At 59.5% G+C, this 94,533-nt stretch carries 112 protein-coding genes, 1 tRNA gene and 3 pseudogenes (1 of these 116 running past the window's edge); 58 read left to right on the plus strand and 58 right to left on the minus strand.

Going from position 1 to position 94,533, the window contains the following annotated elements:
* Positions 1-513, minus strand: the 5' portion of a protein-coding gene (locus tag AB4Z13_RS16350; protein WP_442206351.1) for a P63C domain-containing protein. It extends 507 nt beyond the left edge of the window; the window shows 513 of its 1,020 coding nt (coding positions 1-513); it begins with the start codon at positions 511-513; its stop codon lies off the left edge, out of view.
* A gap of 163 nt (positions 514-676) precedes the next feature.
* A complete protein-coding gene (locus tag AB4Z13_RS16355; RefSeq protein ID WP_442206352.1) occupies positions 677-1,915 on the minus strand; it encodes a tyrosine-type recombinase/integrase in 1,239 nt (412 codons plus the stop codon).
* A gap of 498 nt (positions 1,916-2,413) precedes the next feature.
* On the opposite strand from AB4Z13_RS16355, the gene AB4Z13_RS16360 reads away from it, so the two are divergent.
* The 4 genes from AB4Z13_RS16360 to AB4Z13_RS16375 all read left to right on the plus strand — a co-directional run bounded on the left by AB4Z13_RS16360 (position 2,414) and on the right by AB4Z13_RS16375 (position 5,333).
* Positions 2,414-3,301, plus strand: coding sequence for a helix-turn-helix domain-containing protein (locus AB4Z13_RS16360; protein ID WP_439014820.1), 888 nt, complete (start codon positions 2,414-2,416; stop codon positions 3,299-3,301).
* 167 nt (positions 3,302-3,468) lie between these two features.
* A complete protein-coding gene (locus AB4Z13_RS16365) occupies positions 3,469-3,870 on the plus strand; it encodes a GlcG/HbpS family heme-binding protein (RefSeq protein WP_439014819.1) in 402 nt (133 codons plus the stop codon).
* 39 nt (positions 3,871-3,909) lie between these two features.
* Positions 3,910-4,713: an SDR family oxidoreductase gene (locus AB4Z13_RS16370; protein ID WP_439014818.1), complete on the plus strand. Its 804-nt coding sequence runs from the start codon at positions 3,910-3,912 to the stop codon at positions 4,711-4,713.
* A gap of 71 nt (positions 4,714-4,784) precedes the next feature.
* Positions 4,785-5,333, plus strand: a complete 549-nt coding sequence (locus AB4Z13_RS16375) for a nuclear transport factor 2 family protein (RefSeq protein ID WP_439014817.1) — start codon at positions 4,785-4,787, stop codon at positions 5,331-5,333.
* A gap of 195 nt (positions 5,334-5,528) precedes the next feature.
* On the opposite strand, the gene AB4Z13_RS16380 is transcribed toward AB4Z13_RS16375, so the two are convergent.
* Complete coding sequence (locus AB4Z13_RS16380; RefSeq protein ID WP_007815641.1) at positions 5,529-6,188, minus strand: peroxiredoxin; 660 nt, start codon at positions 6,186-6,188, stop codon at positions 5,529-5,531.
* Between the two features lie 278 nt (positions 6,189-6,466).
* Between AB4Z13_RS16380 and AB4Z13_RS16385 the strand changes: the two genes are divergently transcribed.
* Positions 6,467-7,264 carry a creatininase family protein gene (locus AB4Z13_RS16385; protein WP_439014816.1) on the plus strand — a complete coding sequence of 266 codons (798 nt, stop codon included), beginning with the start codon at positions 6,467-6,469 and terminating at the stop codon, positions 7,262-7,264.
* Here the strand turns inward: AB4Z13_RS16385 and AB4Z13_RS16390 are convergent, their stop codons facing one another.
* Positions 7,265-8,215, minus strand: a complete 951-nt coding sequence (locus AB4Z13_RS16390) for a LysR family transcriptional regulator (RefSeq protein WP_310383100.1) — start codon at positions 8,213-8,215, stop codon at positions 7,265-7,267.
* A gap of 183 nt (positions 8,216-8,398) precedes the next feature.
* On the opposite strand from AB4Z13_RS16390, the gene AB4Z13_RS16395 reads away from it, so the two are divergent.
* The 6 genes from AB4Z13_RS16395 (at position 8,399) to AB4Z13_RS16420 (ending at position 14,455) form a co-directional block, all read left to right on the plus strand.
* Complete coding sequence (locus AB4Z13_RS16395) at positions 8,399-9,415, plus strand: ABC transporter substrate-binding protein (RefSeq protein WP_439014815.1); 1,017 nt, start codon at positions 8,399-8,401, stop codon at positions 9,413-9,415.
* Between the two features lie 68 nt (positions 9,416-9,483).
* The gene (locus AB4Z13_RS16400) at positions 9,484-10,308 is read left to right on the plus strand and encodes an ABC transporter ATP-binding protein (RefSeq protein WP_113324099.1); all 825 of its coding nucleotides are present in this window, start codon (positions 9,484-9,486) and stop codon (positions 10,306-10,308) included.
* Positions 10,308-11,153 (plus strand): ABC transporter permease, encoded by an 846-nt coding sequence (locus tag AB4Z13_RS16405; RefSeq protein WP_113324100.1) that lies wholly within the window; start codon positions 10,308-10,310, stop codon positions 11,151-11,153. The genes AB4Z13_RS16400 and AB4Z13_RS16405 overlap by 1 nt, the downstream gene beginning before the upstream one ends.
* A complete protein-coding gene (locus tag AB4Z13_RS16410; protein ID WP_439014814.1) occupies positions 11,153-12,466 on the plus strand; it encodes a cytosine deaminase in 1,314 nt (437 codons plus the stop codon). The genes AB4Z13_RS16405 and AB4Z13_RS16410 overlap by 1 nt, the downstream gene beginning before the upstream one ends.
* 1 nt (position 12,467) lies before the next feature.
* Positions 12,468-13,877 carry an FAD-binding oxidoreductase gene (locus AB4Z13_RS16415; protein ID WP_439014813.1) on the plus strand — a complete coding sequence of 470 codons (1,410 nt, stop codon included), beginning with the start codon at positions 12,468-12,470 and terminating at the stop codon, positions 13,875-13,877.
* Positions 13,874-14,455: an NAD(P)H-dependent oxidoreductase gene (locus AB4Z13_RS16420; RefSeq protein WP_439014812.1), complete on the plus strand. Its 582-nt coding sequence runs from the start codon at positions 13,874-13,876 to the stop codon at positions 14,453-14,455. The genes AB4Z13_RS16415 and AB4Z13_RS16420 overlap by 4 nt, the downstream gene beginning before the upstream one ends.
* 170 nt (positions 14,456-14,625) lie before the next feature.
* On the opposite strand, the gene AB4Z13_RS16425 is transcribed toward AB4Z13_RS16420, so the two are convergent.
* The 4 genes from AB4Z13_RS16425 to AB4Z13_RS16440 all read right to left on the minus strand — a co-directional run bounded on the left by AB4Z13_RS16425 (position 14,626) and on the right by AB4Z13_RS16440 (position 16,764).
* Entirely contained in the window at positions 14,626-15,015 is a 390-nt protein-coding gene (locus tag AB4Z13_RS16425; RefSeq protein WP_439014811.1) for a RidA family protein, read from the minus strand.
* Positions 15,016-15,091: 76 nt separating this feature from the next.
* Positions 15,092-15,655 (minus strand): methylated-DNA--[protein]-cysteine S-methyltransferase, encoded by a 564-nt coding sequence (locus tag AB4Z13_RS16430; RefSeq protein WP_439014810.1) that lies wholly within the window; start codon positions 15,653-15,655, stop codon positions 15,092-15,094.
* 88 nt (positions 15,656-15,743) lie between these two features.
* A complete protein-coding gene (locus AB4Z13_RS16435) occupies positions 15,744-16,331 on the minus strand; it encodes an RBBP9/YdeN family alpha/beta hydrolase (protein ID WP_439014809.1) in 588 nt (195 codons plus the stop codon).
* A gap of 127 nt (positions 16,332-16,458) precedes the next feature.
* Positions 16,459-16,764, minus strand: coding sequence for a hypothetical protein (locus AB4Z13_RS16440; protein ID WP_113325214.1), 306 nt, complete (start codon positions 16,762-16,764; stop codon positions 16,459-16,461).
* Between the two features lie 213 nt (positions 16,765-16,977).
* Between AB4Z13_RS16440 and AB4Z13_RS16445 the strand changes: the two genes are divergently transcribed.
* The 5 genes from AB4Z13_RS16445 to AB4Z13_RS16465 all read left to right on the plus strand — a co-directional run bounded on the left by AB4Z13_RS16445 (position 16,978) and on the right by AB4Z13_RS16465 (position 22,414).
* Positions 16,978-17,301 carry a hypothetical protein gene (locus tag AB4Z13_RS16445; protein WP_439014807.1) on the plus strand — a complete coding sequence of 108 codons (324 nt, stop codon included), beginning with the start codon at positions 16,978-16,980 and terminating at the stop codon, positions 17,299-17,301.
* Between the two features lie 129 nt (positions 17,302-17,430).
* Positions 17,431-18,885, plus strand: coding sequence for a cryptochrome/photolyase family protein (locus AB4Z13_RS16450; protein ID WP_439014806.1), 1,455 nt, complete (start codon positions 17,431-17,433; stop codon positions 18,883-18,885).
* Positions 18,882-20,219, plus strand: a complete 1,338-nt coding sequence (locus AB4Z13_RS16455) for an NAD(P)/FAD-dependent oxidoreductase (RefSeq protein ID WP_439014805.1) — start codon at positions 18,882-18,884, stop codon at positions 20,217-20,219. The genes AB4Z13_RS16450 and AB4Z13_RS16455 overlap by 4 nt, the downstream gene beginning before the upstream one ends.
* Positions 20,216-21,076, plus strand: a complete 861-nt coding sequence (locus tag AB4Z13_RS16460; RefSeq protein WP_439014804.1) for a DUF1365 domain-containing protein — start codon at positions 20,216-20,218, stop codon at positions 21,074-21,076. The genes AB4Z13_RS16455 and AB4Z13_RS16460 overlap by 4 nt, the downstream gene beginning before the upstream one ends.
* Positions 21,077-21,154: 78 nt before the next feature.
* Positions 21,155-22,414 (plus strand): class I SAM-dependent methyltransferase, encoded by a 1,260-nt coding sequence (locus AB4Z13_RS16465; protein WP_439014803.1) that lies wholly within the window; start codon positions 21,155-21,157, stop codon positions 22,412-22,414.
* On the opposite strand, the gene AB4Z13_RS16470 is transcribed toward AB4Z13_RS16465, so the two are convergent.
* A complete protein-coding gene (locus AB4Z13_RS16470) occupies positions 22,415-23,248 on the minus strand; it encodes an SDR family NAD(P)-dependent oxidoreductase (RefSeq protein WP_439014802.1) in 834 nt (277 codons plus the stop codon). It lies immediately after the preceding gene.
* 98 nt (positions 23,249-23,346) lie between these two features.
* Positions 23,347-24,006, minus strand: a complete 660-nt coding sequence (locus AB4Z13_RS16475) for a ChrR family anti-sigma-E factor (RefSeq protein WP_442206353.1) — start codon at positions 24,004-24,006, stop codon at positions 23,347-23,349.
* A 210-nt stretch (positions 24,007-24,216) separates the two neighbouring features.
* Between AB4Z13_RS16475 and AB4Z13_RS16480 the strand changes: the two genes are divergently transcribed.
* The 5 genes from AB4Z13_RS16480 to AB4Z13_RS16500 all read left to right on the plus strand — a co-directional run bounded on the left by AB4Z13_RS16480 (position 24,217) and on the right by AB4Z13_RS16500 (position 28,088).
* On the plus strand, positions 24,217-25,257 hold the full coding sequence (locus tag AB4Z13_RS16480) for a cysteine synthase A (protein WP_439014800.1): 1,041 nt from the start codon (positions 24,217-24,219) through the stop codon (positions 25,255-25,257).
* 6 nt (positions 25,258-25,263) lie between these two features.
* On the plus strand, positions 25,264-26,001 hold the full coding sequence (locus AB4Z13_RS16485; protein WP_439014798.1) for an alanyl-tRNA editing protein: 738 nt from the start codon (positions 25,264-25,266) through the stop codon (positions 25,999-26,001).
* A gap of 44 nt (positions 26,002-26,045) precedes the next feature.
* Positions 26,046-26,915, plus strand: coding sequence for a 3-mercaptopyruvate sulfurtransferase (gene sseA, locus AB4Z13_RS16490; RefSeq protein ID WP_439014797.1), 870 nt, complete (start codon positions 26,046-26,048; stop codon positions 26,913-26,915).
* Between the two features lie 5 nt (positions 26,916-26,920).
* A complete protein-coding gene (locus AB4Z13_RS16495; protein WP_007815685.1) occupies positions 26,921-27,481 on the plus strand; it encodes a GNAT family N-acetyltransferase in 561 nt (186 codons plus the stop codon).
* Between the two features lie 97 nt (positions 27,482-27,578).
* Positions 27,579-28,088, plus strand: a complete 510-nt coding sequence (locus tag AB4Z13_RS16500; RefSeq protein WP_439014796.1) for a DUF1203 domain-containing protein — start codon at positions 27,579-27,581, stop codon at positions 28,086-28,088.
* Positions 28,089-28,104: 16 nt separating this feature from the next.
* On the opposite strand, the gene ald is transcribed toward AB4Z13_RS16500, so the two are convergent.
* Complete coding sequence (gene ald / locus AB4Z13_RS16505; protein ID WP_442206354.1) at positions 28,105-29,223, minus strand: alanine dehydrogenase; 1,119 nt, start codon at positions 29,221-29,223, stop codon at positions 28,105-28,107.
* Positions 29,224-29,380: 157 nt separating this feature from the next.
* Here ald and AB4Z13_RS16510 point away from each other — a divergent pair, with 157 nt between their 5' ends.
* The 4 genes and pseudogenes from AB4Z13_RS16510 (at position 29,381) to AB4Z13_RS16525 (ending at position 33,328) form a co-directional block, all read left to right on the plus strand.
* Entirely contained in the window at positions 29,381-29,842 is a 462-nt protein-coding gene (locus AB4Z13_RS16510; RefSeq protein ID WP_439014794.1) for an Lrp/AsnC family transcriptional regulator, read from the plus strand.
* A gap of 69 nt (positions 29,843-29,911) precedes the next feature.
* Entirely contained in the window at positions 29,912-30,793 is an 882-nt protein-coding gene (locus AB4Z13_RS16515) for a DMT family transporter (RefSeq protein ID WP_439014793.1), read from the plus strand.
* A gap of 87 nt (positions 30,794-30,880) precedes the next feature.
* Positions 30,881-31,195, plus strand: a pseudogene (locus AB4Z13_RS16520) (PilZ domain-containing protein); the annotation flags it as partial.
* 144 nt (positions 31,196-31,339) lie between these two features.
* Positions 31,340-33,328: a bifunctional 2',3'-cyclic-nucleotide 2'-phosphodiesterase/3'-nucleotidase gene (locus AB4Z13_RS16525; RefSeq protein WP_439014792.1), complete on the plus strand. Its 1,989-nt coding sequence runs from the start codon at positions 31,340-31,342 to the stop codon at positions 33,326-33,328.
* Between the two features lie 40 nt (positions 33,329-33,368).
* Here the strand turns inward: AB4Z13_RS16525 and AB4Z13_RS16530 are convergent, their stop codons facing one another.
* Together AB4Z13_RS16530 and AB4Z13_RS16535 are read right to left on the minus strand one after the other, a co-directional pair.
* Entirely contained in the window at positions 33,369-33,926 is a 558-nt protein-coding gene (locus tag AB4Z13_RS16530) for a DUF2087 domain-containing protein (protein WP_439014791.1), read from the minus strand.
* Positions 33,927-34,114: 188 nt separating this feature from the next.
* Positions 34,115-35,083: a LysR family transcriptional regulator gene (locus AB4Z13_RS16535; RefSeq protein WP_442206355.1), complete on the minus strand. Its 969-nt coding sequence runs from the start codon at positions 35,081-35,083 to the stop codon at positions 34,115-34,117.
* A gap of 140 nt (positions 35,084-35,223) precedes the next feature.
* Here AB4Z13_RS16535 and AB4Z13_RS16540 point away from each other — a divergent pair, with 140 nt between their 5' ends.
* Entirely contained in the window at positions 35,224-35,838 is a 615-nt protein-coding gene (locus tag AB4Z13_RS16540; protein ID WP_113325199.1) for an FMN-dependent NADH-azoreductase, read from the plus strand.
* 50 nt (positions 35,839-35,888) lie between these two features.
* Here the strand turns inward: AB4Z13_RS16540 and AB4Z13_RS16545 are convergent, their stop codons facing one another.
* A complete protein-coding gene (locus AB4Z13_RS16545) occupies positions 35,889-36,467 on the minus strand; it encodes a TetR/AcrR family transcriptional regulator (protein WP_439014790.1) in 579 nt (192 codons plus the stop codon).
* Between the two features lie 107 nt (positions 36,468-36,574).
* Here AB4Z13_RS16545 and AB4Z13_RS16550 point away from each other — a divergent pair, with 107 nt between their 5' ends.
* Positions 36,575-37,351, plus strand: a complete 777-nt coding sequence (locus tag AB4Z13_RS16550; protein ID WP_113183270.1) for an SDR family oxidoreductase — start codon at positions 36,575-36,577, stop codon at positions 37,349-37,351.
* Between the two features lie 11 nt (positions 37,352-37,362).
* Here the strand turns inward: AB4Z13_RS16550 and AB4Z13_RS16555 are convergent.
* The 3 genes and pseudogenes from AB4Z13_RS16555 to ilvA form a co-directional block, all read right to left on the minus strand.
* Positions 37,363-38,182: pseudogene (locus AB4Z13_RS16555) on the minus strand (diguanylate cyclase domain-containing protein).
* Positions 38,183-38,424: 242 nt separating this feature from the next.
* Positions 38,425-38,754, minus strand: coding sequence for an HlyU family transcriptional regulator (locus AB4Z13_RS16560; protein ID WP_007812996.1), 330 nt, complete (start codon positions 38,752-38,754; stop codon positions 38,425-38,427).
* 36 nt (positions 38,755-38,790) lie between these two features.
* Positions 38,791-40,041, minus strand: coding sequence for a threonine ammonia-lyase (gene ilvA, locus AB4Z13_RS16565; protein ID WP_442206356.1), 1,251 nt, complete (start codon positions 40,039-40,041; stop codon positions 38,791-38,793).
* Positions 40,042-40,237: 196 nt separating this feature from the next.
* Between ilvA and AB4Z13_RS16570 the strand changes: the two genes are divergently transcribed.
* The 7 genes from AB4Z13_RS16570 to AB4Z13_RS16600 all read left to right on the plus strand — a co-directional run bounded on the left by AB4Z13_RS16570 (position 40,238) and on the right by AB4Z13_RS16600 (position 45,195).
* Entirely contained in the window at positions 40,238-40,600 is a 363-nt protein-coding gene (locus tag AB4Z13_RS16570) for a VanZ family protein (protein ID WP_113324660.1), read from the plus strand.
* Positions 40,601-40,866: 266 nt separating this feature from the next.
* Positions 40,867-41,316, plus strand: a complete 450-nt coding sequence (locus AB4Z13_RS16575) for an ester cyclase (protein ID WP_439014787.1) — start codon at positions 40,867-40,869, stop codon at positions 41,314-41,316.
* Positions 41,317-41,583: 267 nt separating this feature from the next.
* Complete coding sequence (ada, locus tag AB4Z13_RS16580) at positions 41,584-42,678, plus strand: bifunctional DNA-binding transcriptional regulator/O6-methylguanine-DNA methyltransferase Ada (protein WP_439014786.1); 1,095 nt, start codon at positions 41,584-41,586, stop codon at positions 42,676-42,678.
* 145 nt (positions 42,679-42,823) lie between these two features.
* The gene (locus tag AB4Z13_RS16585) at positions 42,824-43,075 is read left to right on the plus strand and encodes a hypothetical protein (protein WP_113324657.1); all 252 of its coding nucleotides are present in this window, start codon (positions 42,824-42,826) and stop codon (positions 43,073-43,075) included.
* Positions 43,076-43,233: 158 nt separating this feature from the next.
* On the plus strand, positions 43,234-43,800 hold the full coding sequence (locus AB4Z13_RS16590; RefSeq protein ID WP_439014785.1) for a methylated-DNA--[protein]-cysteine S-methyltransferase: 567 nt from the start codon (positions 43,234-43,236) through the stop codon (positions 43,798-43,800).
* On the plus strand, positions 43,797-44,546 hold the full coding sequence (locus tag AB4Z13_RS16595; RefSeq protein WP_439014784.1) for a 2OG-Fe(II) oxygenase: 750 nt from the start codon (positions 43,797-43,799) through the stop codon (positions 44,544-44,546). The genes AB4Z13_RS16590 and AB4Z13_RS16595 overlap by 4 nt, the downstream gene beginning before the upstream one ends.
* A gap of 130 nt (positions 44,547-44,676) precedes the next feature.
* Positions 44,677-45,195 carry a methylated-DNA--[protein]-cysteine S-methyltransferase gene (locus AB4Z13_RS16600; protein ID WP_439014783.1) on the plus strand — a complete coding sequence of 173 codons (519 nt, stop codon included), beginning with the start codon at positions 44,677-44,679 and terminating at the stop codon, positions 45,193-45,195.
* Between the two features lie 261 nt (positions 45,196-45,456).
* Here AB4Z13_RS16600 and AB4Z13_RS16605 read toward each other — a convergent pair.
* Positions 45,457-45,542: transfer RNA gene (locus AB4Z13_RS16605), tRNA-Leu, on the minus strand.
* 151 nt (positions 45,543-45,693) lie between these two features.
* Positions 45,694-46,290: an NAD(P)H:quinone oxidoreductase type IV gene (wrbA, locus tag AB4Z13_RS16610; protein WP_007812977.1), complete on the minus strand. Its 597-nt coding sequence runs from the start codon at positions 46,288-46,290 to the stop codon at positions 45,694-45,696.
* Between the two features lie 222 nt (positions 46,291-46,512).
* Here wrbA and AB4Z13_RS16615 point away from each other — a divergent pair, with 222 nt between their 5' ends.
* The 7 genes from AB4Z13_RS16615 (at position 46,513) to AB4Z13_RS16645 (ending at position 56,499) form a co-directional block, all read left to right on the plus strand.
* Entirely contained in the window at positions 46,513-47,289 is a 777-nt protein-coding gene (locus AB4Z13_RS16615) for a competence/damage-inducible protein A (RefSeq protein WP_439014782.1), read from the plus strand.
* A 99-nt stretch (positions 47,290-47,388) separates the two neighbouring features.
* The gene (locus AB4Z13_RS16620; protein WP_113324652.1) at positions 47,389-48,231 is read left to right on the plus strand and encodes a universal stress protein; all 843 of its coding nucleotides are present in this window, start codon (positions 47,389-47,391) and stop codon (positions 48,229-48,231) included.
* A gap of 168 nt (positions 48,232-48,399) precedes the next feature.
* Positions 48,400-48,897, plus strand: coding sequence for a xanthine phosphoribosyltransferase (gpt, locus tag AB4Z13_RS16625; RefSeq protein ID WP_439014781.1), 498 nt, complete (start codon positions 48,400-48,402; stop codon positions 48,895-48,897).
* Positions 48,898-49,080: 183 nt separating this feature from the next.
* The gene (locus AB4Z13_RS16630) at positions 49,081-49,671 is read left to right on the plus strand and encodes a hypothetical protein (protein WP_439014780.1); all 591 of its coding nucleotides are present in this window, start codon (positions 49,081-49,083) and stop codon (positions 49,669-49,671) included.
* Positions 49,672-50,256: 585 nt separating this feature from the next.
* Entirely contained in the window at positions 50,257-54,069 is a 3,813-nt protein-coding gene (locus tag AB4Z13_RS16635) for a vitamin B12-dependent ribonucleotide reductase (protein ID WP_439014779.1), read from the plus strand.
* Positions 54,070-54,493: 424 nt separating this feature from the next.
* The gene (locus AB4Z13_RS16640) at positions 54,494-55,165 is read left to right on the plus strand and encodes a response regulator transcription factor (protein WP_439014724.1); all 672 of its coding nucleotides are present in this window, start codon (positions 54,494-54,496) and stop codon (positions 55,163-55,165) included.
* Positions 55,165-56,499 carry a sensor histidine kinase gene (locus AB4Z13_RS16645; protein WP_439014723.1) on the plus strand — a complete coding sequence of 445 codons (1,335 nt, stop codon included), beginning with the start codon at positions 55,165-55,167 and terminating at the stop codon, positions 56,497-56,499. The genes AB4Z13_RS16640 and AB4Z13_RS16645 overlap by 1 nt, the downstream gene beginning before the upstream one ends.
* 292 nt (positions 56,500-56,791) lie before the next feature.
* Here AB4Z13_RS16645 and AB4Z13_RS16650 read toward each other — a convergent pair whose 3' ends face one another.
* Entirely contained in the window at positions 56,792-57,781 is a 990-nt protein-coding gene (locus tag AB4Z13_RS16650) for a potassium channel beta subunit family protein (RefSeq protein WP_113324646.1), read from the minus strand.
* A gap of 199 nt (positions 57,782-57,980) precedes the next feature.
* Positions 57,981-58,172 (minus strand): hypothetical protein, encoded by a 192-nt coding sequence (locus tag AB4Z13_RS16655; protein ID WP_113324664.1) that lies wholly within the window; start codon positions 58,170-58,172, stop codon positions 57,981-57,983.
* A 269-nt stretch (positions 58,173-58,441) separates the two neighbouring features.
* Between AB4Z13_RS16655 and AB4Z13_RS16660 the strand changes: the two genes are divergently transcribed.
* Positions 58,442-58,810 (plus strand): hypothetical protein, encoded by a 369-nt coding sequence (locus AB4Z13_RS16660; RefSeq protein ID WP_439014722.1) that lies wholly within the window; start codon positions 58,442-58,444, stop codon positions 58,808-58,810.
* Positions 58,811-58,818: 8 nt separating this feature from the next.
* On the opposite strand, the gene AB4Z13_RS16665 is transcribed toward AB4Z13_RS16660, so the two are convergent.
* Positions 58,819-60,507 (minus strand): dihydroxyacetone kinase family protein, encoded by a 1,689-nt coding sequence (locus tag AB4Z13_RS16665; protein WP_439014721.1) that lies wholly within the window; start codon positions 60,505-60,507, stop codon positions 58,819-58,821.
* A 133-nt stretch (positions 60,508-60,640) separates the two neighbouring features.
* Positions 60,641-61,129, minus strand: coding sequence for a GAF domain-containing protein (locus tag AB4Z13_RS16670; protein WP_113324643.1), 489 nt, complete (start codon positions 61,127-61,129; stop codon positions 60,641-60,643).
* 117 nt (positions 61,130-61,246) lie between these two features.
* On the opposite strand from AB4Z13_RS16670, the gene AB4Z13_RS16675 reads away from it, so the two are divergent.
* Positions 61,247-61,666: an NUDIX hydrolase gene (locus AB4Z13_RS16675; RefSeq protein ID WP_439014720.1), complete on the plus strand. Its 420-nt coding sequence runs from the start codon at positions 61,247-61,249 to the stop codon at positions 61,664-61,666.
* A gap of 97 nt (positions 61,667-61,763) precedes the next feature.
* On the plus strand, positions 61,764-62,369 hold the full coding sequence (locus tag AB4Z13_RS16680) for a carboxymuconolactone decarboxylase family protein (RefSeq protein WP_439014719.1): 606 nt from the start codon (positions 61,764-61,766) through the stop codon (positions 62,367-62,369).
* Positions 62,370-62,399: 30 nt separating this feature from the next.
* Here the strand turns inward: AB4Z13_RS16680 and AB4Z13_RS16685 are convergent, their stop codons facing one another.
* Positions 62,400-63,329, minus strand: a complete 930-nt coding sequence (locus AB4Z13_RS16685; protein WP_439017193.1) for an alpha/beta hydrolase — start codon at positions 63,327-63,329, stop codon at positions 62,400-62,402.
* 263 nt (positions 63,330-63,592) lie between these two features.
* Here AB4Z13_RS16685 and AB4Z13_RS16690 point away from each other — a divergent pair, with 263 nt between their 5' ends.
* On the plus strand, positions 63,593-64,015 hold the full coding sequence (locus AB4Z13_RS16690; RefSeq protein WP_439014718.1) for a lipocalin-like domain-containing protein: 423 nt from the start codon (positions 63,593-63,595) through the stop codon (positions 64,013-64,015).
* Between the two features lie 3 nt (positions 64,016-64,018).
* Here the strand turns inward: AB4Z13_RS16690 and AB4Z13_RS16695 are convergent, their stop codons facing one another.
* On the minus strand, positions 64,019-64,906 hold the full coding sequence (locus AB4Z13_RS16695) for a LysR family transcriptional regulator (protein WP_439014717.1): 888 nt from the start codon (positions 64,904-64,906) through the stop codon (positions 64,019-64,021).
* A gap of 125 nt (positions 64,907-65,031) precedes the next feature.
* On the opposite strand from AB4Z13_RS16695, the gene AB4Z13_RS16700 reads away from it, so the two are divergent.
* The 7 genes from AB4Z13_RS16700 to AB4Z13_RS16730 all read left to right on the plus strand — a co-directional run bounded on the left by AB4Z13_RS16700 (position 65,032) and on the right by AB4Z13_RS16730 (position 69,236).
* The gene (locus AB4Z13_RS16700) at positions 65,032-65,871 is read left to right on the plus strand and encodes an SDR family NAD(P)-dependent oxidoreductase (protein ID WP_439014716.1); all 840 of its coding nucleotides are present in this window, start codon (positions 65,032-65,034) and stop codon (positions 65,869-65,871) included.
* A gap of 153 nt (positions 65,872-66,024) precedes the next feature.
* Positions 66,025-67,029, plus strand: a complete 1,005-nt coding sequence (locus AB4Z13_RS16705; protein ID WP_439014715.1) for a ketopantoate reductase family protein — start codon at positions 66,025-66,027, stop codon at positions 67,027-67,029.
* A 103-nt stretch (positions 67,030-67,132) separates the two neighbouring features.
* A complete protein-coding gene (locus AB4Z13_RS16710; RefSeq protein ID WP_439014714.1) occupies positions 67,133-67,291 on the plus strand; it encodes a hypothetical protein in 159 nt (52 codons plus the stop codon).
* Positions 67,292-67,300: 9 nt separating this feature from the next.
* Positions 67,301-68,221: a 4-hydroxy-tetrahydrodipicolinate synthase gene (gene dapA, locus AB4Z13_RS16715; RefSeq protein WP_442206357.1), complete on the plus strand. Its 921-nt coding sequence runs from the start codon at positions 67,301-67,303 to the stop codon at positions 68,219-68,221.
* Between the two features lie 122 nt (positions 68,222-68,343).
* Entirely contained in the window at positions 68,344-68,523 is a 180-nt protein-coding gene (locus tag AB4Z13_RS16720; RefSeq protein WP_113324636.1) for a hypothetical protein, read from the plus strand.
* Positions 68,524-68,545: 22 nt separating this feature from the next.
* Positions 68,546-68,809, plus strand: coding sequence for a hypothetical protein (locus AB4Z13_RS16725; RefSeq protein ID WP_037106596.1), 264 nt, complete (start codon positions 68,546-68,548; stop codon positions 68,807-68,809).
* A 124-nt stretch (positions 68,810-68,933) separates the two neighbouring features.
* Positions 68,934-69,236: a DUF1883 domain-containing protein gene (locus tag AB4Z13_RS16730; RefSeq protein WP_113324635.1), complete on the plus strand. Its 303-nt coding sequence runs from the start codon at positions 68,934-68,936 to the stop codon at positions 69,234-69,236.
* An 18-nt stretch (positions 69,237-69,254) separates the two neighbouring features.
* On the opposite strand, the gene AB4Z13_RS16735 is transcribed toward AB4Z13_RS16730, so the two are convergent.
* Together AB4Z13_RS16735 and AB4Z13_RS16740 are read right to left on the minus strand one after the other, a co-directional pair.
* Entirely contained in the window at positions 69,255-70,571 is a 1,317-nt protein-coding gene (locus AB4Z13_RS16735; RefSeq protein WP_439014712.1) for a replication-associated recombination protein A, read from the minus strand.
* Positions 70,568-71,968 (minus strand): DegQ family serine endoprotease, encoded by a 1,401-nt coding sequence (locus tag AB4Z13_RS16740; protein WP_439014711.1) that lies wholly within the window; start codon positions 71,966-71,968, stop codon positions 70,568-70,570. Before AB4Z13_RS16740 ends, AB4Z13_RS16735 begins: the two co-directional genes overlap by 4 nt.
* 279 nt (positions 71,969-72,247) lie before the next feature.
* Here AB4Z13_RS16740 and AB4Z13_RS16745 point away from each other — a divergent pair, with 279 nt between their 5' ends.
* Positions 72,248-72,598, plus strand: a complete 351-nt coding sequence (locus tag AB4Z13_RS16745) for a lysozyme inhibitor LprI family protein (protein ID WP_439014710.1) — start codon at positions 72,248-72,250, stop codon at positions 72,596-72,598.
* Between the two features lie 4 nt (positions 72,599-72,602).
* On the opposite strand, the gene AB4Z13_RS16750 is transcribed toward AB4Z13_RS16745, so the two are convergent.
* A complete protein-coding gene (locus AB4Z13_RS16750; RefSeq protein WP_439014709.1) occupies positions 72,603-73,064 on the minus strand; it encodes a MarR family winged helix-turn-helix transcriptional regulator in 462 nt (153 codons plus the stop codon).
* A gap of 75 nt (positions 73,065-73,139) precedes the next feature.
* On the opposite strand from AB4Z13_RS16750, the gene AB4Z13_RS16755 reads away from it, so the two are divergent.
* Entirely contained in the window at positions 73,140-73,544 is a 405-nt protein-coding gene (locus tag AB4Z13_RS16755; protein WP_113324630.1) for a GFA family protein, read from the plus strand.
* A 58-nt stretch (positions 73,545-73,602) separates the two neighbouring features.
* Here AB4Z13_RS16755 and ilvD read toward each other — a convergent pair whose 3' ends face one another.
* A complete protein-coding gene (gene ilvD, locus AB4Z13_RS16760) occupies positions 73,603-75,441 on the minus strand; it encodes a dihydroxy-acid dehydratase (RefSeq protein WP_439014708.1) in 1,839 nt (612 codons plus the stop codon).
* Between the two features lie 321 nt (positions 75,442-75,762).
* Between ilvD and msrP the strand changes: the two genes are divergently transcribed.
* The gene (gene msrP, locus AB4Z13_RS16765; protein WP_113324628.1) at positions 75,763-76,710 is read left to right on the plus strand and encodes a protein-methionine-sulfoxide reductase catalytic subunit MsrP; all 948 of its coding nucleotides are present in this window, start codon (positions 75,763-75,765) and stop codon (positions 76,708-76,710) included.
* Positions 76,710-77,378, plus strand: a complete 669-nt coding sequence (gene msrQ / locus AB4Z13_RS16770; protein ID WP_439014707.1) for a protein-methionine-sulfoxide reductase heme-binding subunit MsrQ — start codon at positions 76,710-76,712, stop codon at positions 77,376-77,378. Before msrP ends, msrQ begins: the two co-directional genes overlap by 1 nt.
* A 7-nt stretch (positions 77,379-77,385) precedes the next feature.
* On the opposite strand, the gene AB4Z13_RS16775 is transcribed toward msrQ, so the two are convergent.
* On the minus strand, positions 77,386-77,784 hold the full coding sequence (locus AB4Z13_RS16775; RefSeq protein ID WP_439014706.1) for a DUF2809 domain-containing protein: 399 nt from the start codon (positions 77,782-77,784) through the stop codon (positions 77,386-77,388).
* Between the two features lie 169 nt (positions 77,785-77,953).
* Here AB4Z13_RS16775 and AB4Z13_RS16780 point away from each other — a divergent pair, with 169 nt between their 5' ends.
* Together AB4Z13_RS16780 and AB4Z13_RS16785 are read left to right on the plus strand one after the other, a co-directional pair.
* Entirely contained in the window at positions 77,954-78,823 is an 870-nt protein-coding gene (locus AB4Z13_RS16780; protein WP_439014705.1) for a DUF817 domain-containing protein, read from the plus strand.
* Positions 78,824-78,919: 96 nt separating this feature from the next.
* Positions 78,920-79,303 carry a VOC family protein gene (locus AB4Z13_RS16785; RefSeq protein WP_439014704.1) on the plus strand — a complete coding sequence of 128 codons (384 nt, stop codon included), beginning with the start codon at positions 78,920-78,922 and terminating at the stop codon, positions 79,301-79,303.
* 76 nt (positions 79,304-79,379) lie between these two features.
* On the opposite strand, the gene rplQ is transcribed toward AB4Z13_RS16785, so the two are convergent.
* The 28 genes and pseudogenes from rplQ to tuf form a co-directional block, all read right to left on the minus strand.
* The gene (rplQ, locus tag AB4Z13_RS16790; RefSeq protein ID WP_007812897.1) at positions 79,380-79,802 is read right to left on the minus strand and encodes a 50S ribosomal protein L17; all 423 of its coding nucleotides are present in this window, start codon (positions 79,800-79,802) and stop codon (positions 79,380-79,382) included.
* A 124-nt stretch (positions 79,803-79,926) separates the two neighbouring features.
* The gene (locus AB4Z13_RS16795; protein ID WP_007812895.1) at positions 79,927-80,937 is read right to left on the minus strand and encodes a DNA-directed RNA polymerase subunit alpha; all 1,011 of its coding nucleotides are present in this window, start codon (positions 80,935-80,937) and stop codon (positions 79,927-79,929) included.
* A 97-nt stretch (positions 80,938-81,034) separates the two neighbouring features.
* On the minus strand, positions 81,035-81,424 hold the full coding sequence (gene rpsK / locus AB4Z13_RS16800) for a 30S ribosomal protein S11 (RefSeq protein WP_003547577.1): 390 nt from the start codon (positions 81,422-81,424) through the stop codon (positions 81,035-81,037).
* Between the two features lie 133 nt (positions 81,425-81,557).
* The gene (gene rpsM, locus AB4Z13_RS16805) at positions 81,558-81,926 is read right to left on the minus strand and encodes a 30S ribosomal protein S13 (protein ID WP_439014703.1); all 369 of its coding nucleotides are present in this window, start codon (positions 81,924-81,926) and stop codon (positions 81,558-81,560) included.
* Between the two features lie 219 nt (positions 81,927-82,145).
* The gene (locus AB4Z13_RS16810) at positions 82,146-82,796 is read right to left on the minus strand and encodes an adenylate kinase (RefSeq protein WP_113324623.1); all 651 of its coding nucleotides are present in this window, start codon (positions 82,794-82,796) and stop codon (positions 82,146-82,148) included.
* Positions 82,793-84,133 (minus strand): preprotein translocase subunit SecY, encoded by a 1,341-nt coding sequence (gene secY / locus AB4Z13_RS16815; protein WP_439014702.1) that lies wholly within the window; start codon positions 84,131-84,133, stop codon positions 82,793-82,795. Before secY ends, AB4Z13_RS16810 begins: the two co-directional genes overlap by 4 nt.
* Before the next feature lie 235 nt (positions 84,134-84,368).
* Entirely contained in the window at positions 84,369-84,842 is a 474-nt protein-coding gene (gene rplO / locus AB4Z13_RS16820; protein WP_113324621.1) for a 50S ribosomal protein L15, read from the minus strand.
* A gap of 16 nt (positions 84,843-84,858) precedes the next feature.
* Positions 84,859-85,068 (minus strand): 50S ribosomal protein L30, encoded by a 210-nt coding sequence (gene rpmD, locus AB4Z13_RS16825; RefSeq protein ID WP_007812887.1) that lies wholly within the window; start codon positions 85,066-85,068, stop codon positions 84,859-84,861.
* Positions 85,069-85,081: 13 nt separating this feature from the next.
* On the minus strand, positions 85,082-85,651 hold the full coding sequence (rpsE, locus tag AB4Z13_RS16830; RefSeq protein WP_007812885.1) for a 30S ribosomal protein S5: 570 nt from the start codon (positions 85,649-85,651) through the stop codon (positions 85,082-85,084).
* A gap of 130 nt (positions 85,652-85,781) precedes the next feature.
* Complete coding sequence (gene rplR, locus AB4Z13_RS16835; RefSeq protein WP_113297886.1) at positions 85,782-86,144, minus strand: 50S ribosomal protein L18; 363 nt, start codon at positions 86,142-86,144, stop codon at positions 85,782-85,784.
* A 12-nt stretch (positions 86,145-86,156) separates the two neighbouring features.
* Positions 86,157-86,690: a 50S ribosomal protein L6 gene (gene rplF / locus AB4Z13_RS16840; RefSeq protein ID WP_439014701.1), complete on the minus strand. Its 534-nt coding sequence runs from the start codon at positions 86,688-86,690 to the stop codon at positions 86,157-86,159.
* Between the two features lie 41 nt (positions 86,691-86,731).
* Entirely contained in the window at positions 86,732-87,130 is a 399-nt protein-coding gene (gene rpsH / locus AB4Z13_RS16845; RefSeq protein WP_004674934.1) for a 30S ribosomal protein S8, read from the minus strand.
* A 12-nt stretch (positions 87,131-87,142) separates the two neighbouring features.
* Positions 87,143-87,448, minus strand: coding sequence for a 30S ribosomal protein S14 (gene rpsN, locus AB4Z13_RS16850; RefSeq protein ID WP_007812880.1), 306 nt, complete (start codon positions 87,446-87,448; stop codon positions 87,143-87,145).
* 32 nt (positions 87,449-87,480) lie between these two features.
* Positions 87,481-88,038 (minus strand): 50S ribosomal protein L5, encoded by a 558-nt coding sequence (rplE, locus tag AB4Z13_RS16855; protein ID WP_007812878.1) that lies wholly within the window; start codon positions 88,036-88,038, stop codon positions 87,481-87,483.
* On the minus strand, positions 88,031-88,339 hold the full coding sequence (gene rplX, locus AB4Z13_RS16860) for a 50S ribosomal protein L24 (protein WP_037106636.1): 309 nt from the start codon (positions 88,337-88,339) through the stop codon (positions 88,031-88,033). Before rplX ends, rplE begins: the two co-directional genes overlap by 8 nt.
* Positions 88,340-88,351: 12 nt before the next feature.
* Positions 88,352-88,720, minus strand: coding sequence for a 50S ribosomal protein L14 (rplN, locus tag AB4Z13_RS16865; RefSeq protein WP_003573790.1), 369 nt, complete (start codon positions 88,718-88,720; stop codon positions 88,352-88,354).
* Positions 88,721-88,981: 261 nt separating this feature from the next.
* A complete protein-coding gene (gene rpsQ / locus AB4Z13_RS16870) occupies positions 88,982-89,221 on the minus strand; it encodes a 30S ribosomal protein S17 (protein ID WP_007812872.1) in 240 nt (79 codons plus the stop codon).
* Between the two features lie 12 nt (positions 89,222-89,233).
* A complete protein-coding gene (gene rpmC, locus AB4Z13_RS16875; RefSeq protein WP_007812871.1) occupies positions 89,234-89,434 on the minus strand; it encodes a 50S ribosomal protein L29 in 201 nt (66 codons plus the stop codon).
* Between the two features lie 12 nt (positions 89,435-89,446).
* A complete protein-coding gene (rplP, locus tag AB4Z13_RS16880) occupies positions 89,447-89,860 on the minus strand; it encodes a 50S ribosomal protein L16 (protein WP_003573792.1) in 414 nt (137 codons plus the stop codon).
* Positions 89,861-89,898: 38 nt separating this feature from the next.
* Positions 89,899-90,633, minus strand: a complete 735-nt coding sequence (gene rpsC, locus AB4Z13_RS16885; protein WP_007812868.1) for a 30S ribosomal protein S3 — start codon at positions 90,631-90,633, stop codon at positions 89,899-89,901.
* Positions 90,633-91,022: a 50S ribosomal protein L22 gene (gene rplV, locus AB4Z13_RS16890; RefSeq protein WP_007812866.1), complete on the minus strand. Its 390-nt coding sequence runs from the start codon at positions 91,020-91,022 to the stop codon at positions 90,633-90,635. Before rplV ends, rpsC begins: the two co-directional genes overlap by 1 nt.
* Before the next feature lie 2 nt (positions 91,023-91,024).
* Complete coding sequence (gene rpsS / locus AB4Z13_RS16895) at positions 91,025-91,303, minus strand: 30S ribosomal protein S19 (RefSeq protein WP_007531666.1); 279 nt, start codon at positions 91,301-91,303, stop codon at positions 91,025-91,027.
* A 15-nt stretch (positions 91,304-91,318) separates the two neighbouring features.
* Positions 91,319-92,155, minus strand: a complete 837-nt coding sequence (gene rplB / locus AB4Z13_RS16900; protein ID WP_442206358.1) for a 50S ribosomal protein L2 — start codon at positions 92,153-92,155, stop codon at positions 91,319-91,321.
* A gap of 10 nt (positions 92,156-92,165) precedes the next feature.
* Positions 92,166-92,459, minus strand: coding sequence for a 50S ribosomal protein L23 (locus AB4Z13_RS16905; RefSeq protein WP_007812862.1), 294 nt, complete (start codon positions 92,457-92,459; stop codon positions 92,166-92,168).
* Positions 92,456-93,076 (minus strand): 50S ribosomal protein L4, encoded by a 621-nt coding sequence (gene rplD, locus AB4Z13_RS16910; RefSeq protein ID WP_007812861.1) that lies wholly within the window; start codon positions 93,074-93,076, stop codon positions 92,456-92,458. The genes AB4Z13_RS16905 and rplD overlap by 4 nt, the downstream gene beginning before the upstream one ends.
* 13 nt (positions 93,077-93,089) lie before the next feature.
* Complete coding sequence (rplC, locus tag AB4Z13_RS16915) at positions 93,090-93,731, minus strand: 50S ribosomal protein L3 (RefSeq protein WP_007812859.1); 642 nt, start codon at positions 93,729-93,731, stop codon at positions 93,090-93,092.
* Between the two features lie 33 nt (positions 93,732-93,764).
* A complete protein-coding gene (gene rpsJ, locus AB4Z13_RS16920; RefSeq protein WP_003547547.1) occupies positions 93,765-94,073 on the minus strand; it encodes a 30S ribosomal protein S10 in 309 nt (102 codons plus the stop codon).
* 307 nt (positions 94,074-94,380) lie between these two features.
* Positions 94,381-94,533: pseudogene (gene tuf / locus AB4Z13_RS16925) on the minus strand (elongation factor Tu); the annotation flags it as partial.

Here is a 94,533-nt window from a genome sequence, read left to right on the forward strand (position 1 = left end):
CGCTTCGCACTGCTTGGCAATATGAGCCTGCTGCTTTTGCAGTACGCCAGCGTCGCGCGCGTCTAGAACAACCTCGCACAAATCATGAAGGATTGTTGCCTCGTATCCATACGCCATACCGCCCTTCGCCGTTCTGAAACGAATTGGGTTGGCGGTCCGGTCGATCAAGTCATTGGAAATAAAGCCAGAAAGTCGTCCCTGCTGCGCAAATTTTGCCAAACGGTCCCCGCCCTTTGAGTAGGATCCCCCATGTGACATTCCAAGCGCGTTAATTAGGCCCGTCTGCGCCAACACTCGTCGGCCATCTTCCAAAACGAAGCACGGGATCTCGACTTCGCCAATCTTAAGCGGCCTGTCGGTCGAACCGTGCGTTGCCATCGGCAACTCTTTTGCTTGCGCCCACCTGGCCTCCGCGCTCTTCTTGGCGATTGCAGAGCGCTCATCTTTCGAAAGAGCCTTCGCTCTAGCATCGCCACCTTTTGATTGCGGCGACTGGTCATTGTCGTGCGTCATCTAATTCTCCCATGCTTGCTGCACTAAGAGATACCATGCTTGCTGATTTTTGCAAGCATTGATCGATCTGCAAGTCTTTTATGCTTGCTTATGCGTGACAAAGAGGCGGCATGTCTTCCGCTTTTTGCACGCGGCTAAGATCATCCTTCCAGGATCGCGGTTGCTACTCATCAATGGCAAGAACCAGCGACAAGTCCCGCGTCTGCTTCGTCTCGACTGGCACGTTGGGACAAATGTAATTCGCCCACTGCTGCATGAGAGCACGCCGGCGTTCGAGGGCGTCAGACCTAGCATAAGAGCGCTCCACGGTGTCACCGACCGCGTGCGCGAGTGCAGCTTCCGCGATTTCCCGCGGCGCATGCGCAACCTCTGTCGCCCAGTCGCGGAAAGTCGACCGCATACCGTGCACGGTAAAGTCACCTCCGCCGGCGGAGACAAGCGCTTTGCCGAGACTGGCGTCCGATAATTGCTTGCCGTCCCTGACACCTGGAAAAACAAGCTCATTCATAGACTGCTTCTGCATGGCTTTGAGCAGTTCGATCGCTTGGTCGCAAAGCGGCACGCGGTGCTCCTTGCCGGACTTCATGCGGATCGCCGGGATAGTCCAGATCTTGGCCGGGAAATCGAATTCAGGCCAAACCGCACCACGCACCTCGCCAGATCGGCAGGTAGTGAGCACGGCAAGCTCGAGAGCCTTGGAGCTCACGCCAGGCACTTTTTTTAGCGAGACCATAAAGGCGGGCACCTGGCCGTACGGCATTGCGGCATGATGGGTTCGACTGGTTAACTCGTCTGGCTTGTGCATCACGTGTTCCAAATTCCCCCTCCAAGTAGCCGGATTGTCGCCGCTCCTGTGTCCCTCGACCTTCGCGGCGTCCAGAACGCGCTCAACAGCCTCGCGCAGCTTTTCGGACGTTTCCTGCCGCTCACCCCATAGAGGCTTGAGGATCTGAACCATGTCGGCGTTCGTGATGTCCGCTGGGAGCTTATTGCGGATCGGCTTGGCATGGTTCTCAAGCAGGTTGCGCCACCGCGCCTCCGTCTTCGCCCCACGCCACCGGCCAGCCTTCACTGCCGCATCAACGAAGCCGTCAGCATACTCGCCGAAGGTGATCTTCTTCGGAGTCTCTGCTTGGGCGGCCTTGCGCTCCGCAACGGGATCAATGCCACGGCGGACTAACGCACGAGCCGCATCGGCCTTGTCGCGGGCGGCGGCGAGCCCTATGGTGTGAAGCGGACCTAGCCCCATTTCACGCCGGCGGCCAGCATAGCTAAAACTGAAAATCCAGTAGCGCCCCTCGCCTTTCGTTACGAGATACAGACCGCCGCCGTCACGCAGCTTTGCCGCCTTGCTGGCCTCGATTTTCTTCACCGTTAAGACGTTTTTCGTATGGCTCCCCATTCAATCCTTCCCCACAATTTCCCCACACTCGGGGTATGCGCTATAAATAGTGGTTATGGACGCAATGGACAAGTTATCTCTGTAAAAACAATTAGTTGCTTGATACCATGTTTCCAATATGGGACATCTTGGACCGCTAAAATTATCCGGCCCGGGGAGCCAGTTTTAGAGATAAGCGCCTGTTTTCGTCGAATATTCCGAAGCAGGCGCTTTCTCGATACATTCCCCGTAGTTTTCGCCGACAAGCCAACGAGATCGTGACGTTCTACGGCCAAGATGCTGATACCAGCAGTTCGGGCTATGACACTTGCACTCGCCTGAATTTTCGTCAAAATCCTGATCGCAATGCGCGGGCTCGTGATATCAGCGTGGCCCGTGTCCGGAAGTTTCATTCATAAATCAAAATAGAATTGCAGACGGCAGCGTGGCGGCAGCAATCGGCTCGTCGATGCTGAATGGTTCAAATTTCCAGACCTGCCTTCAAGACGAGGATGCGACATGGATTTCGACGCGTCGCAAGGGGACAGAAAATATCCGACCAGCAAGCAGGTGGGCGGGCTTATCGAATGTTCCGGGCTGCAGGTCGAGCTCCGGCATTTCGATCCGGGCTGGCAGGTCGATCTCACCCTCGAATGCACGGAAATAGCAGTCCTGCTGTCTGGTCAGTCGAAGATCAGGTGGACCGGCGACGGTCACCGGCGGGAGGCTATCGCCCGCCCCGGCGTCGCATGGGTATGTCCCGCCGGGGTCAATGAGAGCGCCGTAGAGATCGTCGGCACCATGCCCGAGTCCCTTCACATCTTCCTGCCGCCATCGCTTGTCGGTGAGAGCGCGCTTTCGAACTTCGACATCGACCCGGCCAAGGTGCAGCTCGCCTATGCGGGCGGTGTCCCCGATCCGGTGGTCTTGCAGATCGGTGAGCTCTTTCGTGGCGTGCTGAATCGAAAACTGGAGGCGACAGACCGTCTGTTTCTCGACGGGATTCAGCTCGCTCTGGCGGCGCATTTGCTCGGCACCTATTCGTCCGCCCACTGGCGTCCGCCGACTCGGACACCGACCATCGATCCGAAACGGCTGCGGCGCGTCCTCGATTTCATCGAGGCTCGCATCGCGGCGGAGATCTCGCTGGAAGACCTTGCTGCAGAGGCTTGCCTCAGTCCCTTTCACTTTTCCCGCACGTTTCGTGCGGCCACCGGTTTCGCCCCGCATCGCTACGTCACCCAGCGACGGATCGAGGCGGCCAAGGAGAAGCTGCGACTCGCGCAGTCCTCGCTGGTGGAGATCGCTATCGACGCCGGCTTCGGCTCGCAGGCCAATTTCACCCGCGTCTTCCGCAAGATGACCGGCTTGACGCCTGGCCAGTACCGCACGCTCTTCACCTCCTAGCAATATCCGCCGTCTTGACGCGTTCGCCGGCCCCTTCGTGCGCAGTCCGAGCGCAAGATCTGCAAATACTGCAGCAAGAGATGGAAATACCGCAAAGCGCCTTCCGGCCTACACCTGTCTCATCGAACGGGAAGCATTAATCCCCGAACGAAAAGGGAGACAGGGAGATGATTACCACTGACGAAGCCCGCAGGGTCATCGCCGCCGGCGAGGCGCGGGCAAGAGAAATCGGCGTCCCGGCCAATATCGCTGTCCTCGACGCAGGCGCCCACATGAAGGCGTTTGTCCGCATGGACGAAGCCCTGCTGGGCTCCATCGACATCGCCGTTAACAAGGCCCGGACAGCGGCACTGTTTTCCATGCGCACCGAAGCAATCGGCGAATTCTGCAAACCCGGTGGCACCTCGTTCGGTCTGGAGCAGACCAATGGCGGCCTCGTCGTCTTCGCCGGCGGCATTCCCCTCACCGATGGACGCAATATCGTGATCGGCGCGGTCGGCGTGTCCGGAGGGGCCGTCGCCCAGGACCTCGAAATTGCCCAGGCTGCAGCGGCCGCCCTCACCGCCTGAAATGCTTTCCAACCCCAAGCACATCGAAAGGACGTTATTATGACCAAGACCATTCTCATCACTGGCGCCGGGTCCGGTTTCGGCAAAGCCGCAGGCATCGGCATGGCCAAGAACGGCCATAACATCATCGCCACCACGCAGGTTTCGTCGCAGGTCACGCCGCTGCGTGAAGAAGCGGCCGCTCTCGGCCTGAAGAACTTCCGCGTCGAGCGCCTCGATCTCACCGACCCCTATGACATCAAACAGGCGCAGGGTTGGGATTTCGACGTGCTCTGGAACAATGCAGGCATGGGCGAGGCCGGCCCGGTCTGGGAAATTCCGGTCGAGCTCGTCCGCAAGAACTATGAAGTCAATGTCTTCCTGCCGCTGGTACTGACCCAAGGTGTCGTTCAGAAATGGGTGCGCGAAGGCAAGAAGGGCAAAGTGGTTTTCACCTCCTCGATGGGCGGCCTGTTCACTCCGGCCAACTGGGGTACCTACGTCTCCACCAAGCACGCCCTGGAATCGATCGCCGAAGCGCTGCAGCAGGAGCTTGGTTCTTACGGCATCAAGATCCAGACGATCAACCCGGGCGCCTACTACACCGGCTATAACGAGACGATGGCCGATAATCCGTTCCGCTGGCTCGATGACAGCAAGAACTTCACCAAGCGGGCAGACCTGCGCAACGGCTTCAACGACTTCTTCGCCACCCCTGAAGGCAAGATGGACCCGCAGGAAATGATCGACCGGATGATCGAGGTCGTCCCCGCCGACACAGGCAAGTTTCGCAACGTGGTTCCAAAGGTCATCGAAGACATGCTGAAGGAGCATCAGCTCAAGGCCTGGGAAAACCAGATCTGATCGGCGCAGAGCCTCGCACGCGACACCCGCTCAGCGGGTGTCGCACCACCAATCAATCTCTGGAGGAAGCCATGTCCATCACCGCAAGTGCCATCGTCCACAGCCCGCGATCCCTCGCCCGCGGCATCTTCAACGCTGCGCTCGGCATCGCCGCCACCATCCTGGCCCTTTGCGGGCTCGAAGCCCGGGCGGCCTCGCAGACGCTGACCGAAACCGAACGCCGTAACAAGACGGCCGTCGAGGCTGGGTTTGAGAAGTGGGCGTCTGGCACAGGTAGTCCTTATGACCTGCTCGCCGACGACGCCCGCTGGACCATCGAGGGCTATTCGCTGGCGTCGAAGACCTATCCTAGCCGCGAGGCGTTCCTGCGCGAGGTGATCCGCCCGTTCAATGCCCGCATGAAGGCGCCGCTGAAGCCCGTGATCCGCAACGTCTATGCCGACGGCGACACCGTGATCGTCTTTTTCGATGCCCGCGGCATCGCCCGCGACGGAAAACCTTACGTCAACACCTATGCCTGGTTTCTCGACATGCGCGACGACCGTATCGTCCGAGCTTCGGCCTTCTTCGATTCGGTCGCGTTCGACGACTTCTGGACCCGTGTGACGCCATCCGAATAGGCCAGGACCGACCTGCGTTCCAAAGCGGCGCTGCAGCGAGCAATACTACCTCTACGTCCGCGGCAACCATTCTCGTTCGCGGGAAAGCGAGAATGCGTCTCTGATAGAGGCCTGCGCCAGCCGACCTAAAAATAAAGACGCCCCGGAAGCCGGGACGTCTTTTGATCCAATCACAGTATCAGCGCAGTGGCTAACTCACGCAGACGGCTGCTTGGTCTTTCTAAGATACGGCAGAACCGTATCGAAGGAGCCGAAGCGGGCGATGGCGTCTTCATTGGAGACGGCAGCCGTGATGATGACATCGTCGCCCTGGTTCCAGTTGGCCGGTGTAGCAACCTGGTGCTTGGCGGTCAGCTGGATGGAATCGATGGCGCGCAGGATCTCGTTGAAATTGCGGCCGGTCGTCATCGGGTAGGTAAGGATCAGCTTGATCTTCTTGTCCGGGCCGATGACGAAGACCGAGCGCACGGTGGCGTTATCGGCGGGCGTGCGGCCTTCGGAGCTTTCGCCGGCACCAGCCGGCAGCATGTCATAGAGCTTGGCGACCTTCAGGTCCTTGTCGCCGATCAGCGGATATTCGACATCGAAGCCAGTTGCCGTCTTGATGTCGTTCTTCCACTTGCCGTGGCTTTCGACCGGATCGACGGAAATGCCGATGATCTTGACGCCGCGCTTCTTAAACTCGCCTTCAAGGCCGGCCATGGTGCCGAGCTCAGTCGTGCAGACCGGCGTGAAGTTCTTCGGATGCGAGAAGAGAACGGCCCAGCCATTGCCGATCCAGTCATGGAACTGAACAGGGCCCTGGGTGGTATCGGCGGTGAAATCGGGAGCAATATCGTTGATACGTAGGCTCATGGTCGGCCCTCCAATTGCGGATCATTAAATCTGAACACTCGCAGGCAGTTCTGCGTGCCAATGACTATCTACAGACCTGCGCCAAGCGCGGTCAAACCAAAGCCTTCCCCGAAAGGGGCAACGGCGGAATATTTATTTCCAGCGTGCAAAGATCGCCTGACATCGGACTAACGACATTATGCGCGCAAAAAGGCAGCGGCGCGCGCGCAAATCGATGCTTTTCGCATGTCGCGTTATTCCCTACTCACTATCGAATAATGACAAAGAGGGAAGCGGCGATGGGGACACCATTCTACTGGAATGAACTGAACACTTATGATTTTGCCGCGCTTTCCGCCGACACGACCATCGCTATCCTGCCAATCGCTTCGACTGAGCAACACGGTCCGCATCTGCCCATCGCAACCGATGTGGCGATCGCCAACGGCATGTTGGCGGAATTGCGCCGGCAACGGCCCGAGGACCTCGATATCCTTGTCCTGCCAACCCAGGAAATCGGCAAGGCCAACGAGCATGTCTATGGTCCAGGTACGCTTTCCCTCGGTGCCGAGCTGCTGATCCCCGTCTGGACGGCGATCGGCGCGAAGGTGGCGGAGGCGGGTGTGCGCAAGCTCGTTATCGTCAACTCGCATGGGGGCAATGTCGATATCATGAGCATCGTCGCCCGCGAGCTGCGCGTGCGCTACCAGATGGCTGTGGTTTCTACCCAATGGGGCCGGTTCGGCAATCCTGACGGCATGATCAGCGAGCACGAGACACGTTACGGCATCCATGGCGGCGAAGTCGAGACATCGCTGATGCTGCATTTCCGACCGGAGCTGGTACGGATGGAGAAGGCTGAGAATTTCGTGTCGAAGGCCGAATGGATGCGCGAGCAATCACAGTATATCCAGCCGCTGCCGCCACATTCGCTCGCCTGGATCGCGCATGATCTCAATCCGAACGGCGTCGTCGGCGATGCTTCGAAGGGCACGGCCGAAAAGGGCGAAGCAATCTGCCGCCATCAGGTGAAGGGCTTTATCGAGCTGCTCTATGATCTGAAGCGCTATCCGCTCTCCAACCTTTATTCGCACTAATCACGCAACGACAGGCCGCTCCAGCGGGATGTGCCCCTTGGCCTGCAGTTCCTGAACGAGACCCGCAAGCTCGGCCAGGAGATACTCTACGAAAAGGCTGGTGGCGGAATCGAGCGGCGCGCGGGCGCGGGCAAAGAGCTTCATCGGCTGATGGCGGCTATGCGGCTCGGCAATCGGGCGGAACACTAGTTCGCCCTGGCGGCACTCGGTGATGACATCGAGCGGGTTCAGCATGGAGAGCCCTGCTCCGCATTTGACCAGTTTCTTCAGCATTTCCGAGGCATTGGTTTCCAAAACAGGCTCGACAGGGATATCGAGCCTGGACATTGCGAGGTTGATGACCTCACGCAGGCTGGTACCCTGCTGCGCAAGCACCAGCCGCTCCTGCACGACATCGCCGAGATTGATCGGCCCCGGTCCGATCAGGGGGTGGCCGGGCGGCAGGATGACGCCAATCGGGATATCGAAATTGCCGAGCGTGCGGATACCGGGTGTCGCCGGAATATTGAAGCCGAGGCCGATATCCACCTCACCCGACAGCACCGGGTTGACTGTCATCGTCCCGGCATCGTTGCGCAGCTGGATGAAGACACGCGGATGCTCCGACTGGAAGCGGGCGATGATTTCCGGCAGCGGGCCTGCGGCAAGACCGACCGTCGTCACCAGCCGTACCTTGCCGGCCTGCTGCATCTTCAGGCTTTTGATGCGCCCTTCCAGCCGCTCGTAGTTCTTCAGAACCTCGCGAATATGCTCGATGCAGAGTTCGCCGGCGGCCGTCAGGCGCAAGCCACGCGGCAGGCGCTCGAAGAGCGGAGCGCCCATCTCCTCCTCCAGCGCCAGAATCTGTCGGTTGATCGCTGAAGAGGCGACATTGAGGCGCGCTGCGGCCTTCCTGATCGAGCCCGTTTTTGCGATCTCGTTGATGTAGAGAAGCTTTCTGGAGTGCAGCATCGCGACCTCGTTGCATCGTTTTTAAGCACAGCGCCCAATTTAGGCACAGACATCAGGTGAGATGCCAAAAAGGCATCGTTGCGCACGAATTTTGATGCTTTTCAAAGAGCGAAGCAATCGCTCAAATGCGGAAAATCGGAGGCCGAAAACGAGCTTCCATGGCACCAGAAGGGGAACGCCGCCATGTCCAACAGATTGAAAACATCAGTATTTTCTGCAGTTCTTGGGCTTGGCGGGATGCTTGCCGCCAGTGTTCCCGGTTATGCGCTCGACAAGGTCAGCTATGGTACCAACTGGCTGGCGCAGGCCGAACATGGCGGCTTCTACCAGGCGGTGGCCGACGGAACCTATGCCAAATACGGCCTTGACGTTTCCATCGTGCAGGGCGGACCGAATGCCGCCAACAACGCATTGCTGATCTCAGGCAAGATCGACTTCTATATGGGCGGGCCACAGGGCGAAATCTCCGCCGTCGAGCAGGGTATTCCGCTCGTCGATGTCGCTGCGATCTTTCAGAAAGACCCGCAGATCCTGATCGCCCATCCTGACGTCGGCGTCGACAAGTTCGCAGATCTTGCGAAGCTGAAGACCTTGTTCCTCAGCAAGGATGGCTACCTCACCTATTTCGAATGGATGAAGGCAAACTTTCAGGGCTTCAAGGATGAGCAATACAAGCCCTACAATTTCAATCCCGGCCCCTTCCTTGCCGACAAGCAATCCGCCCAGCAGGGTTACCTGACCTCGGAACCCTACGAAATCCAGAAGCAGACCGGCTGGGAGCCGAAAGTCTTTCTTCTCGCCGATAACGGCTATTCACCCTATTCGACGATGATCACCACGACCCAGCAGATGGTCGATACCAAGCCTGACGTCGTGCAGCGCTTCGTCGATGCCTCGATAAAGGGCTGGTACAACTATCTCTACGGCGACAACAGCAAGGGCAATGAGCTGATCAAAAAGGACAATCCGGAAATGACGGATGGCCAGATCGCTTATTCGATCACCAAGATGAAGGAATACGGCATCATCGAATCCGGTGAGGGCCTGGAAAAGGGCATCGGCTGCATCACCGACGCTCACTACAAGAAGTTCTTCGATGAAATGGTGGCGATCAAGGTCTTCAAGCCTGAGACCGACTACACCAAGGCCTTTACGACGAAGTTCGTGTGCAAGAGCGTTGGCGTATCGCTGAAGAAATAAGCCTCCCAAGGCAGGGTCCGTCGCTCTCAGGCGGCGGGCCGCATCCCCTTCGATAAAAGAGCGAAAGAATGTCCCTAGCCGAAACCAAGGCGGCGCCTTCGAAGGAAATACGCAGGCGGCCGCTGGTCGTCATGCAATCGGTCTCGAAGGTCTTTTCCAGCGGCACGATTGCGCTTTCGGGCATGTCGCTGACGGTCGAAAGCGGCGAGTTCATCAGCCTTCTCGGTCCGTCCGGCTGCGGCAAATCCACGGCCTTGCGCATCATCGCCGGTCTTGGCGACGTCACGTCGGGCAAGATCGACTGGCCAAGTTCGCGCATCAATTCGAAGGGCCTGCCGGAGGGCGATATCGGCTTCGTCTTCCAGGAGCCGACGCTGATGCCCTGGAAGACGGTTTTCGGCAATGTCTACCTGCCGCTGAAACTGCGCGGTGTTTCCAAGTCGGAGGCGAGCGACCGGATCATGCAAGTGCTCGCGACTGTCGGCCTGCAGGATTTCGCCGATGCCTATCCGCGGGAACTCTCCGGCGGCATGAAGATGCGTGTGTCGATCGCCCGCGCCTTGGTGACCAAACCGAAACTGCTGCTGATGGACGAGCCTTTCGCAGCGCTCGACGAGATCACCCGGCAGAAGCTCAATGACGACGTTTTGCGGTTGTGGAAGGCGACCGGCATCACGGTGATTTTCGTCACGCATTCCGTCTTTGAGTCCGCCTACCTTTCCAACCGGATCGTGGTGATGAAGGCGCGGCCCGGCCGCGTTCATGCCGATATTCCGCTTACGACGAGCCTCGATCGTGACGCGCACTACCGGACTTCCGAGGAATACCGGCAGGCCTGCGAGACCGTTTCCTATTCGCTGATTGGCGCGATCAACGCGGCAAAGGAAGACTGATGAGCATCGAGACAGTCGAAAATTCCGTACCGGCAATGCCCAATCCACTCAATGCGAAGCGCCGGGATCTATTGCTCCGCATTACCGTGCCTTTTGTCGCCATCATCGTGCTGATTGCGATCTGGGCGACCTATGTCAAGGTTTCGGGTGTGCCGCCCTATATACTTCCGAGCCCATTTGCGGTTGCCGGAGCGCTCGTTAGTGATTGGGGCACGCTTTCGCCGGCGCTCTGGGTTACGACCAAGATCACCTTCATGTCGCTGGCGCTCGCCCTGATCGGCGGCGTCGGTTTTGCGATCTTCCTGGTGCAGTCGCGCTGGATCGAGATCGCCTTCTATCCGCTCGCCGTCATCCTGCAGGTCACGCCGATCGTGGCGATCTCGCCGCTGATCCTGATCTATGCGCCGTCGACGCAGGTGGCGTTACTGATCTGCGCTTTTCTCGTCGCCTTCTTTCCGATCCTGTCGAACATGGTGCAGGGATTGAAGAGCGTCGATCACAACCTCATCAATCTCTTCGAGCTCTACGGCGCCTCGCGCTGGCAGACGCTACTTTATCTGAAGTTGCCCGCGGCCCAGCCCTATTTCATGACCGGGCTTCGCATCGGCGGCGGTCTGGCGCTGATTGCGGCGGTTGTGGCCGAGTTTGCGGCCGGTTCGGCGGGTGCGGGCTCCGGCCTTGCCTTCCGACTCCTCGAAGCGCAATACCGCATGAATATCCCCCGCCTCTTCGCTGCGCTCTTCATGCTGTCGATGCTCGGTGTCGCGATCTTTGCCATCACCTCCTTCATTTCATGGCTCAGCCTGCATCGCTGGCACGAGAGCAGCCTGAAGCGGGAAAATTGATGACCTATTCCTTCATGTCTCCCCCGAATGCGGGCCGCTTCGTGCTGGCCAATGCGACGCTCCCGACCGTTGCCGTCAGCGACTTCGCTGCTGCCTCCAATGAGGGCCTCGTCAAGGCCGACATCGTGATTGCCGACGGTCTCATCTCGGCAATCCTGCCCTCCGGAACAGCACCGGCGGAATTCGCCAAGTCCGATATGAAAGAGGGCATGGTCTGGCCGTGCTTTGCCGATATCCATACGCATCTGGACAAGGGCCATATCTGGCCGCGCAAGCCCAATCCGGACGGCACCTTCATGGGTGCACTGGAGGCCGTCGGCAGGGACCGCGAGGCGAACTGGTCGGCGGCGGATGTGCGCAAGCGCATGGAATTTTCGCTACGCTCGGCCTATGTGCACGGCACCGGCCTAATCCGCACGCATCTGGATTCACTTGCTCCCCAGCACCGTATTTCTTTCGAGGTCTTTGCCGAGGTGCGCGACGAGTGGAGAGACAAGATTGCCCTGCAGGCAGTCGCTCTCTTCCCGCTCGACAATATGGTCGATGAAGCCTTTTTCGCCGATCTCGTTGCTGTCGTGAAGGACAAGGGCGGCCTGCTTGGCGGTGTCACCAGGATGGGACCGACACTCGACTGGCAGCTCGATACGCTTTTGCGCGCGGCGACGGAGAATGACCTCGATGTCGATCTGCATGTCGATGAGACGGATGATCCGGGCGCGGAGACACTGAAGGCGATCGCCGAAGCGGTTCTACGCAACCGGTTCGAAGGCAAGGTGACAGCGGGCCATTGCTGCTCTCTGGCGCGGCAGGATGACGATGCGGCCAAGTGGACCGTGGATCTCGTTCACAAGGCAGGGGTTTCGGTCATCTCGCTGCCGATGTGCAACATGTACCTGCAGGATCGCTATCCCGGCCGCACGCCGCGCTGGCGTGGCGTCACTCTGTTCAAGGAACTGGCGGCTGCCGGCGTCGAGACGGCTGTCTCCTCCGACAATACGCGCGACCCCTTCTATGCCTATGGCGATCTCGATCCGGTGGAAGTATTTCGCGAGGCGGTTCGCATCCTGCATCTCGACCATCCGCTCGATACTGCGGCGCGTGTCGTCACGGCGTCACCGGCCAAGATTGCCGGCAGGCCGCAGATGGGCCGCATTGCCGTCGGCAACCCCGCCGATCTCGTGCTCTTCAACGCAAGGCGCTGGAGCGAATTCCTTTCCCGTCCGCAGTCTGACCGCGTCGTGCTTCGCCGCGGCAAGGTGATCGACCGCAGCCTGCCGGATTATCGTGAACTCGATAGCGTCGTTGGAGGCTGAGATGGCCGATTATCAGAAGATCAGACAAGAACTCGAAGGTATCGCGGTCGAAGACAATCCGGCGCTCGTTCGCCAGAAGAGCCGGGATTTCTATTGGTATTCGCCGATCCTGAAGGCGCAGCTCGACAATGTGACGGCCGATATCGTCGTCACGCCGAAGAACGAGGCCGAAGTCATCCAGACGCTGAAGGTTGCCTTCGCCCATGGTGTTCCTGTCACCCCGCGTGGCGCCGGTACGGGCAATTACGGTCAGGCCATGCCACTGTCAGGCGGTATCGTGCTCAACCTTGCCGCCATGGACAAGATCAAGGAAATTCATCCCGGCCGCGTCATCTGCGAACCCGGCATCGTGATCGCCCAGCTCGATAAGCAGACCAAGGCACATTCCGGGCAGGAGTTGCGCTTTCACCCTTCGACGGCGCAGACGGCGACGGTCGGCGGTTTCATTGCCGGCGGCTCTGGCGGCGTCGGCTCGATTACATGGGGCGGGTTGCGCGATCTCGGCAATATCCTGCGCTTGCGTGTCGTGACCATGGAGGCGGAGCCGCGGGTGCTCGATCTCACCGGCTGGGACCTGCAGAAGGTCAGCCATGCCTATGGCACCAACGGCATCATCACCGAAATCGAAATGCCGCTGGCACCTGCCTATGACTGGGTGGACGTTCTCGTCGGCTATGACGACTTCATGGATGCAGTGCGCTTCTCCGATGCGCTGGCGAAGTGCAACGGCATTCTCGTCAAGGAAATAGCGCCGATCGCAGCACCCATCCCGCATGAATATTTCACCCGCCACAAGCCCTATATCCGTCAGGGCCAGTCGATCGTCGTGCTGATGATCGCACCGCATTCCATGGATGCCTTCCTGGCCTTTACGGCAGCGCAGAAGGGTGAAATCATGTTCCGTTCCGACAAGGTCGAGAGCATGCGCGGCATCCCGCATGCCTATGAACTTGCCTGGAACCACACGACGCTGCGTGCCCTCAAGGTCGATCCGTCCTTCACCTATCTGCAGGTGCAGTATCCGGGGCCGGATCATGTCGCCAAGGTGAGGAAGATGGTGGAGATTTTCGGCGATGAGGTGCCGGGTCATCTCGAATTCATCAAATTCGATGGACAGATCCAGTGCTCTGGCCTGCCGCTGGTACGCTACACGACCGAGGAACGGCTGGAAGAAATCATCAAGATCCATCAGGACCACGGCTGCCCAATCTTCAACCCGCACCGCTATACGCTGGAAGAAGGCGGCATGAAACGCACAGACAAGGTGCAGCTCGCCTTCAAGCATGAGACCGATCCAAAGGGGCTGCTCAATCCCGGCAAGATGATCGCCTGGGAAAATCCCAATTTCGATTTCAATGCCGGCAAGAACTATCTCTTCCCGGGTCTTGCCGCCGTTATGGAGGCTTCATGAGGGTTCTCGTCCTCCACTCGCACCCGGTCGAGGAAAGCTACGGCAAAGCGCTCTTCAGACAGACCCTGGAGAGCCTCGCCAAGGCCGGGCACGAGGTGGATGCGTGCGATCTCTATGCGGAAAATTTCGACCCCGTCCTGTCGAAACATGACCGGCTCGTCTATCACGACTATCCCGGCAATACCTCGCTGGTGAAACCCTATGTCGAGAGGCTGAAGCAGGCCGAGGCGCTGGTCATTTGCACACCGGTGTGGAACTTCGGTTTTCCGGCCATCCTCAAGGGCTACTTCGACCGGGTCTGGCTCCCCGGTGTTTCCTTCGAACTTGTCGACGGCAAGGTTCAATCCCGACTGCGGCATATCAAGAAGCTCGGTGCAGTGCTGACCTATGGCGCGACACCTTTTCGCGCCTTCGTTGCCGGCAATCCGCCCAAGAAGATCGTGAAGCGTGTTTTGCGGGCGCAGATCAACCCACTCAAGCCGGTCACCTTTCTCGCCCATTACGACATGAACAATTGCACCCCGGAGACGCGAGCAGCGTTTCTCGCCAAGGTGAAGAGCGCGATGGAGCGCTTCTAAAGTCGCGCAAAAATGTGGTGCGGTTTGCGACAACCACATGCGAAAACAAGTGCCTGAGCGCGGCCAGCAAATCAGAAGGATTGCGATACGCTTTAGGAAGCGGCTTGCATGCGTGCTGCCACGCCGTTGAACTGCGCGGTCGTGATCGCCACGGAGCCTGCGGTCAAACCTTAGAAGACCTTGGCGGCCGTTACTTCCACCTCGACCAAAAATTCGGGCCGGGTAAAGCCGCTGACGATGATGAGCGTCGAAACAGGTTTCGGGTCGAGCGTGAAGCGGTCGCGCACCGCCATATAGGCCGGGAAATCCTCCCGCTTCGTTACGAAGCCGGAAACGCGGATGACATCGGCAAAGCTCATCTCGGCCTCGGCGAGGATCGCCTTGATCGCCTCGAAGCAGAACTCGGCCTGCGCCGTCACATCCTCGGGGACCTTTTCATCGAGACCGATTCCAAGTTGACCTGACGTGACCAGCAAGGACGCGCCCGGCGGCACGAGAAGGCCGTGATTGTAATTTCCGAAGGGGCGGCGGACAGACGGCGGGTTGAAAATCTTCTTCATGAAAAACCTCGCTATAGACAGGGTTTTATAGCGAGGATTTTCAGCATATTCCAAGCACTTGCTTGCGGCTTCGTCCTCAAAAATCGAGAGACTGCTGGGCGGGCGGCGGCGGGCCGACATGCACGCCCTCGAGTTCCAGCATATGCAGCTTGGCATTCGAACCACCGGGCGCCGAAAAGCCGCCGATCTTGCCGCCTGCGGCCAGCACGCGATGACAGGGAATGATAAGCGCGACGGGGTTTTTCGCCATGGCCTGGCCGACGTCGCGTGCGGCTTCCGGCCCTGCTCCAAGCTCCTTGGCCAGCGTGCCGTAGGTGGTCGTGCGACCCCAACTGACGCGGCGCGCGGCGGCATAGATATCGCGGAAGAATGCGTCCTGGCCGTCAAGGTCAACGGCGACAGTGGAGAAGTCGACTTCCTCACCTTCGAAGTAGCAGTTTACCGCAGCAACGGCGTCCAGAATCTGCGGCGTCGGCCTGCCCGGTTCGGCAGCCGGCAAACGGCGCAGCAACAAGCGTTCTGTCGACTCGGCGCTCTTCGTCGGCAGCTGGAATCGCGTCACGCCGGCATCGCTCCAGGCAATGCCGCAAAAACCGCCGGCGGTTTCGAAGATCAGATATTGATGCACTTTCTGAGCCATGGTGAAGCCCTCACATTCCGTCGGGCATCAGAATCGTACTGCAAAGGCGTAAGTTCAACCCGTTTCTTGCGCATGTCCCGATAAAATATCAGGCCGATGCGGCGGTCGCGGCAAGCGTGGATATCTGCGGTCTCTTCGCCTTCGCCTTGCCTTTTACTGCATCGAACAGGGCGTAGCCGCCGGTCCAGCGACCGAAACCGCTGGCAATGTTGATATGGCCTGCGAGACCTATGTTGCGGACCTCGGTTTTCCAGAGGCGAGTGTAGAAGCTCAAACGGTCGAGCGACATATATTTGTCGTCGAGGCTGCCGACGGTGAGGCTCGGAAAGGGAAGCGGGTTTGTCGGCATGGGGCCGAAGGCGAGCGAGCCGGGATGCAGCCTTTCCGTGGCCGGCAAATCGCACGGGGCGACCAGAAGCGCTCCCTTTACCCGGCGGGCCAGTGGCCGGTCGGCGAGCCTCGCCGTCAGGATGCAGCCGAGGCTATGGGCAACGATATAGGCTTCCCCCGCCTCCAGCAGTGCCTGTTCCAGCCGCTCCATCCAGTGGTCCAGACGAGAGTGGTTCCAGTCGTCCTGCTCGACCATTCGGCTCTGCGGTACATCATCAAGCCAATAGTGCTGCCAATGCCCCTCGTCGGAACCGAACAGACCCGGCACGATCAGGATTTTTGTCATTGCTATCTCCTGGCGCATGCGCAGCAAACTGCCGCGACGCATCTCAGCCAGAATTATCCATAAATTTTATGGACTAAAGAAATGAAGCTCCAAAACCCGCAAGAAAGCTGGAAAATCCATCGCGGGATCAGAAGCTGTCGCTCACAGCAAAGGTCAACAAGTCGCAGGATATTCTGAGGCCGATCGTGTTGTGGCAAGGCATCCCCTCGCCTGCAGTCATATCGCGCCCGTCGGAAACGAGAATGCGCTCGGCATTCCCGACGCGGACGGGGCCAGCAGACCAGAGCGAAGGACGGTCGACGTCGATGACCGAAACCCGTTGCTCCGTTGCTTTCACAACGGTCGACGCCAGCGCCATGCCGCTCACCGTCAAAGTGAGTGCAAGCATCATCTGAAGGCAGAGATCTCCGGCTTCGCGCGGTGAAATGAACATGAAGGCCTCATGCCGTAACAAGGGTTTCACTGCGCAGGTAAGGCAAAGGAGAGCTCAGGCAAAGCGGCTTTCGCGGTTAAGGTTTATGCGTAACCATGCGCAATTGTCTCAACCGCCCCGTTTAAATTTTGTAACCCTAATTTTGGAACCAGGAGTTTTCTCACGGGTTAGGAAAGGGTCGCCAAAGACGAAAATCTAAGGAGGACAGCTCCCATGCATAAATCTCTTATCGCCGCCTCGCTGCTTGCCATCGGCATGGCTTCATCGGCATTGGCTCAGTCTAATCCCGACACCATCGGCCCGACCAATGGCGGTTCGACGGACCCGAGTTCGGGCAATTATTCGTCCGACTACACCAATGACAGCAATGGCATTCATCCGATGCCCGGGGCCACGGTAGACCCGACCACGACGCAGAGCATCGGTGGTCAGGCCATCGATTGCCCGGGCATGCCGCAGCAGAATACCGGCGTCGATACGCGCGGTGGCGAGAGCGGCGCTTCGGTCAGCGATGCCTGCCGCGAATACGACAACTGATCGGGCAAAGACCCGTTCATTGAGAGAGGCCGGCTCCCACCGGCCTTTTTCATGCGCGCCTGATGAAACTGTTGATCCGATTGCCTCGTACTTCCGTAACAGACAGAGAGGCAAGGCAGGGAGCAGCCATTGGCACGGGAGACTGTTGCAAGACCGGTAATCGTCTGGTTCCGCAAGGACTTGCGTCTTGACGACAACAGGGCTCTGCATGCGGCATGCGCATCGGGGCGGCCGGTCATTCCGCTTTATATCCGCGAACCCCAGGAAGACGGCACGGGGCCTCTTGGCGCTGCCCAGGCGTGGTGGTTGCATCATTCACTGCATGCGCTTGACGCAGCCCTCAAAAGACATGGCGGCAAGCTCATTCTAGCAAGCGGTCATGCCCGCAATGTGCTTGCCGACATCATCAAGCGGAGCGGTGCGGAAGCCGTGTTCTGGAACCGCCGTTATGATCCGCCGGGCATCGCGATCGACACCCGCCTGAAGCATGAATTCGAAAAACAGGCGATCGAGGCACGCAGCTTCGGCGGACAGCTTCTGCATGAGCCGACCAAGCTCAAAACGGCAAGCGGCACGTCATACCGCGTCTATACGCCATTCTGGCGGGCGCTCGAAGAAGGCGGCGAGCCGGAGGCGCCGGTCGATGCGCCTGAGCGCTTCCGCTTCCCAAAACAGTTTCCGGCTTCCGAAGTGCTGACCTCCTGGGAGCTCCTGCCGCTTAAGCCGAACTGGGCAAAGTCCTTCCCCGACATGTGGACGCCGGGTGAAGCGGCAGCCCAGGAAACGCTCAGCGGTTTCGTCGAGGAGGGACTTCCAGGCTATTCGGTCGATCGGGATTTTCCCGGAAAGAGCGCAACCTCCCTTCTCTCTCCGCACCTGGCACTCGGCGAAATCTCGCCCGCCCGCATCTGGGACGCCACGAAGGGACTTTCGCGGCGCATTCCATCCGACGATATCGTACGCTTCCGCAAGGAACTGGCATGGCGAGAATTCTCCTACCATCTGCTCTTCCATTTTCCGATGCTTGCCAGGGATAACTGGAACGACAATTTCGACGGCTTCGGTTGGCGCGAAGATGAAGACGGATTCCATGCCTGGTGCAATGGCCAGACCGGCTATCCCATCGTCGACGCCGGCATGCGTCAACTCTGGCGCCATGGCTGGATGCATAACCGCGTGCGGATGATCGTCGCCTCGTTTCTCATCAAGCACCTGCTGGTCGACTGGCGCCGCGGCGAAGCCTGGTTCCGCGACACGCTTGTCGACGCAGACCCCGCCAATAACGCGGCCAGCTGGCAGTGGGTGGCAGGTTCAGGCGCCGATGCCTCCCCCTTCTTCCGCATCTTCAATCCGATGCTCCAGGGCGAAAAATTCGATGCCGACGGCAGCTACATCAGGCAGTTCGTGCCGGAGCTCGGAAAGCTCGAGGACAAACATATCCACCGGCCGTTCGAGGCACCAGCGAGCGTGCTCGAAAACGCCGGCGTCACGCTTGGGAAAACCTACCCCAGACCCATTGTCGATCACGCCACGGCGCGCAGACGAGCGCTGAAGGTCTATAGCGCCATAAAGGATGCAGCATGAACGTGCATGTTCCTTCGCTGCCACGCCGCCTCAAGGTCGCCATCGTAGGGTCGGGCATATCGGGTGCTTCGGCCGCCTGGGCGCTCAATCCTGTCCATGACGTGACACTCTACGAGAAAGATGCCCGGCCGGGCGGCCATACGGCAACGGTCGATGTCGGCTATGACGGGCTGAGCATTCCGGTCGATACCGGCTTCATCGTCTACAACGAGCACAATTATCCCAATCTGACCGCGCTCTTTGCAGAGCTCGGCGTTGCCACGCATGCCAGCGACATGAGCTTTTCACTGTCGCTGGATCATGGCAGGCTGGAGTGGAGCGGCGGCGGGCTGTCGTCTATATTCGCGCAGAAGCGCAATCTGCTGAGCCCCTCCTTTCTCTGGATGATCCGCGAGATCCTGCGCTTCAACCGGACCTGCCTGGAAGACCGGGCGGCCGGGCACCTGGCCTCACGTTCGATCGGCGATTATCTCGACTGGCGTGGCTTCTCGCCGGGTTTCACCAACAACTATCTGGTGCCGATGGCGGCGGCGATCTGGTCGACGCCATCAGCGCGGATGCTGCAATTTCCCGCCGAACATTTCGTCAATTTCTTCGACAATCACCGACTTATCTATCGCCGTCAGCATCAGTGGCGCACCGTCACCGGCGGCAGCCGCAACTACCTGAAAAGGCTTCTGTCACCGCTCGGCGACAAATTGAAGCGCGGCTGCGGCGTGCGTGGCGTGATCCGCAGCGACAAGGGCGTCACCCTGATCGACGAGACCGGCGGCGAGGCCTTCTTCGACAAGGTGATCTTCGCCTGCCACAGTAATCAGACGGCGCGGCTGCTGATCGATGCGACGGATCAGGAAAAGCGCTTGCTCGCTGCTGTCCCCTATCAGCCCAACCGCGTTATCCTGCACCGTGACACCTGCCTGATGCCGACGCGGCGCAAGGTATGGGCCTCCTGGAACTATCTGCGTTCGAGCCATGCCGACGGCAGGGCGGCCGGTGTGGCCGTGACCTACTGGATGAACAGGCTGCAGGGCATAGACCCGAATTTTCCGCTGTTCGTCACGCTCAACCCGGACCGCGAACCGGAGAGCCGCAAGGTCTTTGCCGAATTCACCTATGAGCATCCGCAGTTTTCCGCGGAAGGGATGGCCGCGCAACGGGCGATTGCCGCCATCCAGGGAAGAAACAATTGCTATTTCGCGGGCGCCTGGACCGGATACGGATTCCACGAGGATGGACTAGTTTCCGGTCTTGCGGCGGCAGAGGCACTGGGCGGGATCACACCCTGGCGGACCGCCCGGCCCTCCTCAGGAACCACACTGGAAGCGGTAGCATGATGGCATCCCGCAAAAGCCCCCGCGCATCGAGGTATGGCGTCAGCGTGACGCGAAACGGTCCTCCGCCGGACGCAGCGGCGGTACTTTATGTGGGCGATGTCATGCATCAGCGCATTAAACCGTTCGGCCATCGCTTCCAATATCGGGTCTTTTCGCTCTCCATCGATCTCGACCGGTTGGAGGAAGCCGAAAGCCAGTCGGCGCTGTTTTCGGTCAACCGAAGCAATCTCGTCTCGTTCCATGAAGAGGACCATGCAGCAAATGGAAAGCTGCGCTCCCATGCCGACCGCCTGCTTGCGGATGCGTGTGTCGAACGACCGGCCAAGATCCTGCTCGTCTGTTATCCGCGGATCCTCGGCTACGTCTTCAATCCCCTTTCGGTCTATTATGCTTATGACGACAGGGATGCCTTGATTGCGCTGATCTACGAAGTGCGCAACACATTCGGCGAGCGGCATAGTTATGTCTGCCCCGTCGAGGATAATGAAATTTTCGAAAGCGGTCTTCGCCAGACCTGCGACAAGCTCTTCTATGTCTCTCCCTTCATTGGCATCGGCATGCGCTATCATTTCCGCATGCTGCCACCCGGCCAGGAAATCCGCTGGCGCATCCTGGAAACCGATGCGGAAGGGCCGCTTCTTGCCGCAACCTTCGCCGGCCGGAAAAAGCCGCTGACTGGCCGGACGCTCGGTTATCTTCTCACAACTATTCCCTTCCTGACCATCAAGATCATGACCGGAATTCACTGGGAGGCTCTGAAACTCTGGCTCAAAGGCGCCATCTACGTTCGCCGGCCACCACCTCCGCCGCCTGTCAGCGTGAAGCCGGCAAGCCGGCTTGCAGAAGCTGCGGAATGAATCTAGCGTTTGCGGCAATCGCCGGAGGAGAGGCGCAAGCATTGTCCTGACCGGCCTAAAAATACGGGAGGATGGACGGTGAGCAATTTACAGGATTTGAATCAATCTGCCCGGGACGCGGTGACGCTGACGGCAGAAAATATTTCACGCATCGTCAAAGGCCTGCCCTTCAAAGCGAAGCTTGCACTGCGCGGCCTGATGCGCATGCAGCACGGCTCCCTTGCGGTCACGCTGCCCGACGGGCGCAAGGTGTTTATCAAGGGCAAGGCTGCCGGACCTGACGCCGCGTTGACGCTTCGAAACTGGAACCTTGCCGATCGCGCGCTGACCAGCGGCACGATCGGTGTCGCCGAGACCTATATGGACGGCGATTGGGACAGCCCCGACATCACTGCCTTCCTCGAGCTTTTTCTCGTCAATGGCGAAGCGGCGCACAGCTACGCGCATGGCAAGCGCGGCGTCGGCCGCTTCGTCGAGCGAATCCGCCACTGGATGAACGCCAACACTAAGACGGGCTCCAAGCGCAATATCTCGGCCCATTACGACCTCGGCAACGACTTCTACAAGCAATGGCTCGACCCGAGCATGACCTATTCCTCGGCGCTCTATTCGACCGGCGCCAACGACCTGCAATCGGCACAGAACGCCAAATATCGGGCGCTGGCGGAGGCGACCGGCATCAAGTCCGGCGAACATGTGCTGGAAATCGGCTGCGGCTGGGGTGGCTTTGCCGAATTTGCGGCAGGCGAGTTGAATTGCCGGGTGACGGGGCTGACCATCAGCCGCGAGCAGCTTGCCTTCGCGCAAGCGCGCATCAGCAACGCGGGACTTAGCGACAGGGTCGATTTTCGCTTCCAGGACTATCGAGACGAGACCGGCGTCTACGACCGCATCGTCTCGATCGAGATGTTCGAGGCTGTCGGCGAGAAATACTGGCCGGCCTATTTCTCCAAGTTGAAACAGTGCCTGAAGCCGGGCGGTAAGGCGGGCCTGCAGATCATCACCATTCGTCCTGAATCTTTCGAGCAATATCGCAGCAATCCGGATTTCATCCAGAAATATGTCTTCCCCGGCGGCATGCTGCCGACGCGCCACCACCTTGCCGAACTCGGCAGGAAGATGGACTTGTCACTGGTCAGAGACTTCGGTTTCGGCCTTGACTACGCCCGTACGCTGGCGGAATGGCGCGAGCGTTTCTGGTCCGTCTGGCATAAGCTCAGGCCGATGGGTTTCGACGACCGGTTCAAGCGGCTCTGGGAATTCTACCTCTTCTACTGCGAGGCAGGCTTTCGCGCCCGCAACATCGATGTGCGGCAGGTGGTCTTTTCGCGGTCTTGATCACTCAGCCGGATGCGGCGTCACCGGCCGGTGACTGGAGTTGGCGGGCCGCTCGCCCCAACCGGTGAAGCGGTTCACCAGTGCGAAATAGAGACCGTAAGGCAAGATCCGCAGGACCTTCAGCACATAGGTGAAGCGCTTCGGGAAGGTGATCTCGAAAGCCTGCGATTTGAGGCCTGCCGCAATGCGCTCTGCCGCTGTCTCGGGCGAAACCAGTGCCGGCATGGGAAAGGCATTCTTACGCGTTGCCGGCGTATCGACGAAGCCCGGATTGATGAGCTGGATGCGGATGCCGATCTTGTCGAGATCGAATTTCAGGCTTTCGGCCATGTTGATCAGGGCAGCCTTGGTCGCGCCGTAGGCGGCGCTGGTCGGCAATCCCGTGTAGCCCGTCACTGAGGAAACGATGGCGATCTGGCCCTGCCCTTTCGCCTTCATGTGGCGGATCGCCGGCAGCAGACAATTGACGACGCCTGACAGGTTGACGGCAAAAGTCTTCTCGAAATCGGCTCGGTTCAGATCCTCGCCGTGGACGGGCTGATAGACGCCGGCACACAGGATCGCCATGGAGAGCGCTCCGTGCTCATATTCGATCGAGGCCATGACATGTTCCATGTCTTCGGCATCGGTCACATCGCCATCGAGCACGATGATTCTGCCGGACAGTCCGGCTGCCTCGAGCTGCAATTCCACCAGTTTTTCGTGACTGCGGGCGGTGACGGCGACCCCGTATCCCTCGCCTGCGAGCTTCAGCGCCAGCGCTCGGCCTATTCCGGAACTCGCACCGGAAATCCAGACGATACCATGTTCTGGACGGGCGATGAAATTACGCATGACACTTCCTCCGGTCTGCCGATTTGAACACGAACACAGGCCCGGAAGCTCCTCAACTCTCCCGGGACCATGGCTCTATCACAGCATTGTGGCTGCTTTCAGCCGATGAGGTCGCCGATGATCTGCCGGAAGGAGCCAGTGAGCTTGATCGGGCCGTCCGAAACGGCAAAAGCGATGCAGGGCCGGTCTTTCTCGGCGACGGGGCGATGGTCGACGGTGGCATCCGCAACCGAGATATCCCCCGGCCCGAAACGGCCGCGCTCGTCGCGGAAAGCGCCGTCGAGGATGAGGATCAGTTCCATGCCCGCATGCGTGTGGGCAGGCAGTGCGCGACCCGGCCGTATCCACATCAGGCTGACCTCGCAGCCGTCAATATCGGTCGCATATTCCTTGAAGCCCGGAAGGCGCTTGCGCCACGGCACATCATCGGCTTCGAAACCGATGAGATTGCGCAAGGCGCGCGGGAAAAGAGCACCCTGCCGACGTGACGGGAGCTTCGGCGGGGACGCAGGAGCCTTCGAGCCGAAGATTGCTGCAAGCTTCGCATCGCGGTCGCTGATCGAGCTTGATGGCGTGCTCTCCAGAGCTTCTCCAGCCAGCCGTTCGAGGTCAACCACCAGGCCGCGATTGTCCGGCTTCATTTCAAGATGAGATTCCACGAGTGCGCGGGCCGGCTCCGGAAGGGAGCCAGCAACATAATGCGCCATCAATGCATCGATCGTGTCGATATGCTCGTGAACCATGTCAGATTCGGTCACGCCTTGTTCCTGCGCCCGTGCTTGCTTTGTCGTCATCCATACGCCGAAAGTCAATCTTCGGATCACTGCTTGCCCGGGCTGAGCGAAAGGCTGGAAATAGAAGACTAATTTTATCGCGGGCTTGGAAGGCATGGAATAGGATTTCTTGCCAATGCCGCCTTGTGAAGGGAAAAGACCGTTCCTAAACTATGCGTAAACGAGGCAGATTCCATGACCTTCCACCCATCCGTAATCGAGGCTATCGGCAATACGCCCCTCATCAAGCTCAAGGGTGTTTCCGAGGCGACCGGCTGCACCATTCTCGGAAAGGCCGAATTTCTCAATCCCGGCCAGTCGGTGAAGGACCGAGCGGCGCTTTACATCATCCGTGACGCCGAGAGAAAGGGCCTGCTCAAGCCCGGCGGCGTCATCGTCGAAGGTACGGCGGGCAATACCGGGATCGGCCTGACGGTCGTCGCCAAGGCGCTCGGCTATCGCACCGTGATCGTCATTCCGGAAACCCAGAGCCAGGAAAAGAAGGATGCACTGCGCCTGCTCGGCGCCGAGCTCGTCGAAGTTCCGGCCGTTCCCTACAAGAACCCCAACAACTACGTGAAGGTTTCGGGCCGCCTTGCCGAACAGCTTGCCAAGAGCGAGCCGAACGGCGCTATCTGGGCGAACCAGTTCGACAACGTCGCCAACCGTCAGGCGCATATCGAAACGACGGCACCGGAGATCTGGAAGGACACGGACGGCAAGGTCGACGGCTTCATCTGCTCGGTCGGTTCGGGCGGCACGCTTGCCGGCGTGGCGGCAGGCCTCAAGACCTTCAACAAGGATATCAAGATCGGCATTGCCGATCCCGAGGGTGCGGCGCTCTACGAATTCTACGCGAACGGCACGTTGAAGTCCGAGGGCTCGTCGATCACGGAAGGTATCGGCCAGGGGCGCATCACCGCCAACCTCGAAGGCTTCACGCCTGATTTCTCCTATCATGTCACCGATGCGGAATCGCTTCCCTTTCTCTTCGACCTGGTCGAGCATGAGGGGCTTTGCCTTGGCGGCTCGACGGCGATCAACATTGCCGGCGCAGTGCGACTCGCCAGGGATCTCGGCCCCGGCCACACGGTCGTGACAATCCTCTGCGACTATGGCAATCGCTATCAGTCCAAGCTCTTCAATCCGGATTTCCTTTCGTCCAAGGGCCTTCCCATTCCTCAATGGATGGTCGGCTCGACGGATATCAAAATACCCTACGAACCCGCAGCGTGAGCCTCCATGCCAGTCAATGCCCTCTACCGTGACGACTTCTATCTTTCCACATGCGAAGCGGTCGTCACGGCCGTTCACGAGGACGGGGGCATCGAGCTGGACCAGACCTGCTTTTACGCGACATCGGGCGGGCAGCCGGGCGACACCGGCTTCTTCGAACGGGTCGATGGTTCCAAGATAGAGCTTGGCCAGGCAAAGCACGGCGCGAGCAAGGACATCGTCATCCATGTGCCGCTGGAAGGCCAGCCGCGCCCTGAGAACGGCGAGAAGCTGGTGCTACATATCGACTGGCCGCGCCGCTACAAGCTGATGCGCATGCACACCGCCTGCCATCTTCTGTCCGTCGTCTGTTCCTACCCGATCACGGGGGCTGCCGTCGGCGAGGACGAAAGCCGCGTCGACTTCGACATGACCGATACGATCGACAAGGACGAAGTGACGGCCAAGCTGCTGGACCTCGTCAACCAGAACCATCCGGTCTATCTTCAGTGGATCACGGATGAGGAGCTTGCCGCCAATCCGGGCATCGTCAAATCGAAGAATGTGCGCCCGCCGATCGGCCTCGGCCGCGTCAGCCTCGTCTGCATCGGTGAGAATTCGGCGATCGACAGCCAGCCCTGCGGCGGCACACATGTTTCGGAAACACAGGAAGTCGGTCAGATTCATATTGCCAAAATCGAGAAGAAGGGCAAAGAGAACCGGCGCTTCCGCATTCGCTTCGGCTCGCCCGGCGACGAAGCCTGATAGACGATGCCTGCTATTTGGGCCTGATATTTGGGGAGATCATCATGAGCGACACCAAGAGCCGTTTCGTCGTCTCGGCCGACTGGCTGCAAGCTGAGCTCGGTAAGCCCGACCTGCGCGTGCTCGACGCATCCTTCTATCTTCCGGCGCAGAAGCGCGATGCGAATGCGGAATATGCCGCCGGGCATATTCCCGGCGCCATCCGTTTCGATCAGGACAAGATCGCCGACCATTCGACGAACCTGCCGCATACGATCCCCTCGCCCGATTATTTCGCCGAGGAGGCCGGCAAGCTCGGTATCAGTGAGAACGACCGCATCGTCGTCTATGACGGCATCGGCATGTTCGCCTCGCCGCGCGTCTGGTGGCTGTTCCGGGTGATGGGCGCAAAGAATGTCTTCGTGCTCGATGGTGGACTGGATGGCTGGAAGGCCGAGGGCCGGCCGCTCGAAACCGAAGTGCCGAACTACGCCTCGGCAAGTTTCAAGACGAATTACGACGCAGGCCGCGTCGTCCATCTCGACCAGATGCGCGATATTGTTGCGAGCGCTGCCCTGCAGATCGCCGATGCCCGCAGCGCCGGCCGCTTCGCCGCCGTCGAGCCGGAACCGCGCGCAGGCATGCGTTCCGGCCATATGCCCGGCGCGCGCAGCCTGCCCTCCGGCGTCTTTGCCAATCAAGGCCGCTTCAAATCGCTGCCAGAACTGAAGCAGACGATCGAGGATGCCGGCATCGACCTTTCCAAGCCGGTGGTCACCTCCTGCGGATCAGGCATTACCGCCGCGATCATCACACTGGCGCTGGAATCGCTCGGCCATACCGATAACAAGCTCTATGACGGCTCCTGGAGCGAATGGGGCAGCCGCGAGGACACGCCCGTCGTCACCGGCCCGCCTGAACCGGTCAAAGCCTGACCGCCATGGGGAAGACGCCCGCCTCGCTCAAGGCCCATATTACGCGGCTTGAAATGGTCGCGCCGCCGAAGGCAAGCCTGCCTGTGCCCGTCAACATACAGACGGCAATCATGCGCGCCCCAGGTATTCCCTTGGCCTTCTATCGCTACCTCTACCGGCAGGTTGGCGCGCGCTGGCAGTGGGTCGACCGATTGAGGATGAGTGACGAGGAGCTTACGGCAGCGCTGCATGACAAGCGCAACAATATCAGCGTACTCTACGTCAACGGTGCGCCGGCTGGCTTCTTTGAATATCTCTGCGAGGACGAGGATACGATCGAGCTCTCCCATTTCGGGCTCTTCGAACATGCGCTCGGCCTCGGCATCGGCAAATGGTTCCTGCTTCAGGCGCTCTACGCGATCTGGACACTGAACCCGACAAAGGTCACGACGACCACCAACAATCTCGACCATCCACGGGCATTACAGCTCTATCAGATGTTCGGTTTCTCTCCCGTCTCCACCGGCACCGGGATCGTCAGGCCGTTGAGCGACAAGGAACTGCTGGAAATCGCCAGGAAAAGCTGATCGCGTTTGCACGCCACGTGCTGTTCGAAGCAAGAATCGGGTGGCTTGGTTGATCGTCAGCGCGGAAACTATGGCAAAGCTCACAAGGAGATTTGCCATGACCAGCATCCAGTTTTCCGCCATGCCGACAACAGATGCAGAAGCGCTCTGGAGCGGCGGCCGCGACGCCTATGATCAATTGCCTGAGACGATGATATCCGATGGCGACGGTTACCCCTGCCGGCATTGCCTGGGGAATATCGGCGCCGGCGAAGAACTCTTCGTCTTTGCCTATCGGCCCTTTCCGGAACTGCAGCCCTATGCCGAGACCGGCCCGGTCTTCCTGCACAAGCAGGCCTGCAAGCGCTATTCCGCCGAAGAGGCTCTGCCTCCTGTCCTGACGACAAGCCCTGACTTCATCGTCCGCGGCTATGGCGAGAATGACAGGATCGTCTATGGCACCGGTGCGGTCACGCCGATCGAGAAGATCCCTGCTTATGCGACCGAACTGCTTGCGCGACCCGGTATCGCTTATGTGCATGTGCGCTCCGCGCGCAACAACTGCTATCAGTGCCGGATCGACAAAGTAAAAGCGCCGGCCCTTGCGGAAACCGGCGCCTTCCTCTGACCTAGGGTCAGCTGGTTTACGCTACGTTCAGCGCGCTTTCCGGCGCGACAGCTTCATAACCAAGCGCGTCAGCGACCGGCTTGTTGGTGATGCGGCCCCTATGGACGTTCAAGCCGTTGCGCAGATGCTTGTCCTCGGCGATGGCGCGCAGGCCGCGATCGGCGAGTGCGAGGCCGTGGACGAGTGTCGCATTGTTCAGCGCGTGGGCAGACGTGACGGGAACGGCGCCTGGCATGTTGGCGACGCAATAATGCACGACGCCGTCGACGACATAGGTCGGCTCGGAATGGGTCGTTGCATGCGAGGTTTCGAAGCAGCCGCCCTGGTCGATCGCGACGTCGACGATGACTGAGCCCTTCCTCATGCCTGTCAGCATTTCGCGGGTCACGAGCTTCGGCGCGGCAGCGCCAGGGATCAGCACGGCACCGATGACGAGATCAGCGGAGAAAACTTCTTCTTCCAGGGCCTGAATGCTGGAATAGCGTGTATGGATACGGCCATTGAAGATATCGTCGAGTTGGCGCAAGCGCGGCAGCGACTTGTCGAGAATGCTGACATCAGCGCCGAGGCCGGCTGCCATCTTGGCTGCATGCAGGCCGACGACGCCGCCGCCGATGATGGCAACCTTGGCCGGGAGAACGCCGGGCACGCCACCGAGCAGGATGCCGAGGCCGCCATTGGCCTTCTGCAGCGCGGTGGCACCGGCCTGGATCGAAAGACGACCGGCGACTTCGGACATCGGCGCCAGGAGCGGCAGGCCACCGCGATCGTCCGTCACGGTCTCATAGGCGATTGCCGTAACGCCGGAGGCGAGCAGACCCTTGGTCTGTTCCGGATCGGGCGCAAGATGCAGATAGGTGTAAAGGAGCTGACCATCGCGGAGTTGCGCCCATTCCGACGGCTGGGGCTCCTTGACCTTGACGATCATATCGCACTTTTCGAAGATGTCTTTGGCGGAGGCGGCGATCTTCGCGCCAGCAGCCATATAGGCGGCATCATCGGCACCAATGCCGGCACCCGCCTTCGTCTCCACCCAGACCTCATGGCCGTGGGCGACATATTCTCTTACCGAAGCCGGGCTCAGGCCGACGCGATATTCATGGTTCTTGATTTCCTTCGGGCAGCCGACACGCATTCGCGTTCCTCTCATTTTATGTCCGCGTTCCGCGGAGCGTTTTCTTGCTCCTAAATCCAACCACCACGGCCACGAAATGTCCTTGCAAAGAGGATTTGTTTTCAGCAAAGTTTCGAAGATTATTGCGCTAACCGTCCATTTTTCGAAGGTTCTTCGAATGTCTGACCTCGATAGTATCGATCTTGCGATTCTAAGGGCGCTGCAGATCAATGCCCGTATCACCAATGCGGAGCTCGCCGACAAGGTGGGACTATCGCCTTCCGCCTGTTCGCGCCGGCTCGATATTCTCGAAAAGAGCGGTGTCATCGGCGGCTATCATGCGCGGCTTTCGCATAGGGCGCTCGATTACAAGATGATCGCCATCGTACACATCTCGCTGTCCGGCCAGTTCGCCAAGACGCTGTCAGAATTCGAGGCGGCAGTGAAACGCTGTCCGAACGTGCTCGTCTGCTACCTGATGTCCGGCGAATACGACTATATCCTTCGCGTCGCCGCCCGTGATCTGGAAGACTATGAGCGCATCCACCGAGACTGGCTTTCGGCGCTGCCGCATGTGGTGAAGATCAATTCGAGCTTTGCGCTGCGCGAAATCATCGACAGGCCGAATGTCGGCCTTTGAGCCCTTGCAAAGCCCTCGAAATCCTGCCCTAGCTTGATGTTGCGGGCGTCTCCGCTTTGACGGCAAGACATGAAATCCAAGACTCACGGCTATATCTTCCTGCTCCTTGCACTGACGATCTTTTCAGCGCAGGACGCGATCTCGAAGCATCTTGGTTCAGCCTATTCGCCTATCTTCGTGACGATGGTGCGCTATTGGGCCTTCGGCCTGTTCACCGTGGTTCTGGCCGCGAAAATGCGCGGTGGCATCGCCGCCACCGCCCGCACGAAACATCCCTTTCTGCAGGTTTCACGCGGTATTCTGCTTGCTGCGCAGGTGGTGCTGGCAATCACCTGTTTTGCGCTGATCGGGCTGGCGCATTCGCAGGCGATCTTTGCCGCCACCCCCATCATCGTCGCACTGCTTGCCATTCCACTGCTTGGCGAAAGGGTTGGCTGGCGCCGATGGACGGCGATCGGTGTCGGGCTTTGTGGCGTGTTGCTCATCATCAAGCCGGAGGGCGGGTTCTTCGACGTGAACCTGCTTCTTGCCGTCGTCTCCTGCGTCAACTTCGCGCTTTACGTGATCGCCACGCGTTACGTCAGCCGGCGGGATTCGGCGATGACGAGCTTCTTCTATACGGGTGTCGTCGGGGCTCTCGTCATGACGCTTGCAGGCCCTTTTTACTGGACGCCGATTCAGGGCTGGGACTGGATGTGGATGCTGGCCGTCTGCCTGACCGGAACATCGAGCCACTATTTCCTGATCCGCGCCTATGACAGTCTCGATGCGGCGGCCGTCCAGCCGGTTACCTATATCCAGCTTGTCTATGCTTCTATCCTTGGCGTGCTCATCTACGGGGAGGAGCTGACGCTGAACATGATCGTCGGTTCGATCATCGTGGTCGCGGCCGGCATCTTCACGGTGTGGCGCGAACATGTCGTGGCGCGGCGAGCGGTCGTGCCGAATTGAGACTTTCGCAGCAATTTTAAATAAGCGCCTAAAGGCATTTCAATCTTCGCTGCCTATGCTCCTCCCGAATTCGTCACGGGGATAAGCATGATACGCAATCTCAAGATCACGGCCCGCAAGGCCGACCGCAGGAGCTGCCGCGTTTTTGGCAAGATCCGTTATCTGAACAACCAGGTAGATGCCCGCATCCTGGATATTTCTGCTACGGGTGCAGCACTCGAAGTCAAAGCGCCGCTTCATGCGGCCTCGGGCAGTAAGGTCCGCATCGAAGCCGAAAATCTCGGCCTGCTCGAAGGCGTCATCCGCTGGACACATAATGGTCGTGTCGGCATCCAGTTCGACGTGAATTCCAATGCCCGCGCGCTCATTGCCTCCTATTTCCGCTTCTTCCATCGCGAAGTGCCACGCGTTCGGTAAAGCTTTCCAGAGCGGTGCCGCTTTGGCGGCATCGTTTTTGCCATTCTGTCATTTTCGCGATGTACTCCTTTGCCAATCATCCTAAGTTCATCGAACCGGGTGATGCATGATGTCAAAAGGAGTGTTTCCATGCCTTCCATTCTCGATGTGCCTGCAATGAGCCGTCGTTCCCTGCTTGGCGGTCTTGCCGCCACTTCCGCTCTGGTGCTGCTGCACCCGTTCAGCGCCCGCGCTGCCGCAAACCAGGCGCATCTGCGGCTCATGGAAACGACCGACATCCACGTCAACGTCCTCCCCTATGACTATTATGCCGACAAGCCGAATGACACGATGGGCCTGTCGCGCACGGCAACGATCATCGACACGATTCGCGCGGAAGCCGTCAACTCGCTGCTGATCGACAATGGCGACGTGCTGCAGGGCAATCCGATGGGCGATTACATGGCCTATCAGCACGGCATGAAGGATGGCGACGTGCATCCGGTCGTCAAGGCGATGAACACGCTCGGCTATACGGTCGGCACGCTCGGGAACCACGAATTCAACTATGGCCTGGACTTCATGTTCAAGGTGCTGAACGGTGCGAACTTCCCGTTCGTCTGCGCCAACCTGACCAAGGGCCAGCTCGCCTCCGATCCGAAGCAGGACGATCTGTTCTTCAAGCCCTACATCATCGTCGAAAAGCAGATCAAGGACGGCGCCGGCAATGAAAGCCCGGTCAAGATCGGCTTCATCGGCTTCGTACCGCCGCAGATCATGCTGTGGGACATCAAGAATCTCGAAGGCAAGGCGCAGACGCGCGATATCGTTCAGGCCGCCAAAGCCTGGGTGCCCGCCATGAAGGAAGCCGGCGCCGATATCATCATCGCCCTGTCCCATTCCGGCATCGATGGCTCAGGCCCATCCGAGAAGATGGAAAACGCCTCGCTGCATCTTGCTGCCGTCGAGGGTATCGACGCGATCTTCACCGGCCACCAGCATCTGGTCTTCCCCGGCCCGAAAACCTGGGATGGCATAACCGATGCCGATCCGGTCAAGGGTACGCTACATGGCAAGCCCGCCGTCATGGCCGGCTTTTGGGGTTCGCATCTCGGCCTGATCGACCTGCTGTTGGAGAAGGATGGCAACAGCTGGAAAATCGTCGCCTTCACCTCCGAAGCACGGCCCATCTACCATCGCGACGACAAGAAGAAAGTCGTTGCCGACGTCACCGATAAGAAAGAAGTGGTCGAGGCCGCCAAGGCAGAGCACGAGGCAACGCTTGCCTATGTCCGCACGCCTGTCGGCAAGACCTCCGCGCCGCTCTATTCCTACTTTGCGCTCGTTGCCGACGATCCCTCCGTGCAGATCGTTTCGCAGGCTCAGACCTGGTACATCAAGCAGATGCTGGCCGATACGCAATTCAAGGATTTGCCGGTTCTTTCCGCCGCAGCCCCTTTCAAGGCCGGCGGCCGTGGCGGCGCGGACTACTATACGGATGTTCCGGCCGGCGATATCGCCATCAAGAATGTCGCCGACCTCTACCTCTATCCGAACACGGTTCAAGCGGTCGCCATCACCGGTGCGCAGGTGAAGAACTGGCTGGAAATGTCCGCCGGCATGTTCAACCACATCGAGCCCGGCGCGAAGGATGCGGCTCTCCTCAACAACGACTTCCCATCCTACAATTTCGACGTGATCGATGGCGTGACCTATCAGATCGATCTGTCGCAACCGCCGAAATATGATTCGTCGGGCAAGGCCGTCAATCCGGACTCCAACCGAATCCAGAACCTTGCCTTTAAGGGCAAGCCGATCGATCCGGCCCAGAAGTTCGTCGTCGTTTCCAACAATTATCGTGCCGGTGGCGGCGGCAGCTTCCCGGAAATCGCCTCCGACAAGGTGATCTTCCAAGCGCCGGACACCAATCGCGACGTCATCGTCCGCTATGTCCATGATCAGGGCACGATCAACCCGTCCGCCGACGGCAACTGGACCTTCAAGCCCCTGCCCGGCACGACCGTCGTGTTCGAAAGCGGCCCGAAAGCCAAACAGTATCTCGCCGACGTCAAGAGCGTGAAGATCGAGGATGCCGGCGAAGGCACCGAGGGCTTCGCGAAGTTCAGGCTGGTTCTCTAAAGCCGCAGGGGCGCGGTTTCTTCAACCGCGCCCCTTTTGCTCAAGCAGTTTCGGCCTCAGCTTCGATGCGACGAAGAAGCAAGCCGAGTTCGGCCGGCGGCTTCTTTTCGATCCGGCGATATTGCCTGCCATCGCGGGTGCGGTGGACAAGCCCGGAATCGAAAAGCTCGCGGCGCAGCAGTGCCGCATCGCCGAAGAGATGCAGGCGGCTCAGCAAGTCGCTGATTTCGCGCTCCGTCAGTTCCGTATTCGCCGGTATTTTCGACCACAGGAACCATAAGCAAAGCTCCTGCAGCCCCCTCTTGCCCGGCCAGCGGATCAGTCGACCATTGCCATCGAAATGGCGCGATGCCCTCAGCACTCGGTCTTCGTCCGGCAAAGGCTGGGGATCCAGCTTCAGGCTCCAGTCCTTCAGCACTTCGGCGGAGTGCGCCACACTGCGGAAATGCTGGTAGTTGCGATAACCCGCCGCGCGAGTCAGCAGATTGAGCATCTCGACATGGCTCGGCCTGTCAGCGAGCACTTCGATCTGCTTGCGGAGAGATTTGGCAAAAGCCGAAAGATCGGCGATTTCCATTGGAAAGATAGATCTGGTCACGTCTTATCCTCAACGCGCCGTTCCCTGAAAAAGGTGTCGGTGGTCGCCGGCTTTCGACTTCGGCACAGGACAAGTGCTGATGATCTTTCTAAAGCAGGTTTAGCTTCCCTTGCGGGACGGCGACGCCTCGGTGAACTGCAGACCGTGACGCCGTTATAGCAAAGGCCGGAAACCCGTCAACTGTGCGGCTATTCCGCAGCCTCGCGAATGGCGTGCAGTCCGTCGATGCCCAGCATGTTGATGAGTTCGCCATGGCTCGGGCACATGGAGAGTCGCCGGCGGAAGGCTTCGATCAGCCACTGGCCGGCAGGACCCGGCGGGTTGGCGGCCTTGCGCATGGCGTAGATCGGGTATTCGCCCTGTTCGTAGGCCTCCAGTTTGATGGCGACCAGATTGCCCTTCATGATATCGTCACCGACGAGAGACACCGGCAAGCCACCCCAGCCAAGACCACCCTTGATGAGCTGATGCTTGGTCGCAATGTCGCTGACGCGCCATGTCCTGTAAGACAGAACATTGAAATCCCGCCCTTTGGTAAGCCCGGAGGCGTCGGAGACCACGAGCTGGATCTCTTCACGTACATCGGCCAGCGTCAGGGGCCGCTCGATACGCGCCAGCGGATGAACGGGCGCGACGACAGGAACCATGAAGGAATAGCCGATCTTTTCAGCTATCAGCGAATCTTCCTGCCTCACGAGCGCGCCGCCAATGCCGATGTCGGCCTTGTCGCTCAATACCATGTCCATGACCATGCCGAGCTCGCCGACATTGAGGTTGAGCGCAACGCTGGGGAATTTCTCGCGGAATTCGCGCAGCTCCATCATGACGGCATTGGCTGGCACCATCACGCTGATCGCCAGAGAAAGCTCAGCTTCCAGCCCCTGCTTCATGCTTTTCACGCGGGCGCGCATGACTTCGAGGTCAGCCATCAGGCGGCGGGCGTCTTCAAGCATCGCCTTGCCGGCATCCGTCAGCTTCGGCTGGCGGGCGCCGGAGCGCTCGAAGAGCGGCACTTCAAGCTGGGCTTCCAGATTGGCGATCGTATAGCTGATGACCGATTGTGCGCGGTTCAGCACACGCGAAGCGGCCGAAAAGCTGCCGGTTTCGGCAACCGTCAGGAAAACCTGCAATTGATCCAGTGTCGGGTTGGGAAGCATCTTCCATCCAATCCATCGATAATTTTGATCGACATTATCCCAGTTTTTTCGATACTTGGCCAGCCTTATTTCTTGTCTCGAACACAGCGGCCCACGCTCCCAACCGGCTGCTGAACCGCAATTCGAGAGGAAATTCAACCATGTCTTCCATTCTTCTTCTGACGTCCAGCCCGCGTTCAGAGTCCCTTTCCACGTCGATCGCCGTTGAACTCGCCGATAAGCTCAAGGCTCAGAACCCCGGTAGCGTCGTCGTTCGCCGCGACCTCGCCGCCAACCCGCTGCCGCACATTGACGATCTCTTCACCGCCGCCATCCGCAAGCCGCCGGAAGCCCGCACCGCCCAGGAAGCTGCTGCCGTCAAGACTTCCGACGAACTCGTCAACGAGCTGCTCGCAGCCGACAGCATCGTCATCGGCACGGGCCTCATCAACTTCAACATCTATTCTTCGCTGAAGACCTGGATCGATAATGTGGCCCGCGCTGGCCTCACCTTCAAGTACACCGAAAGCGGCCCGGTCGGCCTCGCCACCGGCAAGAAGGTCTATGTCGTCCTCGCTTCCGGCGGCGTATATTCCCAGGGTCCGGCTGCCGGTATGAACCATGCCGTCCCTTACCTGAAGTCGGTTCTTGGCTTCCTCGGCATTACCGACATTGAAACCATCTATGTCGAAGGCCTCGCTTTCGGCCCGGAAGCTGCGGAAAAGGCCATCGGCGCCGCCAAGTCGCGCGTCGAGGAACTCGCTCTCGCTGCCTAACCTGCAAATTCAAAAGTTCCACTCGAGGGGGCCGGCGCAAGCCGGCCCTTTCATTTTGCCGAGAAACCATCGACGAAGGACCGGACCGTTTCCAGGATTTCTTCAGAGAGTTTTTCGTCGTCGGCAATGCGTGCAAGGCCGACCGCACCCGTCATCAGGCACGAAACGATGATTGCTTTGCGGCGTGCGTCAGCCTCGTCGACCGCGTTCATGCGGCCTGTCATGTTTCCAAGATTCGTCTTCAGCTGGTCGGTCGCAAGCGAGCGGCATTTCTCGCCGCTGCGGGCAAGGTCGGCGGTCAACGCGGCAAAGGGGCAGCCACCGCTTACGTCATCGCGATGGACCTCGCTGAGGTAATTGGCGGAATATTCCGCCATCGGAATATCTGCCGGCGCCCTGCCCTGCGAACGCACTTTCGCTTCCCAGGACCCGAAAGCCAGCTTCATGGCTTCGGCCACCATGTCATCGCGTGATGCAAAATGCTTATAGAAGCCACCGACCGTCAGCCCGGCCTCCTTCATCAGATCGGCGACGCCGATACCCTCGAGCCCCCTCTCCCGCAGGCGCCTGGAAGCAATCTCGACGATCCTGTCGTGCGTCTTCTGCTTTTCGAGTTGCGAGTGGCCCATTGAAAATCTCCCGACATACGGACTTGACTCAAGTGGATTGCAATCATAATCCTTGTAGATATCGATCATAATCCAGATCGAGGTATTTTCCAATAGGAGCCATTCCCATGCGTCTCAAGAACAAGGTCGCGCTGATTACCGGCGGCAACAGCGGTATCGGGCTTGCCACCGCCAAGGTCTTCGTCGCCGAAGGCGCGAAGGTCATCATCACCGGCCGCAACCCGGAAACGCTCGCAGCGGCCAAGAAGGCGCTCGGCGGCGATGTGCTGGCGCTGAAGATCGATCTCACGGACGTCGCGGCAGCGGAAAAGATCTTCGCCGAGGCTGCTTCTGATGTCGGCAAGTTCGATATCGTCTTTGCCAATGCCGGCATCGGCGGCGCAACACCGCTCGGCCAGACCTCGTTGGAACAGTTCGAAAAGATCATCAGCACCAACCTGACCTCGGTCTTCTTCACGGTTCAGTCCGCACTGCCGCATCTGAACGATGGCGCTTCGGTCATTCTCAACGGCTCCGTCCACGCCGTTCTCGGTGCGCCGGGCTGGTCGGCCTACGCCGCCACGAAGGGCGCCGTGCGCTCCATGACCCGCAATCTGGCCTCCGAGCTCGCGCCGCGCGGCATCCGCGTCAATCAGGTAACGCCGGGCGGCACGCGCACGCCGATCTGGTCGCCCTACGCACAGACGGAAGATGCGATGACGGCACTGGAGGAAAAGCTCGGGAATATGAGCGCGCTTGGCCGCATGAGCGAAGCAGACGAGATCGCAAAGGCTGCGCTTTATCTCGCCTCTGATGATTCCAGCAATGTCACGGGGATCGAGATTACCGTCGATGGCGGCATGACGAGCGCTCCCTCCGGCGCCAAGATCTTCCGCACTGCCTGAGCGGGCTTGGTCTAGCTGACTTTTACGACGCCGGAGCGGCCGACGACACAGTTGCGGCCGCTCTTTTTTGCCTCGTAGAGGCGGCTGTCCGCCGCCGAAAGCACAGTCGTGAAGCTGTCCCCATCTTCGTCGGCGGTTGCGACACCTATGCTCACAGATACGGTATTCGTAGATGGCAAACATCAGGGAATAGAGGCAGACGGCCAGCATCTTGGCTTTCCATCCGGCCCAGAAGGCCGCCATCGGAACGCCCATGAAATAGTGCAGGCCGCTGAAGAAACAGATCTGGTCAAAGGTCAGAACCACGAGGCCCGAGATCATGAAGCGCAGCACCACGCGCCTGCGCATGAAATCGCCAAGCTTTTCGTAGAGCAGGATGATGCCAAGCGAGTCGAGGTAGAGAACTGCCGTTCCCCACACCATCAGCCAGCCCATTTCCTTCAGGAAATCGACGTCTGCCGGATGACCGGGCGACAGCTCCAGCGGCTGGTGAAGCTGCAGTACCCAGGCAATGGCGACAGTCAGGAGATTACCGAGAAACAGACCATAGATCGGCTGGCGGACGGTCGCCGCATCCTCCTGCAGGTAGAGCATGAGGATCATCATCAGCTTGCCGGAAAAGAAGATCGAAGAACCCGGCGAGACGCTCCCGAACGGCAGGGAAACATAGAAGACCGCAGCGAGATAGGTCTCCATGAAATGCATGACGCCAAGCGCCGTCAGGAAGACGCCCAATCCGAGGCGCTGGCGAAAATGCAGGAGACTGACCATCAGCACGAAATAGCCGACGGCTTCGAAGATGAAGAGCGCGGAGTTCAAGAGCTCCATCACGGTCCTCCGCCTACAACAGGACCGCGCGAGAGAGCCACAGCCGCCGCAGCGGATCTTCTGGTCAGTCGTCCGGAAAGCTCAAACACATGCGGCGCCCTGCAAAACCTGCAGGCGCCACCTTCGCCATAATCCTTTAAGATTAGGTGAGCAAAGCAGCAATTTCCATCACGGAAATGCTGTCATAGTTTTGAAAAACAACGGGAAATGTCGGATCGAACAAATCCTGTCCGGCTAATGAGCGCTCAGACCTGCCGAAGCTTCTCGCCATCGCCGAAGAGGGAGGGGCCATGCTGATCGATGATCTGTTGCGCCTTGCGCACCGTGCATTCGATCGCATCATCGGACGAGGAAAAGAGATCGGCGCGAATGAACTTGCGCACGAGAACGTCCTCGCCAACCTTCTTTTCGATGCGGCCCGCTAGACGATACTGGCCGCCTTCCTTCTGCGGCTCCGCATAGATGGTGCAATCGCCATAGAGCTGCGGTTCACCGGAAGGACCCGCAGCTGCCTCGGTGGAGGATTTGCCGCCGCCGGAGAATACCGAAAGAATGTTTGAAAGGAACGAAGCCATAATCCGCCTTTAGCACGCAGTGCAGTGGACGCAAAGTCAAATGATCAGGTTTGCGAGGATCTCGTTTTCGGTAATGTCCTCGAAGCCCATGCCGGCTCGTTCGAAATTGGCGACCAGCGTCGCGAAGTTTTCCGGGTCCGTCGTTTCGATGCCGATGAGGATCGAACCGAAATTGCGCGCCGATTTCTTGAGATATTCGAAGCGGGCGATATCGTCATGCGGTCCGAGAAGATTGAGGAAATCGCGCAGCGCGCCGGGGCGCTGGGCAAGACGCAGGATGAAGTATTTCTTCAGACCGGCGTAGCGCATGGCCCTTTCCTTGACATCGGGCAGCCGCTCGAAATCGAAATTGCCGCCCGAGACGAAGGCAACGATCGTCTTGCCCTTGATGGCTTCCCGGTCCATGGCGGCGATCGCCGTCAGCGACAGGGCGCCGGCCGGCTCCAGCACCACGCCTTCGACATTCAGCATCTCCTGGATGGTGACGCAGATGGCGTTTTCCGACATCAGCATGACCTGTTCGGCCGAGAAGTCTTTGAGGGCTGCGAAATTCAGGTCACCGATGCGGGCGACGGCCGCGCCATCGACGAAATTGTCGACCTTGGGAAGGGTCACCACCTGCCCGGCCTCGAGGCTGCGGCGCAGGCTCGGCGCGCCGGCAGGTTCGGAAAAGACGAAATCGGATTTCGCGACGATGCCGTCGAGATAGCCGGTGATGCCGGCGGCAAGGCCGCCGCCGCCGACCGGCAGGACGACCATGTCAGGCACCGTGCCTTCGGGAAGCTGCTGCATGATTTCTGCGGCAACGGTCGCCTGTCCCTCGATGATATCGACGTGGTCGAAGGGAGGCACCATGACGCCGCCGATCGCTTCCACATGATCGCGGGCGGCCTTGTAGCACTGGTCGAAGAAATCGCCGATGAGCTCGATGGTGATGAAACCGGCGCCGAACATGCGTGTCTTGTCGATCTTCTGCTGCGGCGTGGTGACCGGCATGAAGACGACACCCGGGACGCCGAAATGGCGGCAGACGAAGGCAAAGCCCTGCGCGTGATTGCCGGCCGACGCGCAGACGAAAGTCTTGCCGCCCGCACCTTCGGCAATCGCCTTGCGGAAGAAATTGAACGCGCCGCGGATCTTGTAGGATCGCACCGGCGAAAGATCCTCGCGCTTCAGCCAGATATCGGCACCGTAGCGGGCGGAAAGGTGATCATTGAGCTGCAGCGGCGTAGCGGGGAAAAGGCTGCGCATTGCCTCTTCTGCGCCTTCGACATCGTGTCTTGTCACGGGCGTTCGTCCATTCTTCAAAAATCCAGACGTCGCTATGACACAGGCCGCTTGTGGAAAGAAGCCCGTTTGCGCCATTTGTGGTTCGCCCGATGAAAGGCTTCCTTAAGCGCGTCTTCAGATTGGGCCCAAGATCCAGGTTACGTGGACGGCTTTTAACTTGATGGCGTACAGCAATTGCTAATATGACGACACGATGACATCCAAGATCACAAAGCTTCTGGCGTGGCTTCTTCTCGCCTTCATCCTGTTCGTCACAGTTTCGCCGATCGAATTGCGACCCCACACGATCGAAACACCTGACATCGACCGTGCCACGGCTTACCTGTTGGCAGGGCTGGCTTTTGCCCTTGCTTATCCGAAACAATGGAAAACGGTTGCTGTGCTGCTGATCTTCGGTGCGGTCGGGATCGAATATCTGCAGTACCTGTCGCCGACGCGGCATGCGCGCCTTCATGATGCAGGCGTCAAGGCAGCGGGCGCAGCACTCGGCCTGGCCGCCGGCTGGGCTTTCAACAAGTGGCGTGAAGCGAAAACCGGGGCGAATGCCGCCGCGTAATTTGCCAGACGCTGACAACGGGCGGGGACGTTAGAACCCACATAGCTGCAAGACCCGGAAGAAAAGCGGCACTGCTGCCACCGCCGTTCCCGGTGAAGCCGTTGCACAATAGCTCGAGTTGGCACCTCAGCATTGGCGTCGTCCGTATGCTTTTAATTTCGAGGCAAGAACCGGAGTTCCACAGGGCCGATACGCACCTATTCCCAAGCTCAGGTCATCGAGCGGTTTCGATGATCCTCCCGAAACAGATCAGAGGATCCATTTCAATGAGCAAGGAAGAAGACAACAAGGCCGTCGTCGTGCGCTGGTTCACCGAATTCTGGGGCAAGGACGTCAATCTTGCCGTCGTCGACGAGATTGCGGCACCCGACATGCTACTCAAATACTCGCTGCACGAACCCCGCCGCGGCCATGACGACATCAAGGCATTCATGACCGATTTCCGCGCCGCATTTCCCGATCTCAACTTCTGGGACACGGCCGATCTCATTGCCGAGGGCGACTATGTCGTCGGCCAGTGGGAGGGCGGCGGCACCCATACCGGTCCAGCCTTCAACGACTTCCTGATCGGCGGTCTCCCGGCCGCAACCGGCCGCAAGATGCACTTCACCGGCACTACGGTGCTGAAGCTGATCGACGGCAGGATCGTCGAGGAGATCGGTCTCGATGACGGTGTAACCGCCCTCGCCCAGCTCGGGCTGATGAAGGCTGCCTGATCGAAGCATTCTACGTGCCGCCCCATAGCACGTGGCCATTCACTTTCGGTCGTCGGATGAGGTTCGCGCTTCCAGCGCGGGCCTCTTTTTCGTTTGAACAGCATCACTCCGATGCTCTTGACCAACCAGGGCATCAACGCCGGTCGGCAACTGCACTCCTCTCGGATGAAATCGGGTGGCTGCTATTTGGATTTGAAGGCAAGAATAGGAGTGTGTCCGACCGGATTTTGCAGGACGATCACTTCAATCATATGAGGCGATAAAACCATGACCACGGCCCACAAAGCTGCCATCCTGTCAGTCGCCGACGATCCTCGCTGGGCGCGTATCGTCGAGCGCGACAAGACTGCCGACGGACATCTCTGGTATTCAGTTTCGACGACAGGCGTCTACTGCCGGCCCTCGTGTCCCTCCAGGATTGCCAATCCCAGGAATGTCCAGTTCCATGACAGCATCGAAAGCGCCAGGGCGACCGGATTCCGGCCTTGCCAGCGCTGCAATCCGGAAAGACCGTCGCTCGAATACGAGAACGCGACCCTTGTCGCGAAGGCGTGCCGCATCATTGAGGAGAGCGAGGAAGAGCCTTCGCTTGAAGAACTGGCTGACAGGGTCGGCCGCAGCCCGAGTTACTTCCACCGCGTATTCAAGGCAGTGACCGGGCTGACACCGAAGAATTATGCCTCGGCACATCGCGCTGAGAAGGTCCGTGAGGGCCTTGCCTCCGGCAATACCGTCACGGAGGCGATGTATGATGCAGGCTTCAACTCCAGCGGACGCTTCTATGAGAAGTCGACCGGCATGCTCGGCATGACGCCATCGCAGTATCGCGCCGGTGGTGTCAACGAAGAGATCAAGTTCGCGGTAGGGCAGACTTCGCTGGGGGCCATCCTCGTCGCCTCGAGCAAGAAGGGTGTTGTATCCATCCTCTTGGGTGACGATCCGGACAAGCTCGTCCACGATCTTCAGGACCGTTTTCCGAAGGCTCGTCTGGTCGGCGCCAACAGGGACTACGAGGCCCTGGTCGCGCGCGTCGTCGGTTTCGTCGAGAAGCCGGGCGTCGGCCTCGATCTCCCCCTTGATGTCCGCGGCACCGCTTTCCAGCAACGTGTCTGGCAGGCGCTCCGGGAAATTCCCGTTGGCGAGACGATATCCTATGCCGAAATCGCTCAACGGATCGGTTCGCCGCAGGCGGTACGTGCGGTTGCCGGAGCATGCGCGGCGAACAAGCTTGCCGTCGCTATTCCCTGCCATCGTGTCATTCGCAATGACGGCGCTCTCTCGGGCTACGCCTGGGGCGTCGAGCGCAAGCGCGCCCTGATCGACCGGGAAGCGTCCGGTCCGGAGTCATCCGATCATGTGTGATCTGTTTGAAGGCATTGTCCCGCCGGACCCGCCACGGAGTGGCGAAATAAAGGAAGGGCATCATGAGACCGTCAGATGCATGCGCATCAACCTGACTTTCCGCGGTGCGCTCTAGTGGTTCGGCGCCGGAGCAAGGACGTTTCATATGGTCTCGCACGATGGATTCGACGCCAAGAACAAAAGACGACAGCTTTCAGGTACCGACACCACTTCCGATGCGTTTGACGAACTCTTCCATGCCGATCCCGCCAGATCGCTCGTGATGGCGTATTTCAATCAGCTGGTCACCGATGGCCTTGCTGAATGGGATATGCTCGCCAATGGAGACATCCGGCTCTGTTTCCCGACAGGAGAGACGTTCCTGCTGGCAAAGACGGTGATCATCCGCCTTGCATGAGGACCAACGGTCGCTGGACCGATGCCGGGTGTAACGGCACTCGGCTTTTTTTCCAATGCTGAAAAAGAAGAACTCCGATTTGAAAGCAAGGACCGGAGTTCGGGCGGGCCGGCGCGCGGATAGTTTCGATCATAAGGACAAACGAAGGAGTTAGTTCAATGAACCTCATGATTTCCACCACCAGCTCGCGGCCTGCACCCGCTGCAAAGAATGCAAATCCCGGCATCGACATTCTCTACTACGCGATCGGCGAATGCGCCCTGGGCCGGGTGCTGGTTGCTCGCAGCGACAGAGGCGTCTGCGCCATTCTGATCGGCGATATGGACGAAGATCTCACGGATGATCTTGCGAACCGGTTTCCCGAAGCCGAGCTTATCGCAAACGAGATCGCCGTCCACGATGATCTCGCGAAGGTAATCCTCTTCGTGAAGAAGCCCCCTGACGGACTTCATCTCACGCTCGACATGCGCGGAACGCCATTCCAGCGCCGTGTTTGGGAGGAGCTTTGTGCTATCCCTGCAGGCAAGACGACAACCTATATGGAATTGGCCCGTCATGTTGGCGCACAGACCTCGCCGCGCGCGGTCGGCGCGGTCTGCGCCGCCAATCCCATTGCCTTGGCGATCCCCTGTCACCGCGTCGTGCGCAGCGACGGCGATCTCGCGGGCTATCGTTGGGGTATCGAACGCAAGCGTGAGCTGCTCCGGAAGGAGGCGATAGCATGAGCCTCCCGTCCCCGGCTATCTCCCCGACCGCTGCAGACATGTCCGCGGAGGCACGCGTAGCCAGCTACGACTGGCGGTCGCTCGCAGGCGATCTCGACAATTATGGTTGCGCCGTCCTGCCAAACCTCCTCTCGCCGGATGAGTGCCGCGGCATCGCGATGCTCTATCCGGACGAAAGCCACTTCCGCAGTCACATCCACATGGCTCGGCATGGTTTCGGCAAGGGTGAATACCGTTATTTCAAGTATCCGCTGCCGGGCCTGCTCGGCGGCTTACGGACGGTGCTCTATCCGCATCTCGCTGGCGTCGCCAACGAGTGGAACGCTCGCATGGGGATCGACGAACGCTATCCCGATGCACATCCGTCTTTTCTCGAACAGTGCCACGAAGCCGGCCAGATGCGTCCCACACCGCTTCTGCTGCAGTATGTTCCAGGCGACTTCAATTGCCTTCACCAGGATCTCTACGGCGATCTCGCGTTCCCGATCCAGGTTGCGATCCTCCTGTCTGAGCCCGGCCAGGATTTCACCGGCGGCGAATTCGTGCTGACCGAACAGCGGCCGCGCATGCAAAGCCGCGTCGAGGTGGTCCCTCTTCGCCGCGGCGATGCCGTTGCGTTCGCCGTTCATAACCGGCCGGTACAGGGTTCGAAGGGGAATTACCGCGTGAACCTGCGCCATGGCGTAAGCCGCATCCGCACCGGCATGCGCCACACCGTCGGGATCATTTTCCACGATGCGCGGTAAGGATACGGCGGATGCCTCCGGAGCCATCAGGCGGCATCGTGCCTTTTCCGATTTGAAAGCAAGATCCGGATCGGCTGCACCACAGCAAACTTCTATTCTTCAAATACAAACAGTTCCACAGGAGGCAAAAATGCCCGAAGTGATCCGCTTTGCATGGGGGATCAGCTCCCTCGGCGACTTCATGGTTGCCATGTCCGACAAGGGGATCATCGCCTTGGAGTTCAGTTCGCAGCGCTCCGCAATGGAGGACACCTTGCGCTTACGCTTCCCGGAAGACGAGGTCATTGACGGCCAGACGGATCTCGGCGACGTCCTTGTGAAGGTGGAGCAGGCAATCGAGGACCCTGGCTTTGATCCTAATATTCCGCTCGATCTGCGCGGAACTCCGTACCAGACGAAGGTCTGGTCGATGCTGGGTGCCATACCCATGGGTGAAACGACGAATTATGGCGCGCTGGCGGCCAATTTGGGCACGCGCGATGCCCGAGACGTGACCGAAGCAATCGCTTCAAATCCCATAGCCGTCCTCGTTCCGTGCCACCGCGTCATCAAGAAGGACGGCTCGATCTCCGGCTACCGCTGGGGCTTTAAGCGGAAGCGCGACCTGCTTGCACGTGAGCACCGGCTCGGGACCCTCAAAGCTGTCTAGAGTCCGCGCAACTGCAAAGCCCAGAAGAATAGCGGCACTGCTGCCACCGCCGTTCCCAATAGTAGAAAGGCACTCATCTTGAAGAGCCTGACGCGCCGCGTTTTTGCTCCATCCCAGTCGTAAACCATCGTCTTACTCCCACTAAGACAACACTTACTCAACCGCACAGTGCCTATATTTTTTGCAGCACTGACGCCATAGACAAGCGCTGCCTATGGTTTATCCACACTATACAAGCACATTCGAACACGTTTATGAAGATGGTGCGAGCGACGGGGATCGAACCCGTATAGCCTAAGGCCGAGAGATTTTAAGTCTCTTGCGTCTACCAGTTTCGCCACGCTCGCGCGCCGTCCAGATCAACGACTTAGGCGGATTCGTCAAGAAAATGTTTGCGCGGCTCTGTGGGTGGCGGAAAAACCTGTCTGGTAAACACTGTCCCAAAATAAAACGGCGGCCCAAAAGGACCGCCGTCTTGTAGAAAGTTCTAGATTGAACTCAGGCGAGCTTTGCAGCGATCTTGGCGACGTGCGCGCCCTGATACTTGGCAGCTTCGAGTTCGATTGCCGAAGGCTGGCGGGAGCCGTCGCCGTTGGTGATGGTGGATGCGCCGTAGGGCGAGCCGCCCTTGACTTCTTCCGTGCCCATCTGACCCTGGAAGGCATAGGGAAGGCCGACATAGGCCATGCCGTGATGCAGGAAGGTCGGGACGAAGCCGAGGATCGTCGATTCCTGGCCGCCGTGCTGCGTGGCGGACGAGGTGAACATTGAGCCGAGCTTGCCGACGAGCTTGCCGGTGAACCACAAGCTACCGGTCTGGTCCCAGAAATTGCGCATCTGCGAAGTGACCGTGCCGAAACGCGTGCCGGAGCCGACGATGATCGCGTCGTAGTCAGCCAGTTCATCGACGGTGGCGATCGGCGCTGCCTGATCGAGCTTGTAGTAGGAAGCCTTGGCGACTTCTTCGGAAACCAGTTCCGGAACGCGCTTGACGACGACATCAGCGCCGGCGGACTTCGCACCTTCCGCCACGGCATAAGCCATGGTTTCGATGTGGCCATAAGCCGAGTAGTAGAGGACGAGAATCTTCGCCATTGTTATCTCCATCAAGGATTGATTGAAATTCGTAACCGCGACCGTTCTACCAGCGCATCCGGTTCAATATAGCCCTGCGCGCAAGAACTCACTGTTCACCGCCTGTAGACGAAATTTCACTTGAGGTTTCGGTTTCGACCCTTGAGCTGCTTCGCTTTGCCGTTTGCAAACTGGCCAAACGGCGCTACCTATTTTCAAGCTTCACACCACGGAAATATCCCCATGAGCAATGAGACTGTCGTTACCGCCGCCATGCTAGCCATCGGCGACGAGCTTCTTTCCGGCCGCACCAAGGACAAGAATATCGGCCATCTCGCCGATATGCTGACTATTTCGGGCATCGACCTGAAGGAGGTGCGCATCGTCGCCGACGAGGAGGATGCAATCGTCGAGGCGCTGAACGCACTTCGCGGCAAATACGACTATGTCTTCACGTCGGGCGGCATCGGGCCGACGCATGACGATATCACCGCAGATGCCGTCTCCAAGGCCTTTGGCGTTCCCTGCGAGCATGATGCGGCGGCGATGGTGCTGCTTGCCGAAATGTACAAGCGCCGGGAGATGGAATTCACCGAGGCCCGCCAGCGAATGGCCCGCATGCCGCGTGGTGCTGCCCATATCGCCAATCCGGTATCGACCGCGCCCGGCTTCATCATCGGCAATGTCTATGTCATGGCGGGTGTCCCACAGGTCTTCCAGGCCATGGTCGACAATGTGCTGCCGACGCTGAAGACGGGCACGCCTGTCCTCTCCCTCGCTATCGCCTGCCCCTATGGCGAAGGCGAGATCGGCACACCGCTGGCGGCGATCCAGAAAGCGCATCCGGAAACCAGCATCGGCTCCTATCCGCGTTACGTGGGGCAGAAATTTTCAACGGAGATCGTGGTGCGCGGCCGCTCGCAGGATGTGATCGAGGCTGCAGGTGCGGACGTGCGGGCCATGATCGAGGATATCAGACGCAGGAAGGACATTGCCGAAAACCATTCGGCGGACGCGTGAGGACTGTGTGCGGTCTTGATCATGGTCAAGGAACCGCAGCGCATTCCGGCGCATTCCCTTCCTCGCGGACCATCATTTCAGCCGCAAAGGAGAATTGATATGTCTTATAAAACCATTCTTGCCATTCTGGATACAGCAGACAATAGCGGCGCCGTCGCCGATTTCGCCTTTGCCATTGCCGCTGAAAGCGGCGCCCATGTGATCGGCCTGCATGCCGAAACGATTGCCGCCGTGCCGCTGGTCGCGCCGATGGAAATTCCCGATCCCGTCGCCGTGCAGGCGCTTCAGGACATGGCCCATTCAGAGACTATCGCGGTCGAGCGGATATTCCGCGCCCGTGCGGAGGCTACCGGTGTTTCCTTCGAATGGCGCGCCTTTGCGACGTCGACGGGATATGGCTCGGGATCGCTGATCGAAAGCGCGCGCAGTGCCGACCTGCTGATCGCCTCGCAGGCCGATCCCGCAAGACCCTCCGACAGCCACGTGAATGTCGACGAATTCCTGTTCGAAAGCGGACGCCCGGTACTGATGATCCCTTACATCATCCGCCAGCCGAAGCCGATCAAGCGCGTGCTGATTGCCTGGAATGGCTCGAAGGAAGCGACGCGCGCCACCTTCGATGCCCTGCCGATCCTGAAGGCTGCCGAAGCCGTGGAAATCTTCTCCGTCGATCCGGCCGAGACAGCGACACAATCGGCGACGATGGCCGGCGCCGAGATCGCCGCAACGCTTGCCCGCCACGGCGTGAATGTGACGCTTGCCACCGCCGCAAGCGGCGACAAGAACACCTCACATGTCATCGAGAACCGGCTTTCGGACGACAGCATCGACCTCCTGGTCATGGGCGCCTACACGCATTCCTGGCTCTGGCAGGCGATCTTCGGCGGTACGACAAGGACGCTTTTGCATTCCATGACGGCGCTGACATTGCTCTCGCGTTAAGGCCGCTCTTGCCTTTTGCCTCCAAATCCCGCTAATTGCGGCGACCGATGATATCAGGCTTCGGCATCCATCGCGCAGTTCCGGCTGCGCGATTTGCGTTTTGCCAGCCGATATTCACTCGGTCGCCGGCAAACGGCGTGTCGTTTCTTCATGCCGCGGAGCAGCCCGATGTCCCTTCCCGATAAAGCCTTTCCCGTTTCCTGGGATCAGTTCCACCGCGATGCGCGTGCGCTTGCCTGGCGGCTCGCCGGCCTCGGCCAGGAGTTCAAGGCGATCGTCTGTATCACCCGTGGCGGCCTCGTTCCGGCGGCGATCATTTCGCGCGAGCTGAACATCCGCCTCATCGAGACGGTTTGCGTCGCGTCCTATCATGACTACGTCAACCAGGGCGACATGGTGCTGCTCAAGGGCATCGCGCCTGAACTGATGGAAAACGGCGGTGAAGACGTACTCGTCGTCGATGACCTTACCGATACCGGCAAGACAGCCGCCCAAGTGCGCGGCATGCTGCCGAATGCGCATTTTGCCTGCGTCTACGCCAAACCCAAGGGCGTGCCGACGGTCGACACCTTTATCACCGAAGTCAGCCAGGACACCTGGATCTACTTCCCCTGGGATATGGGCTTCACCTACCAGGAGCCGATCGCCAAGGGTGCTCGCGGCTAACAGCTGCCGACGCGAGCAACCTCCGGTTTTACGACCGAAAATTGTCCCAATATTTGTCTCCCCGATAGCGGATTCCAGCCCCTGCTCGGTAACGTCCATTTTATTTTATTAGCATAACGTCAGGCAACTACCGGTCGTAAAGACCGGATGTAAAGTGGGGCTGAATGCGGTTGGGGAAGCGCAATGGCATGCTGGGGCAAGATTCGAACGGCAGCGGCCCTCGGGCTGATCGGCTGCCTGTTTCCTTATACGCCTGCCGGGGCCGAGCCGGCCTATATCAGCGTCGTGCGTGAATATGTCGAAACGCTCGTCCGGCCGATCGTCGAGGCGCCGGTCGTCGTGAAGGCAATCGAGGAGCAGAACGCCAAATTCGGCGATGTCAGCGAGATGGACATGCGAGTGCTGGACGAAACCTACCAAGCGGAGGTCGCCCAGGGCGATTTCCAGATGGTCAAGGCGCTGATGGAGAAATCCGTCTCGCATTATCTCAAATCAAAACAGGATGATTCGCAGGGAACGATCCTCGAATTCTTCGTCACCGACTGTCACGGGCTGAATGTCGGCCAGAGCACCATCACGACGGATTACTGGCAGGGCGATGAGGACAAGTTTCTCCAAACCTTCGCCCGCGGTTCGCAGGAGATCTATATCAGCCGGGCCGAGCGCGACGAGTCGACCCAGCTTCTGGAGACTCAGGCAAGCTTCGTGATCACCGACGAGATGGGCAAGCCGATCGGCACGGCGACCGTCACGATTGCCATCGACGCCCTCTAGAAAGTGCTGATTTCCTTCAACGAATCGCCATGCGCATTTGCGTCGCAAAAGCCATCCTAACTTTTGCCGCAGCCGATTTTTTTAACATTCCGGCCTTTCCCTTGCCCGAGCAGCGGCGCAAGCCCTTGTATTTTCAGGCTTCCCCAGACTTTCCCCAGTCTTCACAAGGCCATCCACAAGATGTTGTGGTTAGCAATCGGTTACGTTCCACCCCTTGACGGAATCAGCGGTTTCAAACTTAATGTTTCAGATGTTGCGGCGGCGACTGAACCGGAGGTAACGAGACCGGTTCTTCCAAGGAAAATTGAACGCAGAATCAGGGTGTTGGACCGCCAAGAGCGGTGACATCCGAAGGCATTTCTGCGCCTTATTCCCGGCCTCAAAAAGCGACATCGGGGACTGGTAAAAATAAGCTGTTAACACTATATTTAGCGTTTGCAGCCAGCCTCACCACAAGATACAGGAAAATCATCTCCGGATGACAATCCTGTCACAAGACGGAACGAGCACTGGCCGCGCGAAGGGACAACGCGTAGCCGGACGGGAATTTTGCGCCCTTTCGGGTGCCAACAAGAGGTTAAGAACATGCGCATCGAACGTCGGTTTACGAAGGCTGGTCAGGGCGCCTATGCGGATATCGAATTCCGCAAAGCGACGAGCGAGATCAAGAACCCGGACGGCTCGATCGTCTTCCGCCTCGAAAACATTGAAGTTCCCGCGCAGTTTTCCCAGGTCGCCACCGACGTTCTGGCACAGAAATATTTCCGCAAGGCCGGTGTCCCTGCCCGCCTGAAGAAGGTCGAGGAGAACAGTGTCCCCTCCTTCCTGTGGCGCTCCGTTGCCGACGACGCTGCGCTGAAGGACCTGCCGAAGGACGAACAGACCGGCTCGGAAATCGATGCGCGTCAGGTCTTCGATCGCCTCGCCGGCACCTGGACCTATTGGGGCTGGAAGGGTGGCTATTTCTCTTCCGAGGAAGATGCAGCAGCGTTCAAGGATGAGCTTGCCTATATGCTCGCCACGCAGCGCGTTGCCCCGAACTCCCCGCAGTGGTTCAACACCGGCCTGCACTGGGCCTACGGCATCGATGGTCCCGGACAGGGCCACTTCTACGTCGATCCCTTCACCGGCAAGATCACCAAGTCCAAGTCTGCCTACGAGCATCCGCAGCCGCATGCCTGCTTCATCCAGTCCGTTGAAGACGACCTCGTCAACGAAGGCGGCATCATGGACCTCTGGGTGCGTGAAGCGCGCCTGTTCAAGTACGGTTCCGGCACCGGCTCCAACTTCTCCATGCTGCGCGGCGAAGGCGAAAAGCTTTCCGGCGGCGGCCGCTCTTCCGGCCTGATGAGCTTCCTGAAAATCGGCGACCGCGCTGCTGGCGCCATCAAGTCTGGTGGTACCACGCGCCGCGCGGCCAAGATGGTTGTCGTCGACATCGACCATCCCGATATCGAGGAATATATCAACTGGAAGGTCAAGGAAGAGCAGAAGGTTGCTGCCCTCGTGACCGGCTCCAAGGTTGTCGCCCAGCATCTGAAGGCGATCATGAAGGCCTGCGTCAATTGCGAAGGCGACAACGGTGACTGCTTCGACCCGACCAGGAACCCTGCCCTGAAGCGCGAAATCCGCGCTGCCAAGAAGGACCAGGTTCCGGAAAACTACGTCCAGCGCGTCATCCAGTTTGCCCGCCAGGGCTACAAGGACATGGAGTTCAAGACCTACGACACGGACTGGGATTCGGAAGCTTATCTCACCGTCTCCGGCCAGAATTCCAACAACTCCGTCTCGATCAAGGACAACTTCCTGCGCGCTGTCGAAGAAGATGGCGATTGGAACCTGACCGCCCGCAAGGACGGCCGGGTGATGAAGACGCTGAAGGCCCGCGATCTCTGGGAAACGATTTCCTATGCCGCCTGGGCATCGGCCGATCCGGGCATCCACTTCAACACGACGATGAACGACTGGCACACCTCGCCGGCCGGCGGCCCGATCCGCGGCTCGAACCCGTGCTCGGAATACATGTTCCTCGACGACACAGCCTGCAACCTCGCCTCGCTGAACCTGCTGCAGTTCAAGGACAAGGCAACCAAGCGCATCAATATCGGCGACTACGAACATGCCGTTCGTCTGTGGACCGTCGTGCTCGAAGTCTCGGTCATGATGGCGCAGTTCCCGTCGAAGCGCATCGCTGAGCTTTCCTACGAATACCGCACGCTCGGCCTCGGCTACGCCAATATCGGCGGCCTGCTGATGTCGACTGGCATCCCCTATGACAGCGCCGAGGGCCGCGCCATTGCCGGCTCACTGACGGCGATCATGACCGGCGTCTGCTATGCGACATCTGCCGAGATGGCTGCCGAACTCGGGCCATTCCCGAATTTCGCACCGAACCGCGAGCACATGCTGCGCGTCATCCGCAATCACCGCCGCGCCGCCCATGGCGAAAACACCGGCTATGAGGCCCTCTCGGTCAACCCGGTCGCGCTGATCCATTCGGAAAACCCGGACCAGGATCTCGTCGCCCATGCGAAGGCTGCCTGGGACAAGGCGCTCGAACTCGGCGAAAAGCACGGCTACCGCAACGCGCAGGTCTCGGTTATCGCACCGACCGGCACGATCGGCCTCGTCATGGATTGCGACACGACCGGCATCGAGCCTGACTTCGCTCTGGTAAAGTTCAAGAAGCTGGCCGGCGGCGGCTACTTCAAGATCATCAACCGCGCCGTTCCGGATGCGCTGCGCACGCTCGGCTATTCCGAAAGCCAGATCGCCGAGATCGAAGCCTATGCAGTCGGCCACGGCAACCTGAACCAGGCGCCGGCCATCAACCCCTCGACACTGAAGGCCAAGGGCTTCACTGACGAGAAGGTGGAAGCTGTCAACGCTGCTCTCAAGAGCGCCTTCGACATCAAGTTCGTCTTCAACCAGTGGACGCTCGGCGCCGACTTCCTGAAGACGACCCTGAAAGTCTCCGACGAGCAGCTCAGCGACATGAGCTTCAGCCTGCTCGACCATATCGGCTTCTCGAAGAAGGACATCGAGGCTGCCAACATCCACGTCTGCGGTGCAATGACGCTGGAAGGTGCACCCTTCCTCAAGAACGAGCACCTGCCGGTTTTCGATTGCGCCAATCCTTGCGGCAAGATCGGCAAACGTTACCTCTCGGTTGAGAGCCACATCCGCATGATGGCGGCTGCCCAGCCTTTCATCTCCGGCGCGATCTCCAAGACGATCAACATGCCGAACGAGGCAACGGTCGAGGACTGCAAGAACGCCTACATGCTTTCCTGGAAGCTTGGCCTGAAGGCAAACGCCCTCTACCGTGACGGCTCCAAGCTGTCGCAGCCGCTCAACGCCTCGCTGATCGAGGACGATAACGATGAGGATGCGCTTGAGGATCTGATCCAGCAGCCGGCAGCGGCCCAGGCCGTGACGGTCACCGAGAAGATCATCGAGCGCGTGATCGAGCGTGTTTCCCGCGAGCGCGAGAAGCTGCCGAACCGCCGTCAGGGCTACACCCAGAAGGCTGCCGTCGGCGGTCACAAGGTCTACCTGCGCACCGGCGAATTCGGTGACGGCCGTATCGGCGAGATCTTCATCGACATGCACAAGGAAGGCGCCGCCTTCCGTGCGATGATGAACAACTTCGCCATCGCCATCTCGCTTGGCCTGCAATATGGCGTGCCGCTGGAAGAATATGTGGAGGCCTTCACCTTCACCAAGTTCGAGCCTGCCGGCATCGTCATCGGCAACGACGCGATCAAGAACGCCACGTCGATCCTCGACTACGTGTTCCGCGAACTCGCCGTTTCCTATCTCGGCCGTCACGATCTTGCCCATGTCGATACGTCTGATTTCTCCAACACCGCGCTCGGCAAGGGCATCCAGGAAGGCAAGACGAACCTGCTCTCCACCGGCTGGACCCGCGGCTACAAGCCGACGCTCGTTCCCGGCACCGGCGGCGAACGCCAGGCCGGCGAGCCCAAGGGCGCGGCAACGGCAGCCCCTGCCCGCGCCTCCTCGATCGGCTCGGTAACCTCCTTTGCGGGGGCAGCAGCCCGCAAGCTGGAGCCGACAGTGGCCATCTCCACCTCCGAAATCGTCGCCTTCAAGCGCGACTATGAGGAGCGTGCCAAGGAACTGACCGAGGAGATCGCCGAAGAGGTGATCGAGGAAACCGGCACCGAGGCAACCGCCCTCTTCTCCGACAAGGCCGCAGCCGACGCTGCCTCGGCCAAGACGGAAGCCAAGAAGATGGAAGCCGAACGCCGCGCCCGCTCGATCATGCAGGGCTACACGGGCAACATGTGCTCCGAGTGCCAGAACTTCACGATGGTGCGCAACGGGACTTGTGAGAAGTGCGACACTTGCGGTGCGACCAGCGGCTGCAGCTGATTTCTTCGGGAAAATTCAGGTTTCCGCGCAGCTAAATCCGGTCGGCATTTGAAGAAAAGGGTGAATTTACATCTTTCGATTGAGCAATAAGAAGAGAACAGCCTTCATTGCAGCCAATCGAAAACTGATCCGCTCGGACAGAGGTCCGATTTCCTTCAGAACAGACCAATCAGAAATCAACTCCAGGTGCGCAGGCGCCTGGAGTTTTTTGTTCAGAGGCGATTGGCAATCTCATGGGATTTGCCAGGCTCAGATCATCGCGGGAACGAGTAACGGCCAATGCTCTTGTGGCGAAAGGCGGACGATCGTGCGATCTCGTTTATCCAATTCGTCGCGACCCATGACTTCCCTCGTTCGAAACGCTCACGCCGTAATCCTGTCGCAATGGTCGTCGTGAAGATAGGATCGCAAAGGTGGACGAGACATGAAGATCCTGTTGGTCGAAGACGAGACAAGGCTGGCGGAAGCGATTGCGGCCTCGCTCACTAAGAAGGGCATAGCGGTGGATCACACCGCTCTTCTTGGGGATGCAATCGAACTGGCTCGACAACAGACCTACGATGCGATCGTGCTCGACAGACGTCTGCCGGACGGCGACGGCATCACATTCATTCCCTGGCTACGAAGCTCCAGCGTCGTAACGCCGGTCATCGTCCTGACTGCCAGAAACGAACCGAAGGAAAGAGTAGCGGGCCTCGATCTCGGCGCCGACGACTATCTGGGCAAGCCGTTTTTGATGGAGGAGCTTTTCGCTCGACTGCGCGCTGTCATGCGACGCCCGTCGGCCTTGGCGGAGCCGTCCATAGTCCTGGGGCGGATGACCGTGGATCCGATCCGGATGGACGTCATGGTCGGCGAACTGCAGCTCGACCTGCCTCGTCGAGAGCTGATGGTGCTCGTTACCCTTGCAAAGCGAAAAGGCAAGACCGTCCTCAGATCGGTGCTGGAAACCGAAATCTACAATTACGAGGAGACGATCCAATCCAACGCGCTGGATGCCCATGTATCGCGACTGAGAAAACGCTTAACTGACGCGGACGCCGGCGTGTCCATCCACAACATCCGCGGGGTCGGATACCTGCTGAAGGAACATTGATGCGATTTCCGAATACGTCGTCGCTGTGGTGGAGACTGAGCTGGCAGCTCAGCGTGCCATTCGTCGTCATCACGGCATCGGAGATCGTCGGTCTATGCATCTATGGGGCGATGATCCATTCTCCGAACGTCGGTATGCAGCGCCGGCTTCTGAATGCCCTGGAAGGGTCCTTGAACTACGAACCTGGACAAGGACTTCGCATCAAGGACAGCGAAGAGCTCGCAGCGTTGAAGAATGATACCCCCAATCTCTTTTTCTACGCTGCGGCCCCAGACGGAACGGCTGTGGCATATGGGAATATTCCGCCTGCGTACACACAGCTCACCAAGTTCGTGCCGCTTATCAAGGACGCCGACATTCGCGGCACGTCGGCAAGTGGCCCGGTGCCGGCTTCAGTCGACGACTTTGAGATCAATAAGACCGAGATCCGGGTGCTTTATGGCGGTCGCAACGGAAGCGAGTCGACATTCCTTGCGATACTCGGCAGCGCATATCCGATCTACGTGCCTCTGCTCGCGGTTACGCTGCCCGCCCTCTTCTTCGCCGTGCCGCGACTGGTCAGGCGTTCGCTCTTAGGGCTGAGCCACGTCGTACAGAAAGCTCCGGAGATCGACCCTCGCCAGCCAGGATCCCGGCTGCCGGTGGATCGGGTTCCGAGCGAGGTCGTTCCGCTTATCCATGCGTTCAATTCCGTCCTAGAGCGCCTCGAGCAGCAGTTCGCAGCCAGAGAACGTTTTCTCATCGACGCCGCACACGAGCTCCGCACGCCGATTGCCGTCATGCAGACGCGTATCGATACGACCCTGGAAGGAAGCACGCGTGACACCATGATGGATGACATCGGGCGCCTGCGGGAGACGGCGGAGCAATTGCTCGACTTCGAGCGAAGCGAGCAGTCCCCGGAGCCGTTTGAACAAGCCGACCTAGTGGAAGTCGCCAGGAACGTCGTCGCCGACCAAGCCCCGCTTGCCCTCAGAAGCGGATATGAGATCTCGTTCGACACTGAAGTGGACGAGCTTTATCGCGTGGTAAGTCCGTCGGCCATGTCACGCGCGATAGGCAACCTTGTGCGCAATGCGATCGACCATGGCGGAAATGCCGGCACGATATCGGTGCGCGTGTCCGAACGTGGAGGCATCTCGGTTTCGGACGAGGGCCCCGGCATTCCAGCACCGCATCGAGACCTCGTGTTCGAACCATTCTACAGGGTCACACCGCGGAGCACGGGTGCCGGCCTCGGGTTGAGCATCGTGAAGCAGATCGTGACCCGTCACCGAGGGAGCGTAGCTCTCGACGGCAATCCGACAGGAACAACCGTAACCATCAGCCTGTGACAGATATATTTTCCGTCCGAATCTGCCCTTTATTGTAATAGCGTCGCAAGGCAGGACCGCAGTGTCCGGTCAACGAGTTCAAAACAGGTTCTTGGCCACAATGAAATCATCAACCCATTCCACGGCGCATGCATGAGAGACCGGTTGGCGCGATAAACCGGGCCGCCACTCGTCCTGACGCGCGGTCAACGAAGCGCAGTAAAAATGAAATGGCCGAACCAACGGGTCCGGCCATTTTCCTATTGGAACAACGATAAGAGCCAGATGCTTGATCTGGATAGCCTAGCCTTGCCTAGAAGCGGCGCGGTGCTTCCGGCTTGTTTCCGACGATGCTGTCGATCCGCTCCAGCACATCTGATGTCACCTTATCCTTGTGCGAGAGGGCCGCGAGATTGTCCTGCAGCTGGCTTGAGCGCGATGCGCCGAGGATGACGGTCGAGACGTGCTTGTTGGCAAGGCACCAGAGGAGGGCAAGATGGGTGATCGACAGGCCGATCTCGTTCGAGAGCTTGGCAAGCTGGCGAACCTGGTCCAGTTGGGCGCGGCCGGCGTCGGTGGACCATTTTTCCTTCAGCCATTCGTAGCCGGGCAGGTTCATGCGGCTGTCGGCCGGCACGCCGTCATTGTATTTGCCGGTCAGGACGCCCGAGGCGAGCGGTGACCAGATCGTGGTGCCGAGGCCGATCAGGTCGTAGAGCGGGAGGTAGTCAGCTTCGACTTTCTGACGTTCGAAGATGTTGTACTGCGGCTGCTCCATGGTTGGCGGCGTGATACGCAGGTCGCGTGCGACGGCGTAGGCTTCCGTCAATTGCTGTGCGGACCATTCCGACGTGCCCCAGTAGAGCACCTTGCCCTGGGCGACGAGATCATGCATCGCGCGGACCGTCTCCTCAATCGGCGTATCAATATCCGGGCGGTGGCAGAAGTAGAGGTCGAGATAGTCGACCTGAAGCCGCTTGAGAGCTGCGTGGCAGGCGTCCGTCACATGCTTGCGCGACAGGCCGCGTTGCGTCGGCTTCTGACCACCCCAAAAAACCTTGCTCGAGACGACGTAGCTGTCGCGGCTCCAGGCGAGCGACTTCAGCGCCTCGCCCATGACGATTTCGGACTTGCCGCTTTCATATCCTTCGGCATTGTCGAAGAAATTGATCCCGCTGTCGTAGGCGAGCTTCATGAGATCGACAGCGTCGCCGCCATTGACCTGCTTACCGAAAGTGACCCACGATCCGAAAGAGAACTCACTCACCTTCAGACCCGATTTTCCCAAACGACGATATTCCATCACATATCTCCCAAAACTCATAAAATCTGCCGCCCCAAAATTGAGGTCGGCTTCGTACAATCAGGCAATGACTGATTTCGCGTAACCTATCTTATTGTCAATAATATGCGAGGCCCCGCAGTCATAAAGTCCTGCGTCCTATTGCATCACTTTTTCCGTGAGCCTATTCGGGGCCCGCGGGGCAGAACCGCGCCTCTCGCTAGTAGCTGCAAGGGCGATCGTTGCCAAATCCGCCGAGGCACGCCGGTCGGAGCCCAAAGTCGGTGCTTTGGGGCCCATACCCGATCGAACCGGTTTGTATCGAACTATCCGAGCTGGTCGTGCAGGACGAAGCGATGATTGCCACGATGACAGCTGATCCAATGACCAGCAGTTTTCGAAATTGAGACATTTGATCTACCCCCATACCGATAATCGGCGACACCGGAATGCAGCGCATATCAGTGTCGGCTAAAGAAATAGGCCGGGCCGGAGTTCCGAGAACAGCGCTGTCGATCAAGATTTCGTCATTTGCGCAGTCTGCTGAGATCGACCGTCCAGCCTTGAGCTTCTGGCGACTGCCGGGAGGCGGCTGGTGTTTTTTGCAGCATCCAATACAACTTACGAAAAGTCAGCCTCTGAAACTCAATTGCGAACCATCGCTTTTTCGCCGGGACTTTCATGCAAATTTTCAAAGCATTGCGTAGCCGCCGTCCGGACTGCGCTGCAGTTATCGGCTTGATATTCGGCCCTGACGTCGTGATGGCCTATCTTGGCCGCGGTTTGATGGCAATCGCCTATTTCGTCGGTGGCGTCTCGGTGTCCGCAGCGCTGATCTGGCTCTTTATCAGGCTTTCAATTCCAGGCGCCTACGGGACGCTTGTGGTTCTTGCCTGGCATTCGTTCGGCGCCGTTCTCGGCTATCGTGTCGCGAAATCGCTTCCAAGCGGCGGCACCTTTCCGTGGTACTCGCGGTGGTACAATATCATCCTGCTGTTTTCGGCTGCTATCTTTCCCCTGGCTATGCTTGCCAGAGGTTTCGCCTTCTAGGCGCTCAATCAATCCGCCTCAATCGCCTTGAGCCAAACCGTAACCGCTACAGCTCCGCCATCCGGATGACCGAGGGCGCGGTCGCCGAGGTAACTTGCGCGGCCCAATTTCGGCCGCATCGCCTTCGTGGCTTCCGCTCCGGCAATGCCGGCGGCAACGGCCCCCTGCCATGCGTCACGGGTCGGCTGGCCCTTTGTCAGGCTTGCGATGAAGGTATCTGCGGCGGGGCGCAAGGCATCGATCATCGTCCGGTCACCGGGCTTTGCGCCGCCGAGATCGGAGACGGCCTGGACGGTGGCGGAGAAGGCCTCGGCCATCTCGACTGATGTCGGGGTCTCAATGCCTGCGAGCTGGCGTGATGCGCGCATCAGGGCGGTGGCATAGAACGGTCCGGAGCTGCCGGCGATTGCGCGTCTGAGAGCATCGCCCATCGCCATCAATCCGCTTCCGACATCCGCGAAGGCGGCATCGGGAAGTGCGAGAACGGCTTCGGCACCGCGTTTCATGCTGGCGCCAAGATCGCCATCGCCGGTGATGCTGTCGAGTTCGGTCAGATGCGCTTCTGCGGCGATCAACGCGTTTGCCACAGCCTGCGCTGTCTTCTGAAGTTGCTTGCCGGCGGCGGTAATCGTGCGGGATTCGGGTGGGCTTTCAGCTGATCTCAACGAGGGAAGTACTCGGATGCGATTGACCGCCCCGCTTCGGGGCCATGCACTTGCAGACGTCGGTGCATCGATCAGTTCAAGCGACCTGATATCGACATGCAGGATGGAGAGCGAGAAACCCGGCATGTCCAGGGCGGACAGGAGCGTGCCGGCCCAAGCCCTTTCGACCGTGACGCCTTTGCCTTCAAGTAAAGCGAGTGTGGAACGCGCGACTATTGACAATTCCATCGGCGGGGTTGCGCCAAGACCATTGACCAGCAGGACGACACGGTCGCCCTTCTTGAGCTTGCCATCGGCTTCGATCGTTTCCAGGACGAGCGAGACGAGCTGGTCGACCGGTGCGATCGGCATGCGGCGAACACCCTGTTCGCCATGGATGCCGAGACCGACTTCGATCTCCTGTTCGCCGAGAGAGAAGCCGGGTTTCCCGACTGCCGGCAGGGTGCAAGACCCAAGTGAAATGCCCATGGATGAGAGCTGTTCGGATGCTGACCGGGCGATGCGGGCCACTTCCTCCAGTGGCAGGCCTTGCTCGGCGGCAGCACCGGCAAGCTTGTGCACCAGAACCGTGCCGGCGATGCCGCGGCGGCGGTCGGCGGGAACGGTTTCCCGGAGCGCTACGTCATCGGCAACAACGACGATCTCGACGGGAATTCCTTCCGCGCGCGCCAGTTCCGCCGCAAGGCCGAAATTCAGACGGTCGCCCGTATAGTTCTTGACGATGAGCAGCGCACCGGCCGGGCCGCTTGCGGCCATGATGCCGGCCAGAACGGCATCGGTGCTCGGCGAGGTGAAGACATTGCCAGCAACCGCCGCCGTCAGCATGCCGCTGCCGACATAGCCGGCATGCGCAGGCTCGTGGCCGCTGCCGCCGCCCGAGAGAACGGCGACTTTACGCTTGGCAGGTTCAGGAAGATCGGACCGGATTACGACATTTTCGTCGGCCAGCAATATGGTTGCCGGGCTGAGCGCCACGACCCCTTCCAACATTTCCCTTACGACGGTGGAAGGATCGTTGATCAGCTTCTTCATGGTTCTCTCCAACAACCAGCGCACCTGAACGCAATCGTCGTTCGATCAGTGACCTAGCACGATTTCCCCGAAGGTGAATACACGATCAAATCCGACGGAAACGCAGCGACGGATCGTCGCCACACCAGTCCGCTCAGAAGCGGGTTGCCGCAGCAAAGATTTCCGCCAGGCGCTCGATGCCAGCCTGGTCTTCGGCATCGAAACGGGCGGGTATCGGGCTGTCGAGATCGATGACGCCGACAATCTCATCGCCGTTCCTGATGGGAACGACGAGCTCGGAGCGGGATGCGGCATCGCAGGCGATATGGCCGGGAAACGCATGGACATCTTCCACCAGAATGGAGGCGCGCTCCTTGACTGCCGTCCCGCAAACGCCGCGGCCGATGGGGATGCGCACACAGGCAGGCTTGCCCTGGAACGGTCCGAGCACGAGTTCCTCACCCTTCAGCAGGTAGAAGCCTGCCCAGTTGAGATCGGGCATCATCTGGTACATCAGGGCCGAAGTGTTGGCGGCGTTGGCGATCATATCCGGCTCGCCTTCGAGCAGACCCTGCAGCTGCTGGGCAAGCTCTCGATAGAACTCGGCCTTGTTGTCCACTTCGATCGACGCCGCCTGGAACATTGTCACATCCACTTCCTGTTACTGAGCCGCTGATATAGGCGGTCAGGCGGGTTTTGACAAACGGCCGATCCGACTACGGCAGTTGAATTGCGGCAGCGAATCCGGTCAGATTTGCGCATGATGGAGACGATCAGAATATCGGCCGCCCTCCTGTTGCGGGGCGACGGTCACACACTTCTGGTGCGCAAGCACGGCACTACGGCCTTCATGCAGCCGGGTGGCAAGATCGAGCCGGGAGAGACGCCCGAGCAAGCCCTGACACGAGAGCTCTCGGAGGAAATCGGCGTCACCGCGAGGGCTGCCGAACTCGAATTCCTGGGGCAATTCCAGGCGCTAGCCGCCAACGAGCCGGATCATCTCGTTGTTGCCGAGGTCTTCCTGCTGCAAGTGAAGGACAACGATATCAAAGCAACGGCGGAGATCGAGGAGGTCCGCTGGATATCGCCGTCTGAACCGGGCGAGATCATCATGGCGCGGCTGACGGAACACCATATCCTGCCATTCTACCGCCAGCGGCAGAGCCAAACGGCCGGCTGAGGCACCAGGCATCCATTTTGCGGAAAGCGATGGGTGGGCAGATTGATGTCGCCGGATGCCGCTCTATTCTCCCAGTGGATCAAGGGAGGATCGTACCATGGCCTTCATTCGTACCCCAGATGCTTCCGCCAGCGAGAAGACGGCCTCGATGTACGCTTCGGCCGAAGCGAGCTACGGCTATCTGCCGAATATGTACCGCGCCTTCGGCCACCGGCCCGAGGTGATGGAGCACTGGGGAACGCTGCTTGCCAGCATTCGCGGCCATATGAGCCAGCGGCGTTATGAACTGGTGACGCTGGCGGCGGCCAGGGAGCTCAAGTCGTCCTATTGTATGCTGGCGCATGGCTCCGCGCTGCTGCGCGACGGCTTTACCAACGACAGTCTTTCGGCAGTCGCCGGTGGCAGCGAAAAAGCGCCCATCGATGCCGTCGAGCGGGCAATTATGGACTTTGCCGCCAAGGTGGCGCGCGATGCCACCTCGGTGACTCAGCAGGACATCGATGGCTTGAAGCGCCTCCAACTGAGCGACGCGGAGATCTTCGACGTGACCGCGGCAGCGGCAGCACGCTGTTTCTTCTCCAAGATGCTGGATGCGCTGGGTGCTGCACCCGATCATGCCTATGCCGAACGGCTCGATCCCAAACTTCGTCAGAATCTCGCCATCGGCCGGCCGATCGAAGGGCTGAATTCGAACCATTCGTAAGAGCGGGGTCGCGCGGTGTTGGAATGGTCCTTACTGTGCTGGCGGGTCTGCAAAATGCGTGATCGCGAACTCGGCGATCTTCTGGCCGGCCTTGTCGGCGTCATCAAGCACTGATGGGAAAAGCTGCCACTGATGCGGCATTCCCGGCCAGACCTCAGCCGTCACATCGACGCCGTCCTTGCGCGCCTTGTCGGCAAGTCGCAGCGTATCGTCGAGCAGCAGCTCGCCGGAACCGACTTGCAGCAGTAATGGCGGAAAACCCGAGAAATCGGCATATAGCGGGGAAATGTCGGGATCCGTCGCGGAATTGTTGCCGAGGTAGGCTTTACGCAGCGCCTCCAGCACATTCTTGTCCAGGACCTGATCGTTGGCGGCATTCGACGTGACCGATGCGCCTGATGCCGCCAGATCAGTGATCGGGCTGAGCGCCACGACGGCGGCCGGCAACGGCTGTCTGGAGCGCATCTGCCGCAGCACGGTTTCGATTGCGAGATTGCCGCCTGCGCCATCGCCCATAACAATGATATTTCCGTTGCTGTAGCCGCTATCAAGCAAATAGCGGTAGGCGCTCAAGGCGTCGTTGACCTGCGCTGGATAGCCATATTCCGGCGCCCGCCGGTAATCGATGAGCAATACGTCGCTGGAAGCGGCCTTGGCAAGCGAGCCGGCAAGCAGGCTGTGGCTGCGAATGGAGCCGCTGTAGAAGCCGCCGCCGTGAATGAACAGGATCACACGCCGTCCGATCGGATGATGAAGGCGCGCCGGCCAGAGAAGTTCAGCCTCAACCCCGCCAGCATCGACATGCCGGATCTGGATGCGTGTCGGTTCCGGCAGCGTTTCCATGAAGTCACGGAACGCGGTGCGCCGGTCCCTGAGGGTCTCAGCGCCCTTGAAATGTTCTTTCCAGCGGGAAACTAGCTTTTCGACCTGCTCCCGGGAGGCGGGTGTCTGTGCCGACATTTCCTGCGCCGATATTTCCAGCGGAAAGGCAGACAGCACCACGGCTGCAAGCGCTGACAGCAGCGCTGCGCGACATCCCACTTTCCACCGACTGACAGCAGAAAAAAACGGTTTTCTCATTCGCCCCTCCGGCGCTGTTCTTCCTTCGTGCGGCGCATCTTCACCACTTCACCACCGAGAGTCAAAAGGGAGTTTTGACTGATCGCATAAGTTCGTAGCCCGTATTTCTCGTTGTGCTAAACTACTTTAAGGAGGGGAAGATCATGGACAGAGCCGCCCTGCTCGGGACGTGGCGCATGATCTCGTGGACGCGAACCGTCGTTGCGACGGGAGAAGTCAGCGACGCCATGGGTGCCGATCCCATTGGATACATCGCCTATCACGCCGACGGCCGGATGATGGCCTTCGTCACCAACCGACGCCGGCCTAAACCCAACGGCAAAGCCCCCAACGACAATGAAAAGGCCGCACTTTTCGATACGATGCTGGCTTACACCGCCGCCTATACTCTGGAAGGCGACAAAGTGATCCATCATGTCGAGGCCGCCTGGAACCCGACATGGGAGCGGCCCCTTATACGCCCTGTGCATATCGAGGGCGACATGCTCGTCATCAGCGATGCACCCGGCATCGATCCTGTCACGGGAGAGGATGTCGTCTACCGGCTGGAATTCCGCAAACTCTGATACTCACTCGCCGCGGATCGCATCGATCACTGTCCGGAAGCCCGCCGAAATATGCCGCCGACTGGGATAGTAGAGGTAGAGCGGCTCCTCCGGCTGGCACCATTCGTCCAGCACCTGGATAAGCTGGCCGCTCGCAATCAGCGGCACCACCCTGCCCTCCCAGACATAGGCGAGCGCCACGCCGCTCAAGGCCGCTGCCGTCATCAATTCGTGGTCGTCGAGAGAGAGCGGGCCGGTCGGGTGGAAGGTGATGGCCTGGCCGTCCCGCTCAAAATCCCAGGGGTAACGCGCACCCGAGGGGAACATGTTCTGAATGCAGATATGGCGCTTCAGATCATGCGGCGTCTCAGGCTTTGGCCGGGTTTCGAAATAGGCGGGAGAGCCGACGACGACGAGGCGCATGCGCGGCTTGATACGCACGGCGATCATACCCTCGGTGACACGTTCGCCGAAGCGGATTCCGGCATCAAAACCTTCCTCGACGATGTCCACCAGCCGGTCCGTTGCCGCGATTTCGAGCTGCAGGTTGGGGTTCTTCATCAAGAGCGGACCGATGATCTGGCCGACGACGAAAGGCGCAATGGAATTGCCGACATTGATGCGCACACGGCCGAAGGGGGTATCGCGGAAACGGTTCAGCGCATCGAGTGCAGAACTGATCTCGCCGAAGGCCGGATCGAGATGAGAGCGAAGCAATTCGCCGGCCTCCGTCAGCGAGACGCTGCGGGTCGTGCGGTTCAGCAAGCGGATGCCGATGCGGTCCTCCAGATTGAGGACGGCGTGGCTGACCGCGGAGGCGGTAACACCCCTCTCCTCTCCTGCCTTGCGGAAGCTCTTGTGCCTGGCGACAGCGGCGAAGGCTGCCATTTCGGAAAGTTCGGTCGCTCTCATTACTGAATTTCACTCATCATAGTCTCTCAAATAACAAATCTTATACATGAGCGCGATTTGCGTCAAATTCCTCTCCGTCAGCAACGAACTGCTGAAACAAACACTCTCAAGGAAAGGGAATTGCCATGAAAGTCTGGTTTATCACGGGTGCATCGCGTGGTTTCGGCGCGCTGATGACCAAGGATGCTCTTGCCAGCGGTGACGCTGTCGTTGCCACCGCCCGCAACCCCAAGACCATCACCGAACAGTTCGGCGATCATCCGAACCTGCTTGCCGTCGCCCTCGACGTCACCAATGAAGAACAGGCCAGGCAAGCTGCCGCTGCCGCCGTTGCCCGCTTCGGCCGCATCGATATCCTCGCCAACAATGCCGGTTACGGCTTGCTCGGCGCGGTCGAGGAAGCAACGGCCGAAGAGATCGAAAAGATCTACGCCACCAACGTCTTCGGCCTGCTGAAGGTCACCCGCGCCGTGCTGCCCTATATGCGCCGCCAGCGCTCCGGCCATATCCTGAACTTCTCCTCGATCGGCGGCTACTACGGCTTCCCCGGCTGGGGCGTCTATGGCTCCACGAAGTTTGCTGTCGAAGGCCTGTCGGAATCGTTGGCAACCGAAGTCGAACCCTTCGGCATCAAGGTCACGATCATCGAGCCCGGCTTCTTCCGCACGGACTTCCTGCATGACAACTCGCTGGCAATCAGCCCAGCCTCCATTCCTGATTATGTCGGCACGCCGGCCGGCAACATGCACGACTTCGCAGCCGGCGCCAACCATTCGCAGCCGGGCAACCCAGCCAAGCTGACCGCCGGCATCATCGAAATGGTGAGCTCGGCCAACCCGCCGCTGCGCATGCCTTTCGGCAGCGATACGGTTGCCAAGATCGAGGAAGAGCATGCCAGCGTGGAAAAGGAACTGGCCCAGTGGCGCAAACTCGCCGTCTCCACGGACTTCGGACAGACCGGCTGAGAAGGCCTGACTTTCCCCCAGCAACAAGCGCGCCCTCCGGCGCGCTTCGTTCATTTCGGCGTGAAGATCGTCGCATCGGCAAGATTTTCACTCGCGCTGGCGCTGCGATGACCTAAATCTACGGGCGTCATCACGAATGCGGAAAGGCAAGGTATGACTATCAAATCCATTTGCATCTACGGAGCTGGCGCACTCGGAGGCGCGATTGCCGTCAAGCTGGCAAGCCGGCTCGGCGATGACGTGACCGTCTCGGTCGTCGCGCGAGGTGCGCATCTCAAGGCTATCCGTGAAGGCGGCCTTTCACTTCATGAGGCCGATGCCGACAGGCCGATCAATGTGCGGATCACCGCAACGGACAATCCGACGACACTGCCGCCGCAAGACCTCATCATCACCGGCCTCAAGGGACATCAGCTCGGCCCGGCAGCCGAGGGCATGGCAGCGCTGCTGAAGGACGGCACACGCGTGGTCATGGTGCTCAACGGTATTCCCTGGTGGTATTTCCATCGCGACACGCAAAGCGGCCATGCCGAGCTGCAGCTCGGTGAACTCGATCCCGGCGGCAAGCTGTGGAGCCTGATCGGTCCGGAACGGGTGATCGGCTGCGTGGCGCTGCAGGGAGCGGAAGTCGTCAATCCCGGTGAGATCCGCCTTTCCAATGTTGGTCGTTTCGTGCTTGGCGAACCGTCGGGCGAGATGTCGACCGATCTCGAAACCGTTGCCGGCCTCTTTGCCAAGGCAGGCCTCAATGTCTCGACCACGCCGCGCATTCGCGACGAGATCTGGAGCAAGCTGACGGGCAACGCGGCTTTCAATCCTCTCAGTGCTCTGACGCGCGCCTTGATGACCGACATTATGGCCAACCCCGCGCTCTTCGACACGGTTGGCAAGATCATGAAGGAAGTACGCGCCGTCGGCAGTGCATTGGGTGCGCAGTTCAGCATCACCATCGAGGAGCGGCTGGAGCAGTCGCGCCATATCGGGGCGGTACGCACGTCAATGTTGCAGGATCTGCTGGCCGGCAAGGCGTTGGAAATCGTGCCGCTCGTCGGCATGGTCGTCGCGCTTGGGCGCACTGCCAAGGTGCCGACGCCCGTATCGGAAGTCGTGCTGGCGCTGGTGACGCAGCTCGACAGGGAAAACCAGCGCGGCGGGTGACGGCCGCCTCTTTATGCGATTCCTATATCTTCGATCTCCACTCCGAATGGATTTCCTATCGGAGGCGGCAGTAGCCTTTGCCACAACAGCAAAGGTTACCGCCATGCGTGATGTCATGTCCCCCCGATACTTGCCGCTTCGCCCCTACCGCATCACGCGCGGCAAACGGCAGATGCGTGAGAAGCGCACGGCCCAGGCGCTGATGATCTTCGGCATCGTGCTCGCCTGCGTCGAATTCTATGTGATCCTCGGCTCGCTCTGAGGCCCCATCATGAACAGCATGGGAAGACTGCGCCCGGGTGGCGCGATCACTGCGCTCGTCACGCCGTTCCGCAACGGCGAAGTCGATGGCGCAGCATTGGAAGCCCTTGTTGAATGGCAGGTGCTGAGCGGCGTCGATGGACTCGCTCTCTGCACGGCGGCGGGTGAAGGGCTGAGCCTCTCACCACAGGAACGCCGCATGGTGCTCGACATCTGCATCCGGGCCGCGGCGGACCGTATTCCGGTGATCGCCGCGGCCGGAACCAATTGCACCGAGAGTACGATCGCGTTTATCCGGGATGCGGAAGAACGCGGTGCCCGCGCTGTGCTTATCACCGTACCCTATTATTCCAAGCCAGGGCAGAAGGGCATTCTGCATCATTTCCAGCAAATCGCTGCGGCAAGCAATCTGCCTGTTCTGATCGAGAATGCGCCCGCACGCACGGCGAGTGACCTGACGGTGGAAACGCTGGAGCGACTTGCCGAACTCGAAGCGATTGTCGCCATCATCGATGCTACCGGGGATATCGCCCGCTTCGCCAACGTGCCGGCGGCGCTGCGGCACCGCTTCCGTTTCCTGTCCGGCCATGACGGAGCGGCGCTTTCTTTTCATCTGGCGGGTGGCGACGGCATCGTGTCGGCGGCTGCCAATATCCTCCCGCGTCTCGTCACATCGCTGCAGCAGGCGGCCCATGGGAGCTATATTTCCGCAGCGCTGGCGCTCAGCGACAGGCTGAATCCGCTCGTGACTGCACTGGGTTCGGAGAGTGATCCAGCCCGGCTGAAATATGCGCTGCAGGTTCTGCGCGGCACGGAGCCCGATCTTCGCTTGCCACTCGTACCGGCAGAGGCCGAAAGCCGCTTCGCGATCGTAGCTGCGCTTTCTCCTTTTGTCGGCGGCAGCGCTCAGCGCATGGCGCTATCCCTATGAGATTTTAATATTTTCGCTTCCGGCGCCAAATGGAAACCCTATCCGCCAGCATCTATCTTGATGAGCGTGACACCGCCGCGACACTCAAACGGCGGTTGAGTTAGACTTCGAAAGGACAAACGATGTCACGCCTGACTGATATCAATGCCAAGACCGACCCGCTGCAACGTGGCGTAAGCGCCCATGCGGCCGATCCCTCCCATCCGCTGTTTGCCGGCCTGGTTGCCGTCGCACCGCGGCTCGGCGCCGTTATGGCTTTCGCCGGGCTCGTGCAGATGAGCTTCCATCTTATTTCCCAGTAAGCGCGGATCGAGGATCACGACAATGGCAAATGCACAGCAACGCCGGCAGATTTCGGCTCCTCTCACTCCTCGTCCGGCTCGCTTCACCGTCGGTCGCGACAAGGGCGGCCGCTGGATCGTCCAGGATCGGGAGGGGCTCGTCGGCGGTCTCTTCATCAATGAAGCCGCGGCCCTTCATTTCGCCGCGGAAGAGTGCAACCACAATCCCGATGAGATCTGCCGCGCCGCAACGGGCATAGTGCTCGATTTTGCACCTCTTGCGCGTAACACCGGCAATATCCACTAAATACTGTGCCGTTCCTGCCATTTTGAAACAGCAGGAGCGGCACCAGGCCCAGGATTTCCAACTTTTCCTTAACTGCCATCCTGATAGAGTCCCGCTTGCAGAGACTATATGTGCCGCGAGACCAATGCCGAAACCGAACTTCCGCTTCACCCATTACGATATCAAGGAACAGCGCGCCGGAACGATCGTCGAGGTGTCTCTGAGCGCCGTGAACAATGTGCGGCTGATGACGGCTCCGAACTTCCAGCGGTTCACCGAAGTGCTCGATTTCAAATATATCGGCGGTATCGCGCGCAAGTCGCCGGTCAGGCTCGCCATCCCCGAGAGCGGCCACTGGCATATCGTCGTCGATATGGAAGGCCATCACGGGCTGGCGGATTCTTCCGTCAAGCTGATCACCGCTCCGGCCGCACAGAAGCGCGCCTGACATTAGCGCTGCCTGATCTCAGCGCGGATTGCGCTCCTTGCGAAGTTTTGCCCACCAGTCCAGCCGTTTGCGGATCTCGCGTTCGAAACCGCGTTCCGGCGGATCGTAAAAAGTCTGGCGGCCCATCTTTTCGGGAAAATAATCCTGGCCTGAGAATGCATCCGGCTCATCGTGGTCGTAGCGGTAACCATCGCCATATCCCTCGCCCTTCATCAGCTTCGTCGGCGCGTTGAGGATATGCTTCGGCGGCAGGAGCGAGCCATTCTGCTTGGCGGCCATCGTCGCCGCCTTGAAGGCGGTATAGACGGCATTGGATTTCGGGGCGGTCGCGAGATAGACGCAAGCTTGCGCGAACGCCAGCTCGCCTTCCGGCGAACCGAGATAGTCATAGGCATCTTTGGCAGCGTTGCAGATTACCAGCGCCTGCGGATCGGCAAGGCCGATATCTTCCACCGCCATGCGCACCAGCCGCCGGCCGAGATAGAGCGGATCCTCGCCGGCATCGAACATACGTGCAAGGTAGTAGAGGGCGGCATCGGGATCGGAGCCGCGGACCGACTTGTGAAGCGCCGAGATCAGATTGTAATGGCCGTCCTGCGCCTTGTCGTAGACAGGCGCCCGGCGTTGGACGATGCGCGTCAGGCCTTCGGTATCGAAGGTCTCGCCCTCGCGAGCGGCGCGCCAGACTTCTTCAGCCAGCGTCAGCACCGCGCGGCCATCGCCATCAGCCATGCGGATCAGGCTGGCGCGTGCGTCCTCGGTCAACGGCAGTAGCCTGCCCTCGACCGTCTCGGCACGTTTCAGCAATTCCTCGAGGCTCTCTTCGTCATGCGACTTGAAGGTCAGCACCCGGGCGCGCGACAGAAGAGCGGCGTTGAGCTCGAAGGACGGGTTTTCCGTCGTCGCGCCGACGAGGATGACTGTGCCATCCTCCATGACCGGCAGGAAACTGTCCTGCTGGGCGCGGTTGAAGCGATGGATCTCGTCGACGAAGAGCAGCGTCTGGCGGCCATCCATGCGGCGCATGCGGGCGGCCTCGAACACCTTCTTGAGATCGGCAACGCCGGAGAAGATCGCCGAGATCTGTTCGAACGCCAGACCCGCCTCGCCCGACAGCAGCCGCGCGACCGTCGTCTTACCGGTTCCTGGCGGCCCCCAGAAGATCATGGAGCCAAGAGAGCCGCTCTCGATCATCCGGCGCAGAACGCCATCCTCACCGGTCAGATGTTCCTGACCGGTGACGTCGCCAAGTGTCTTCGGCCGCAGGCGATCGGCAAGCGGCCGCCGGCTGGCGACCTCTTCCGGAACACGCGGCGCGAAGAGATCGTCACTCATCGGAAGAACTGCCTGATGCGCTGACCATCGCGTTCGATCTCGACCCGCCAGAGGCTGGGATCGGAATCGGCGATCTCCTGCAGGTCGCGGCTGGTTTTCACTTCGGCCCCATTGATGGAAACGATGATATCCTTCGGCTCGAAGCCGAGTCGGGAAGCAGGAGACCCGCCCTCGACATCGGAGATAACCACACCCGCCGAATCGAGCGGCATCCTCAGTTCATCGGCCACACGCGGCGAAAGGTTTTCCACGACCGCACCGGTAAAGGGCGTGCGTCCGCCGATCGTGCGCTGATCGCGAGGCTGGGTTTCCGGCGCGCGGGCAAGGGCAAGCGTTATCTGCTGCTCGCGCCCGTTCTCCATGACCGTCAGGTTGACCGACCTGCCGAGGCCGGCCGTCGTCAATCGATAGAGAAGCGCATCCGGATGTTCGACAGAGACGCCATCGACGGCGGTGATGACCTCGCCCGCCTTGAGGCCGGCCTTGGCTGCCGGGCTATCCGCCGTGACCTTGGCGATCAGTGCACCGCGCGCCTTGTCGAGGCCGAGCGCATCGGCGACCTCAGAGGTCACCGGATCGAAGCTCGCACCGATATAGGGCCGCTCGAAGGATTTGACGCCGGAATCGGCCGAGGTCAGGAAGACCTTGACGAGATTGGCTGGAATGGCAAAGCCGATACCGTTCGAGCCGCCGCCGCGCGAGAAGATCGCCGTGTTGATGCCAATCAACTCACCCTTCATGTTCATCAGCGCGCCGCCGGAATTGCCGGGATTGATCGAGGCATCCGTCTGGATGAAAAAGCCGAACTCGTTCTTGACCACCTGATTGCGGGCAAGCGCCGAAACGATGCCGCTGGTGACGGTCTGGCCGACGCCGAAGGGATTGCCAATCGCCAGCACGAGATCGCCTACTTCCACCGCATCGGAATTGCCGATCGGCAGTGTCGGGAAATCCGCCTTGCTGTCGATCTTCAACACCGCGAGATCGACGCGGTCGTCACGCAGAACCACCTTGCAAGGGAATTCGCGGCCGTCGGACAGCGCCACCTTGATATCATCGGCGCCCTCGACGACGTGATTGTTGGTCACCACGGTGCCGTTCGCTTCGACGATGACGCCGGAGCCAAGCGAAGACTGCTTCTCGGAACGGTTCGGCATCTGTTGGCCGAAGAACTGTTCGAAGAAGGGGTCGCCGGCAAAGGGCGACTGACGCTGGACGGTCTTTTCGGCATAGACATTCACCACGGCACCCGAGGTCTGTTTGACCAGCGGCGCGAAGGAAAGCTGCATCTGCATCTGGCTTTCCGGCACGGTCTTGGTCTGCGCTTCGGCGACCGCCGGCAGCAGGAGCGTGAATGCCAGAAGAGAAACGGAGGCGTGTTTAAACAGGCCTTGCATGGGAATCCTTTTGAAATGCTCTCAAGAAAAATGTTGTAGCGCCCGACGCTAGAAAGGAAAGAGGGCGGAAGCATGGAAGATCGAGGCATCGCGGATTTGGGAATTTGAATCAGGAAAATCAAGCAGGTTACTGATATCTAAGCTCAAAAGCAGGACATAGTCACCGCGCAGGGACAACGTCCTCAAAGCCGGCGGACGGGTTTGATCCTTGCCATAAAACGGACCTGTATCATCTTTGCCGTGAGACCGAAACAGAGTGTCCTTGCAGCAGGAGAGACCATGAAGACCACCATCCTATTAGCAGCAGCCTGCGCCACGCTTCTCACGTTTGCACCACAAGGCGCGCAGGCAGCGAGCTTCAACTGCGATGCAAAGGAGCTGCAGCCAGATGAGAAGGTGATCTGTGAGAACCGGTCTCTCAACGACGCTGATGTGAAGATGGTGACGACCTTCGAGCTGCTGTCGGGACTGCTGGCCATGGGCGCGCGCGGTACGCTGCAGGACGAGCAGACCGCGTGGCTGAAGAAGCGGCAGGCCTGTGGCGCGGATGCTGCCTGCATTGGTGCTGCCTATCAGGAACGGTTGAAGCAGCTCGGCGAGACCTACAAGAACATCAATCGGCCCCTCTAAGGGTTCAGTCTTGATCTCCCCGGCCGCCCTGGAAATCGGCAATCATCTCGTTGATGAGGCTTGCGGCCTGGCGCAGACGTTCCTCGCCATAGGTAGCGCCATGTTCGTCTGCCCAGACAGCCTGGCGGCCGGAGATGTCGGCAAGCGCCCTCCTCCCCGCCTCGGTCAGTTCCATCAGCTTGGCACGCTGGTGGATCGGGTTGGCCCGGTAGGTAATCAGCCCCTCTCCTTCAAGAAGATCGGCGATCCGCTGCACGCCCTGGCGGGCAAGACCGAGCGCACGCGCCGTATCGGCAACCGACATCGGCGCGTGGTCGGCAGCAGCAAGCACCTGCCAGCGCGCGCTGGTCTGGCCGGCAGGTTTGGCAAGCGCGTCGCCTTCAGCCTGCAAGTGGGCGGAAAGGCGGATCACGGCGATGGAGAGGGCGGCAAAGGCATCGCCATCAGGCGTACGTTTTCTCGTCATCTTGACAACATATTGTCATGTGTTAATAATGACAATATGTTGTCATATGATGCAGCAACTCGCAAGGAGGAGCATATGAAGAAGACCTATCACGGAAGCTGCCATTGCGGCCGGATCCGCTACGAGGCCGATATCGACATTCAGGCCGGGACGGGAAAGTGCAATTGCTCGATCTGCTGGAAGCTCCGCTACTGGGGCACGAACATCAAGCCAGAGGATTTCCGCCTGTTGTGCGAGGAAACAGGCATCAGCGATTATCAGTTCGGAACCTTTTCGGGCCATCATCGCTTCTGCGCCAATTGTGGGGTACCTGCATATGGCGACGGTTACATCGAGGCAATGGGCGGCGCTTATGTCTCGATCAATCTCGCCTGCCTTGACGATCTCGATCCCGCCGAGCTTGCCGAGGCGCCGGTGCAGTATTTCGATGGCAGGAATAACAGCTGGTGGACCGTACCGGCAGAGACACGACATCTGTGAAAAAGAAAAAGCCCCTGATTTGCAATCAGGGGCTCTACCTAATCCACAATAAATCGGCTTATCGCGCGTTCAGATCACGTACAGCGCCGCGATCAGCGCTGGTTGCGAAGGCCGCATAGGCCTTGAGCGCGGTCGAGACGTTGCGCTTGCGCGGCTCGGACGGATGCCAGCCCTTCTGATCCTGCTCGGCGCGGCGGGTGGCAAGTTCCGCATCGCTGACACGCAGGCTGATCGTCCGGTTCGGGATATCGATGTCGATCATGTCGCCCTGGCGCACGAGACCGATGACGCCACCGTTAGCAGCTTCCGGTGAAGCGTGGCCGATAGAGAGACCGGAGGTGCCGCCGGAGAAGCGGCCGTCGGTGATCAGCGCGCAGGCCTTGCCGAGACCCTTCGACTTCAGGTAGCTCGTCGGATAGAGCATTTCCTGCATGCCGGGGCCGCCCTTCGGACCTTCGTAGCGGATGACGACGACATCACCGGCAACGACCTCGTTGCCCAGAATGCCCTTGACGGCGGCATCCTGGCTTTCGAAGACCTTGGCCGGGCCGGAGAACTTCAGGATCGATTCATCGACGCCGGCCGTCTTCACGATGCAGCCGTCGACCGCCAGATTGCCCTTGAGAACTGCGAGGCCACCATCCTTGGAGAACGGATGCTCGACCGAGCGGATGACGCCGCCGACGCGGTCGGTATCGAGATCGTCCCAACGGGCCTCCTGGCTGAAGGCGACCTGTGTCGGGATGCCGCCGGGAGCCGCGCGATAGAATTTGCGGACGGTCTCGCTGTTGGTGCGGGTAATGTCCCAGCGATCGATCGCATCGCCCAGCGTCTCGGCATGAACCGTAGGGCAGTCGCGATTGAGGAGGCCACCCTTATCGAGCTCGCCCAGGATCGACATGATGCCGCCGGCGCGGTGAACGTCTTCCATGTGAACGTCGGACTTGGCCGGCGCAACCTTGGAAAGGCAGGGAACGCGGCGCGACAGCGCGTCGATGTCGGCCATGGTGAAGTCCACCTCGCCTTCATGCGCAGCCGCCAGAATGTGCAGAACGGTGTTGGTAGAGCCGCCCATGGCGATATCAAGCGCCATGGCATTCTCGAAAGCCTGCTTCGAGGCAATCACGCGCGGCAGGGTCTTCTCATCCTCCTGCTCGTAATAACGGCGAGCGAGATCGACGATCAGGTGGCCGGCCTCAACGAAGAGCCGCTTGCGGTCGGCGTGCGTTGCAAGCGTCGAGCCGTTGCCGGGCAGCGACAGGCCCAGTGCTTCCGTCAGGCAGTTCATGGAGTTTGCGGTAAACATACCGGAGCATGAACCGCAGGTCGGACAGGCCGAACGCTCGATGATCTTGACGTCTTCATCGGAGATCTTGTCGTCGGCAGCAGCGACCATGGCATCGACGAGGTCGAGCGCATGGGTCTTGCCATGCAGGACGACCTTGCCAGCCTCCATCGGGCCGCCGGATACGAAGACTGTGGGTATGTTGAGGCGCAGCGAGGCCATCAGCATGCCGGGGGTGATCTTGTCGCAATTGGAAATGCAGACCATGGCGTCGGCGCAGTGGGCATTGACCATGTATTCGACGCTATCGGCGATCAGCTCGCGCGAGGGCAGCGAATAGAGCATGCCGTCATGACCCATGGCGATACCATCATCAACGGCGATCGTGTTGAATTCCTTGGCAACGCCGCCCGCCGCTTCGATTTCGCGGGCGACAAGCTGGCCGAGATCCTTGAGGTGAACGTGGCCGGGGACGAATTGCGTGAAGGAGTTCACTACAGCGATGATCGGCTTGCCGAAATCCGAATCCTTCATGCCCGTGGCGCGCCAAAGGCCGCGCGCGCCCGCCATGTTGCGGCCGTGGGTCGTGGTTCTGGAACGATAAGCTGGCATCGGTGTCTTCCTCAATATCCAGGAATTGTCTGGCGATGCGGGGCGGCAAAGGATTTGCGAAGGCCGGGCAGTCGCTGCTCTTTGGAATTGTCCTAATCCAATCGGCCCAAGCTGTCACTACCGGGAATGCCCAAAGCGGTACGGGCGGCACCATCAGGCATATACGGATACTAGGGCACATTTGTTACGGTCTATTCCATCACGGGCGAACACAAAAAATTGGCTTTTCGTCTCTAAGATTCAAGGCATACACACTGACCCAAAGCGCGCTATCTGCGTCTAAAGATTCACACGGGCCGCCCCGCCCAGGAGGAATTCGATATGCCAGCCTATCGTCCGCCCAAAATCCGCTCCTCGGAAATCACGCCGCGCGAGATTTACCTGAAGCGCCGGGAATTTCTCGGCGCTGCGACGTTTGGCGCGATCGCGCTCTACGGCGCTGGCAAGGCGAGTGCGGCAGCACTGACGACCGTCAAGAGCAAGTACACGGTCGATGAGAAGCTGACGCCGATCAAGGACGTGACCACCTACAATAACTTCTACGAATTCGGCCTCGACAAGGGTGATCCCGCAGCACTTTCCGGCAAGTTCAAGCCGCTGCCCTGGACGATCAAGGTCGACGGCATGGTCAACAAGCCCGGCACCTTCGATATCGAGGCGCTGATGAAGGAGTTCCCGATCGAGGAGCGCGTCTATCGCATGCGCTGCGTGGAAGCCTGGTCGATGGTCATTCCGTGGAACGGCTTTCCGCTTGCTTCACTTCTCGACAAGGTGGAGCCGCAGGGCAGCGCCAAATATGTCGCCTTCGAGACCGTTGTGCGCCCCGAAGAGATGCCCGGCCAGGCCGGCCTCTTCCAGTCGCTGAACTGGCCCTATGTCGAGGGCCTGCGCATGGACGAGGCACGCCATCCGCTGACGCTGCTCGCCGTCGGGCTCTATGGCGAAACGCTGCCGAACCAGAATGGCGCGCCGGTGCGCCTCGTCGTGCCATGGAAGTATGGTTTCAAGGGCATCAAGTCGATCGTACGCATAACGCTCACCGATCAGCAGCCGAAGAATACCTGGCAGGTGACAAACCCGCAGGAATACGGCTTTTATGCCAACGTCAATCCTGCAGTCGACCATCCGCGCTGGAGCCAGGCGACCGAGCGGCGCATCGGCGAAAGCGGTTTCTTCGGCGCCAACCGCCACCCCACCCTGCCCTTCAACGGCTATGCCGACCAAGTTGCCAGCCTTTATGACGGCATGGATCTGAGGGTCAATTTCTGATGACGGCGTTTTCGCTCGCCATTCCGAAGCGCTGGCAGCCGGCGTCCGTCTGGCTGCTCTATGTCGTCGGGCTCGTGCCCGCCGCCTGGTATTTCTATCTCGGCGCGACAGATCAACTCGGTGCCGATCCGGTGAAGACATTCGAGCTCTTTCTCGGCATCTGGACGATCCGTTTCCTGATCCTGACGCTTGCCGTCACCCCTGCCCGCGATCTCCTTGGCTGGAACTATCTGCGTTATCGCCGCGCGCTCGGCCTTCTGACCTTCTACTACGCGCTGATGCATTTCACCGTCTACATGGTGCTCGATCAGGCGCTGGATATCGCGGCCGTCATCAACGATGTGGTGAAGCGCCCCTTCATCATGTTCGGCATGGGCGCACTGGCGATGCTGGTGCCGCTCGCCGTCACATCCAATAATTTCTCGATCCGCCGCCTCGGCAAGAACTGGATCTGGTTGCATCGCCTCATCTACATCATCGGTGCCTGTGCCGCGCTGCACTTTGCACTGTCCACGAAGATCCTCGACCTCGAACAGTATATTTATGTCGGCTTGATCATCGCGCTGATCCTCTATCGCTCCTACAAGCCGATCGGGCGGAGCCGGAAGAAGGGGCAAGGGCAAGGACGAGCACGTGGCGGCCGCGCCGTGGTTTCATCGGCTTCGTAACGCCGCGTTAGGGCCTCGAAGGCGATGATTGCCTACGCGCCGGATCAAGCGCATAAGCGGCCGCTATTCCGAAAGCGTATGCGACAATATTCCAGAGCGAGAATACCCGCCCTAGCAGCAAGGCGCCTGCGGTCGTCAATCTGAAGGCATCGAGCCAGGGGGTGTGGTAGAGCCGGAAGAGCTCGACGCATATGGCGACAGCGAGTGCGATGGTGGCAATTCCTGCAGGCCGAATTCTTGTACTAAGGCCTCCAACAGCAAATGCCAGCAGGAAATACACCATCGATCCCCAAAGCAGCGAACCACCATATTTGACGACGACGAAGGGCAGATCGACGGAGTAGCCGAAGCGCCTGAGCAGCAGGCCCGAAATGATGATCAGGAATAGGGCTGCGAGGCGCTGCAACTGCCTGCCTTGAATCGCTCCGCTCAATTGCAATCGACCACCATGATCTCAACTGATTTGAACGCCTAATTGCGATGCAGCAAATTATCAAGCTGGTGCTGTCCTGGCCTAGCCGAGCCTGATAGCTTCCTACTGCTTCGAAACGAGTCTCGGGATCACTCGCAAGAACATGCCGAAAGTTGCCGCACTTCAAGGATTGCTCCCTCTACTGGACAGGCATCTGATCGACCGACCGGCCGATCTTCCGCGCAATGGCATCGAACGCTTCGTCGTCGAATTCTTCTATTTCGGAGTCAAGGAAGCGCGGGCATGCCTCTTCGCGGGTCTGTTTTTTCTATCGGTTTTTCTGGTGCCGCGTGCAGGCCTTATCGGTATCCCGCGCTACGATCTGCTGCTGATTATCGCTCTTGCGATCCAGGCCTGGATGGTCTGGGCAAAACTCGAGACCATCGATGAGTTGAAGGCGATTTCCGTCTTCCATGTGGTCGGTTTTGCATTGGAGGTCTTCAAGACGTCCGGCAGTATCCAATCCTGGAGCTATCCGGATTTCGCCTATACGAAGCTCTTCGGCGTCCCGCTGTTTTCCGGCTTCATGTACGCGGCCGTCGGCAGCTATGTCATCCAGGCCTGGCGCCTGTTTGATCTGCGTGTAAGACACCATCCATCCTACTGGATGGCCGGGCTCACGGCATTGGCGATCTACGCCAACTTCTTCACCCACCACTATATCGGCGATTATCGCTGGTATATCGCCGCCTGCACGCTCGGTCTTTATGCGCGCACCACAGTCATCTTCAGGCCCTATGATCAAGACCGCAAGATGCCCCTGCTTCTCGCCTTCGTCCTGATCGGCTTCTTCATCTGGCTTGCGGAGAATATCAGCACCTTCTTCGGCGTTTGGCGCTATCCAAACCAGATCGGCGCGTGGTCGACCGTGCATATCGGCAAGTGGAGTTCGTGGTGCCTGCTGGTGATCATGACCTTTACGATCGTTGCAAACCTCAAGCATATCAAACACAAGATCCACGTGCCTGAATGAATTTCCGAAACGGGCAGAGAACCAGGACATGTGTGGAGCGAACGCCGGGCCGGCTTTTATTTCGCCATCCCTATGTGCTCATAAGGAGCGCCAAGCTTGATTGACCATATCACCGTCGCTGTAAGCGATCTCACAAAGAGCAGGCTCTTTTACGAGAGAGCCTTCGCACCCTTGGGATACACATTGTCCTTCGGGAAGGAGAACGTGTTCTGGGCCTTCGATATCGGCAATGGTTGCCTGTTCGAAATCCAGCAGGCCGATAGCGCTCCGCCTCTGACACGCATCCACGTCGCTTTTCGAGCCAAGAACAGGGCTGACGTCGATGCGTTCTATCAAAGCGCTCTAGCAGCCGGCGCGCGGGACAATGGCGCACCTGGCCCGCGCCCGGATTACGCGCCCGATTACTCTGCCTGCTTTATTCTCGATCCCGATGGCTACAATATCGAAGCCATGATCAATCAGCCGCTCAACAAAGCTTGAACAGAAGCGAGCTCAAACGCCCAAACGAAAAAAGCCGGGCAAAGCCCGGCTTTCCTGTTTCCGTAACCGGAAAATCTTAGGCAGCGACAGACTGCTCTTCAGCAGCGACGCGAGCCTTGTCGGCTGCGCCCTTTGCATAGGTGTCGCGGTCAACGAATTCGATGACAGCAAGAGCAGCGTTGTCGCCCTGGCGGAAGCCAGCCTTCATGATACGCAGGTAGCCGCCGTTGCGGGTTGCGTAACGCGAGGCGATCGTGTCGAACAGCTTGTTGACGACGACAGCATCCTTGATCTGCGAAATCGCCTGACGACGAGCGTGCAGGTCGCCGCGCTTGCCGAGGGTGACGAGCTTCTCGACGATCGGACGGATTTCCTTGGCCTTCGGCAGGGTCGTGACGATCTGCTCGTGGGTGATGAGCGAAGCCGCCATGTTGGCGAACATCGCCTTGCGGTGGCTTGCAGTTCTATTCAGCTTGCGGCCGGCTTTACCATGGCGCATTGCTATTCTCCTTTAATGCAGGTGCCCTTACGCTAACCGGGCCTGCCGTTTCCTGGCACATGCAGGCGATAGGCCTGCTGTTTGACGGGGAAAGGCAGCCGTAAAAAGCCTGCCTTTTTGTTTCTTAATACTGGTCTTCGTAACGCTTGGCGAGATCTTCGATGTTCTCGGGCGGCCATGCAGGCACTTCCATGCCGAGGTGCAGGCCCATGGAAGCGAGAACTTCCTTGATTTCGTTGAGCGACTTGCGACCAAAGTTCGGGGTGCGGAGCATTTCTGCTTCGGTCTTCTGAATGAGGTCGCCGATGTAGACGATATTGTCGTTCTTCAGGCAGTTTGCCGAACGAACGGACAGTTCGAGCTCGTCCACCTTCTTGAGGAGCGCCGGGTTGAAGGCCAGTTCGGTGACTGCCTCTTCTTCGGTTTCCTTCTGCGGTTCGTCGAAGTTGACGAAGACGCCAAGCTGGTCCTGCAGGATGCGAGCCGCGAAAGCGACGGCATCTTCGCCGGAAATAGAGCCATCGGTTTCGATGGACATGGTCAGCTTGTCGTAGTCGAGAACCTGTCCTTCGCGGGTGTTTTCAACCTTGTAGGACACTTTCTTGACCGGCGAATAGAGGCTGTCCACCGGGATGAGGCCGATCGGAGCATCTTCCGCACGATTGCGCTCAGCCGGAACGTAGCCCTTGCCGTTGTTGACGGTGAACTCCATGCGGATCTCGGCACCCTCGTCGAGCGTGCAGATGACATGCTCGGGGTTGAGGATTTCGATATCGCCGACCGTCTGGATGTCGCCAGCCGTTACAACACCCGGACCCTGCTTGCGCACGACCATGCGTTTGGCATCGTCGCCATCCATCTTGATGGCGATTTCCTTGATGTTGAGCACGATGTCCGTAACGTCCTCGCGAACGCCCGGGATCGAGGAGAATTCATGCAGCACGCCGTCGATCTGCACGGCCGTAACAGCGGCACCGCGCAGAGAGGAGAGCAGAACGCGGCGCAGCGCGTTGCCGAGGGTGAGGCCGAAACCGCGCTCAAGCGGCTCTGCAACGAGAGTCGCCTTGGTGCGCGAGCTCGAAGAGAACTCCACCTTGTTCGGCTTGATCAATTCCTGCCAGTTCTTCTGAATCATAATTTTGCCTTCCGTTCGTTGCCACTATCCAATCGTGGCAACCGAGCTTGAAAACCACCGGGAGCGCCGAGGCGCTCACCAGTGACGATAGCGATGATCAGACGCGGCGCTTCTTGCGCGGACGGCAGCCATTGTGCGGGATCGGGGTCACGTCGCGGATGGACGTGATCATGAAACCGGCAGCCTGGAGCGCGCGCAGAGCCGATTCACGGCCGGAACCCGGGCCGCAGACTTCGACTTCCAGCGACTTCATGCCATGTTCCTGAGCCTTCTTGGCGCAGTCTTCGGCAGCGATCTGGGCAGCGAACGGGGTCGACTTGCGTGAGCCCTTGAAGCCCTTAGCGCCAGCAGACGACCAAGCAATCGCATTGCCCTGCGCGTCGGTGATGGTGATCATCGTGTTGTTGAAGGTCGAGTTGACGTGAGCGACACCCGACGAGATGTTCTTGCGCTCGCGACGGCGAACGCGGACGGCTTCCTTAGCCATGGTATTCCTTTCGTTGATCTCTTCACCGCCGTAATCCCAGCGGCTACACCGGAACGGCGCCTATATGACCCCGCTCCAAACTCAAAAGAGGCCGGCGCAGACCGCCAGCCTCCCCACTCCGGTTTCCCGGAAATTACTTCTTCTTACCAGCGATCGCCTTTGCCGGACCCTTGCGGGTGCGGGCATTGGTGTGCGTGCGCTGACCGCGGACTGGAAGGCCACGACGGTGACGCAGGCCGCGGTAGCAGCCGAGGTCCATCAGACGCTTGATGTTCATCGAGGTTTCGCGACGAAGATCACCTTCGACGTGATAGTCACGGTCAATGGTTTCGCGGATCTGAAGGACTTCAGCGTCCGTGAGCTGATGAACGCGGCGATCAGCCGGAATACCGACCTTCTCGACGATTTCCTGCGCGAATTTCGATCCAATCCCGTGAATGTAGGTCAGCGCGATGACGACGCGCTTTGCAGTCGGGATGTTGACGCCAGCGATACGTGCCACGCCTGTTCTCCTTGCATTCCAGTTGCCATCCGGCAATAGGGCTTCGTTATGCAGCCAAAGGCCGCTCGATTAAATTCGGGTTCGTAACATCACAAAACGATCGAACCCGGATTTCCTTCGGGAAATCCGCGCCGATCGCAGGGAATGTCGCGAGTTGGCGCGGTTTAGCGGAATCAGTGCAAAAAAGCAACCGCTCCCGCGAAGTTTATTTTCAAAGCTTTAAAGCTTGGAAAGAATGCGTTCGATCTCGGTGGTAACCTGATCGATTTCGGCCATGCCATCCACGGACTTCAGTTTGCCTTTGGCATAATAGTAGCCGATCAGCGGCGAGGTTTCCTTGTAATAGACCTCGAGACGCTTGGTCATGGTCTCGGCATTGTCGTCGGGACGACGCTTGAAGTGGGTCGAACCGCACTTGTCGCAGACGCCTTCCTTAACCGGGACCTTGTCCGAGTCGTGATAGACGGTGCCGCACTCGGCGCAGGAGTAACGGCCTGCCACGCGGCGGACCAGTTCCTTGTCGTCGACACGGAATTCGATGACGACCGAGAGATCGAGACCCTTGGCCTTCAGCATTGCCTCTGTGGCATCTGCCTGCACGAGCGTGCGCGGGAAGCCGTCGAGGATGAAACCGTTGGCGCAATCGGGCTGATCGATTCGTTCGGAGACGATGGCATTGACAATCTCGTCCGAGACCAGGTTTCCGGCGTCCATGACAGCCTTGGCACGCTTGCCGACTTCAGTACCAGCCTGAACGGCGGCGCGCAGCATGTCACCCGTGGAAAGCTGCGGAATGCCATGCTTTTCCACGATCCGCTGGGCCTGGGTCCCCTTACCCGCGCCCGGCGGCCCCAAAAGTATAAGTCTCATCGCCCCCTCTTTCCTCCACGCAGCTTCGATTTCTTGATCAGGCCTTCGTACTGCTGTGCGATCAGATGGCCCTGGATCTGTGCCACCGTATCAAGAGTTACGCTAACCACGATCAAAAGCGAAGTCCCACCAAGGGATAATGGGATGCCGGTTTGCGACACCAGAATCTCAGGCAGGATGCAGACGAAGACGAGATAGATAGCGCCGATCACCGTGATACGGGTCAGCACGTAGTCGATATATTCGGCAGTGCGATCACCCGGGCGGATGCCCGGGACAAAGCCGCCATGCTTCTTCAGGTTATCGGCCGTGTCCTTCGGATTGAAGACGATGGCCGTGTAGAAAAAGGCAAAGAAGGCGATGAGGGCAGCATAGAGCACCATGTAAAGCGGCTGGCCGTGGCCAAGCGCTGCAACGATGGAGGTCGCCCAGGCGGGCATCGCCGTCGTGCTGGCAAAGCCCGCGAGCGTCGCCGGCAGAAGCAGCAGCGAAGATGCAAAGATAGCCGGGATGACGCCCGAAGTGTTCAACTTCAGCGGCAGGTGCGAGGTATCACCCTGGAACATGCGGTTGCCGACCTGGCGCTTCGGATACTGGATCAGCAGACGGCGCTGCGCACGCTCGACGAAGACGATCACGGCGATGACCGCGATCGCGACGACGATGACGAGCAGAATGAGGCTCGTCGACAGCGCGCCAGTACGGCCGAGCTCCAACGTGCCGGCAAGAGCGGTCGGAAGACCAGCGGCAATGCCTGCGAAGATGATCAGCGAAATGCCGTTGCCGATGCCGCGCGAGGTGATCTGCTCACCGAGCCACATCAGGAACATGGTACCGCCGAGCAGCGTCAGAACGGTGGAAATCTTGAAGAACCAGCCCGGATCGACGACGAGGCCGTTGCCGCTCTCGAGACCAACGGCAATACCGTAGGCCTGAAGCGCGCCGAGGATGACAGTGCCGTAGCGGGTGTACTGGTTGATGATCTTGCGGCCCTGCTCACCTTCCTTCTTCAGGTTTTCGAGCGCCGGCACAACCGAGGTCATGAGCTGCACGATGATCGAAGCGGAGATGTAGGGCATGATGCCGAGCGCGAAGATCGCCATGCGCTGTACGGCGCCGCCCGAGAACATGTTGAAGAGGCCGAGAATGCCGCCAGCCTGGCCCTGGAAGGCCTGGGCGTATGCCTGTGGATTGAGGCCCGGAAGCGGAATATGCGTACCCAACCGGTAGACGAGGAGAGCTGCCAGTGTGAACCACAGGCGCTTCTTAAGATCCTCGGCTTTGGCGAAGGTCGAAAAATTGAGGTTTGAAGCCAGTTGTTCCGCTGCAGAAGCCATGCGTTTCTCCGCGCTACCAATTCCGGGCGCTCTCGAGTCGGCCGGCACCGGAATCAGTATGAATTTCTTTTAAAAACCGGGCTTCGGACGGATCGCTGGCGCAACCCTATGCCTCACCCTCGTTTTCAGTCTTACCGTCTCGACGCGGATGCGTCCAAGTAGGTTTTTGTGAGGCTCACATATGGGAGCAAAATCGCCCGGTGTGAAGCACCCCGGGCGATATATCATCAGTTTATTATTCTGCCGCTGCGGCAGAAAGAAGCGTTGCCGTGCCGCCAGCCTTTTCGATCTTCTCGACGGCAGGCTTGGAAGCGCCTGCAACTTCGAGGGTGATCTTGGCCTTGAGCTCGCCATCGGCAAGAACGCGAACGCCGTCCTTGGCGCGACGGATGACGCCGGCAGCCTTCAGAGCAGCCGCATCAATGGTCGCCTTCGCGTCGAGCTTGCCGGCGTCGATGGCAGCCTGGATGCGTGCCAGCGATACGACGACATAGTCGGCTGCGAAGATGTTGTTGAAGCCGCGCTTCGGCAGGCGACGGTAGATGGGCATCTGACCGCCTTCGAAGCCGTTGATGGCAACGCCCGAACGGGACTTCTGACCCTTTACACCACGACCACCGGTCTTGCCGGAGCCCGAGCCGATACCACGGCCAAGACGCTTGCGGCTATGGGTAGAGCCTTCGTTATCTTTAATTTCATTGAGTTTCATGAGCGTTACTCCGGACTCACTTCTCGTCGACGACGCGAACGAGATGCTGGACTGCACGGATCATGCCACGAACGGCCGGAGTGTCCTCCAGAGTGCGGCGACGGTGCATCTTGTTCAGTCCGAGACCGATCAGCGTGCGCTGCTGGACGTCCGGACGGCGAATCGGGCTGCCGATCTGTTCGATCGTAACAGTCTTCGCTTCAGCCTTCTTGGTAGCCTTGGCCATTGGTCAGCTCCTCTTATTCTTCAGAGGCGTTGCCAGAAGCGGCACGGCGAGCCTGGAGCGTAGCATACTTGATGCCGCGCTGAGCTGCGATGTCCTTCGGGTGAACCTGGTGCTTCAGAGCGTCGAAGGTAGCGCGAACCATGTTGTAGGGGTTCGACGAACCGGTCGACTTGGCGACGACGTCGTGAACGCCGAGCGTTTCGAAAACGGCGCGCATCGGACCGCCGGCGATGATACCGGTACCGACCTTGGCCGAGCGCAGCAGAACCTTGCCGGCGCCATGACGGCCATGAACGTCGTGATGCAGCGTACGGCCGTCACGCAGCGGTACGAAGATCAGTTCGCGCTTGGCTGCTTCGGTTGCCTTGCGGATGGCTTCCGGCACTTCGCGTGCCTTGCCATGGCCGAAGCCTACGCGGCCCTTCTGGTCGCCGACGACGACGAGTGCTGCGAAACCAAAACGACGGCCGCCCTTGACGACCTTGGCGACGCGGTTGATCGCGACAAGCTTGTCGACGAATTCGCTATCGCGCTCTTCGCGGCTCTGGCGGTCTTCCCGCTGCGGCCTTCTTTCCTGTGCCATTGTCCTCTTCCTTTTTCTTTTCCGGGTGCAATCGGCAAACAAAATGAGGACCGCATCGTCTTCCCCAAGGGAACGGTTTGCGGCCCGGTGAAATCCGGCCGAGGCTCGAGAGCCTTCGGCCGGAAACTGATTAGAAGGTCAGACCGCTTTCGCGGGCTGCATCTGCCAGGGCCTTGATGCGGCCGTGATAGATGAAGGCGCCACGATCGAATACGACCTCAGTGACACCTGCCTTGGAGGCGCGCTCAGCGACGAGCTTGCCAACGAGGGCAGCTGCTGCTGTGTCAGCACCGGTCTTCAGAGAACCGCGCAGATCCTTGTCGAGGGTCGATGCAGCGGCGAGGGTCTTGCCGGCAACATCGTCGATAACCTGAGCGTAAATGTTCTTCGACGAGCGATGAACCGACAGGCGCGGACGGCCATTGGCCACCGACTTGAGATGACGGCGCACGCGGTTGGCACGACGTGCAAGTGCTTCTTTCCTGCTAGCCATTTCGCGTGATCCTTACTTCTTCTTGCCTTCTTTGCGGACAATCCGCTCGTCGGCATACTTGACGCCCTTGCCCTTGTAGGGCTCCGGACCGCGGTATTCGCGGATCTCGGCGGCGACCTGGCCGACCTGCTGCTTGTTGATGCCGGTAACGACGATTTCCGTCGGCTTCGGCACAGCGATCGTGATGCCCTGCGGCGGTTCATAGACCACGTCGTGGCTGAAACCGAGCGCCAGCTGCAGGTTCTTGCCCTGCAGGGAGGCACGGTAACCAACGCCGTTGATTTCGAGCTTGCGCTCGAAGCCGTCCTTAACGCCCTTGAAGATGTTTTCGATCATCGTGCGGGACATGCCCCACTTCGAACGAGCTTCCTTCGTCTGGGACAGCGGCGTTACGACGACCGCATTGTTTTCGAGCTTGAGGCTGATTTCGTCGTTTGCGACGAAAAACAGCTCGCCCTTCGGGCCCTTAGCAGTAACCTTCTGGCCATCGACCGTAGCCGTGATCCCAGCAGGTACCTGAACGGGCTTCTTACCGATACGAGACATGTTTCAATCCTGTCTGTTCGCTATGGAGACCCTGCGCTGTCTTAGAAGACAGAGCAGAGAACCTCGCCACCAACGTTCTGTTCGCGAGCCTGGTGATCGGCCATCACGCCCTTCGGGGTCGAAAGGATGGTGATGCCGAGGCCGTTCGCGACCTGCGGAATGGACTTGACCGAGACATAAACCCGGCGGCCCGGCTTGGACACACGGCCGATCTCACGGATCACCGATGCGCCTTCATAGTACTTCAGTTCGATGTTCAGTTCGGACTTGCCGTTGCCGAAATCGACGACGGAGTAGCCACGGATGTAGCCTTCGGACTGGAGGACATCGAGAACACGTGCACGGAGCTTGGAAGCAGGCGTCGAAACCGACGACTTGCGACGCGAAGCGCCGTTGCGGATACGGGTGAGCATATCGCCCAACGGATCAGTCATTGTCATCTAACCTGCTCCTTACCAGCTCGACTTGACGATGCCCGGCACCTTGCCGAGATTGCCCAGTTCGCGCAGCGCGATACGCGACATACGCAGTTTACGGTAATAAGCGCGCGGACGACCGGACACTTCGCAACGGTTGCGAATGCGGGTCTTCGATCCGTCACGCGGCAGGGATGCCAGCTTGATCGAGGCCTTGAACCGCTCTTCGATCGGAAGAGCCTGGTTCATGATGATCGCCTTCAGGGCAGCACGCTTGCCGGCCTGGTTTGCGACCGTATTACGGCGGCGCTTGTTCTTTTCAACTGCGCTTGTCTTCGCCATGTCAGGTTCCTTTTCTACGCTCGTCGTTACGGTTACTGACGGAACGGGAAGCTGAACTCCGTGAGGAGCGCCCGAGCTTCGTCGTCGGTCGTTGCCGTCGTGCAAACGATGATGTCCATGCCCCACATCTGATCAACCTTGTCGTAGTTGATTTCTGGGAACACAATGTGCTCCTTGATGCCCATGGCGAAGTTGCCACGGCCGTCAAAGCTCTTCGGGTTCAGGCCGCGGAAGTCGCGAACGCGCGGAAGCGCGATGTTGACCAGGCGATCCAGGAACTCGTACATGCGGGCGCCGCGCAGGGTGACCTTCGCGCCGATCGGCATGTTTTCGCGGACCTTGAAGCCAGCGATAGAGTTACGTGCGCGGGTGATGACCGGCTTCTGGCCAGCGATGGCAGCCAGGTCGGCAGCAGCAACGGTCGGCTTCTTAGAATCAGCCGTGGCTTCGCCCACACCCATGTTGATAACGATCTTGTCGAGCTTCGGGATCATCATCTCGTTGGCGTAGGAGAACTTCTCCTGCATCGCCTTACGGATCCGCTCGACATATTCCTTCTTGAGCCGCGGCTCGTACTTTGCCTCAGCCATCGATCACTTCTCCCGAACGCTTAGCCACGCGGACCTTCTTGCCGTCAACAACCTTGAAGCCGACGCGGGTCGGCTTGCCGTCCTTGTCGACGATGGCGACGTTGGACAGGTGGACCGAAGCTTCCTTGGAAATGATCCCGGCTTCCTGGGTCTGCGTCTGACGCTGGTGGCGCTTTACGACGTTAACGCCGCGAACCACGGCGCGATCTTCCTTCGGCAGGACCTGGATGACTTCGCCAGTGCGGCCCTTGTCCTTGCCTGCGAGCATGACGACCTTGTCGCCCTTACGAATCTTCTGCATCGTTCCCGCTCCTTACAGTACTTCGGGAGCCAGCGAGATGATCTTCATGTGGTTCTTCGCACGCAATTCGCGCGGAACCGGTCCGAAGATACGGGTGCCGATCGGCTCTTTTTTGTTGTCGATGAGGACTGCTGCGTTGGTGTCGAAGCGGATGACAGAGCCATCCGGACGACGGATGTCCTTGGCGGTGCGAACGACAACCGCCTTCATCACGTCACCCTTCTTCACACGGCCGCGCGGAATAGCTTCCTTGATCGAAACGACGATGACGTCGCCGATCGAGGCATACTTGCGCTTCGAGCCGCCCAGCACCTTGATGCACATGACACGACGTGCGCCGGAATTATCCGCGACGTCGAGGTTTGTTTGCATCTGAATCATATCAGGTCGCCTTCTTGTTCCTACCGGAATGGTTGGGCAAAGCCCCCTCTTCCGGCTTATGAAAAATGTCTGCCGGCCGCTCGTCACAAGGACAGCGAAAACACGGCAATAGCTTGAATAGCGCGGGATAGATCGTTGCCAGGGTGGTTTCCCAGATGGGACCTTCCGTGCGCTTAAAGCAAAAGAACGCCCGGCATTCGAGCGTTCCGACGCTGCTTCATATAGAAATTTCCGCGAGACGCAAGGCCTCGCGCAAAATTCTTACTTGGCCTGGGCGGCAATAACCGTCCAGCGCTTGTCCTTGGAGATCGGCGCGCACTCCTCGATGGAGACGATATCGCCGATCTTGTACTGGTTGTTTTCGTCGTGGGCCTTGTACTTCTTGGAACGACGAACGGTCTTCTGGAGCAGCGGGTGAGCGAAACGGCGCTCAACGCGAACTACGACAGTCTTCTCGTTCTTGTCGCCAACGACGACGCCCTGCAGAATGCGCTTCGGCATGTTTTTCTTCCTTTACGCCTTTGCTTCCGCCGCCTTCTGGCGAGCAATGGTTTTCACGCGGGCGATGTCCTTGCGAACTTCATCGATGCGCGAGGACTTTTCGAGCTGACCGGTCGCCTTCTGGAAGCGCAGGTTGAACTGCTCCTTCTTCAGGTCGGCAAGCTTGTCCTTGAGCTGGTCGGCCGTGAGGCCGCGTACTTCTTCGGCTTTCATCGTGCCTTCTCCTTACTCTGCGATGCGCTGTACAAAGCGCGTCTTGACCGAGAGCTTGGCCGAGCCGAGGCGAAGCGCTTCACGCGCGATTTCCTCGGAGACACCGTCGATCTCGAACATCATACGACCAGGCTTGACCTTGCATGCCCAGTATTCCACGGAACCCTTACCCTTACCCATACGGACTTCGGTAGGCTTTGCGGTTACCGGAACGTCCGGGAACACGCGGATCCAAACACGGCCGGCGCGCTTCATGTAACGCGTGATCGCGCGGCGAGCCGCCTCGATCTCACGAGCGTTAACGCGGTTCGGCTCCTGAGCCTTCAGGCCGAATTCGCCGAAGGCAAGGTCGGAACCGCCCTTGGCAACGCCCTTGATGCGGCCCTTGAACTGCTTGCGGTACTTAGTACGCTTTGGCTGCAACATTTTCTTACTTCTCCGAGCTTATCTTTCGCCAGCGCTAATTACGCGTTGTCGCGTTCGCGGCGACGATCGCCACGGTCGCGTTCGCGGCTTGCCGGGCCCTGTGCGTCGCCTTCCAGCGCGCGGCGTTCGGAAGCCATCGGATCGTGCTCAAGGATTTCGCCCTTGAAGATCCAGACCTTGATGCCGCAGATACCGAATGCGGTTTCGGCTTCAGCCGTACCGTAGTCGATGTCAGCGCGCAGGGTGTGCAGCGGAACGCGGCCTTCGCGGTACCATTCCGTACGAGCGATTTCTGCACCGCCGAGACGGCCTGCGCAGGTGATCTTGATGCCTTCGGCGCCAAGACGCATCGCGGACTGAACGGCGCGCTTCATGGCGCGGCGGAAAGCCACGCGGCGCTCGAGCTGCTGGGCGATCGACTGAGCAACGAGCGTTGCGTCGATTTCCGGCTTGCGCACTTCAACGATGTTGAGGTGCGTTTCGGAGTTCGTCATTTCCGACAGCTTCTTGCGGAGCTTGTCGATGTCGGCGCCCTTGCGGCCGATGATCAGACCCGGACGGGCCGAGTGGATCGTGACGCGGCACTTCTTGTGCGGACGCTCGATGACCACCTTGGAGATACCGGCCTGTTTCAGTTCGCTCATGACGAACTTACGCATCTTCAGGTCTTCGTGCAGGAGCTGACCGTATTCGGCATTGTCCGCAAACCAGCGGCTATCCCAAGTACGGTTGATGCCAAGACGGAAACCAATCGGATTGATTTTCTGACCCATTATGCGGCCTCCTCTTGTGCCTGCACTTCACGAACGACGATCGTCAGGTGAGCGAACGGACGTTCGATGCGCGATGCGCGGCCGCGGCCACGAGCGTGGAAGCGCTTCATGACAATCGACTTGCCGACATAGGCCTCGGCGACGACGAGAGCGTCGACGTCGAGGTCATGGTTGTTCTCGGCGTTGGCGATCGCAGATTCGAGCGTCTTCTTGACGGCGCCTGCGATGCGCTTGCGGGAGAATTCCAGCTCAGCGAGTGCACGCTCGACCTTCTTGCCGCGGATGGCCGCAGCAACCAGGTTGAGCTTCTGTGGGCTGACGCGGAGCGTACGGGCGACTGCTTGCGCCTCGTTGTCCTTCAGCCGGCGTTCGGCTTTAGCCTTACCCATCGTTACTTCCTCTTTGCCTTCTTGTCCGCGCCGTGACCGTAATAGGTACGGGTCGGAGAGAATTCACCGAATTTGTGACCGACCATGTCTTCATTGACACTGACCGGAACATGCTTGCTGCCGTTGTAGACGCCGAAGGTGAGACCAACGAACTGCGGCAGGATCGTGGAGCGACGGCTCCAGATCTTGATTACTTCTGCACGTCCGCCTTCACGAACCTTCTCAGCCTTCTTGAGAAGATAGCCGTCAACAAACGGACCTTTCCATACTGAACGAGCCATTGAGGACTTCCTCTCTTACTTCTTACGCTGATGACGCGAGCGCATGATCATCTTGTCGGTCGACTTGTTCGACCGGGTGCGCTTGCCCTTGGTCGGCTTGCCCCACGGAGAAACCGGGTGACGACCACCAGAGGTGCGGCCTTCACCACCGCCGTGCGGATGGTCGACCGGGTTCATGACGACGCCGCGGTTATGCGGACGCTTGCCGCGCCAAACAGTACGACCGGCCTTGCCGTCGTTGATGTTGGCATGGTCAGGGTTGGACACCGCACCGATCGAAGCAAGGCAGGTGCCGTGCACGAGGCGCTGTTCGCCCGAGTTCAGGCGAAGGATCGCCATTCCCTGGTCACGGCCGACGAGCTGCGCGTAGGAACCGGCAGAGCGGGCAATCTGACCGCCCTTGCCCGGCTTCATTTCCACGTTGTGGATGATGGAGCCGACCGGGATGTACTGCAGCGGCATCGTGTTGCCGGGCTTGACGTCGACAGCCTTGTCGGAAGCGATGACCTTGTCGCCGGCAGCAAGACGCTGCGGAGCGAGGATGTAGGCCTGTTCGCCGTCGGAGTAGCGGACGAGCGCGATGTAAGCCGTGCGGTTCGGGTCGTATTCGATACGCTCAACGGTGCCTTCGACCTCGAACTTGCGACGCTTGAAGTCGATGATGCGATAGGTACGCTTGTGACCGCCGCCGATGAAGCGGGCCGTGATGCGGCCGAGGTTGTTACGACCGCCGCTCTTGGTCAGACCTTCCGTCAGCGACTTGACCGGCTTGCCCTTGTAGAGGCCCGAACGGTCGACGATGACCAGCTGGCGCTGGCTCGGGGTCGTCGGATTGAATGTTTTCAATGCCATTTTTCTATCCTCAGAGACCGGTGGAGACGTCGATCGTCTGGCCTTCGGCCAACGTCACGACAGCCTTCTTCACGTCCTGCTGCTTGCCGACAAAACCGCGGAAACGCCGGGTCTTGCCCTTGCGCAGCAGAGTGTTGACGGCGGTTACCTTGACGCCGAAGAGCGCCTCGACTGCAGCCTTGATTTCCGGCTTCGTCGCCTTCTTGGCGACATTGAAAACAACCTGGTTGTTTTCCGATACCAGCGTGGACTTTTCGGTGATCGCAGGAGAAACGATCACATCGTAGTGGCGGAGATCGGTCACTTGAATCGCTCCTCTAGCGCTTCAACGGCAGCCTTGGAAAGCACGAGCTTGCCGCGGCGGACGATGTCGTAAACGTTGATGCCCTGGATCGGCAGAACATCGATGTTCGGGATGTTCTGTGCAGCGAGCTTGAAGTTACCGTCGAGCTCGGCGCCGCCGATGAAGAGGGCGTTGGTGAGGCCCAGCGTTGCGAATACGCCGGCCAGAGCCTTCGTCTTTGCTTCGTTGGCGACCAGATCATCGATGATGATCAGCTCGTCTGCCTTGATCTTGGCAGACAGCGCATGACGCAGGCCAAGTGCACGAACCTTCTTGGGAAGGTCGTGTTCGTGGCTGCGAGCAACCGGGCCGTGAGCCTTACCACCGCCGCGGAACTGCGGAGCACGAGCCGAATGGTGACGAGCGCGGCCCGTACCCTTCTGCTTGTACATCTTGGCGCCGGTGCGCCAGACGTCTGCGCGGCCCTTTGCCTGGTGCGTGCCCTGCTGCTTCTTGGCAAGCTGCCAGCGGATAACGCGGGCGAGAATATCTTCGCGGGGCTCAAGGCCGAAAATCGCTTCCGAAAGGGAAACCTTCCCAGCGTCTTTTCCCTCGAGGGTCTTGACGTTCAATTCCATTGGTCTGGCTCCCTTACTTCGCTGCCGACTTGACGGCGTCGCGCACGATGATCCAGGCACCCTTGGAACCGGGTACTGCACCCTTAATCAGGATCAGACCGCGATCTTCATCGGTCGAAACCACTTCAAGGTTCTGCGTCGTCACGCGCGTCTGGCCCATGTGACCAGCCATCTTCTTGTTCTTGAAAACCTTGCCCGGATCCTGGCGCGAACCCGTCGAACCATGCGAGCGGTGCGAAACGGACACACCGTGCGTGGCGCGGAGACCGCCGAAACCGTGGCGCTTCATAGCGCCGGCAAAGCCCTTACCAATCGTCGTGCCGGTGACATCGACGAGCTGACCAGCGGCAAAGTGACCAGCCTTGAGCTCGGTACCAACATCAAGCAGATGGTCTTCCGAAACGCGGAATTCCTGAAGCTTGGCCTTGGGCTCAACGTTAGCGACGGCAAAGTTGCCGCGCATGGCCTTGGACGTGTTCTTGACCTTGGCCTGGCCAGCACCGAGCTGAAGCGCGGTATAGCCATTCTTTTCTACGGTGCGCTGGGCCACAACCTGGCAGCCTTCCAAACGCAGTACCGTTACCGGGACATGCTCGCCGGCGTCGTTGTAGACGCGGGTCATTCCCACCTTCTGTGCAATTACACCTGAACGCATCGGTTCAATCCTTCCAACTCAGCTCGAGCAAGCTCAGAGCTTGATCTCAACATCGACACCTGCGGCGAGATCGAGCTTCATCAGCGCGTCTACCGTCTGCGGGGTCGGATCTACGATGTCGAGCAGGCGCTTATGCGTGCGCATCTCGAACTGTTCGCGACTCTTCTTGTCGATGTGCGGGGACCGGTTGACCGTAAACTTCTCGATGCGGGTCGGAAGCGGAACGGGGCCCCGGACGCTAGCACCGGTGCGCTTCGCCGTCGACACGATCTCGCGCGTGGAAGCATCGAGAATCCGGTGATCGAACGCCTTCAGGCGAATGCGGATATTTTGGCCGTTCATTCGACGTTATCCTTGTGTTTGTTTTTCCACATGTCTTTAGGCAAGACACGGGTTGTTCTTTCTTCCTAAGGCGGACCACCGGTTTCAAAGATCGAGAGAGACGCCTGTTACGGCACCCCTATCCACTCTTCAGGGCCTTTTGACCCACCTTATTGTTTGTTTAGTCGCCGCTTCGTCATCCAAAGCGTTACGCAAATCGCGCTCGCGCGCCATTTGCAACATTTCTGTGTAATAAGCAAGCGGCTTGCGCCGCCTGCATCATAATAATGTCATCGAATCGGCTGCCCCACCGGAGCAGCCGAATGAATTACTCGATGATCGAAGCAACGATGCCTGCACCGACGGTGCGGCCGCCTTCGCGGATAGCGAAGCGAAGCTTTTCTTCCATCGCGATCGGAACGATCAGCTCGACGTCAACGGTCACGTTGTCGCCAGGCATAACCATTTCCGTGCCTTCCGG

Origin of the sequence: Rhizobium sp. YAF28 (assembly GCF_052113285.1) — a bacterium.
Taxonomy (GTDB): domain Bacteria; phylum Pseudomonadota; class Alphaproteobacteria; order Rhizobiales; family Rhizobiaceae; genus Rhizobium.

What these genes read in the sequence shown, in the direction of transcription:
- AB4Z13_RS16355 (WP_442206352.1), bottom strand. Translation starts at nt 1,915, where the DNA reads ATGGGGAGCCATACGAAAAACGTCTTAACGGTGAAGAAAATCGAGGCC.
- AB4Z13_RS16360 (WP_439014820.1), top strand. Translation starts at nt 2,414, where the DNA reads ATGGATTTCGACGCGTCGCAAGGGGACAGAAAATATCCGACCAGCAAG.
- AB4Z13_RS16365 (WP_439014819.1), top strand. Translation starts at nt 3,469, where the DNA reads ATGATTACCACTGACGAAGCCCGCAGGGTCATCGCCGCCGGCGAGGCG.
- AB4Z13_RS16370 (WP_439014818.1), top strand. Translation starts at nt 3,910, where the DNA reads ATGACCAAGACCATTCTCATCACTGGCGCCGGGTCCGGTTTCGGCAAA.
- AB4Z13_RS16375 (WP_439014817.1), top strand. Translation starts at nt 4,785, where the DNA reads ATGTCCATCACCGCAAGTGCCATCGTCCACAGCCCGCGATCCCTCGCC.
- AB4Z13_RS16380 (WP_007815641.1), bottom strand. Translation starts at nt 6,188, where the DNA reads ATGAGCCTACGTATCAACGATATTGCTCCCGATTTCACCGCCGATACC.
- AB4Z13_RS16385 (WP_439014816.1), top strand. Translation starts at nt 6,467, where the DNA reads ATGGGGACACCATTCTACTGGAATGAACTGAACACTTATGATTTTGCC.
- AB4Z13_RS16390 (WP_310383100.1), bottom strand. Translation starts at nt 8,215, where the DNA reads ATGCTGCACTCCAGAAAGCTTCTCTACATCAACGAGATCGCAAAAACG.
- AB4Z13_RS16395 (WP_439014815.1), top strand. Translation starts at nt 8,399, where the DNA reads ATGTCCAACAGATTGAAAACATCAGTATTTTCTGCAGTTCTTGGGCTT.
- AB4Z13_RS16400 (WP_113324099.1), top strand. Translation starts at nt 9,484, where the DNA reads ATGTCCCTAGCCGAAACCAAGGCGGCGCCTTCGAAGGAAATACGCAGG.
- AB4Z13_RS16405 (WP_113324100.1), top strand. Translation starts at nt 10,308, where the DNA reads ATGAGCATCGAGACAGTCGAAAATTCCGTACCGGCAATGCCCAATCCA.
- AB4Z13_RS16410 (WP_439014814.1), top strand. Translation starts at nt 11,153, where the DNA reads ATGACCTATTCCTTCATGTCTCCCCCGAATGCGGGCCGCTTCGTGCTG.
- AB4Z13_RS16415 (WP_439014813.1), top strand. Translation starts at nt 12,468, where the DNA reads ATGGCCGATTATCAGAAGATCAGACAAGAACTCGAAGGTATCGCGGTC.
- AB4Z13_RS16420 (WP_439014812.1), top strand. Translation starts at nt 13,874, where the DNA reads ATGAGGGTTCTCGTCCTCCACTCGCACCCGGTCGAGGAAAGCTACGGC.
- AB4Z13_RS16425 (WP_439014811.1), bottom strand. Translation starts at nt 15,015, where the DNA reads ATGAAGAAGATTTTCAACCCGCCGTCTGTCCGCCGCCCCTTCGGAAAT.
- AB4Z13_RS16430 (WP_439014810.1), bottom strand. Translation starts at nt 15,655, where the DNA reads ATGGCTCAGAAAGTGCATCAATATCTGATCTTCGAAACCGCCGGCGGT.
- AB4Z13_RS16435 (WP_439014809.1), bottom strand. Translation starts at nt 16,331, where the DNA reads ATGACAAAAATCCTGATCGTGCCGGGTCTGTTCGGTTCCGACGAGGGG.
- AB4Z13_RS16440 (WP_113325214.1), bottom strand. Translation starts at nt 16,764, where the DNA reads ATGTTCATTTCACCGCGCGAAGCCGGAGATCTCTGCCTTCAGATGATG.
- AB4Z13_RS16445 (WP_439014807.1), top strand. Translation starts at nt 16,978, where the DNA reads ATGCATAAATCTCTTATCGCCGCCTCGCTGCTTGCCATCGGCATGGCT.
- AB4Z13_RS16455 (WP_439014805.1), top strand. Translation starts at nt 18,882, where the DNA reads ATGAACGTGCATGTTCCTTCGCTGCCACGCCGCCTCAAGGTCGCCATC.
- AB4Z13_RS16460 (WP_439014804.1), top strand. Translation starts at nt 20,216, where the DNA reads ATGATGGCATCCCGCAAAAGCCCCCGCGCATCGAGGTATGGCGTCAGC.
- AB4Z13_RS16470 (WP_439014802.1), bottom strand. Translation starts at nt 23,248, where the DNA reads ATGCGTAATTTCATCGCCCGTCCAGAACATGGTATCGTCTGGATTTCC.
- AB4Z13_RS16480 (WP_439014800.1), top strand. Translation starts at nt 24,217, where the DNA reads ATGACCTTCCACCCATCCGTAATCGAGGCTATCGGCAATACGCCCCTC.
- AB4Z13_RS16485 (WP_439014798.1), top strand. Translation starts at nt 25,264, where the DNA reads ATGCCAGTCAATGCCCTCTACCGTGACGACTTCTATCTTTCCACATGC.
- sseA (WP_439014797.1), top strand. Translation starts at nt 26,046, where the DNA reads ATGAGCGACACCAAGAGCCGTTTCGTCGTCTCGGCCGACTGGCTGCAA.
- AB4Z13_RS16495 (WP_007815685.1), top strand. Translation starts at nt 26,921, where the DNA reads ATGGGGAAGACGCCCGCCTCGCTCAAGGCCCATATTACGCGGCTTGAA.
- AB4Z13_RS16500 (WP_439014796.1), top strand. Translation starts at nt 27,579, where the DNA reads ATGACCAGCATCCAGTTTTCCGCCATGCCGACAACAGATGCAGAAGCG.
- ald (WP_442206354.1), bottom strand. Translation starts at nt 29,223, where the DNA reads ATGCGTGTCGGCTGCCCGAAGGAAATCAAGAACCATGAATATCGCGTC.
- AB4Z13_RS16510 (WP_439014794.1), top strand. Translation starts at nt 29,381, where the DNA reads ATGTCTGACCTCGATAGTATCGATCTTGCGATTCTAAGGGCGCTGCAG.
- AB4Z13_RS16515 (WP_439014793.1), top strand. Translation starts at nt 29,912, where the DNA reads ATGAAATCCAAGACTCACGGCTATATCTTCCTGCTCCTTGCACTGACG.
- AB4Z13_RS16525 (WP_439014792.1), top strand. Translation starts at nt 31,340, where the DNA reads ATGCCTTCCATTCTCGATGTGCCTGCAATGAGCCGTCGTTCCCTGCTT.
- AB4Z13_RS16535 (WP_442206355.1), bottom strand. Translation starts at nt 35,083, where the DNA reads ATGCTTCCCAACCCGACACTGGATCAATTGCAGGTTTTCCTGACGGTT.
- AB4Z13_RS16540 (WP_113325199.1), top strand. Translation starts at nt 35,224, where the DNA reads ATGTCTTCCATTCTTCTTCTGACGTCCAGCCCGCGTTCAGAGTCCCTT.
- AB4Z13_RS16545 (WP_439014790.1), bottom strand. Translation starts at nt 36,467, where the DNA reads ATGGGCCACTCGCAACTCGAAAAGCAGAAGACGCACGACAGGATCGTC.
- AB4Z13_RS16550 (WP_113183270.1), top strand. Translation starts at nt 36,575, where the DNA reads ATGCGTCTCAAGAACAAGGTCGCGCTGATTACCGGCGGCAACAGCGGT.
- AB4Z13_RS16560 (WP_007812996.1), bottom strand. Translation starts at nt 38,754, where the DNA reads ATGGCTTCGTTCCTTTCAAACATTCTTTCGGTATTCTCCGGCGGCGGC.
- AB4Z13_RS16570 (WP_113324660.1), top strand. Translation starts at nt 40,238, where the DNA reads ATGACATCCAAGATCACAAAGCTTCTGGCGTGGCTTCTTCTCGCCTTC.
- AB4Z13_RS16575 (WP_439014787.1), top strand. Translation starts at nt 40,867, where the DNA reads ATGAGCAAGGAAGAAGACAACAAGGCCGTCGTCGTGCGCTGGTTCACC.
- ada (WP_439014786.1), top strand. Translation starts at nt 41,584, where the DNA reads ATGACCACGGCCCACAAAGCTGCCATCCTGTCAGTCGCCGACGATCCT.
- AB4Z13_RS16585 (WP_113324657.1), top strand. Translation starts at nt 42,824, where the DNA reads ATGGTCTCGCACGATGGATTCGACGCCAAGAACAAAAGACGACAGCTT.
- AB4Z13_RS16590 (WP_439014785.1), top strand. Translation starts at nt 43,234, where the DNA reads ATGAACCTCATGATTTCCACCACCAGCTCGCGGCCTGCACCCGCTGCA.
- AB4Z13_RS16595 (WP_439014784.1), top strand. Translation starts at nt 43,797, where the DNA reads ATGAGCCTCCCGTCCCCGGCTATCTCCCCGACCGCTGCAGACATGTCC.
- AB4Z13_RS16600 (WP_439014783.1), top strand. Translation starts at nt 44,677, where the DNA reads ATGCCCGAAGTGATCCGCTTTGCATGGGGGATCAGCTCCCTCGGCGAC.
- wrbA (WP_007812977.1), bottom strand. Translation starts at nt 46,290, where the DNA reads ATGGCGAAGATTCTCGTCCTCTACTACTCGGCTTATGGCCACATCGAA.
- AB4Z13_RS16615 (WP_439014782.1), top strand. Translation starts at nt 46,513, where the DNA reads ATGAGCAATGAGACTGTCGTTACCGCCGCCATGCTAGCCATCGGCGAC.
- AB4Z13_RS16620 (WP_113324652.1), top strand. Translation starts at nt 47,389, where the DNA reads ATGTCTTATAAAACCATTCTTGCCATTCTGGATACAGCAGACAATAGC.
- gpt (WP_439014781.1), top strand. Translation starts at nt 48,400, where the DNA reads ATGTCCCTTCCCGATAAAGCCTTTCCCGTTTCCTGGGATCAGTTCCAC.
- AB4Z13_RS16630 (WP_439014780.1), top strand. Translation starts at nt 49,081, where the DNA reads ATGGCATGCTGGGGCAAGATTCGAACGGCAGCGGCCCTCGGGCTGATC.
- AB4Z13_RS16635 (WP_439014779.1), top strand. Translation starts at nt 50,257, where the DNA reads ATGCGCATCGAACGTCGGTTTACGAAGGCTGGTCAGGGCGCCTATGCG.
- AB4Z13_RS16640 (WP_439014724.1), top strand. Translation starts at nt 54,494, where the DNA reads ATGAAGATCCTGTTGGTCGAAGACGAGACAAGGCTGGCGGAAGCGATT.
- AB4Z13_RS16645 (WP_439014723.1), top strand. Translation starts at nt 55,165, where the DNA reads ATGCGATTTCCGAATACGTCGTCGCTGTGGTGGAGACTGAGCTGGCAG.
- AB4Z13_RS16650 (WP_113324646.1), bottom strand. Translation starts at nt 57,781, where the DNA reads ATGGAATATCGTCGTTTGGGAAAATCGGGTCTGAAGGTGAGTGAGTTC.
- AB4Z13_RS16655 (WP_113324664.1), bottom strand. Translation starts at nt 58,172, where the DNA reads ATGTCTCAATTTCGAAAACTGCTGGTCATTGGATCAGCTGTCATCGTG.
- AB4Z13_RS16660 (WP_439014722.1), top strand. Translation starts at nt 58,442, where the DNA reads ATGCAAATTTTCAAAGCATTGCGTAGCCGCCGTCCGGACTGCGCTGCA.
- AB4Z13_RS16665 (WP_439014721.1), bottom strand. Translation starts at nt 60,507, where the DNA reads ATGAAGAAGCTGATCAACGATCCTTCCACCGTCGTAAGGGAAATGTTG.
- AB4Z13_RS16670 (WP_113324643.1), bottom strand. Translation starts at nt 61,129, where the DNA reads ATGTTCCAGGCGGCGTCGATCGAAGTGGACAACAAGGCCGAGTTCTAT.
- AB4Z13_RS16675 (WP_439014720.1), top strand. Translation starts at nt 61,247, where the DNA reads ATGATGGAGACGATCAGAATATCGGCCGCCCTCCTGTTGCGGGGCGAC.
- AB4Z13_RS16680 (WP_439014719.1), top strand. Translation starts at nt 61,764, where the DNA reads ATGGCCTTCATTCGTACCCCAGATGCTTCCGCCAGCGAGAAGACGGCC.
- AB4Z13_RS16685 (WP_439017193.1), bottom strand. Translation starts at nt 63,329, where the DNA reads ATGTCGGCACAGACACCCGCCTCCCGGGAGCAGGTCGAAAAGCTAGTT.
- AB4Z13_RS16690 (WP_439014718.1), top strand. Translation starts at nt 63,593, where the DNA reads ATGGACAGAGCCGCCCTGCTCGGGACGTGGCGCATGATCTCGTGGACG.
- AB4Z13_RS16695 (WP_439014717.1), bottom strand. Translation starts at nt 64,906, where the DNA reads ATGAGAGCGACCGAACTTTCCGAAATGGCAGCCTTCGCCGCTGTCGCC.
- AB4Z13_RS16700 (WP_439014716.1), top strand. Translation starts at nt 65,032, where the DNA reads ATGAAAGTCTGGTTTATCACGGGTGCATCGCGTGGTTTCGGCGCGCTG.
- AB4Z13_RS16705 (WP_439014715.1), top strand. Translation starts at nt 66,025, where the DNA reads ATGACTATCAAATCCATTTGCATCTACGGAGCTGGCGCACTCGGAGGC.
- AB4Z13_RS16710 (WP_439014714.1), top strand. Translation starts at nt 67,133, where the DNA reads ATGCGTGATGTCATGTCCCCCCGATACTTGCCGCTTCGCCCCTACCGC.
- dapA (WP_442206357.1), top strand. Translation starts at nt 67,301, where the DNA reads ATGAACAGCATGGGAAGACTGCGCCCGGGTGGCGCGATCACTGCGCTC.
- AB4Z13_RS16720 (WP_113324636.1), top strand. Translation starts at nt 68,344, where the DNA reads ATGTCACGCCTGACTGATATCAATGCCAAGACCGACCCGCTGCAACGT.
- AB4Z13_RS16725 (WP_037106596.1), top strand. Translation starts at nt 68,546, where the DNA reads ATGGCAAATGCACAGCAACGCCGGCAGATTTCGGCTCCTCTCACTCCT.
- AB4Z13_RS16730 (WP_113324635.1), top strand. Translation starts at nt 68,934, where the DNA reads ATGCCGAAACCGAACTTCCGCTTCACCCATTACGATATCAAGGAACAG.
- AB4Z13_RS16735 (WP_439014712.1), bottom strand. Translation starts at nt 70,571, where the DNA reads ATGAGTGACGATCTCTTCGCGCCGCGTGTTCCGGAAGAGGTCGCCAGC.
- AB4Z13_RS16740 (WP_439014711.1), bottom strand. Translation starts at nt 71,968, where the DNA reads ATGCAAGGCCTGTTTAAACACGCCTCCGTTTCTCTTCTGGCATTCACG.
- AB4Z13_RS16745 (WP_439014710.1), top strand. Translation starts at nt 72,248, where the DNA reads ATGAAGACCACCATCCTATTAGCAGCAGCCTGCGCCACGCTTCTCACG.
- AB4Z13_RS16750 (WP_439014709.1), bottom strand. Translation starts at nt 73,064, where the DNA reads ATGACGAGAAAACGTACGCCTGATGGCGATGCCTTTGCCGCCCTCTCC.
- AB4Z13_RS16755 (WP_113324630.1), top strand. Translation starts at nt 73,140, where the DNA reads ATGAAGAAGACCTATCACGGAAGCTGCCATTGCGGCCGGATCCGCTAC.
- ilvD (WP_439014708.1), bottom strand. Translation starts at nt 75,441, where the DNA reads ATGCCAGCTTATCGTTCCAGAACCACGACCCACGGCCGCAACATGGCG.
- msrP (WP_113324628.1), top strand. Translation starts at nt 75,763, where the DNA reads ATGCCAGCCTATCGTCCGCCCAAAATCCGCTCCTCGGAAATCACGCCG.
- msrQ (WP_439014707.1), top strand. Translation starts at nt 76,710, where the DNA reads ATGACGGCGTTTTCGCTCGCCATTCCGAAGCGCTGGCAGCCGGCGTCC.
- AB4Z13_RS16780 (WP_439014705.1), top strand. Translation starts at nt 77,954, where the DNA reads ATGCCGAAAGTTGCCGCACTTCAAGGATTGCTCCCTCTACTGGACAGG.
- rplQ (WP_007812897.1), bottom strand. Translation starts at nt 79,802, where the DNA reads ATGCGCCATGGTAAAGCCGGCCGCAAGCTGAATAGAACTGCAAGCCAC.
- AB4Z13_RS16795 (WP_007812895.1), bottom strand. Translation starts at nt 80,937, where the DNA reads ATGATTCAGAAGAACTGGCAGGAATTGATCAAGCCGAACAAGGTGGAG.
- rpsK (WP_003547577.1), bottom strand. Translation starts at nt 81,424, where the DNA reads ATGGCTAAGGAAGCCGTCCGCGTTCGCCGTCGCGAGCGCAAGAACATC.
- AB4Z13_RS16810 (WP_113324623.1), bottom strand. Translation starts at nt 82,796, where the DNA reads ATGAGACTTATACTTTTGGGGCCGCCGGGCGCGGGTAAGGGGACCCAG.
- secY (WP_439014702.1), bottom strand. Translation starts at nt 84,133, where the DNA reads ATGGCTTCTGCAGCGGAACAACTGGCTTCAAACCTCAATTTTTCGACC.
- rplO (WP_113324621.1), bottom strand. Translation starts at nt 84,842, where the DNA reads ATGAAACTCAATGAAATTAAAGATAACGAAGGCTCTACCCATAGCCGC.
- rpmD (WP_007812887.1), bottom strand. Translation starts at nt 85,068, where the DNA reads ATGGCCAAGGCTACCAAGAAGGCTGAAGCGAAGACTGTTACGATCGAA.
- rpsE (WP_007812885.1), bottom strand. Translation starts at nt 85,651, where the DNA reads ATGGCACAGGAAAGAAGGCCGCAGCGGGAAGACCGCCAGAGCCGCGAA.
- rplR (WP_113297886.1), bottom strand. Translation starts at nt 86,144, where the DNA reads ATGGCTAGCAGGAAAGAAGCACTTGCACGTCGTGCCAACCGCGTGCGC.
- rplF (WP_439014701.1), bottom strand. Translation starts at nt 86,690, where the DNA reads ATGTCTCGTATCGGTAAGAAGCCCGTTCAGGTACCTGCTGGGATCACG.
- rpsH (WP_004674934.1), bottom strand. Translation starts at nt 87,130, where the DNA reads ATGACAATGACTGATCCGTTGGGCGATATGCTCACCCGTATCCGCAAC.
- rpsN (WP_007812880.1), bottom strand. Translation starts at nt 87,448, where the DNA reads ATGGCGAAGACAAGCGCAGTTGAAAAGAACAAGCGCCGCCGTAATACG.
- rplE (WP_007812878.1), bottom strand. Translation starts at nt 88,038, where the DNA reads ATGGCTGAGGCAAAGTACGAGCCGCGGCTCAAGAAGGAATATGTCGAG.
- rplX (WP_037106636.1), bottom strand. Translation starts at nt 88,339, where the DNA reads ATGCAGAAGATTCGTAAGGGCGACAAGGTCGTCATGCTCGCAGGCAAG.
- rplN (WP_003573790.1), bottom strand. Translation starts at nt 88,720, where the DNA reads ATGATTCAGATGCAAACAAACCTCGACGTCGCGGATAATTCCGGCGCA.
- rpsQ (WP_007812872.1), bottom strand. Translation starts at nt 89,221, where the DNA reads ATGCCGAAGCGCATTCTGCAGGGCGTCGTCGTTGGCGACAAGAACGAG.
- rpmC (WP_007812871.1), bottom strand. Translation starts at nt 89,434, where the DNA reads ATGAAAGCCGAAGAAGTACGCGGCCTCACGGCCGACCAGCTCAAGGAC.
- rplP (WP_003573792.1), bottom strand. Translation starts at nt 89,860, where the DNA reads ATGTTGCAGCCAAAGCGTACTAAGTACCGCAAGCAGTTCAAGGGCCGC.
- rpsC (WP_007812868.1), bottom strand. Translation starts at nt 90,633, where the DNA reads ATGGGTCAGAAAATCAATCCGATTGGTTTCCGTCTTGGCATCAACCGT.
- rplV (WP_007812866.1), bottom strand. Translation starts at nt 91,022, where the DNA reads ATGGGTAAGGCTAAAGCCGAACGCCGGCTGAAGGACAACGAGGCGCAA.
- rpsS (WP_007531666.1), bottom strand. Translation starts at nt 91,303, where the DNA reads ATGGCTCGTTCAGTATGGAAAGGTCCGTTTGTTGACGGCTATCTTCTC.
- rplB (WP_442206358.1), bottom strand. Translation starts at nt 92,155, where the DNA reads ATGGCATTGAAAACATTCAATCCGACGACCCCGAGCCAGCGCCAGCTG.
- rplD (WP_007812861.1), bottom strand. Translation starts at nt 93,076, where the DNA reads ATGGAATTGAACGTCAAGACCCTCGAGGGAAAAGACGCTGGGAAGGTT.
- rplC (WP_007812859.1), bottom strand. Translation starts at nt 93,731, where the DNA reads ATGCGTTCAGGTGTAATTGCACAGAAGGTGGGAATGACCCGCGTCTAC.
- rpsJ (WP_003547547.1), bottom strand. Translation starts at nt 94,073, where the DNA reads ATGAACGGCCAAAATATCCGCATTCGCCTGAAGGCGTTCGATCACCGG.